Genomic DNA, 115,343 nt, shown 5'->3' on the forward strand with positions numbered 1-115,343 from the left:
TTTTAGACAATTGCCTTGAATTAAGCTCTATGGGAATTAGAGTTGATAAGGATAGATTGATTTATCAATTAGACAAAAAACAAAATAATGATAGGAAAAATTTAGAATATCATCAAATGCTGATTAATGATACACTTCCCCAATCTATAGGTGGAGGTATTGGTCAATCTAGAATTTGTATGTTCTTCTTACAAAAAGCACATATAGGAGAAGTTCAATCATCGATTTGGCCGAAAAAAATGCTTGAAGAATGTGACAAGTTGGGAATTAAATTATTATAATTTAGAGTTATAAAATTAGTTTTATAAGAGAGTTATTTATTTCAATAAATAAGTAACTCTTTTTTTGTAAAATGTTCAATATATGTTTTACTTTTAAATTCTTTTGTAGTATGATTTGTTTATGAAACATTTAAAAAAATATTTAGAAGACAATCCACCATTGGTATTGATTCTAAGTTTTCTTTTTTTGATTATAGTAGGGTCGTTATTATTGTCACTTCCTATAAGTCAAAATGCAACAAAAGTTCCATACATTGATTGTTTGTTTACAGCAACATCTGCCGTATGTGTAACAGGTCTTGTTACAGTTGCAACGTATAGTGCTTGGAGCGTTTTAGGAAAACTAATTATTATCATTTTGATCCAAATGGGTGGACTTGGTTTTATGACATTTGCAACCTTAATTGCACTTGTAATGGGAAGAAGAATTACCTTAAAAGATAGATTAATTATTAAAGAACAAACGAATAGTATTGATATGCAAGGAATGGTAAAACTAATTAGATATATACTGATATCTACTTTTTCCATTGAAACAATTGGTGCTTTTTTGTTAATGACGAAATTTATACCAATGTATGGATTTAAGGGAATATTTTATAGCTTTTTTCATTCAATTTCAGCTTTCTGTAATGCTGGATTTGATATTTTGGGGCCAAATTCATTAATTGATATTAATACTAATGTATTTGTTTTATTGATAATTGGACTTTTGATCGTGATAGGTGGTATTGGATTTAACGTAATACTTGATGTATTACATAATAACTTTAAATTTAAAAAATATTCTTTGCATTCAAAAATTGTACTTACCACAACTATTTTGATGTTATCAATTACTTCGATTTTAATTTTTGCTATGGAGTTTTCGAACCCGGGAACAATTGGAAATTTGGGATTTATCGATAAAATTTCTAATTCGATTTTCCAAGCAATTACATTGAGGACAGCAGGCTTTGCATCAATTGATCAATCAAAATTATTAGACAGCTCAAGCGTGTTATCTATTTTGAATATGTTTATTGGGGGATCTCCAGCAGGTACAGCCGGAGGTATTAAAACGACAACATTTGCGCTGTTAATTATTGTTGCATTGAGCGAAATCAAAGGTCAAGAAGATGTAGAAGTGTTCAATCGTAGAATTAGATTTTCTCAAGTTAAAAAAGCTTTAGGTATCATTACTTTATCAATGGTTTGGGTAATTTTTGTTACATTTGCAATTTTAGTTATAGATAAAGCAAAATACTTAGATGTAGTGTTCGAAGTAGTAAGTGCTTTTGGTACAGTAGGACTAACCAGAAGCTTAACTCCAGGAATCAATAGTATTTCTAAAATTTTAATAATTTCAACTATGTATATTGGAAGAGTTGGATCTTTAACAATACTTTATGCTCTATCCAATACAAAAAACAAAAAAGCTTATAAAGAAGCTCACGAAAATATTATAATAGGTTAGGTTTTAAATATGAAACAATTTGTAGTAGTTGGCTGTGGTAGATTTGGTAGAGCATGTGCTATTGAATTATCCAATACTGGCCACGAAGTATTATTAATAGATAATAATGAAGATACTGTAGATGAAATGAGTCGTATTGTAACTCACGCAGTGTATATTGAACATTTGACGGAAAATTCATTGAGTTCAGTCGGTGTTGGAAATTTCGATGTGGCGATAGTTGCTATATCTTCAAATTTTGAAGCATCAATTCTATCTACTGTAGTTTGTAAAAAATTAGGGGTAAAAAAAGTAATCACAAAAGCTAAAGATACTCTTCACGGTAATATTTTACTTAAGGTTGGAGCAGATAGAGCAATAATTCCAGAAAATGATTCAGCGGTAAGACTTGCTAAGAGTTTAATAAGTGATCAAATCTTCGACTATATTGAATTTACTGATGATTATTCAATTGCAGAGATTACTCCCAAAAAAGAATGGATAGGAAAGAACTTCATTGATATTGGTATGAGAAGTAAATACGGCATTAACGTTGTTGCTGTTAAGAATAATGGAGAAATGAATATCAATCCTTCACCAGAATATACAGTAAAGTTTGAAGATTACTTGATAGTAATTGGATCAAATAAAGATTTGGACAAAATTACTGAAACAGGTGATAAAGATGATAACCTCTACTTCAAATAAAATATACAAACACGTAAAATCACTTTATAAGAAAAAATATAGGTACAAGTATAACGAATTTGTAATAGAAGGTTATAAGCTTTATGAAGAAGCGATTAAATCAAATTTAAATATCAAACAAATAATACTAAGAGAAGGGGAAGAATTTATTGATGGCTGTGTTTGTTTTGATTCAAAAACTTTCAACAGTCTCAGCGAAATGAACAATCCTGAAGGTATAATTTGTGTAGTTGATTTTATTGAGAACAAAGATAAGGATACAGATAAAATTCTATTTCTTGAATGTATAAACGATCCAGGAAATTTGGGGACAATAATAAGAAGTGCAGAAGCTTTTGATTATAATAAAATTATTTTATCTGACAATAGTTGCGATATATATAATTTGAAAACTATTAGAAGTGCTATGGGTAGTTTATTCAGAATAAATATTTCTTATGAAAGTATAGATGTCTTAGAGAATTATAAATCAAATGGATTTAAAATTTATGAGACATCTTTAGAGAAAAATTCTAAAAGTATTCTTGAAATTAAGGACAAAGAAAAACATGTTCTAATAATTGGAAATGAAGCAAATGGAATTAGTGATGAAATAAAAAAATACGCTGATGAATTTTTGATAATTCCTATGGATAATTTAACCGAATCATTAAATGCTTCTATAGCTGCTAGTTTGAGTATGTTTTACCTATCAAAATTGACAAATTAGTAGTTATATTATAAAATAATTAAAAATGTTGAAGAAGAAAATACAAAACTAGATACAAAGAGAGATATGGGTTGGTGTGACATATTTATCGAATTTTGTTGGTTCGCTTTGAAGTTGCTAATATAGCCGTGTAGGGTGCGTTAAACTTGCGAGTGATGTTATCATAATTTGGGTGGTACCGCGGAAATACAATCTTTCGTCCCATAGGGGATGAGGGATTTTTTTATTGTTTAAGGAGAAAATAATGAAAGAAGAAATTTTGAAAATTAAAGATAAAACTGTTGGTTTAATCGATAATGCCAGTGATCTAAAATCTTTAGAAGATATTAGAGTAAAAGTTCTTGGCAAAAAAGGTGATTTGACACTTGTTCTAAGAAATATGGGTAAACTTTCTAAAGAAGAAAGACCGGTTATGGGACAATTAGCAAATGAAGTTAGATCTGAAATTGAAGAATTATTGTCCAATAAATTTGAACAATTAAAACAAGAGCAAAAAAAGATTAAATTAAAAGAAGAAGAATTAGATGTAACTGCAAATAGAGGTGTCAGAGAGATTTCTCACAGACATCCACTTAATGAAACGATAATCCAATTGGAAAATTTGTTCCAAACAATGGGATTTGATATTGTAGATGGTCCTGAAATTGATACGGTTGAAAATACATTCGATTTATTAAATTCACCAAAATATCATCCTTCAAGATCTTTATCTGATACTTTTTATTTGGATGATAAAACTGTACTTAGACCACACACATCAAGTGTACAAATTAGAACGATGAAAGCTCAAGAACCACCTATTAGAATGGTTTCTGCGGGAAGAACTTTTAGATTTGATGATGTAGATGATACACATTCACCAATGTTTCATCAAATCGAAGGATTGGTTGTGGACAAAGGCGTTACTATGGCTAACTTAATGGATACAATCAATATTTTCATCAAAAACTTATTTGGAGAAGAAATAGAAACAAGATTTAGACCACATTATTTTCCATTTACAGAACCTTCAATGGAAGTAGATGTCACTTGCTTCGATTGTAAAGGCGAAGGATGCCCAAGTTGCAACGATACAGGTTGGAGTATGGAACTTTTAGGATGTGGAATGGTTCATCCAAATGTTTTAAGAAATTGTGGAATAGATCCTGAAGTTTATACTGGATTTGCATTTGGTATGGGAGTTGACAGGATTACAATGGTAAAACACAAAATCGACAATATAAGATTGTTGTACGATAACGATAAGAGATTTTTGGAACAATTCTAGGAGGAAATATGTTATTACCTATTAATTGGCTTAAAGATTACGTCGATGTAGACGAATCGATAAAAACTATTACAGATAGACTTTCAGAAACAGGAAGTCACGTTGAATCGGTTATAGATAAAAGTAAATATTTAAACGATAAATTAATTGTCGCTCAAATAAAGAAAATTGATAAACATCCAAATGCAGATAGATTATCGATAGTTACGTTAGATACTGGTAATTCAGAAATAGAAGTAGTAACAGGTGCAAAAAACATCAAAGAAGATATGTTTGTTTGTTATGCTCAGGTAGGGGCAACTCTTCCGGGAGGTATTGTTTTAAAAGAAGCTGATCTTAAAGGAATTATGAGCCCTGGAATGTTGACAAGTTTTGAAGAAATGGGATTTGAAACTTCAGTTGTAGATAAAAACTCCAAAGATGGAATCGCTGTTTTATCTGAAAACGAAATTGGTGAAACTGTTACTGAAGCACTTGAAATTAATGAACCTATAATTGAGTTTGAAATCACACCAAACAGACCGGATTGCTTATCCGTTTTAGGAATGGCAAGAGAATATGCTGCATCTTTTGGCAAAAAAATCAAGTATCCTTCTATTGAAATCAAAAACTTTGATGAAGATATCAATGATTACGTAAATTCTGTTGATATTCAAACTAACAAGTGTACTCGTTATGTGGCTAGAGTTGTAAAAAATGTAAAAATAGGAGATAGTCCACAATGGCTAAAAAATAGACTTATTCAATCTGGAATTAGACCTATTAACAATATTGTTGATATTACAAATTTTGTAATGTTAGAAACTGGTCAACCAATTCACGCATATGATTTGGATAAAATCGCAGATAAGAAAATTATAGTAAAAGAATCTGGTTCACAAAAATTTACAACATTAGACGATGTTGAACGTGAATTATCAGATGATATAATAATTTGTGATGGTGAAAACACATTAGGTATCGCTGGAATTATGGGTGGTTTTGATTCAGAAATAACATCAGATACTACAAATGTGCTTATTGAAGCTGCAAGTTTTGATAGCGATATAATTAGACTTTCATCAAGAAGATTATCTTTAAGAACTGATGCCTCCACAAGATTTGAAAAGGGTGTAAGCCAACAATTATGTGATTTAGCATCATTGAGAGTTTGTAAATTAATTGAAGATATTACAAATGCCACTGTGATTAATAATTCTATAGATGTGATTACATGTAAAGAAAAATTAGAAGATGTAGAGCTATCTTTCAAAAAATGCAATGATTTATTAGGATCAGATATTTCAAATGAAGAAATTAAAAATATATTACAATTATTGGAATTTAAAATTGTGTCAGAAGACGACGAAAGAATCAAAGTTAAAGTTCCATTCCACAGACAAGACGTTTCAATTTATCAAGATTTAATTGAAGAAGTTGGAAGAATTTACACATTTGAGAAAATTGGCGCTAAACCTCTTATCGGAAAACTAAAGAGAGGTGTTAAGAGCGAAGAAAGAATTGCCATAGATAATACGAAAAAAGCTTTGTATTCTATGAATACTTTTGAAGTGTTGTCTTATTCATTCATCAGCCCAAAGTCTTATTCTAAAGCAATGGTTGAAATGGATGATGATAAATTGATCAAACTAATCAATCCACTAGGAGAAGATTTCTCTGTGATGAGATCCACAATTATACCAAATATTTTGGATATACTATCTAAGAATTATAAAAATAAAATCAAAGATATTTGCGTATATGAATTGGGAAATACTTTCCACTTGGTCGGAAACGAAAGAATCGAAACTAAAAAATTAGCTTTGGGAATGTATGGAGATTATGATTTCTACGATGTTAGATCCATGATTTTGGCATTATTTAACGAATTGGGAATTGATAATTATGAAATCGTAAAAAACAAAGATAATAAAACTTATCACAGCGGTAGATGTGCTGATATATTTGTAAATGGTGAATTGAGCGCAACATTTGGTGAAATAAGTTATGAAGTAAGAGACAATTATGACTTTGATAATAGGGTTTATGTTGGAGAAATTCATTTTACAGAATTAATTAAACATATGGATTTCAAAAAGCTTTACTCACCAATTAGTAAATATCCTTCAATTGAAAGAGATATAGCTCTTGTGGTGGATAGAGAATTGGAAAGTATTGAAATTGAAAAAGAAATTCTAAAGCACTCTAATGGTATCATTAAGGATGTTTACTTATTCGATGAATATAAAGGTGAACATGTTGATAATGATAAGAAGAGCTTAGCTTACAGAATTATATATCAATCAAAAGATGAAACATTAAAAGACAAAACTATTGAAAAAATACAAGAAGAAATATTAAATTCATTAGAACAAAAATTCAACGCAACATTGAGAAAGTAGGAATGTATATGAACAAATTACAAGTTGTAATTCAAGGTTCAACTTACAATATTGTTACTGAAAAATCTAAAGAAGAAACAGATAAGATAGTTGAGAAAATTAACAAGGATATTGCAGATTGTAAAAACAGAAATTCAAAATTAACGACTTTGAATGCAACTATCTTAGCTCTTATGAATTTGGCAGAAACTCACGATAATTTAACAACTGAATTAAATGAATACAAAAAAGAGAATGATCCAATTATAAAGGATTATTCTAACTTAAAATCTGATTGCGAAAAATTATATCAAAATTTGGTTATTAAAGAAACAAACTTAAAGCAAATGACTAAACAATACAATGAAATTAAAGAAAATTCTGAAAAGGAAAAAGAAGATATAAAGAAAAAAGCTGAAAAATACGCTAACGAAATCAAAGCGCAATATGAACAAAACGCATCAGATTTAAATACAAAACTCAAAAAAGAAAATAAAACTACGGAAGATTTGAAAAAGCAAATTGAATTTTACGAAACAGAAAATGATGATATATCTCAAAAATACAAAGATTTAAAAGACGAATATAATAAATTAGCTTTTGAAAAAAATAAGCTAGAAAATATTTTAATGGATTATCAAAGGGATGAAATCATTGATTAGTGAAATATTAGCTCCTTGCGGAAATTGGGAAATGGTAAAAGCAAGTGTCCGTGCGGGAACTGATGCCGTTTATCTTGGAACAAAAGATTTTTCCGCAAGGGCTTATGCTGAAAATTTTACTGTAGAAGATGTTAAGGAAGTTGTAAAATACTGCCATTTAAGAAACGTAAAAGTTTATGTAACATTAAACACTCTTATAAAACAATCAGAAATTCACAAGGCAATTGATTATGTAAATAGATTATATAACATCGATATTGATGCACTAATTGTGCAAGATATTGGTCTGGCATATCTTGTAAACAAGTTATTTCCTGATATGGATTTACATGCATCTACTCAGATGAACATTAATAATTTGAATGGGGCATTAATTGCCAAAGAACTTGGTTTCAAAAGAATTGTATTGGCTAGGGAAACTGATTTAGAAGAATTAAAAAATATTAGGAATAACTGTGACATTGAAATTGAAGTTTTCATTCATGGATCATTATGTGTGTGCCAATCAGGGCAATGCTTGATGAGTTCATTAAATGGTGATAGAAGTGCAAATAGAGGAAGATGTGCTCAACCTTGTAGGAAGGATTACAAGATTATTTTAGCCAACGAAACTATTAATTCAAAGCTGTCTTATCTCAGTCCAAAAGATTTGTGTACTATTGATAATGTTGACGAAATCGCAAAATATTGTGATAGTTTGAAAATCGAAGGAAGAATGAAATCAAAGGAATACGTGTACTCTATTGTAAAATCTTACAGAGAAAAATTAGACAATGGTAAATACGATTATTATTTAGACGAAGTTAAAAATCGTGGATTTACAAAAGGATTAATCAATAATACAAATGGATACAATTACGTTGAACTTGGTAGGAAAAATCAAGTTAAAGGCAACATAGTAGGAAAAGTATTAGGGAAAGGGAAAATAAAATTTACAAAAGATGTATTAAAGAAAGATATTCTAATACTTTCTAATGGAAAAAATACTTTTCCGTTGACATTAACTGAAAATTATACGAAAAATAGCATAGCTTCGTTTAAAAACATAGGTGATGCTCTTGAAAATTCTGATGTAAAAAGAGTTAGTCACATTAAAATAGTTGATGAATCAAATGAAGAAAAAAATTTGAAATTTGATTTACAAGTCAAGTTTATTTGTAAAAAATTTCAACCTATTCAAATATTTGTAAATGATCTAATATATAACACTAATATAATTTGCGATGACGCAAAAAATAAGCCGATAGATGACGATTTTATACGTAATCAAGTACTAAAAACAGGAAACTATCCAGTAAATATTTCTGAACTGGAAATTATACTAGATGATGGATTATTTTTATCGAAAAGTCAGATAAATCAGATAAGGAGAGATTTCATAGAATTTTATTTGGAAGAAAAAGCTGATTTTAATCATAGAAAACAAAAAAATGTTGATCTGAAAAATTTAGATAATCTAATAGAAAAAGATAGAATTAATACTTCAAGTTATAAAACAGTTTATGTAGATGAAGTGGATGGTTACAGCGATAAAATTTCATCAGAACACATCGTGAGAGTTCCAAGATTTTTGAATCAAGAAAAAACGGATAAGTTTATAAAAAGGTGCAGAGAAAATAATGTATCCAAACTTTTAATCAATAATATTGGAGATATCATTATAGCTAGGGATATTAAAGCTGATTTTGTTGTTAGTGACTATCAGATGAATGTATTTAATACTTTATCAGCAAAAGTTTTAAATGACTTGGGAGTAGATGTAATAACTTTATCAGTTGAATTAAACAAATCTGAAATTAAAGAAATTGTAAAAAATTCAAATTACAATTATGAATTTGTTGTTGAAGAAAACTTAGTTAATATGGTTACTGTTTATTGTCCTTTTTCGAGCATAATAAAATGTAATGGGAAAAATTGTGAGTTCTGTAAGTTTAATGATTGTTATATTGAAGGAGATTTTTCTAAATATAAGGTTGTAAGAATGGACGATTACTCTTTAATTTATTCTTGTGATAGAATTAAGATAGATGAGAATGATATAGATTTTAACTTATATTCAATTAGAAAGAACAAATATGCAACTGGAAAATCTAATGAATTTCATTTTAAAAAAGGAATTTTATAAATGGATAAAAAGACATTAAACACACTTGAATACAACGAAATAAAAAATAAAATTGAAAAATTTTGCAAATCTAAATTGGGGAAAAGTATAGCCAATAAATTGGAACCTATGATTGATGAGGATGAAATCAGACAAAGCTTGGATGAAACTTATGAAGCTATGAGTATGATTTACAAATTTTCTAATCCTCCTATATATGAGATTATAAATGTTAAAGCAAGTATAATGCATGTATCAAAGGGTGGATACATAGTTCCAGAAGTTTTGTTGAAAATCGGCCAAATCTTAAGTAGCGTTCACGATATAAAAAGATACGCTGGGGAATCTGACGAAAATCACGAAAATTACCCTATGATTATGGCAATGATGGATTCTTTGATGGAAGAACCTGATGTAGTTGCAACTATTAATAATGCAATAATTTCCGAAGATGAAATTAGCGATAATGCCAGTAGAAATCTGGCAAGAATTAGACAAACTAAAAGGCAAAAGACAGAAAATATTAGAGATAAAATAAATAGTATTTTATCTTCTAATGATCAAGCATTACAAGAAAACATCGTAACTATGAGAGATGATAGATATGTAATTCCTGTAAAAGTTTCACATAAATCATCTTTTAAAGGAATCGTACACGACCATTCATCTTCGGGTCAAACAGTCTACATCGAACCGATGGAGGTTGTAGAATTAAATAACGAATTGAGAATGCTTGAAGCAGAAGAAAGAGAAGAAATAATAAGAATTTTGAAAGAAATTTCTGATAGAGTTTATGATGCCAAGGATTCGATTTTTGTGGATCAGGATGTTTTATCAAGATTAGATTTCATATTCGCTAAAGCAAAATATGCTATAGAAATTGATGCGACAAATCCCAAACTAAACACTAATGGATATTTTAACTTCAAAAATGCAAGACATCCTTTATTGGACAAGAAAAAAGTTGTGCCTATAAGTATTTATCTTGGTGATGATTACAATACATTGGTTATAACTGGACCTAATACTGGTGGTAAAACTGTAACACTTAAAACAGTAGGTCTGATAACTTTAATGGCACAATCTGGAATTTTAATTCCTGTAGATGAAAATTCGGAAGTAGCAATTTTCGACAATATCTTCACAGATATTGGTGATGAACAAAGTATAGAACAATCTTTGTCTACTTTTTCAGCTCATATGAAAAATATTGTACACATTGTAAATAATATTACATTTAATTCTCTTGTGTTATTCGACGAACTTGGTGCAGGAACCGATCCAACAGAAGGAGCAGCACTAGCAATTGCAATTTTGAGAATTTTCTTAGACAAATCTATAAGAACAATTGCTACAACTCACTATTCTCAACTTAAAATATTTGCATTGACAGAAAAATACGTAAAAAATGGTTCAGTAGAATTTGATGTAAATACTTTATCACCAACTTATAAATTGAGAATTGGGATTCCTGGTAAATCAAATGCTTTTGAAATTTCTAGAAGACTTGGTCTTGATGATGATATAATTAATAATGCAAAGGAAATTTTATCTCAAGAAGACAAAGATTTTGAAGATGTTTTATCTGACATTGAATCTGAAAAGAAACAAATTGACGAAGACAAAAAAAGACAATTAGAGCTTAAAGAAGATTTATTGAAGCTTCGTGATAGATATGAAAAAGAACTTGAAAAGACAAAATTAGAAAAAGAAAGAATTATTAACGAAGCAAAAGAAAATGCAAACGAAATTTATATGCAAGCTAAGGAAGAATCACGTGAGCTTATCAATAAATTAAAATTCTTAGAGAAAGAATCTGATGCTAGAACAGTAGCTAATGATGTTGAAAGTAAATTTAACAAAAGAATTAAAAAGAGTTACAATAAGAAACTTTTGAATGAAACGTCTAAAAAACAAAATCTACAATTAGGAGATGAAGTCGAAATCTTAGGAATTGACCAACAAGGTACTATTGTTACAGAACCTGATAAAAAAGGTGATTTATTGGTTCAAGTGGGTATCTTAAAGATAAAAGCCAATGTTAAGAACTTGAAGAAAATTAAAGAACAAGAAGTGATTCAATCATCAAAGAGCATTAAAAGTATTATAAAAAATAAAGCTAATTCTGATATAAAAAGCGAAATAGATTTGCGTGGAAAGAATATTGAAGAAGCAATTTACGAACTTGACAAATACATTGATGACTGTGTAATTGTTGGTTTGAAAAAAGTGAATATAATTCACGGCAAAGGAACTGGTATGCTCAGAAAAGGTATCAGAGAATACCTAAGAAGTGATAAAAGAATCAAAAAGATTGAAGATGCAGGTTACAATGAAGGCGGTCTTGGAGCTACTTTCATTTATTTAAAATAAGGGGATTAAAATGATAAATTTTAAAGAAGAAGTAAAACAAATTATACTAGGATTTGACACTGGTCTAACTGAAGAAGAAATATCAGATTTAATCGAAATTCCACCAAACAGTGATATGGGAGATTATGCGTTTCCAGTGTTTAAATTAGCAAAAACTTTTAGAAAAGCACCTAATTTAATCGCAGAAGAATTAGCTAAAAAAGAATTCAGCAATGAAAATATCAAAAAAATTGCAAATGTAGGTCCTTACGTAAACTTTTTTGTAGATAATTCAAAATTAGTAGAAAGTGTTCTAACAGAAGCTGTTAAAGATGATTTTGGAAGTAGTCATATTGGCGTTGGGAAAAATGTTGTGTTCGACTTTTCTTCTACAAATATTGCAAAGCCATTTCATATTGGACATTTACGCTCCACTGTAATAGGAAATGCCATAAGAAACATAATGAAATATCAAGGGTTTAATACAACAGGTGTTAATTACATCGGTGATTATGGAACTCAATTTGGTATGATGATATCAGCTTATTTAAAATGGGGAGACGAAGATAAAATAAATGCTGATCCAATAAAAGAACTTTTAAATCTTTACGTAAAATACAATAAAATTGCAAAAGAAGATGAAACTTACATGGATGAGGCACGCGATTGGTTCGATAAATTAGAAAAAAAAGATCCTACAGCTGTAAAATTATGGTCATGGTTTAGAGAAATTTCTCTAAAAGAATTTCAAAGAGTTTATGATTTACTAGGAGTTGAGTTTGACAATTTTAATGGTGAATCATTCCACTCACAATTTATTGGAGATGCATTAGAAGCAATTGATAAGAAAAATTTGCTAGAAGAATCCGATGGTGCAATGATAATCAATTTGGATGATGAAAACTTGCCACCTGTTTTAATAAAAAAATCAAATGGGTCTTCAACATACTTAACAAGAGATATTGCTACTGCAATGTATCGTAAAAAAACTTACAATTTTTATAAAAATGTATACGTTGTTGCTAGTCAACAAAAACTTCATTTTGAACAATTAAGAGCCGTTTTGAAAAAAATGGGATTTGATTGGTGGAATGATTGCGAACATGTTTCTTTTGGTATGGTTAGCATGAAAGATGGATCTATGAAAACAAGAGAAGGTAAAGTTATTTTCCTAGAAGATGTTTTAAATAGAGCTATTGATAAAACAAAATCAATCATAGAAGAAAGAAATCCTAATCTTGAAAATAAAGAAGAAGTGGCAAAACAAGTTGGTGTTGGAGCTGTAATATTCCAAGATTTATTCAATAATAGAATAAAAGATTATACGTTTGATTGGGATCAAGTTTTGAATTTTGATGGAGAAACTGGACCATATACACAATATACATTTGCAAGAAGCTGTTCTATATTAGACAAGGGAGAATTTGAATTAAAAGACAATAGAAAATTTGATTTATTAGTTGACGATACAGAAATCGACATTGTAAAACACTTATCAAAATTTGAAGAAGTTTTATTAAATGCTACTGAAAAATACGAACCTTCTTTCTTAACACGTTATACAGTAGAATTAGCAAAACTATTCAATAAATTTTATGCAAATTGTCCAATCAACACTGTAGAAGATGAACTAAAATATCAAAGATTGTATTTAACTTATTCTGTTAACAAATGCTTGAAATTATCTTTGAGCTTGTTAGGCATTGAAGCACCAGTTAGAATGTAGGGAGAATAATGGACTCATTTATAGAAATAATCAAAAATTCTTTTACAAGAACCGCACATACAATTAAATATTTTCCGTTGATTTTTGCATCAATGATTGTAATGAAATTATCGTTAAATATGTCTAATAATATTTTGTTTAGATTATCTGTATCTAAAGAAATATCTAACGTTATAATAGCGGTTTTGGTTACATTTCTGTTGAGTATCCTTTTAAATATGCTTAGTATTTCGGTTCATACAAGAGATAACTATCAAATAGAACCGATTACTATTCCCAAATTAATGTTAAAGGTCGCTTTTAATGGAGGAATTTTATTATTGTTGTATTTTTTCTTAAAAAAATACGAAGGAGCAGTAATTGTTCTTTTATTAATATTTAATCCGTTAGTGGAGACACTTTACATGATTGACGAAGAATTTTATAAATCGATTTGGACATCATTAAAATTTAATTTTAAAAATTTTTTAACATGGAACATACCTAATGTTGTAATTTTTGCAATTTTATTTAATCTGATTATGAAAAATTACACATTTGAAGACTTTATAATGTCAAATGAAGTTGTGTCGATTTTGAAATTTGGATTGCTTTTGATGTTCATTTCGTTGTTCATGTTGTATAGGGCTAATTTGTACAGGATTTTAGAAACGGGGGAGAAATAAATGATTAATAAGATTGACGAATATTTCAGTAAATTTATGAATCAATTGGTTTATGTGAATTTATTAGAATCAAATGATTACATTGATAAAGATATTCCACTACCTGTTTTAGAAAAAGATTTGTTAGATGGAGTCAAGAACAATGATTTCGTCAAAAATTTTGATTTGGAATTAATAATTAAAGGCATGATTTATAACATAGCTTACGATAGATCATTCAAATACTGTGTAAACTACACAGATATTATGTACAATATTTTTCCTGATATTGAAAAATCAATAATATCTATGGGAGTTGAAAAGATTTCAAACCCAAAAGAAGCTGTTATTTATTTTAGAACAAATGATATATTAAAATCGGATATTGCAGATAATGCATATTACTACGCGTATTGTTTGAGATTAATGGCTCTTGAAGATGAATTTAATTCTAGTATTTTTATCGAAGAAGCATTCAGAGTTCTAAATGAAAATGTTGCAAATTTTCCTGATTTCTTCTTAAGTTATGTAGAACTTGCAAACTTAGAATTACTAAATCATAATTATATAAAAGCTTATGATTACTTAAAAAATACACACAAGATGGCAATTTCTCCTAATGATTACGATGAAAAAAGAGTATTAATTGTGATAAATGAAGTTGAACGTTTAATGGAGGATATAAAGCCTTTAAGAGATTTGGATTTTGCGACTACTTTAATCAATTCAAAACCACAAAAGGCACTTGAAATTTTCAGAGAACTTGAAAAAACTTCCAGAATTGTTTATCTAATGGGCAAGTGTTACTTGAATTTGAATGATTTGAATACAGCTATCGAATATTTTGAAAAAGCAGAGAATATGGGATTTGATCACGTTGATTTATATAATGATATGTCTGTGGCTTATTTCAACGATTATGATTTTGAAAAATCAATTCAGGTTTTAAATCGTGGGCTTAAAATTCATAAAGACAACGAGATTTTATTGTACAATAAAGCAGTTATTGAACTAAACTCAAATAGAGTTGCAAAAGCAAAAGACACATTGTCAACTTTGGTTTCTTATGATGATGTACACGAAGATATTTTTAATATGGCAATGCAATTATTGCAAAAAATAGAAGAAGACAATTAAATGTCTTCTTCTGTTATTTTTAGCGTATTGTCCAATCGGTCGATGATTTCCAAAGCGCTTATTATGTTTTTTCTTGCTTTGTAACAATCCAAATTAATATCTACCAATTCATTAATTTTGTTTATTCTATAAACGATTGAGTTTCTGTGAACATTCAGTCTTTGAGAGGCCTTTATTAATGAACGTTCTTCTACAAGATAAAAGTATAATGTTCTGAGAAGGTCTGTGCCATTATTTATATCGTCATATTTTAGTTTATAGATGAATTCTGGAACTAAAATTTCTATTTCAGAATCCAAGCATACCAAATCATAGATGATTTTACAGCAATTATCGTTTATGTTATCAGTTAATTCTATATTGTTTTCTAAAATTCTTCTAGATAAATCATAAGCTTTTTTCAAATTGAATAGGTTGTTTTTTAGTGATAATTTAATGCTTTTTAAGTCGTATTTTTCAGTAAAAAAGTTTAAGTTTGTCTTTACTGATGAAACATCTTTAATTTTATTATTAGTTAATAACACAAGGTATCCTTCTTGTAATACAGAATACATATACATCGGATAATCCAAAACAAACCTATTACCGTGTGAGAACATATCTTGGTATTTGAATAAACCACCTTCAATTTTTATTACATTAATATCGTAATTGTCATCTGTTTTCCAACCTATATTTGCGATATTTTCTTCGTCTTTTTCTGTAATATTTCCAGAAATCAAATTCTTAATAGTGCTGTATATGTCTTCTTTTGAATTTATCAGCCCGTTTACATTGTTATAAATATATGTTGAAATTATTTTGGAAATTTTTCTGAATTCAAATTCATATTCATCTTCAATAGTTTCAAAAGCGAGATATCCGTACAATTTGCTCAAGCTTTTCTTTTTTATTTCCAACGGATAAATCTTTTTTATAGTTGAAAAATCAAATGTATTTAGCAACAACTTTTTGTTTGAGTTCAATAGGCATACATTTACATCAAAATAATCTTTTATGATTAAAAGCAAATTATTAACGGCCTCACGGTTTGAAATTGTATTGTAAATTCTATTATAGAACTCTGCGTTTTTACGCAAAAATCCATTTATAATTTCGTAAACTTTGAAAATATCATCTTCTTTTGAATAAATAATATTTGCGTTCTCGTTTTCTATAATTTCATCTTCTGCTTTCAAAAAAAGAATATTAGAATTTTTAGGACACATAATATTTTTGCCATATTCAATTATGGATAGGGTGTTTTTCTGATCAGAAATACAATTTAACGAAATATTATCGATATCGTTTATTATTTTTATGTCTGAAGAGTTAACCAACTCATCCATTTGTTTTACCAATAACTTTATATTCATCTTATCACCTTTAATTATCGTTAGACCTGTGTTATTATCTATAGTATAAATAATATCACAACCAACAAATTTTTTAAATATAAACAGGAGATACTTATGAAAAAGACTGCAATTATACTGATGATAATTACACTACTATCAAAAGTCTTAGGATTAGTAAGAGAAACTACACTGGCATATTTTTTTCCTACAAATGGACCGGTTGCTAACGCATTTTTGGTTTCACAAATACTGCCAATAACAATAGTTAGTTTGTTTTCAGCGGGAATTTCAACATCTTTTATTCCTATATACAATAAAATAGTACATGAAAAGGGAAAGGAAGAAGGCGATATTTTTACATCAAATATCAACAATATAGTTGTTATTATAATATTAGCATTAATAGTAATACTTGAGATTTTTACACCATCTGTAATTAAAATTTTCGCTCCAGGATTTACTGGATATACAAAAGAATTAACTATAAAATTCATGCGATTGACTTTATTGTCAATGATACCGTCCATAATGTCATGTGTATTCAAGGGATATTTGAATGCGAATAATCATTTTGTAGTTCAAAATTTACAAGGTTTTATAATGAATTTTTTCATTATTCTTGCTCTTGTACTATCTAACAAATACGACAATAATATGATAGTTGGAATTGGTTTGTTATTGGGAAATGCACTTCAATATTTGCCTTACATATTTATAACGAAAAGAAAGAATTTTAAATATCATAAGATTTTAGATTTTTCAGATAAAAATGTAAAAATGATTGTATTACTATCAATTCCGATAATTTTAGGAGTATCGGTAAATCAAATTAATGTTATGGTAGATAAGTCGATAGCATCTACAGTTTCAGCTAATGGTATTCCAATTCTAAATTATGCATCAAGGCTTATTGAATTTGTAACTGGAATTGTTATAGCAAATATTTCTGTAATTGTGTATCCTGAATTGTCTAGAAATTTTATCGCAAATGATTTGAATAAAATGAAAGATAGCATAATGAAATCAATGTCTATGATTTGTATTTTAGTAATCCCAGCGACAATAGGACTTTTGGTATTATCTTATCCTATTACTAAGATGCTATTCTTTAGGGGAGCGTTCACGATGAATGATGTTGACATGACATCAGTTTGTATGTTCTTCTACGCTTTGGGAATCATAGGAACTGCTATCAGAGATATTTTATCGAAATCATTTTATGCCATGAATGATACAAAAACTCCTACGATTAATTCTGTTATTATGGTTGCTATAAATATAATAGGAAATATTATTTTATCAAGAATTTTTGGCTTAGTAGGATTAGCAGTAGCAACAAGTTTTGCAAATCTAATTGGAGCAATAATGATAATAATGAGATTACACAAAAAAATTGGGGATTTTAGCTCTACAAAATCATCATTTGTAAATATTTTTAAGATGTTGATTTCATCGTTGATAATGGGAGTTTTAGCTTATATTACATTTAAAACGACAAATATGAGATTTTCTAATACATTATCACTAATGATGTCTATAATTGTTGCAGGAATTAGTTATTTGAGTTGTATTTTAATTTTTAAGGTCGATGAACTAAACGAAATTATCGCTTTTTATAAAAACAGAAGAAAAAAATAGATGGTTTGACAATTGAAAGTTTTTTGAATATAATTTTGTTATAAAGACAAAGATAAAAAGAGCGCATTATGATTGATTTTCAGAGAGATAAGGGTTGGTGTGACTTATTATTCATAGTAATTGCAGACATTTTTGAGTCGAATTTTCCGCTTAATAGCGTTATAAATTAAAGTGAGGTTTACCTAATTAGGGTGGTACCGCGATTTAACTCGTCCCTTATCATAAGGACGGGTTTTTTTATATTTTAGGAGGTTTTTTATGAATAGTATGGGAAATCTTAGACGTACTCACATGTGTGGGGAGTTGAGATTAAGTGATGTAAATAAAGAAGTCATTCTTATGGGCTGGGTTCAAAAAGAGAGAAATTTAGGATCTCTTATCTTTATAGATTTGAGAGATAACACAGGAATAACTCAAATAGCTATAAAGGATGATAACAAAGAGATTTACGATAAAGCAAAAGATGTTAAAAGCGAATATGTTTTATGTGTAAAAGGTGATGTTAGAGAAAGAGAATCAAAAAACAATAACATTCCTACTGGAGAAATTGAAGTTATAGCTAATGAACTAATTGTTTTGGATACAGCTAATGTTCCTCCAATTTACATTAAAGATGATGATAATGCTCAAGAAGCTGTTAGGTTAAAGTACAGATATTTGGATTTAAGAAAACCTAAATTACAAAATAATTTAAAATTAAGAGCCAAAGCTAATAAATTAATTCGTGATTATTTAGATGAAAATGGATTTTATGAAATTGAAACTCCATTTTTAGGAAAGCCAACTCCAGAAGGAGCTAGAGATTATTTGGTTGCAAGTAGAGTAAATGAACACAGTTTCTACGCATTGCCACAATCACCACAGTTAATGAAGCAACTTCTTATGATTAGTGGAATGGACAGATACTACCAAATCGTTAAATGTTTCAGAGATGAAGATTTGAGGGCAAATAGACAACCGGAATTCACTCAAGTGGATATGGAAATGAGTTTTGTTGATCAAGAAGATGTAATGACATTGAATGAAGGCTTGATTAAAAAACTTTTTAAAGAAATTAGAGGAATTGATATTCCAACTCCTATTAAGAGAATGACTTACGCAGAAGCTATGGAAAGATATGGATGCGACAAGCCAGATTTGAGATTTGGATTTGAATTGAAAAATATCACTGAATTAGTAAAAGATTCAGAATTCAAAGTATTCTCAAGTTGTAATGATAAAAACAAGAGTGTTAGATGTATCAATATTGGGGATTATGAAAGTGAATACTCACGTAAAAAAATTGACAAATTAGAAAAATTTGTAAAAGAATACGGTGCTAAAGGTTTAAGTTGGATAAGAGTTCACGATGGAGAAATTCAATCTTCAATTAAAAAATTCTTATCTGATGAAGAAATGAATTCGATAATTGAATCTACAAAAGAAGACGAAAATGCTTTAATATTTATACTGGCAGACAAAAATGATGTTGTATTTAATGGATTAAGTGCATTAAGAAACAAAATTGCAAGAGATATGAATTTGGTTGACAATGATACATTCGAATTTGTTTGGATAGTTGATTTCCCATTATTTGAATTCGACGAAGAAGAAAACAGATTTGTAGCAATGCATCACCCATTTACAATGCCAAAAGAAGAAGACATTCAATATTTGTTAACTGACAAGGAAAAAGTAAGAGCTAAAGCTTACGATATTGTATGTAATGGAGATGAAATAGGTGGAGGCTCTATAAGAATTAACAATTCTGATTTACAAAAGAAAATGTTCGAAGCATTAGAATTAAATGAAGAAATGATTGAAAACAAATTTGGATTCTTCGTTGAAGCTTTCAACTATGGAACACCTCCACACGGTGGATTAGCGTATGGTATGGATAGACTTATGATGTTATTAGTTGGAACTGATAATATCAAAGATGTTATAGCATTCCCTAAAACACAATCTGCTACAGATTTATTGACAGGTGCTCCATCAAATGTTGACGAGAAACAACTTAAAGAAATTCACATCAAATTAGATTAGTATGGATAAAAGATTTGAAAGAACAAAACTTCTAATAGGTGAAAATGACCTAGAAAATATCATCAACTCCAAAGTAGCTGTTATTGGCTGCGGTGGAGTTGGAGGTTTTGTAATAGAAGCTTTGGCTAGATGTGGAGTAGGAACATTAGCAATAGTAGATTATGATACTATCGATATAACAAACATCAATCGCCAAATTATAGCTTTGGAAGATACTGTTGGAAATTATAAGGTAGATGAATTTGAAAAAAGAATTCACAGAATTAATCCGAATTGCAAAGTTATTAAATTTAGGGAAAAGTTTGATAATTCTACTGTTGATTTATTTAATCTTAAAGATTATAATTATGTTATAGACGCTATTGATTTAATATCAGCGAAGCTAGATTTGGCTGAGTATTGTTATAAAAACGATATTAAGTTGATAAGTTCTATGGGTGCGGGATCGAAACTAAATCCTTTTCTTTTTAGAATTACGGATATTAAAAAGACCCACACTTGTCCAATGGCTAAAGTAATGAGAAAAGAGCTAAAAAGAAGAAACGTTGACAAACTTACATGCATTTGGTCTGATGAACAAAGGTCAGGAGAAGTTCTATCTTCAAATGGAAGAAATGCTCCGGCAAGTATAAGCTTTGTACCTTCATGTGTCGGACTTATGATTGCATCATATGTTATTAAAGAATTGAGGTAATTTTTTTGGCAAAAGAAGGAATGGTTATAAAAACTGAATCCACAAAAGCATCTGTTCTAATAACTAGAAAAGGAGCTTGTGGTGGTGAAGGTTGCAGCAAATGTTCAGGTTGTGAACATCAAACGCAAGTTATAGAATGTGCAAACTATATAAGTGCTAAGGTAGGGGATAGAGTGCAAATTTCAGGTGATGATTCTTCAATGCTTAAATATACAGCATTGTTGTATTTAGTGCCTTTAACATTTTTCCTAATTGCTCTTATATCATCATATTCTATTTTGGAAAATAAAATAGGAAATTTTGAATTAGCATCTTTTGGTATAGGACTTGTAGGATTATTAATTGGCTATATAATTGTAAAATTTATAGATAAAAAATTTGTTGATAAGGACCTAGTTCATATCACGAAAATAATTGGAGGTTTGTATGAATAATTGTAGACAAAATTTAGAAAATTTTGACCCAGAGGTTTTTGGACATCTAAATGATGAAATCAAAAGACAAGAAGAACATATCGAGTTGATAGCTTCAGAAAACTTTGTTTCAAAAGCAGTACTTGAAACTATGGGTACTGAGTTAACTAACAAGTATGCTGAAGGATATCCTGGAAAAAGATATTACGGCGGTTGTGAACATGTTGATAAAATAGAACAATTAGCTATAGATAGATTAAAAGAATTATTTAATGCAGATCATGCTAACGTTCAACCTCACTGTGGAGCAAATGCTAATATTGCTGTATATGTTGCAGTTTTAAAACCTGGAGATACAGTATTAGGTATGAGATTAACAGAAGGTGGACACTTAACTCATGGATCACCGGTAAATATGTCAGGTAAATTCTATAATTTCGTAGATTATGGTGTAGATCCTGAAACTGAAACAATTGATTATGAAAACGTTCGTGAATTAGCTTTAAAACACAAACCTAAATTAATCGTAGCTGGTGCTTCTGCATATCCAAGAGTTATAGATTTCAAAAAATTCAGAGAAATTGCAGATGAAGTTGGCGCATATTTAATGGTAGATATGGCTCACATTGCTGGATTAGTAGCTACTGGAGATCATCCAAGTCCGGTTCCTTATGCAGATTTTGTAACTACAACAACACATAAAACATTAAGAGGACCAAGAGGTGGAGCTATCCTTTGTAAGGAAGAACACAAAAAATTAATAGACAAATCAGTATTCCCAGGATTCCAAGGTGGTCCATTAGAACACATTATTGCAGCAAAAGCAGTATGTTTCAAAGAAGACTTGCAACCAGAATTTAAAGAATACACTCATCAAATTTTGAAGAATGCAAAAGCAATGGAAAAAGTATTTTTAGATAACGATGTAAGATTAGTTTCTGGTGGTACAGATAACCACTTATTATTAATCGACTGCAGAAGCTTTGAAATGACAGGTAAAGAAGCTGAAGCATTATTGAGCGAAGTTAATATTACAACAAACAAGAACACTATTCCAAATGATCCAGAAACACCATTTGTAACTAGTGGTATAAGAATTGGTACACCAGCTATTACAACTAGAGGATTAAAAGAAGCAGAAGCTGCAAAAGTAGCAGAATTTATGTTAGACGCATTAAAGAAACGTAGACCTGCTGAAGAAATCAAAAAAGACGTTGTAGAATTGATGAAACAATTCCCAATCAATAGATAAATTTTAAGCTAATACTAGACAAAAGTTTAGTATTAGCTTTATTTTTTGATGAAATATTGTATATTTGACACATTTTATGGTATCATTTATAGAGAAATGAGGTGATAACATGGCAAAACCAGTTGTTGCTATTGTAGGAAGAGCTAATGTAGGAAAATCTACATTATTCAATAAATTAATTAAGAAAAGAATCGCCATCACTCAAGATGATCCAGGTGTTACAAGAGATAGATTGTATATGGAAGCTGAGTGGCAAAATAAATATTTTACAGTTGTAGATACAGGTGGTTTGGAACCAAAAAGTAATGAAATCATTACTAAAAATATTAAAAAACAAACAGAACTTGCTATTGAAACTGCAGATGTTATTTTGTTTATGGTTGACGGTAAACAAGGTATCACTCCAATTGATATGGAAGTTGCCGATATGCTTAGAAGAACGAAAAAAAGCGTAATTTTAGTTGTAAATAAAATTGATCACATCAAACAACAGGACAATGTATATGATTTTTATAATCTAGGATTTTATGAAATATTTCCTATAAGTGCTTCAAATTCTATGGGGCTTGGAGATTTACTAGAAGCTGTTGTTTCAAAATTTGATGATAATTCAAATACAGAATCTGATGAGGATATTACAAAAGTTTGTCTAATTGGAAAACCGAATGTTGGTAAAAGTTCTTTGATTAATAACTTATTAAACGAAGAAAGAATGATAGTTACTGATATTGCAGGAACTACAAGAGATGCCATAGATTCCAAGATTAATTACAAGGGAAATGAGTATATATTTATAGATACAGCAGGTCTAAGAAAAAGAAAAAAGATTGACACAGAAGTTGAGAGGTATTCTGTTGTTAGGACTTTATCAGCGATTGATAGGTCTGATATTTGCGTTCTAATGATAGATGCCACTGAAGGTGTTAGCGAACAAGATACTAAAATCTTGGGTTATGCTCATGATCAAGGTAAAGCTATGATTATTCTTGTGAATAAATGGGATCTTGTTGAAAAACAAACAAACACTATGAATGATTTCAAAAAAGATATCCGAACTAAATTGGGATTTGTAATGTATGTTCCTATCGTGTTCATAAGTGTAAAAGAAAACAAAAGAATAGATACTTTGTTTACTGAAATCGAAAAAGTAGATAATAATTATTCTATGAGAATTAGCACAGGTGTTTTGAATGATGTAATATCAAAAGCAGTATTATTAAATCCACCACCATCAGATAAAGGTGTTCGTTTGAAAATCTTTTATATTACTCAGATAGAAGCCAGACCACCAAAATTTTTGGTGTTCATAAATAGAAATGATTTGATGCATTTTTCATACCAAAGATATATCGAAAATCAGCTAAGGGAAAACTTTAGCTTTGAAGGTGTTCCTTTGCAATTTGAATTTAAGACAAGGGGAAAATAGTGAATTATTTATATTTAATTGTCCTTGGAATAATATGTTATTTCATAGGTAATATAAGTGGTTCTATTGTGCTTTCTAAGTTGATTTATAAACAGGATATAAGAAATTATGGAAGCAAAAATGCAGGTGCAACGAATGCTTTAAGAGTTTATGGAGTAAAGTTTGGTTTGGCAACTTTTTTGATTGATTTCTTAAAAGGATTATTGTGTGCATATTTGGGCTTTAAATTTTTCGGCAGTTTAGGTATACTAGTATGTGGGCTTTTATGTGTAATAGGACATATATTACCGGTTATTTATAATTTTAAAGGTGGTAAGGGAATTGCGACATCTTTCGGTGTTTTATTGTTTGCCCAACCTTTACAAATTTTATTTTTATTAATATTGTTTTTAATAGTTGTACTTATAACTAAATATGTTTCACTCGGAAGCATAATAGGATGTGTTACAGCTGTTATTTATGGATTAATTTACATTAGAAAAGACTTTTACATTGGTTTAATTTATATTTTGCTAGGAATAATATCATTATTCAAGCATAGATCCAATATAAATAGATTGATTCATGGAAAAGAAAGTAAATTAGGTAAAAATTAGGAGGAAAAAATGAAAGTATTAGTAATCAATTGTGGTAGTTCTTCATTAAAATATCAATTATTTGATATGACTGATGAAAGTGTATTATGTAAAGGATTAGTAGAAAGAATTGGAATTGAAGGTTCTAAATTAACTCATAAAGTTAATGGAGAAAAATTAGTAGTAGAAGAACCAATGAAAGATCATACTGAAGCTATTAACCACGTTTTCGATGCTTTATTAGACGAAAAATATGGAGTTATCAAGAGCTTAGACGAAGTATCTGCTATTGGTCACAGAGTACTACACGGTGGAGATAAATTAACAGAATCTTGCATTATTGACGAAAAAGTAAAAGATAAGATTAGAGAATTTATCAAATTTGGTCCACTTCACAACCCAGCTAACTTAATGGGAATTGAAGCATGTGAAAAATTAGCTCCAGGAAAGAAAAATATCGCTGTTTTCGACACTGCTTTCCATCAAACAATGCCAGCTAAAACATATATGTATGCTATCCCTTATGAATACTATGAAGATTACAGATTAAGAAAATTCGGCTTCCACGGAACAAGTCACAGATATATTACTTTAAGAACTCAACAATTATTAGATAAAGAAGACATCAATATTATTACAGTTCACTTAGGTAATGGTTCATCTATAGCAGCTGTTAAAGACGGAAAATGCTATGATACATCAATGGGACTTACACCATTGGAAGGACTTTTAATGGGAACTAGAAGTGGAGATTTGGATCCTACTGTAATGACATTCTTAATGAATGAAAAAGGATATTCAGCTGATGAAATGAACCAAATCTTGAATAAAAAATCTGGTGTATTAGGAGTTTCGGGAATTAGTTCAGATTTTAGAGATCTTGAAGAAGAAGCAGAAAAAGGAAATGATAGAGCTCAATTAGCATTGGATATGTTTATTGAAAGAGTTAAGAGATATATCGGTGGATATATGGCTGAATTAGGTCATGTTGATGCAATTTGCTTCGCTGGTGGTATCGGAGAAAACTCTTCATCAATGAGAAAAGATATCTTAAATACATTTGAAGAATTAGGCGTTAAATTAGACCTTGAAAAGAACAACACTCGTGAAGAAGCTTTAATCTCAGCTGATGATTCAAAAGTTAAAGTTTATGTTGTTCCAACTAATGAAGAATTAATGATTGCTAGAGACACTTTAGACTTAGCAAAATAATAATATTTTTATTGACAACTTAACATTATTATATTATAATTAACTACGTTGTTTGTATAAATTTTAAGGACTAAAGTCCTTAAGGAGGTGTAGCATGGCAGTACCAAAGAGAAAAACTTCTAAAACTAGAAGAGATAAAAGAAGAGCTTCTTCGTATAAATTACCAAGAGTTACTATAACTACATGTCCTAATTGTGGATCTCCAAAATTACCTCACAGAGTATGTAAAGAATGTGGGTATTACGATGGAAAACAAGTTGTAGATAATTCAGAACAAAATTAATGAAAAGAGAGCCGTTTAATTATTATTAAGCGGCTTTTTTATTTGTTTGATGTTATAACATACAATATTGTGATAGAATATACTAGAGGTGAAGTATGAAAATTTTATTAGATACTTTGGGCTCTGATAAAGGAGCATCAGAATTAATAGAAGGAGCTATAATGGCTCTTGAACAAAAAGATTTTAAATTGACAATAGTAGGAAACGAAGAAGAAAATAGAAATATTGTAAATAAAAGATTTGAAGACAAAATAGATTTTGTAAATGCTACAGAAACCATTGAAAACAATGAATCACCAACGAAAGCGATAAGATCAAAAAAAGATTCCAGCATGAGAAAATGTTTTGATTTATTAAACGAAGATTACGATGGGTTGTTATCGACAGGTTCTACTGGTGCTTTATTGACGGGGGCTACACTTATAACTAGAAGGCTTGATAATGTATCTAGACCTTGTTTGATGATAACAGTACCTAGCCTAAAAGGTGATGTGGTAGTGTTAGATGTTGGCGCTAATGTTGATGTCACTTCTGAGTTATTAGAACAATTTGCAAAAATGGGATATGTTTATTCCAAAAATATTTTAGGAAAAGAGGATTGCAAAGTAGGTCTATTAAATATTGGAGTCGAAGAACATAAGGGAGATTCATTAAGATTAGAAACATACAAGAATTTATCAAAATATCCTTATTTTAAAGGTAATGTTGAAGCAAGAGATGTTTTGAAAGGTGATTTTGATGTCGTGGTAACTGATGGTTTTTCAGGAAATATTCTTCTGAAAACAATAGAAGGTTCCGTTGAGTTTATTAAAACTTTAGCTAAGTCAAAATTATCTAAGCTTGATGAAAAATCTCAACAAACTATTATTCCTATGATTAAATCAATGAGTACAGGTATTGATTATAACAGTGTTGGATCTGCACCATTTCTAGGAACTAAGAAGCCGGTGTTTAAAGCTCATGGCTCATCTAACAGGGGCGCTATTATGTCTGGGATTTTAACGCTGATAAAATTCGTTGAAGAAGATGTTACTGATAAATTAAAAAAGGAGTTAGCAAATGAATAAAGAAATTTATGAAAAAGTTGTTGAAGGCTTAAAAAAGGAATTTAATAGAGACGATATAGACGAAAAAACAAGATTTGTAGAAGATCTTAAAGCGGATTCAGTACGCTTATTGGAAATCGTAATGGATGTAGAAGAAGAATTTGATATAGAACTTGATGACGAAAAGTTATCTGAGTTAAAAAATGTAGAAGATGTAGTTAATGAAATTGAAAGGGCACAAGGAAAATAGTTGTGGACAAAGCTAGAATTGAAATGCTACATGACCTAGAAGAAAAATTAGATTACAGGTTTACAGATATTAATCTGTTAAACCTGGCTTTTTTTCATAGCTCATACGGAAATGAAAACAAATCATATAAAGATATTTCAAACGAAAGATTGGAATTTTTAGGAGATGCAGTCTTGGATCTAATTGTTAGTGACTTCTTGTATAATAGTAAATCTTCGTTAAAAGAAGGTGCTATGACAAAGATTAGAAGTCAAATGGTATGTGAAAAATCTTTCTCAAATATGGCTAAGTATTTAGAATTAGGAAAATATTTAATGATGGGTCATGGTGAATTTATTTCAGGTGGCAGTGAAAAACCTAGTGTACTTGCTGACACTTTCGAAGCAGTTTTTGGTGCAATATATTTGGATTCTGGTTATGAATCGGCTTTTAAAATTGTAGAAAATAAGTTTAAAAGTCTATTCATAGCTGAAATAGAAACAAAGTCTAGTTTTATTGACTATAAGACTATGTTACAGGAAAATAATCAAAAAAATTCAAGAGATAAATTAAAGTACAAGATTGTTAAAGAAGAAGGCCCAGATCACGACAAGAAATTCTATGTTGATGTTTATGAAGGTAACTTGGTTATAGGATCTGGATTTGGATCTTCAAAAAAACATGCAGAACAAGATGCTGCAAGAAAGGCCTTGATTAAATTAAGGGTAATAAATGAGTAAGAAAAATTACATTGTATCATTGTTCATTCCTCATTTAGGATGTCCAAATGATTGCATTTTCTGTAATCAACGCAAAATTACAAATTATATCGAAGTTGTTAAAAAAGATGAAATAAGAAATGAAATAAGAAATCAACTTGCAAATTTTCCTAATAAAAGTCAAGAAGATATTCAGATAGCTTTTTATGGTGGATCTTTTACAGGAATTGAAGAAACAGCTATGATAGACTATTTAAAAATAGCAAATGAATTCATTGAAGACGGTAAAGTTCGATCGATTAGACTTTCTACAAGACCTGATTATATTGATAAACACATTTTAAATATTCTTAAGGAATTTAAAGTAGAAACTATAGAGTTAGGCGTTCAATCAATGGTAGATAGTGTATTAGATGCAAATTTAAGATGTCACGATAGTAAGTGTGTTAAAACATCTTCTGAGCTGATAAAATCTATGGGATTTAGTTTAGGGCTGCAAATGATGACAGGCTTATACAAATCAACCACAGAGATGGACTTATATACTGCAGATGAATTAATCAAGTTACAACCTGATTTTGTCAGGATATATCCAACTTTAGTTATAAAGAATACTATGCTTGAAACTTTTACCAAAATTAATAAATATAGTCCGGAAAATTTGCACGATTCGGTCGAAAATTGTACCAAAATATATTTGAAATTTATAAACGCTAACATTCCAGTTATTAGATTAGGTCTATTAAATACAGAAAATATAAAACAAGGCGAAGATGTAGTTGCAGGGGCAATTCATCCAAATTATAGACAATTGGTAGAAGATAATTTGTATAGAAAAGTGGTAGATTATGTTTTGAAAAATGATAATCTTGAAACACTAGAAATACATGCCAAACCAAATATTTTGAATAATTTTGTCGGCTATAATAGGGAAAATAAAAAATATTTTAAAGAAAAATATGGATTAAAAACAATAAAATATTCTAATTCTAATAATAACTTCTTAGTGTTAGATAATATCAACAAAATTGATATTAATTTAGAAAATATTTTTAAATATATTGAAAAAGAGGTGTAGCTGTGGGATTAAAATCAGTTGAAATACAAGGTTTTAAGTCCTTTAAAGATAAAATAAAATTGAATTTTGATAATCCCATAACAGCAATTGTTGGACCTAATGGTAGCGGAAAGTCAAATATTTCTGATGCTATTTTATGGGTTTTAGGTGAACAATCAGCAAAAAATCTCCGTGGGAATAAAATGCAAGATGTTATTTTTGCTGGAACTCAGAAGGAAAAACCTGTTAACTTTGCACAAGTTTCCATAACATTCGAAAATGACTTATGGAAAGACATTGATTATCAAGAAATTACAGTAACAAGAAGAGTTTTCCGTACTGGTGAAAGTGAGTATTACATCAATAAAAATCAAGTTCGCTTAAAAGATGTAAAGGAATTATTTTTAAATACGGGAATTGGAAAAGAAGGGTATTCTGTAATAGGTCAAGGTAAAATCGACGAAATTCTGTCATCAAAAAGTGAAGATAGAAGGGAATTATTCGAAGAAGCATCTGGAATTTCCAAACAAAAATACATTAAAGAGCAAAGTGTTAAAAAACTTGAACAAACTAATGAGAATTTACTAAGAATTGAAGATATATTGATTTCACAAGTCGATAGATTAAAATATTTAGAAAAAGAAAGTAAAAAGGCTAAACAAGGAATTGTTCTGGAAGAAAAACTAAAGGAAATGGAAATCCAAAAAGCTTTATTGGATATCGAAAAACTTTCTATTACACTAAGTGATGTCATTGAAAAAAAAGAAAATAATGATAAAAGCTTGATTGACTTAAAATCAAAACTTGTAAGATTTGAAAATAAAAGAAATGATTTATTAAAAAGCATTAATAAAATAGATATCGATACAGAATTGAAAATCTCTAATTTAGCTGATATTAAGAGTCAAAAAATAAAAAACGAATCAGATATTCAATTGAATGATGAAAGACTTAAAAATAGCAACACTGAATTAGAAAGATTAACAAAAGAAAACGAGAATTATTCATCAGAAATTAAAAATTTAACATCAAAAATTGATAATTTACAAAATACAATAAAGAACTCTGAGAAAAAGCTTGAAGAAATAAATTCAAATTTAGAAAAAATGAATATTGATGATTCTGAAGATGAACTTAACATTAAAAAAGAATTGAGCGATAAGAAATCAGAAAAATTAAATAAATTACAGTCAATTTATACACAACATATTATAGAAAAATCTTCACGTGATGCTATCGAACAAGAAAGGTTGAAAGAAATATCAGAGGTAAAAAAGCAAAAAGAAGAATCTGAATTCAAATTAAATCAATTAGTAGAAGCATTACGAAATTTAGAAGAAACGCTAAGTGATTATGACAAACATTTGGATAATTTAGATAAAGATAAAGAACGAATTTCTAGCATTATAAATGATAAAGAGAAAGCTTTAATTAATTTAAGAGACAAATTATCCAACTTAAAAGAAGAATCCATAACTAACAAAAATAAATATATGTTTTTGAAAAATACTATAGATAATCACGAAGGGTACAATTTTACAGTTCAAAACTTTTTTAAAAAGTTAAATCCTAGTTTACAAGATAAAGTAATAGGGACACTTGGGGATTTAATCAGTGTAGAAAAGCAGTATGAGAAATCTGTTGATGCAATAATGTCATCAGCGTTTCAAAATATAATTGTCAGCAATGAAAATGATGGTAAGGAATTAATTAATTTTTTAAAGTCAAATAAGATAGGAAGACTTACTTTTTTACCATTAAATAAAATAAAATCTAGAAATTATGATTATGTAAAAGATAAATTGGTACTTGGACATTTAAATGAATTTATAAAATCTGATGAAAAATTTAGGGATATTGTAGATTATTTTGCACAGAAAACACTTGTCACTCAAAATATGGAAGATGCTATTAACGTAAGTTCGAAATACAAAAACTATAGAATAGTTACATTAGATGGTGATATCATTAATAGTTGGGGTTCAATGGTAGGTGGATATAAAAAGCCTTCCAATTACTCAATACTATCAACAAAAAATAGTTTAAATTCTGTTGAAAATTTGTATAAAAACTGTGTTAATGAATACAACGATTTGAAAAAAATATACGAAGAAAATATTGATATTGTTAATCAAAACAAATCCGATTTAGAAATTATTGAAGATAAGATTGTAAAATTAAGAACTGAAAAGGATGCTTGTAATATCAACATAAAAGACAAACAGTTTGAGATTAAATATTTGAGGTCTAGTATTAGTGATTTTGATAATAAGTTAAATTCAAATACTATACAAAGTGAAGCCAATGATTTACAAGAAACTGATTTAAAAAATCAAATTGTAGAATTAGAAAATGTTTTAAAAGAATTAAGTGTTGAAATTGAGAAATTACAAGAACAATATAATTCGGAAAAAATGAATATAATTAGTTTAAAATCTGAATACTCTTCTGTACAAAGGGATTTAAATATATTTAATAATCAGTTAAATGATGCAAAAATCAGAAAAGAATATTTGGAAGATAACTTTAAAGTTAATTCAGTTAAAATTGATGAAATTCATAAAAGTATTTCTAAATACAAAAGCCATAAAAATGATATAAAATCTAAAACTGTTGATTATGATGATATTATTTCTGGGCTAAATAATGAAATTTTATATATGAAGTCCAATATGAATGAATTTAAATCAGAGTTAACAAAGATTGAGCAATCAATATATGATTCAAATGCTAGTGTTCAAAAAATAGAAATTAGCAATAACTCATTAATCGAAAAGGCTTTAAATACAACAGAGAAGTTAAATAATATTAAAATAGATATTAATGAGCTCTATGATATTAATATCGACACAATAGAATCTAATTCTGATATTAAAATTAGTCAGAAAGAAATCAATAAAATTATCAATGATTTAAGAAATATAGGTTCTTTTTCTGTAGATAGTATTCAAGAATATGAATCAGTTAAAAAAGAATTTGATTTTATGACTAAGAGTAAAAATGATTTAATTGAATCCAGGGCAGATATCATGAGCGCTATTAATAAGCTTAATAGAGAAATGAAAGAAGTATTCACCAAAAAATTTGAAGAAATAAATACAAAATTTATTGCCATTTTTAAACAACTTTTTAATGGAGGATATGCAAGTCTTAAATTGACCGAAGATGATGTTCTAAGTTCTGGAATTGAAATAACTGCTCAACCACCTGGGAAAAAACTTCAAAGTCTAAACTTGTTGTCCGGTGGAGAAAGATCGTTGACAGCGGTAGCGTTGCTTTTTGCGATTTTTGAGACAAGACCATCTTCTTTTTGTATATTAGACGAAATAGATGCTGCTTTAGATGAAATAAATATTAAGAGATACAAAGAATATTTAATTAAATTTAAAGAAAAAACTCAATTCATTATTATTACACATAGAAAGAGTACAATGGAGATAGCTAACATTTTATATGGAATAAGTATGGAAAAAGATGGAATATCTAAAATGATTAAATTAGATGTAGATAGGAGAGAGATATGCTAAATAAGTTCTTTGATAAGTTTAAGTCTAAAAAAGATGACGAAGAAACAAAAAATACAGAAGAAGATTTACAACAAGAAGAATTAGAAATTAGTCAATCCAATGAAAATATAGAAATAAGCGAAGAAGTTAATGATGCTGAAAAAGTCGTTGAAGAAAAGAATGAAAAGTCTGAAACTGATAACGAAAAATACCAAGAACAATCTGAAGAAATTATCGAAGATAAAGAAGAAAATAAGGAAGGATTTTTTGAAAAATTAAAGAATTCATTACTTAAAACTCGTGACAATATTTCTAATAAGATTGATCAAGTTTTAGCCAATTATAGAACGGTTGATGAAGAATTATTCGAAGAAATTGAAGAAACTTTGATTTCCGCTGACATTGGTGTTGAAACAACATTAAAGATTGTTGCTCAATTGAGAGATAAAGTAAAACTTAATAACATTCAAGATCCAAGTGAAATAAAAAATGTTTTGGCTGATATTTTAAAAGAAAATATAATTAATGATAAGATCGACAATAATTTAAATGTAGATGATAAAACTATTATTTTAGTAGTCGGTGTAAATGGTGTAGGAAAAACTACTACGATTGGTAAATTAGCCATGAAATTCAAAAAAGATGGGAAAAAAGTTTTGATGGTTGCTGCCGATACTTTTAGAGCAGCGGCTATAGAGCAGCTTACTGAATGGGCAAATAGAGCTAAAGTTGACATTATTAGTCACAAAGAAGGTTCTGACCCAGCTAGTGTTGTTTTTGATGGAGTTAGTGCTATGAAAAGTAGAGATGCAGATATATTAATTTGCGATACAGCTGGAAGGCTTCATAATAAGAAGAATTTAATGAATGAATTGAATAAAATAAAGAGAGTTATTGAAAAAGAATATCCGGAAGCTAAAAAAGAAATTTTATTAATTGTAGATGGCACAACTGGACAAAATGCTATTATTCAAGCAAAAGAATTTATGAATGCAACTGATTTAACAGGTGCTATAATTACAAAACTAGATGGTACAGCTAAAGGTGGAATGATATTTCCACTTGAAATGGAATTGGGAATTCCAGTAAAATTCATTGGAATTGGCGAACAGGTTAATGATTTGGTTAAGTTTGAACCAGAAAAATTTATAGAAGCAATAATAAATTAAAATTGAATTTTTTTTCATTTTTTGATAAAATTTGTGTGTGGAGGAATAACATGGATAATAAATTTAATAACGGATCTGTTAAGATCTCTAATGACATAATTTCACTTATTGCAGCAGAAGCTTGCATGGAAGTTGAAGGTGTAAAAGCTATTATGACACCACAATCAGAAAAAGTAAATATACAAAAAGGAGCTCAAAAATCAGTAATCATTGAAATTCTTGACAATGCTGTAAATGTAAGAGCCCATATTGAAGTAGATTCTGATTATAACATCAAGGATGTATGCTATAAGGTGCAAAAGAAAATAAAAGAAAATATCGGCATGATGACTGGGTTAGTTGTCATAAATGTAGATGTTGTTTGTGAGAAAATAAGTATTTAATGTAACCCTCTTATCAGAGGGTTATTTTCTTGGAGGAAATATGTCAAGAAGACAATCTAGAAAAAGCGCAATGCAATTAATCTATGAAATGAATATGAATGGAGATTACGATAAAAATAGAATTGAAGAATTTTGTAAATATCAGAATATTAATAAAAATGATATAGTATTTTTCAAAGAAATTGTATTAAATTTTATTGAACATATTGATGACATAGTAAATATTATAGAAAATAACACAAAACAATGGAACTTGGACAGAATTAACAAATTAGATTTATCGATTTTACAAGTTGGTGTTTGCGAAATTCTATACGTGGAAAGCACTCCAGATAGTGTTGCAATTAATGAAGCCGTTGAATTAGCGAAAGAATATTCTACAGAAAAATCATACAGTTTTATCAACGGCATATTAGGCTCTGTATTAAAGAGAAAAGAAAATGCAAGTTTATAGTGTTAAAGAGATCTCTGATTATATTCAAAATACTTTGAAGAAAGATCCAATTTTATCAAATGTGTGGATAGAAGGTGAGATTTCAAATTTTAATAAAAATATTTCAGGACATGTTTATTTTAGATTAAAAGATGAAAAAGCATTGATTTCTTGTATGATTTTTAAAACAATGTCTCTTGCAAAAACTATAAACTTAAAAGATGGAGACAAAGTTCAACTAAGAGGAAGTATAACAACATATCAAGGATCAAGCACTTATCAACTTCTTGTAAAAGAATGTAAGAAATCAGGCACTGGAGACCTTTTTCAAAAGTATTTAGAGTTAAAAGAAAAGCTTGAACAGGAAGGCTTTTTTTCGGAATCAACCAAAAAATGCATAACTAAATATCCTAAAGCTATTGGCGTGATTACATCTTCTACAGGAGCGGCCGTGAATGATATTTGCAGAACAATAAAGAGAAGATATCCTATTTGCGATATTTTGATATATCATTGTGTTGTTCAAGGAGAACAATCGTCAGAATCTATTATACAAGGCATTAAATATATGGATGAGCAAAATCTAGATACTCTTATAGTAGGAAGAGGCGGTGGAAGTTTTGAGGATTTAAATTCATTTAATGATGAAAATCTTTTAAAAACTATTTATAATTCAAAAACCCCTATCATAAGCGCCGTTGGTCATGAAAATGACTTTATGCTTTCTGATTTTGTAGCTGATTTAAGAGCATCTACTCCAACAGCAGCTGCTGAGCTAGCCACTGCTGATTTTGATGAATTAAAATATTTTTTACAGGAAAGTTACGCTAAAATTAATAGAATTTTGATGAGAAGATTTGAAGATGAAAATCAAGAATTAGAGTATTATGGTAAGCAGTTGGAATTTTTAGGCCCCAAAAACATTATTAAAGAACACATGGATAATCTTCAACTTTTGAAGGATAGCTTAAAAAAAGCTTATAAGAAAAATTTGGAAGATAAGTTCAATGAAGAATTAAATATTTACCACAAATTAAATCTGTTGAAACCTGATAAGCTATTATCTTTAGAAATCGAAAAACTAAATAAAATTCGAATAACAATGATTAAAAATTTGATTTCAAATATTAATTACAAAGAATTGATTTTAGACTCATATAAAAATAACTTATTGCATCTGAATCCAAGTACAATTTTAGAGAATGGATATGCAAAAGTATTAAAGAATGATAAGAGTATTTCATCTATTGATGATGTTATGGAGAACGAAAAAATTGTCTTAATTATGAAAGATGGTAAACTTGATACAACTGTTCAAAATAAGGAGAAATTCAATGAATGAATATAGAGAATACGATGAAGGATTAAAAAGACTAAGTGACATCGTTGAAAAGTTGGAAGACAGAGAGCTGAGTCTTGAAGAAAATATAAAATTATACGAAGAAGGCATGAAGCTTCACAAGAGATTAAGTTCTATTTTGAAAGAACAAGAAGGAAAAATGACTTTGATTAAAGATAACAAAGAAGAAGATTTTCAAATAAACATGCTTTTAAGTGATGATAATGAATAGTAAGGAAATTATAAATTTAATAAACACTTCATTAAAAGACTTAAAATTTTCCGATGATAAAATTGGCGAAGCTATGCAATACACCATTGTTGACGATGGTGCAAAAAGATTAAGGCCACTTTTGTTTTTGTTAACTTATCAAATGTTTAATGAATCGATAACTGAATCTGTAAATTACGCTATTGCCATAGAATTAATTCACAATTATTCATTAGTGCATGATGATTTAGAATGTATGGATAATGACGAATATAGAAGAGGAAAGTTAACAGTGCATAAAAAATACGGAGAAGATATTGCAGTTTTAGTAGGGGATGCACTTTTAAATTATTCATTTGAAGTATTATCTGAATCGATTAAGAACGAAATTGACGCAAAGTGTGCAAATTATATCGTAAAGAAATCAGGTTGTTTTGGCATGATAAAAGGTCAACTTTTGGATATTGACAGTGAGATTTCTGAAAAAAATATTATTGAAATTTACGATAAAAAAACGTGTAATTTACTTAAAGCAGCTACTGTATCTGCTGGAATTTTAAGTAAAGTTGACGATAATATATTATTAAAACTAGAAGATTATGCTTTTAATCTAGGAATGGCTTTTCAAATAATTGATGACATTATGGATTATGAAAATGATGTAAAAATTAATAAAAAAACTTATGTCACTATTTTTGGAAAAGAAAAAGGCATTGAAGATGCAAATCAGTACTCTGATAAAGCTATAGATTGTATTAAAGATATCGATAATTCTCAACCTTTAATTGAAATTACAAATAAACTGTTGGACAGGAAATATTAATATGAGAATTGATTTGTATTTGTGCGAAAAAAACTTTGCATCTTCTAGAACAAAGGCAAAATCTCTGATTGAGAATGAATTAGTTTATTATCAGGGTAATTTAGTAAAGAAACCATCACTTGAGATAAATTCTGATGAAGTTGAAGTGAAAGAACACATTGAATATGTGGGAAGAGGCGCTCTGAAGCTTTTAAAAGCTTTTGAGGTATTTAACATAGGTAAGCATGATTTATGCCTAGATATAGGCTCATCTACTGGTGGATTTACTCAGGTTTTATTAAAAAATAATGCAAAAGAAGTCTATGCTATTGATGTTGGCAATAATCAAATGGTTGACGAACTCAGACATGATAGCAGGGTTAAATTATTCGAAAATACTAATTTTCGAAATATTAATGTAGATGAGTATCCGAGATTTGATTTTATAGTATGCGATGTATCTTTTATATCATTGAAAATGATTATTCCAAATGCCGTTAAAATGCTAAAAAATAATGGCGAAATGATATTTTTGATAAAGCCGCAGTTTGAATTAAAAACAAAAAATCATATAATTAATAATAAAAAGGAACATTTATCTATAATAAATGATATTAATAATTATCTAAATGATGAAGGATTGTATATTTCTGAGATGACACATAGTCCAATAAAAGGTAAGAGTGGAAATATAGAGTATTTAATCCATATTACGACTTTAGATAATAAAAATATAAAATTCAAGGATGTTGTGGAGACAGCATTTAATAAATTGAGGTAGAAATATGAAAAAATACACAAGACAAAGATTAATTCTAGACTTAATAGAAGAAAATGAAATAAGAACTCAGGAAGAACTTTCTGACTATTTAGAAGCTCATGGAGTTAGAGCTACACAAGCTACTATTTCTAGAGATATAAAAGAATTAAGAATATCAAAAGTTCAAACTAGAGAAGGCGAATATCATTATGCAATAATTGACACTGTACACGATTCATTAAACGAAAGATTAGATAAGATTTTCAGATCTGCTGTGTTGACTATCAAGCATAATGAAGATATGGTAATTATTAAAACAATATCTCACACTGCAACAGTATGTGGTATGGCAATTACCAACGCTAAATTAGACAATATAGCAGGAATTCTAACAGGTAATGATACTATTTATATAACTGTTGAAGATAAATCTGGATTGGAAAAATTAGTTTCAGAAATCAAATCAATCATCAGGTAAAAAAATGTTAAATTCTCTTTATATAGAAAATTTTGCGATAATTGACAAAATCAATGTCGATTTTACAGATGGACTTAATATCATAACTGGGGAAACTGGTTCAGGAAAATCAATTTTGATAGAAGCTTTTGAACTTCTTCTAGGACAAAGATTTAACAAAAGTTTTATCAGAGATTCTTCAAAAAAAACTATTGTTGAAGCGACATTTACAATAGCTGATAATTCTAAAATTAAATTTTTAGAAGACATGGGATACAATGTTGAAGATGGAGTAATAATAATTTCAAGAATTGTAGATACTAATTTAAAAAGTATAAATAAATTAAACAATAGATCAATCACGCTTAACACACTAAATGAATTAATGAGTAAATTTGTTGACATTCATGGACAAAATGGAACTCAATCACTATTGAACAAGGATTTTTATCTAGATTTAATTGATTCTTTTGATAAGGAAGAAACTTTTAAAATCAAAACTGAGTTAAGGGAAATTCTCAATAATATTGCAGAATACAAAAAAGCGTACAAGAGTTTTAATATTTCAAACGAAGAAAAGGATAGACAACTCGATATAATAAATTATCAAATTGAAGAAATATCACAAATAGATCTTGAGAACTTGGATGAAGAAGAACTTGAAAATGAATATAATAAACTATCGAATGTTAATTTGATTAAAAATAATATCGGTGAAATATTAAACATGTATTCGGATGAAAACTACAATGAACAAGATATAAACACTATGTTTAATATTGTTTTAAGCAAAATGGACTCAATCTGTGAGTTTGATAATGAAGTGAATTCTTTTAAGCAAGATTTGGATAAGATTTATTATGAGATGGACGACTTGTTCTCAAGGATTAGTTCATATTCATCAAGCATTTATCAAGATGAGTTCAAACTAAATGATTTAGAAAATAAAATAGCAATAATTACAAATTTAAAGAGAAAATACGGAAAATCTATTGATGATATAATTTCATTTAGAAAAGATTTGGAACGTAGACTTAAAGAACTGAATGAAATTACAGAAAATAAAAGAAAATTCAAGAAATTAATTGATTCAGACAAGCAGAAGGGGATTGAATTATCAGATAGACTTCATAAAATTAGAAAAAAAATTGTTTCTAAATTAGAAAAATTGATTGTTCAAAATCTAAAAGATTTGAATATGAAACATGCTGATTTTCAGGTCAAATTTGAAAAGCTTTCTGATTTCAATGAAAAAGGTTATGATTCATTGGATTTTCTAATTAAAACAAATTTAGGGCAAGATTTAAAACCAATGGTATCTATTGCATCTGGTGGAGAAATTTCACGTATTATGCTTGGATTTAAGTCAGTTATATCAGATTTTGAAGATATCAATACTCTTATTTTTGACGAAATTGATACTGGAATTAGTGGTAGGACGGCATTGGTAGTAGGTGAAAAACTTATTGATTTATCAAAAGATAAGCAAGTGATTTCAATAAGTCATTTACCTCAAATAGCTTCATTGAGCGATAATCACATTTTAATTGAAAAGATTGATTGTAATAACGAAACAAAATCAATTTTAAAAGTATTAACTCCTGAAGAAAAGGTAAATGAAATTTCGAGATTGATCGGTGGAATAAACATCACAGAAACGACAATTGAACAAGCAAAATTAATGATCAATCAAGCAAATGAATTAAAAAATGATAGGAGATAATTATGGATTATGAAGAAAAAACTATAAAGAGTGAAATGATATATGAGGGAAGAATTTTAAACCTCAGATTAGATACGGTTGAACTTCCAAATAGAAAATACTCTAAAAGAGAAATTGTTGAACACGCAAATGCTGTGTGCATAATTGCGGTAAAAGATAATAAATTATTTTTTGTGAGTCAATATAGAAAAGCTATAGACCAACAATTAATGGAATTACCAGCAGGGTTAATTGAACACAATGAAACACCAAAAGACGCGGCGATAAGAGAGATGAGGGAAGAAATAGGTTATAATTGCAAGAATTTAACTTATCTGTTCGATGCTTATTCTTCTCCGGGTTTTAGTGATGAAAAAGTAAGTTTCTTTTTGGCTGAAGAATTATTCAGAGACGAACTAGAAGCAGATGATGACGAATTTTTAAATATAGAACTCATCGAACAAGAAAAATTAATGCAAATGATAGAAGATGGAGCTATTGTTGACGGGAAGACAATTATGGGAATTCTATATTTTTTAAGGAATGTGAATAAATGCTAGAAACGATAAATCATTATATTATAATTATACTTGTATTACTTCCAACTATTGTTCTCCATGAACTTGCTCATGGTTATGTTGCTTACTGGATGGGTGATAATACGGCTAAAAGCATGGGTAGATTAAGCTTCAATCCTATTGATCACATTGATCCATTAGGTGCAATTAGTTTGATTTTATTCAAGTTTGGTTGGGCAAAGCCAGTTCCAATTAACTCATACAATTTTAGGAACAGACATTTAGGGATGTTCTTGGTTTCAATTGCAGGAGTTACAGTAAATTTAATTTTAGGACTTATATTTTCGTTTTTATATGTTAAATTTTCTCATGTAAATCCTGTAGTATCAGAAATTTTGAGTTTATTTATTGTATACAATGTGTATTTTGCTGTATTTAACTTAATACCCGTTCCACCTTTAGATGGTTCTAAGGTTATAACTGCTTTTTTTCCAGGAAAATTTTTAGATTTTATGGCAAAATATGAAAAATACACTTATTTTATATTGCTTATATTAATTTTTTCAGGTGTGTTGGGTAAAGTTTTAACGCCTATAACATCATTTATAATTGATAAGTTTTTAAGGTTAGCAATTGCACTATGAGTTTAATTATTGAAACTGAAGAATTCAACGGTCCAATGGATCTTTTATTAAATTTGGTTGAAAAAGAAAAAATTGATATAGAAAATGTTGATTTAGCAAAAATTACAAATAAATTCATTGAAGAAGTTGAGAATTTGAAAAATCATTCTACTAAAGATTTGACTGATTTCATTTACTTAGCTTCTACTTTGTTATATATAAAATCAAAAAAATTATTACCCAAAAATGATTTTGATGAAGATGATCAGATAGATGAAGATTTAATTAAACAACGATTAATAGAATATAAAAAATTTAAAGAAATCTCTAAACAATTGATTGAATTAGAAAACATCTCATCGAAACATTTTAGAAAAATTCAAGAGGATTTATCGGTTTATCAATCTGAAAAAGAAAATTTGATTGTTCCTGACATTAATTTATTATCTGAAACTTTGTTAGAAATATTAAATAAGGTAGATAATAGAATTGTCATTGAAGAAACAGAAATTATAGAAGCGGAAGAATATAAGATTGAAGATTGTATTGAAGATATATTGTGGAAGGTAGAAAAAAATAACAAATATAGTTTTTCATATTTTTTATCCAAAAAGACCAATAGAAATGAAGTTATATCTGTTTTTTTAGCTTTACTAGAATTATTAAAATCCAACATACTAAAAGTTGTAAAAAATGAGGGTAATACGGAAATATTAATGAGGTAATTATGGAAGATAAAATTATTCGAAATAAAATTGAATCTTTACTTTTCTTATGGGGTGAACCATTAGATATTTCTTCAATATCTGAAGCTATAAACCTTGGCAAAAAAGAAACTAGAAATATGCTCGATGATTTAATTAAAGAATACGAATATAGAAACACTTCTCTGGAAATCAGATGCATCAACGATAGCTACCAAATTCAAACGAAAAAAGAATACTACGAATTTTTAAAAGAAATTTTTGTGAAAAATAAAAATACAAGATTAACTAATACCACCATGGAAGTTTTATCGATTATAGCTTACAAACAACCAATAACAAGAATTGAAATTGATGAAATAAGGGGAGTAAAATCTAGTTCATCAATTGACACTTTAACTAAAAAAAATCTAATAAAAGAAGTCGGAAGACTCGATAAAATCGGAAAGCCTATATTATACGGAACTACGGATGAGTTCTTGTATTATTTTAATATTAATTCTTTGGAAGATCTTCCTAAATTAAACGAAATAGAAAAACTTATTAAGGAAAAAGAAAATGAGAATAAATAAGTTAATCGCGCAAAGTGGATATTGTTCTAGAAGAAAGGCTGATGAACTAATCAAAAACTCAAAAGTTTGTGTCAACGGGACAATACTTTTAGATTTATCGTATCAAGTAAATGATGGTGACATTGTTGAAGTTGAAGGTAAGAAAATTAGAAAAAAAGAAGAAAAAGTTTATATTGCTATCAATAAACCTGTTGGATATACTTCAACAGTTAAGGATAAATTCGCTAATAAAAAAGTTGTTGATTTAATTAAATCTAATACAAGGGTTTATCCAGTTGGTCGTTTGGATAAGGATTCTCATGGATTATTAATATTAACGAATGATGGTGATTTAACTTATGAATTAACTCATCCTAAATTTGAGCATAAAAAAGTTTACGAGGTTTTAGTTAAAGGTAAACCAACCAAAAACAAAATACAAGAATTAAAAAATGGAATAATATTAGATGGTTATAAATTAAAAAAATCAAATATAGAATTTATTGCCAATGTAAAAGACAATACAAAATACATGGTAACTATTTATGAGGGTAGGAACAGACAAATTAGAAGAATGTTTGATTATATAAATCATCCGGTTTTAGATTTGAAAAGGGTTCAGATTGGTAATTACAAGATGGACGATAATTTAAAAAGCGGAGAATACGTACTGTTAAAGAGAAAAGATTTGGACTTAATAAGAGGTAAATATGATTGAAGTTAGACTTGCAAATAACAAAGACGAAGAAATTTTAAAAAATTTTAACTTAAAAATAGAAGATATTGTAGGGGATTTTTGCTTTATATATATTGACGACTTAAAACCAAAAGGGTATTCTCTGATTAGGACAGAAGATAAAAGAGCAAATATAGCAGATTTTCAATTACAAGAGGAGAATTCTAACAAGTTATTTTTTCTAAAAAGTATAGGGATGAATTTGAGAGATTTTGGTATTGAAGAGTTTTATGATAATAATGGTTTAGTAAAATCATTTTTTGAAAATCAAGGCAAAATAGACTTTAATCTACTTTTTAGGGGAAGCTGTAATGATTTATAACAATACTAAAACATTAGTTGAATCATTGATGAAAGATAAAATTCCAACTTCAAAAATTTGTTTAGATATGACATTTGGAAACGGAAACGATTCATACAAAATGTTATCCATAAACGAAACCATTGAAGTTTATGGGTTTGATATCCAAAAAGATTGTATAGATAATTCTAGAAAATTTGAGAACTTGAAAGTTATTAACGATTCTCATCTAAATTTTGACAAATATATTAATCAGAAAATTGATTTTGTGGTGTTTAATTTGGGATACCTTCCAGGTGGAGATAAAAAAATAACTACTGATTATGATACTGTAATTAAAACTTTAGATAAACTTTTGAAAGTGCTAAGCACAGAAGGTCAAGTTGTTATTACTTTCTATCCTGGGCACAAGCCAGGACTTGAAGAAAGTATAAACATAATCGCATATCTTCATAAATTAAACCAAAAAGAATTCAATGTTATTAGATACGATTTTATAAATCAAATAAACAATCCACCTTTTGTATGCTTAATTGAAAGGATTAAATAATGAATGTAGCGATAATAGGAGCAGGTGCAGCAGGATTAATGGCTGCAAGCTTCATTAAAGATGAATATGAAATTCATATTTTTGATCATAATGAAAAAATAGGTAAGAAATTGTTCATTACCGGAAAAGGAAGATGCAACATTACCAATTCATGTGATATACAAGAATTAATTGAAAATATTAATACAAACAAATATTTTTGTTACAGCCCATTTTATGACTTTACTAACGAACAAGTCATAAATTTTTTTAATTCAAATGGTCTTAGAACAAAAGTCGAACGTGGAAATAGGGTTTTTCCACAGAGTGATAAATCATCAGATGTGATTAAAGTATTTGAAAAAATATTGAAGGATAAAAATGTACATTTGCACTTAAATGAGCAGGTAAACAAAATTTACAAATCTAATAAATTTTATCTGACTACAAACCGTGATGAATATGGATTTGATAAAGTTATCATAGCCTGTGGAGGTAAATCATATCCAAATACCGGCTCAGATGGATCTCTTTACAGTCAAATAACCAAGCTAGGTCATACTATCCACGAAATGAAGCCTGGTTTGAGTGCAATTATTTTAAAAGAAAATGTGGAAGAATTAGAGGGAGTTAGTCTTAAAAACGTCGGACTAAAATGTTATTTGAATAAGAAATTGATATACGATGATATAGGTGAAATGATTTTTACAAGAAAAGGAATTTCAGGTCCCTTAGTACTTACTTTATCAAGTATATTGTGCAATAAAAATGGTGACATTAAAATATCGATAGATTTGAAACCAGGATTGACAGATCAAAAACTTGATGATAGGATTTTAAGAGATTTCAGCGAAAATCAAAACAAAACAATTGAAAATGCTATAAGTAAAATAACAATCAAAAAATTAATACTGCCAATTTTAAAATCTGCAAGTATAAATCCAAATAAAAAAGTAAATGAAATAACAAAATATGAACGTGATAATTTAAGAAGAATTTTAAAAAGTTTTGATTTTACTTATGTATCAAATGAAAAGCTTGATTACGCAATAATTAGTGTGGGAGGAGTCGATGTTAATGAGATTGATCCAAGCACAATGGAATCTAAAATTGTAAAAGACCTATATTTTTGTGGAGAAGTAATTGATGTTGATGGTTTTACAGGAGGATTTAACTTACAATTTGCTTTTTCAACGGGTTATTTAGCGGGGATAAATATATGAAAAAAATCAAATACGAAAATGAATCAAAACTTTATGATGATATTAATGAATATATCAAAGACAAAAATTTTGACATATTATTGATATCGACGCCTAGAGTTATGAAAGAAATTTTCGACGATAGATTAATTAAAACAAATAAAAATATTTTGATCTCATCAAGAATGCTCAGAAAAAATGACGATGATAATGTTTATATTGAATTGATTAATAATGACGTATATTCTGTTACTGTTGATGGACCAAGTGGATCTGGTAAATCAACAGTTTGTAAATTAATCTCAAATATATTAAACATTGAATATTTGGATACGGGATCAATGTATCGTTCTCTTGCTTATTTTTGTTTGAAGAAAAATATAAATTTGGAAGACGAAGAAGAGGTCATGCATGTATTGAACAATTTGGACATAACATTTGAATCATCTAAGATTAAAGTTAATGGTGAATTCTTGAGAGATAAAATAAGAACTAATGATGTATCTATGGCAGCATCAAAAGTTTCAACATATTATTCTGTAAGGGAAAAATTAGTTGAAATTCAAAGACAGATTGCGAGCAACAAAGCGATTATTATTGATGGAAGAGATGCTGGTACTAACATACTAAAGAACGCTGATTACAAGTTTTATTTGGATGCATCACCCGAAGTTAGAGCCAAAAGAAGATTTAACGAACAAAAAGACGATTCATCTTATGAAACGATTCTAAAAGACATAAAATTAAGAGATGAACAGGATAAAAATAGAAAATATGCTCCTTTGAAACGAGCCGAAGATGCTGTTTATATAAATTCTGATGATATGAATATTGATGAAGTTGTTGAAAAAATAATAGAGATAATTAGAGGTAGAAATGTTTTATAGATTTGCAAGATTTTTATTGAAAATAGTATTTAAAATAAGATACAAATTAGTTGTTCATGGAAATACGAAACTTCCTGAAACTCCTTTAATTATTTGTGCAAATCACATAAATTTATGGGATCCAATTTTATTAGCGATAATTTTTGAGAGACCCATACGATTTATGGCAAAAAAAGAATTATTTGATAATAAATTTCTAGGTTTTTTACTAAACAAGTTTGGAGCTTTTCCGGTTGATAGAGATAATGTAAATATTAAAACGATAAAAGACGCTATCAAGCTTGTAAAAAACAATGAAGTTTTGGGAATATTTCCAGAAGGAACAAGAGTAAAAACAGTTAGTGAAGAAAATATGAAAACAGGAGTTGCTATGATTGCGTCAAGAGCAGGAGCAGATGTTATCCCAGTATTCATAAATTCTAATTATAAGTTCAGATCAAAAGTAGAAGTGTTTGTAAGAGATAAAATAGCTATATCAAGTTTTGATGATGTTTCAAAAGATATAAGAAATAAAGCAATAACTAGAGCTATATACGAAAATATTTACAAGGTGAATTGATGAATATAATAGTACAACAAAATGCGGGATTTTGTTATGGAGTTAAAAGAGCAATAGAGATAATTGAAAATGACCCATCAAAATTAAAGTATACTTTGGGTAAGCTTATCCATAACGAACAAGAATGTAAAAGATTAGAAGCTTTGGGTATAAAACAGATAGACGATTATACTCAAGCTGAGAAAGGCTCTACGATTTTTATTAGATCTCACGGTGCAACATTAAAATTAAAAGAAGAAATAAAAAATAATGGATACAAATTAGTAGATTTAACTTGCCCATCACTATTAAAAATTTATGAAAAAATAAATAAAAAACACGAAGAAGGTTACAAAATTATTATTATTGGAGATCCAAATCATCCGGAAATTATAGCGATGAAAGGACAAGTCGAAAATAATGTTGAAGTTGTTAACTCAATTGATGAGGCAAAAAAAATAAAAGGTGAAAAATTATATGTAATTTCACAAACTACTAATTTAAAGAGGAAATTTTTGGAAATTTCTGATATAATAGTAAGAGGTAATACTAACGTTGTGATAGATAATACTATTTGTGGGGCTACAAAAAGCCGACAAATGGCTTGTTTAGAGCTTTCTAAGAATGTCGATTGTATGATTGTGATTGGTGGCTTGAATAGTTCTAACACAAATAAATTGTATGATATTGCAAAACAAAATTGCAAAAAAGTTTTAAGAATTGAAACATACAAGGATATTTGTATCGATGATAGTATTATTGAATCTAAATTATTAGGTATTACAGCTGGTGCGTCCACACCGGCTTGGATTATTGAGGAGGTTGTAAATTTAATGGATAATTACAGCAAGGATTTTATGGAACAAGTAGAAGAAAGCATGAATAAGATTTACCCAAAAGAAATCGTAAAGGGTGAAGTTATTTATGTAACAGATGATGAAGTCATGGTTAATATTGGCTATAAGGCTGATGGTATTATTAAATTAGACGAATTATCAACAGAAGAAGGTAAATTACCTAAGGATTTGTACAAACAAGGCGACGAAATCGAAGTTTACGTTATTAAGCTAGATGACGGAGAAGGAAATGTTGTACTTTCTACAAAAAGAGTTGAAGGAATTAAAAACTGGAAGAATTTAGTTTCTAGTTTTGATAATGATTCAACTGTAGAAGCAAAAGTAACACAAGTAGTAAAAGGCGGCTTAATAGCTACAATTGATAATGTAAGAGCTTTTATACCAGGTTCTCAAGTAACTACTCACTTTGTAAAAGATTTATCTAAATATGTAGGAGAAACTTTGGTATGTAAAGTTTTGAATATAGATGAAAAGAAGAGACGTTTAGTTTTATCTCACAGAGCTGTTGTAGAAGCAGAACAAAAAGAAATTGAAGATAAGGCTTGGGAAAACATAACTGTTGGTGAAACAATAACTGGTAAGGTACAAAGATTAACAGACTTTGGTGCATTTATCGATTTAGGTGGAGTAGATGGTTTACTTCATATTTCAGATATTTCTTGGAATAGAATTGAATCCCCAGAAGATGTTTTAAAAGTTGGAGATGAAATCGAAACTTTAGTTCTTAAAGCTAACAGAGAAAAGAATAGAATCTCACTTGGCTTGAAACAATTACAACAAAAACCATTTGACGCTTTCGTTGAAAACAATCACGAAGGGGATGTTATTGAAGGAGAAGTTGTAAACTTAGTTGACTTTGGTGCTTTTATTAAATTAGCTGAAGGAATTGAAGGCTTAGTTCACGTTTCTGAAATTTCAAATGAACACGTTGATAAACCATCAGATGAATTAAATATTGGTGATACAGTTAAAGTTAAAATCTTAGAAATCAATCCTGAAAAGAAAAGAATAGCTTTAAGTATGAAAGCTTTATTACCAAAACCTGAAAAACCAGAAAGAAAGCCAAGACCTAAAAAAGTTAAACCTAAAAAAGTAGAAACTAAACCAGAATCAAGTGAAGAAACTTTGATTAACAGTGATTTAGGTGCATTATTAGATTTAAAATTAAAAGAAATCGAAGAAGATAACTAAAATCTACTTTATATCCAAAAGCCAAACAGGTGTTTGGCTTTTTTTAATGTATTTATGAATTATACACCGTGTTTTGGGGTATATAAAAAATATAGATTAGGGTGTGATTTAATATGAATGTAGATTTTAAATTATATGAAAATTATTATAGTGAATTTGCTACAAAATCAAATGAAGCTGCGAGAATTCAATCCGAACCAAATGATAATTTAAGAAATCCGTTTCAAATTGACAGAGATAGAATTATTCACTCAAAATCTTTTAGAAGACTTAAACATAAAACACAAGTGTACTTAAATCCTGAAAAAGACCATTACAGAACAAGGTTAACGCACACATTAGAGGTTACCCAAATAGCTAGAACTATTGCAAGGTGTTTACGTTTAAACGAAGATTTAGTAGAAGCAATAGGCTTGGGACATGATTTGGGACATACACCTTTTGGGCATGTAGGTGAAAAGATATTAGATAAACTCAATCCAAAAGGATTCAAACATTATAAACAATCCATTAATGTTGTCCAATATCTAGAACATTCAAGTTCTAGAATAGGTCTTAATCTAACGAAACAAACATTAGATGGAATAGTGAATCATTCAGGTAGCAACAAGGCAAATACCTTAGAAGGGCAAATTATTAAATATTCAGATAGAATTGCCTACATTAATCACGATATTGATGATTCTATTAGATCAAATATTATAAAACATAGTGATTTACCTATAGAAATTACAGAAGAACTAGGAGATAGAGGTTCAAAAAGAATTAATTTCTTAGTAAATGATTTAGTTGAAAATAGTTTCGATAAAAATCACATTGAAATGTCTGATAAAACTTATAGACTAATGGAAGATTTGCGATCATTTATGTTTAAGAACGTATATTTTAACGACATAGTAAGAAAAGATGATAAAAAAGTAGAATATGTACTAACTAATCTATATAGTTACTATTTAGAAGATATTAGTAGATTACCAAAATCACACACAGATATTTACAATAATATTGAGTTACAAAATAAAACCAAAGATGATATAGTTACAGATTATATCGCTGGTATGACTGATTCATTTGCAAAAAGAACTTTTAAAGAAATTTTCATACCAGATTCTTGGAGCATATAAAGATAGGATGATAAGATGGGATTTATACCACAAGATAAAATAGATGAGATAAAAAGTGTTGCAGACATAGTTTCTGTAATTGGAGATTATGTTGAATTGAAAAGGGCTGGTTCAAATTATGTTGGACTATGTCCATTTCACAATGAGAAGACGCCGTCTTTTAGTGTATCGCCATCAAAAGGCATTTTTCATTGTTTTGGTTGTGGTGTTGGTGGCGATGTTATATCCTTTATAATGCAAAAAGAGGGCATGTCATATCCTGAAGCTATTAAATTTTTGGCAGATAAGTTAGGTATTTTAGTCGAAACAAATGAAGTAAATAAAGAAAAATACGAACATCGCAAAAAATTATTTGAAATTAATAATGAAGCCAAATTATTTTATTACAAAAATCTATTGATAAATGACATACCGAAGGATTATATAAAAAAAAGAAATCTTAATAATAATTTGATTAATAAGTTTATAATAGGTTACGCTGATGGGAAAAACAGTCTTTATCGTCATTTACTACAAAAAGGGTATCAAAAAGATGATATAATAGAAGTCGGCCTCATAAATCAGGACGAAAAAGGGAATGTTTATGATAAATTTCGAAATAGGTTGATGTTTCCTATTATAGATATAAGAGGCAATGTTATTGGTTTTGGTGGTAGAGCTCTTGCGGATTCAAGGGCAAAATATATGAATTCTCCTCAGAGCCTAGCTTACGATAAAAGCAAGAATGTTTATGGAGTTTCTAATTTAAAAAATTCTACTAAAGTTGGGAAAATCATATTGGTAGAAGGATATATGGATGTTATCTCATTGACAAATTATGGATTTGACTATGCTATTGCTTCATTAGGTACTTCTCTAACACATGATCAAGCAAAATTAATCAAAAGATATTGTAAGAATATTTATATATGTTATGATGGTGACTCAGCAGGTCAAAACGCAACATCTCGTGCTATAGAAATATTTAAAGAGCAGGATATTAGTCCTAACATTATTGTCATACCTGATAATATGGATCCTGATGATTATATTAAACAATACGGAAATGAAAGTTTCGATAGGTTAATAGATAACGCAATGGATAGTGTTATTTATGAATACAAGAAAATACTTCAAAAATACGATATTAATGATGTAAAAGAAAAAATACAACTTATAGATGATTTGACAACTTTATTATCAAAATTAGATAGAGAAGTCATTAGGGATGAATATATTAAGAGATTTTCTGATGATTTAAACATAGAATATGTGAGTTTGAAAAAAGATGTCTATAATAAGCTGAAAGAAACTAAGCCTAACGTGAATTTTCATTATGAGAGAACTGAAGATAATCAAAATACAGAAAAAGATAGTATTAATAATCAGGAAAAAATAACTGCAATTGATATAATGACAATTGCTTGTTTTCATAAAGATATATACTATGATTTAAAAGAAGAATTCTCAAAATTCAAAACTAAAATCAGTTCTTATAATAACTTTATGGAGTTTGTGGATTTTTATTATTCTAAAAATAATGAAAATGAAATTGATGAAAAAGCGGCTAGAGATTATTTCAAAAATGATATTCAAATGGATCGAACTATCGATTATTTATATCAGAAATCTAGATATTCAATTAGTATTAATAATATTGGTAGAGTCGTATTGGAGATTAAAAAATACCTAATGACTCAAGAAAAAGATAATATTAAATCTCAGCTAGATCTAATGCAATCAGTAGAATTTAATGAAAAGATTAATAAAGAATACAATGAAATTTTGAATAAAATCTTAGAAATTAATAGACAAATTAAAGAGTACAAATAGTCAGAAAGGAGTTTTTTTATGTCAGAAGAAAACTTGGATGTTGAACAAATAAAAAAAGATGCATTAAACCAATTAATAGAGATAGGTAATGAGAATGATGGCATAGTTACTATCAAAGACTTCAAAAATATTGATGATATTTCTTGCCTTGATGAAGATGATATAGAAGATATAAGAAATTTGTTAATTGAAAATAATATTGAGATTTTTGAAAGTAATGATGAAATAGAGAAGAAATCATCTTCAAAGGATGATGACAAAGACGATATCGAAGATGATGAATCTATTGATGATGAAGACGATGACGATATTAAAGATGACAAAAAGATCATCGAAGATGTTTCTGATATTAAAGGAATTAATGTAGACGACCCAGTAAAAATGTATTTAAAAGAAATTGGAAAAATTCCTTTGTTATCAGCTGAAGAAGAAGTTCAATTAGCACAAGAAATGGAAAATGGCTCTAAGAGAGCTAAGAAAAAGTTAGCAGAAGCAAACTTACGTTTGGTTGTAAGTATTGCTAAAAGATACGTTGGACGTGGAATGAGCTTTTTGGATTTGATTCAAGAAGGTAATCTTGGTCTTATGAAAGCAGTTGATAAATTTGACTATACAAGAGGATTCAAATTCTCAACATATGCTACTTGGTGGATCAGACAAGCTATTACAAGAGCAATTGCTGACCAAGCTAGAACAATAAGAATTCCTGTACACATGGTGGAAACTATTAATAGACTTGTTAGAATTGAAAGACAATTATTACAAGATTTGGGAAGAGACCCTACAAATGAAGAAATAGCTAAAGAAATGGGAATTGAAGTAGAAAAGGTTAGAGAAGTCAGAAAAATTGCTCAAGAACCTGTAAGTTTGGAAACACCTATTGGTGAAGAAGAAGACAGTCATTTAGGAGATTTTATTGAAGATGATACTGCTATCGCTCCAGATGAAGCAGCAAATTTTACTATGCTTAGAGAAGAATTAGAAGGCATTTTAAACACTTTAAATGAAAGAGAAAGAAAAGTATTAGCATTAAGATTTGGACTTGTTGATGGTACTCCTAGAACACTTGAAGAGGTTGGCAAAGACTTTGATGTCACAAGAGAAAGAATAAGACAAATAGAAGCAAAAGCTTTGAGAAAATTAAAACATCCATCTAGAAGTCAAAAATTAAAGGATTTTTTGGAATAAAATGAAAAAACTTAGGCTTGAAGAAATAATTAACTTAGTAGATGATAATTCAATAGTTGCTGACATAGGAACAGATCATGGAATTGTTCCATTCGAATTAATAAAGTCAAATAAAGCAAAGAAAGTCATCGCATCGGATATTAGTGAAAAATCATTAGATAAATTAAGAGAAAAATTAGATTATCTTGATAAACCGGAAAAAATAATACTAAATGTATCTGATGGCTTGGATAATTTAAACGAATATCAAGTTGACACGATAATAATTTCAGGAATGGGAGGAAATTTAATCGCTGATATTCTGGGAAAAAATATCGATGTAGCTAAAAGTGCAAATTGCTTAATCTTAGGAGCAAATAATTCACTTTCCGTACTAAGAAAATTTTTACATGACAATTCTTTTGAAATTATAGAAGAAGTTGATTTGTTTGAAAATGACAAATATTATCAAATAATTAAAATTAAAGTCGGTAAGCAATTATTTTCGAATGATTATGAGTATGAATTTGGAAAATTTTTAATCGATAATAAATCTGAAAATTTGAAGCAATATATAAAACAACAGATAGAAAATAAGAAAACAATATTGTCGAATATATCAGAAAAAGACTCTGATAATGTAAAAAATGCTATTGATAATATTAATGTCGAAATAAAAGAACTTGAGAAAGTGTTGAATAAAATTGAAGCTTAAAGATTTTATAAGTTGGTATGAAAAATTAGTTCCTTTAGAAATTCAGGAAGACTTTGACAATAGTGGTATTCAATTTGGTAATTTAAATAGAGAAATAAATAAGATTTTGATTTCCTTAGATTTAGATGATAATTGCCTGAATAGAGCTATTAGAGAAAAATATGATTTGATATTTACACATCATCCAGTTATTTTTCATCCATTAAAAAATATTATAGAACAAGATAATAGTGTAAATACACGATTAATTAGTGCGATAAAAAATGAAATTTGTATTTATTCTTCGCATACCAACTTAGATAGTGTCGAATTTGGAGTAAGTGATGCGCTAGCTAAACAATTAGGCTTGACTAATACTAAAATTTTAGATTCTCATAAAAATAATATAGGATATGGGAAATATGCTGATATTGAAGAGGATTTTGCAGAGAATTTTATTTGTGATTTGAAAAATAAATTAAATCTTGAAAGTGTAATTGTATACGGTAATACAAATCGAAAGATTAAAAGAATAGCGGTGCTAGGCGGAAGTGGTGGTCACTTCATTGAAAATTGTATTGATACTAATTGTGATGTATTTGTATCTTCTGAATTTAAACACGATGAACAGATAGATGCACAAGATAACAATCTTATACTAATAGATATTGGCCACTATGAATCAGAAAAATTTATTCTTGAACCGTTAAGACAAACTATTCAAAAATCTTTTCCAGATATCAAAATAGATGTTAATTATTTAAAAAAACCAACTAGAAAAATTTTCTAATTATGTTATAATGTTATGGTGACTAAATCAGATAATCGCATGAATTCATGAGGAAAGTCCGTGCACTATAGAGCGAGGATGCTGGATAACGTCCAGTGGGGGCGACCCTAAGGCTAGTGCAACAGAGATATACCGCCATTTATTGGTAAGGGTGGAAAGGTAGGGTAAGAGCCTACCAGCATAAAGGTGACTTTATGGCTATGTAAACCCCATTCAGTGCAAAATCAAATAGGATTAAAGACGGCTGCTCGTCGTCTCCGGTAGGTAGATTGCTTGAACTAATTGGTAACAATTAGTCTAGATAGATGATTATCAAATACAGAACACGGCTTATAGATTTGGTCATAAAAAAAAGATTGGTAGCAATACTGTTACCAATCTTTTTTTATTTTACAATTATATCGTCATTAAAAGAAATCATCATTACTGTACCTAAGTTTAGTTTTGAATTAACTGATATATCAGCACCGATAATATCAGCGTAGTTTTTAACAATTGACAGACCCAGTCCGTAACCATTTTCTTTTGTGTTTCTGCAATCATCAACTCTGTAAAATCTTTCGAAAATTTTCGGCTTATTTTCTTCACTAATACCTATTCCAGTATCTTTTACGGAGATAACAATTTTTCTGTTGATATGTCTAGCTCTTAATAATACTGAATCTTTTGTTTGACAAGCTTTAAGTGCATTAGATAATAAGTTGATAATTATATTAGCTAACTTTTCTTTGTCAGTATGGATATCCAAATCCTCTGATATTTCCATATCAAATAAAACTCCTGCTTTATCATATTGTGTTTTCATAGATTTAAATATTTCATGTAAAAATTCAGTTAGTTTAAAATCTGTAGGATTATATATAGTTTCTGGAGTTGATTTTTTAAATGTATTATTTAGCTGATTAATTAAGCTAGTCAATCTATCAATTTCTATAAGAAGAGTACTTACATTTTGTTCATTAGGTTCCATAATGCCGTCTTGAATCAATTCTAAATTTAACCTTAAATTAGTTAAAGGGGTTCTCAATTCATGACTAATATTTTGTGCATATTGTTTTCGATTAAATTCTTGAGATTTTAATGAATTTGCCATGTAATTGATATTTTGGGATAATTGATTTACTTCAACTATATTACTTTTTATAATTGGTAGAATGTAGTTTTGTTTTCTTATATTGACTGTAGCTTGAGTTAATTCTTCAATAGGATTAGTCACCTTTCTTGAAAGGAAAATTGATATTATCAAACTTGTAAAGTATGATAAAAATGTGGATAAAATTATTAATCTTAATAAGTTTGTTATGAATACTTCTCCTCTTTGTTTGAAATTATTATTAATCCTATAAATATATTTGATATGACCTATTTTTTTGTTGTTTTCATCGTATACATCTTTTACTATAGTGTTATAAAGTGGAGTTTTCTTAGCTAATTCGAATCCTTCTTTAAAAGAATATAATTCCTTATCGTTATTGTCATAAAAAATAACATCAAGATCTAACTCGCTCAAATACCACATGTACTTATCAATACTTTTTATGCTTAGTCCTTGTTGTTGATCTAAAAATAAGTTTTTAGTTAGCTGTTCAATTTTGTTTTGTCTGTTTAGTTCTTCATTGTTAACAAAATTTCTGAATGATAATTGAAAAATGAATACCGCAATAAATGACAATAACATGATAGGAAATATAATAGCTCTTAAAAACTCATATAATATTTCCGACTTAAGCTTCATCGTATACACCTAACTTATAGCCAACGCCATAAATTGTTTTAATATAACGAGGTTTTTTTGGATTATCTTCAATTTTATGTCTAATATTTTTAATGTGAGTATCTATAGCTCTGTCAAAAGCCTCATAATCATAACCAAAAGATAATTCTATTATTTCATCTCTAGTAAATATTTTATTGGGATTAGAGAATAAAGTTTTGATTATTTGAAATTCATTGCTAGTAAGATTTATGCTTTCTCCGTCTTTAATAAACGTGTTATCTTCAAAAGAAATACTTACACGTCCATTATCAAAATAAATTTTTTCGGATTTTGGGAGGCCAAGCTTTTCAACTCTTCTGAGAATTGTTTTTACTTTTTGAACTAATATTTTTAAACTGAAAGGTTTAGTAATATAATCGTCAGCTCCAAGTTTTAAACCCTCTAATATTTCAGATTCATCTACTTTAGCTGTAACCATGATTACTGGTGTTTCAGTTCTAGATCTAATTACTTCCATAACTTTTTCACCGCTAACTTTTGGCAACATTAAGTCTAAAATAATTAATGAATAATCTGTTGTATTAATCATAGTAATAGCTTCTTGTCCGTCAAATGCTTGATCAACTTCAAATCCTTCAACTTCTAAGTATTTTCTTTCTGCATTTGATATGTTTTTCTCATCTTCAACTATTAAAATTTTTATATCGGTTAAATTTTCTTTAAACAATTACAAAACCTCCATTTGGACTTAATATTTGTCCAGTCATAAATGAATTTTTATCTGATATTAAAAATTCTACAAGATTTGCAATATCTTCAGGTGTTCCAAGTCTTCCCATAGGGGTGTCTTCTATAACATAATCTAAATCATCTTTTGAGATATTATCTAACATAGGTGTATCTATAGCTCCAGGGGCAATAGCATTTATTTTAATGTTACTATATCCAAATTCTTTAGCTAAGGATTTTGTAAGCCCTATTATCGCAGCTTTTGTTGCTGAGTAACAAGATTCCATTGATCCGCCAATCATTCCCCAAATTGAAGTAATATTAATAATATTTCCTTCCTTTTTATCTAACATATCTTCCAATGCTAATTTGCACATATGATAGGTTCCATGCACATTAACATCAAACATATTATACCAATCATTAACTTTAATATCTTGAAATTGATCTACAATAGATATTCCTGCGTTGTTAATCAATATATCAACACATCTAAATTTATTTCTAATTGATTCGAACATTTTTTTGCATTCATCAAAATTTCTTAAATCACACTTATATGATATTGCATCTATGCCTTTATTTCTAATATTTTCAACGATTTCTTTAGCTTTATCTTCATTATTAAAATAGTGCACAACGATTCTATATTCTGGATGATTTTCTAACATTTTGCAAATTCCTTCTCCAATACCTCCGCTGGCGCCAGTTATTAAAATTGTCTTCATTTTTTCTCCTTTTAACTGATTATATTATAACATATAGGCAAATTAACAAGTCAAAATGTTTATGATATAATATTAAAACATGTTAAAATATATTAGAGTATAGGATTTGATAATAAGTGAGAGTTTTAGGAATTGATCCTGGTATAGCAATCGTTGGATATTCTATATTGGATTATGATAATAACAAAATAAAATGTCTTGAATATGGTTGCATAACAACAAGTTCAAAATCAACATTACCTGACAGATTATCATTTATTTACAACGAGATGAACAAAATTATCGATGAATTTCAACCTGAAGATTGCGCATTTGAAGAATTGTTTTTCAATAAAAATGTAAAGACAGCAATAACTGTATCTCAAGCAAGAGGAGTAGAAATTCTAAGCTGTATCAATAAGAATTTATGTCTTTATGAATATACGCCTCTTCAAATTAAACAAGCAGTTGTAGGATATGGAAGAGCTGATAAAAGACAAGTACAAGAAACTGTTAAAACAATTCTAAAATTTAACGATATACCTAAACCTGATGATGCTGCAGATGCTGTAGCTGTGGCTTTGTGTCACATTTTTGGAAGTAAATTTAAATATCTAAATGAAATGAAATAGGAGATAGTATGTATTCGTATATTATTGGAGTTATTACTGAAGTTCATGAAAATTACATAGTATTGGAAAACAACAAAATTGGTTATAAAATATTCATAACTGATTTTTTTAGGGATAATGTCAGTGCATTTGATGAATATAAAGTATATACTGAATTTGTCGAAAGAGAAGATGCAAGTATTTTGTACGGATTTTCATCTCAAAAAGAAAGAGACTTATTTAATTTGTTAACAGATGTAACATCTATTGGCCCAAAATATGCAATGAATATACTATCAACTATGACAGTTGATGAATGTAAAACCGCTATTATTACTGATGATATTAAACTTCTAACACAAGCACCTGGCGTTGGCAAAAAAACAGCATCGAGGATTATTTTAGAGCTAAAAGAAAAAATCGAAAAAGATTTTGCTCCATCAGAAAAATCTGTTAACAAAGAAGTGAAAAAATCAAGTGATTCAGAATTTGCAAGAGAAGCATTATTACAACTTGGTTATTTTAAAAATGATGTGGATGCATTTATCGAAAACACTGATATTTCTGGATTATCAATTGAAGATATAATGAAAAAAGCAATGAAAAGCTTGGACAGTAGTAGGTAGGTGAGAAAATGGAAGATAAAAACGATAGAATTGTTGGAGCATCTTTTACGAAAAGCGACGAAGATATTGATTTTAATTTAAGACCAAAATGGATGAGCGATTATATTGGTCAAGATAAAGTCAAGAAGAAATTGTCAATTTTTATTGAAGCTGCAAAGAATAGAAATGAACCATTGGATCACGCTCTATTATATGGACCACCTGGATTAGGTAAAACTACTTTAGCACACATTATAGCTAATGAAATGGGAGTTAACCTAAGGGTTACTAGTGGACCTGCAATCGAAAAGCCTTCTGATTTAGCAAGTATTCTTACAAATTTACAAAAAGATGATGTCTTGTTTATAGATGAAATACACAGAATTAATCGTTCTGTTGAAGAAATTTTGTATCCTGCAATGGAAGATTATGCTTTGGATATTATAGTGGGAAAAGGACCTTCTGCAAGAAGCTTACGAATAGATTTGGAGAAATTTACACTTATTGGTGCTACTACAAGATCAGGTCAATTGACAGGACCACTTCGTGATAGATTTGGTGTTCTATTAAACTTAGAGTTATATGATATAGAAAGTTTGAAGAAAATAGTTACTAGATCTGCGGGTGTTTTGGGAATAGGCATTGATGAAGAAGGTGCTATGGAAATAGCAAGGCGAAGTAGAGGCACTCCAAGAATCGCTAACAGGCTATTAAAAAGAGTTAGGGATTATGCAGAAGTAAGAGCAGACGGAACCATTACAAAGGAAATAAGTAATCGTGGTTTAAATTTGTTAGAAGTAGACAAATGTGGACTAGATTATGTTGATAGAAAAATAATAATGACAATGATTAATAATTTTGATGGTGGACCTGTTGGTGTTGATACAATTGCAGCGGCAACTGGTGAAGAAAGAATTACTATTGAAGATGTTTATGAACCTTATTTGTTGCAAATAGGATTCATCAATAGAACTTCAAGAGGAAGAATTGTCACAGATAAAGCGTACAAACATTTTAATATAGTTAGAAAGAGGTGATTTTATAAGATGAATACAGATGATTTTGATTACGAGTTAGATGAAAAATTTATCGCACAAACTCCATTAGATAAAAGAGATGAATCTAAGCTAATGGTTATGGATAGATTTAACGGAAATACAGAAATAAAAAAGTTTTATAATATTATAGATTATTTAAACCATGGTGATGTTTTAGTATGTAATAACACACGAGTTATTCCTGCTAGACTTTTTGGACACAGACCAGGAAAAGAAGAAAAAATTGAGGTTTTACTTCTACAACAAACAGAAGATAAGTGGGAATGTTTGGTAAAGCCTGGAAAGAAAATGAAATTAAGTCAAGTAATAGAATTTTCTGATAAAGTAAGCGCAAAAGTCGTAGACATTACAGAAGATGGATCTAGAATTTTAAAATTCGATTATGAAGGAATTTTTGAAGAACGATTAGATGAACTTGGAAATATGCCACTTCCTCCATATATTAAAGAAAAATTGGATGATAAAGAAAGGTATCAAACTGTTTATTCAAAACACAAAGGAAGTGCAGCAGCACCTACGGCAGGTCTTCATTTTACAAATGAACTTTTAGAAAAAATCAAAGAAAAAGGAATTTATGTAGTATTCTTAACATTACATGTAGGATTAGGAACATTCAGACCAGTTAAAGTAGATGATGTTAAAGATCATCATATGCATTCTGAATATTATACTATAAGTCAAGAAACCGTTGATATTATTAATCGACAAAAAAGTAAAGGACATAACATTATAGCAGTAGGAACTACAAGCGTAAGAACTTTAGAAACAGTTACACACAATAATAATTCAAAATTAGTAGCTGAAAGTGGCTGGACAGATATTTTTATCTATCCAGGCTTTGAATTTAATATCGTGGACAGCTTAATCACTAACTTCCATTTACCTAAGTCTACTTTAATGATGTTGGTTAGTGCTTTTTCAAAGAAAGAATACATTTTTGATGCTTATGAAAAAGCAAAGCAAAATGATTTTAGATTTTTTAGCTTTGGGGATGCTATGTTCATAAATGGAGGCAAGAATGTTTAAATTTACACTAGAGAAAAAATCGTCTCAATGCAAAGCTAGAACAGGCACTATAGAAACGAATCATGGTGTTATAAAAACACCTGTGTTTATGCCTGTAGGCACAAGAGCAACAGTTAAAGCAATGAACAATGATGAATTGAAATCTATTGGTTCTCAAATAATTCTATCTAACACATATCATTTATACTTAAAACCGGGTCAAGAAATTATCAGAAAAGCAGATGGCCTTCATAGATTCATGAATTGGGATAGACCAATTCTAACAGATAGTGGTGGATTTCAAGTTTTTAGTTTGAATAAGACAAGAAAAATTACTGAGGAAGGAGTTCAGTTTAGAAGCCATATTGATGGATCAAAACATTTTATTTCTCCCGAAAAGTCAATGGAAATTCAAAATGATTTGGGATCCGATATAATGATGGCTTTTGATGAATGTGTTCCTTATCCAGCAAGTTATGAATACACAGAAGACTCAATGAAAAGAACACTAAGATGGCTTAAAAGATGTAAAGATTATCATAAAAACACTGATAAGCAAAATCTTTTTGGGATTATTCAAGGTGGTATGTACAAAGATTTAAGAGAATATTCTGCTAAAAATACAATTGATTTTGATTTGCCAGGCTATGCTATAGGTGGATTATCCGTAGGCGAACCTAGAGATTTGATGATTGATTTATTAGATTTTACAACTGATTTTATGCCAGAAAATAAACCGAGATATTTAATGGGTGTTGGTACACCGGATTACTTATTCGAAGCAGTTGAACATGGTGTTGATATGTGTGATTGTGTTCTTCCTACTAGAATTGCTCGTAATGGTACAGCCTTAACTTCTAAAGGTAAATTAGTTGTAAAAAACGCAATATACAAAGATGATTTTTCTGCACTTGACGATAATTGCGATTGTTATGCTTGCAAAAACCATACTAGAGCATATATCAGACATTTACTAAATGTAGATGAAATCTTAGGCGCAAGATTATTGTCTATTCATAATTTGAGATTTTTAATCAAATTGATGGAAAATATTAGAAAATCTATAGAAGAAGATAGATACTTAGAATTCAAAGATGAATTCTATAGAAATTATGGTTATGATTATCACCAAAAATGTGATAATATTAAATAAGTAAATATTTAAGGAGGATTTTTATGCCAAAAATGTTAGCATCATTATTGCCTTTGATTGCACTTTTTGCTGTAATGTATTTTTTAATGATTCGTCCACAACAAAAACAACAAAAACAATTAATGGATATGAGAAACGCTATAAAAGTTGGAGACGAAGTAATTACAATTGGTGGAGTTAAGGGAACAATAGTTTCTGTAACTGATGATAGTGTCATCTTGGAAACTGCATCACAAAAAACAAGACTTGAATTTGTTAAAAATGCTATTGCATCAAATGTAAAAGCAGCAAAAGTAACAGAAAACAAAAAAGAAGATAATGAAGAAAAATAGAAATTGATTTATAGCTCAAACTTAAAATTTGAGCTATAAATCCATTTTTTTATTTGGAGAGAATGAATGAATAAATGGTTAATAAATAATAGAGGCAATAATTTTAGTGAGGTATCACAACGATATAATATTCATCCATTAATAGCAAAGATTTTATTAAATAGAAACATAACAGATTTCCAAACTTTTTTAAATCCTGATGCCGAAAATTCATATCATGATCCTTTTTTAATGAAAGATATGGATAAAGCGGTAGATATAATTATCAATGCTATTGAAAATGATCAAAACATAAGAATAGTTGGAGATTATGATCAAGATGGAAATTCGTCGACTATGACTTTATTAGATGGCCTTGGATATTTTACAGATAAACTTTCTTATGATATTCCTAATAGAATGATTGATGGATATGGGATTTCTTTTAGCATAATAGACAAATGTATTGAAGATAATATTGATTTAATAATAACATGTGATAATGGTATAAGTGCTATAGAACAATGTGATTATGCCAAACAAAATGGCTTAAAAATAATTGTAACTGATCATCACCAAACAATAAAACTTGATGGAAAAGAAATCATTCCAAATGCTGATGCAGTTATTAATCCCCAACAACAATCTTGTAATTATCCATTTAAAAGTTTATGTGGCGCAGGAGTTGCTTATAAATTAATTCAGGCTATAAATATCAAAAAAGGATACGGTATGTTAGAATGTGAAAATTTGCTCCAATATGTAGCAATGGGAACTGTGTGTGATATCGTAGATTTAAAGGACGAAAATAGATATTTTGTGACTAAAGGATTAGAAGAAATCAATAATACAGAGAATTACGGATTAAAATGCTTAATTGATATGACTGGAATTAAAAATGGAGTAAATGTTTACAGTTTAGGATTTATAATTGGTCCATGTATCAATGCTGCTGGAAGATTAGATACTGCAAAATTAGGCGTTGAACTATTTCGCGATGAAAATATGGATAATGTTGAGGCTTACGCTAAAATTTTAGTTGATCTCAATGAAAAAAGAAAAAAGTTAACAGAAGATGGATTTAATAAAGCTATTGAAATAATTGAAAACACAGGACTGATAAATGATGATATATTGATTTGTAATGTTGAAGGAATTCATGAAAGTGTTTGTGGAATCATAGCTGGAAGAATTAAAGAAAAATATAATAAACCAACGTTAATACTAACACAATCAGAAAATCAAGATGTTCTTAAAGGATCAGGAAGAAGTATTTCAGAGTATGATATATTCAAAGAATTTGATGAGTTTAGAGAATTGTTTGTATCATTTGGTGGTCATCCTATGGCGTGTGGATTATCAATTGAAGTAGATAAATTAGATGAGTTTAGAACTAAAGTTAATCAAAGAAGCAGACTTACCAAAGAGGACTTTGTAAAAAAAATCCTTATTGATTCAAGCTTTTATGTAGACAAGATAGATTTTGATTTGATAGAAGAAATCGATCGTCTTCGTCCTTTTGGCAAGGATAATCCTAGACCGATTTTGGGAGATAAAAATCTGGAAATAATCTTTGCTAGGATGATTGGAAAAAATAAGAATGTTTTGAAGTTGAAATTACTCAAAAATAATAAAACAATTGATTCAATTATGTTTTCAGAAGCTATAGAAAAATATAATTATTTATTAGAAAAATTCGGTGAAAATGTAATGATTCAACTTGAAAATAGTATTGCTTGTAATGCAAAAATAGATATTATATACTATCCTGAAATAAATGATTTTAATAATGTTAAGAATATTCAATTAAATTTAATCGATTTAAGATAAATGTTAACAATAATGCTCATGTTATGGTATAATTATAACAAAATAATTATTAGGAGGTAGCTTTATGCATTATGAACAATCGGATTTACAAAGTTTGATAAAATCTATAAAATCATATAATCCAAATACTGATGTAGATGAGATAACTAGAGCATATGGCTACATGGTTAGAGCTCATGAGGGACAATTTAGAAATTCTGGTGAGCCTTATGCAATTCATCCGATGGCTGTAGCTAAAATTTTGGCTTCTTTGAACATGGATGATGCAACTATTATAGCCGGGCTATTTCACGATGTCGTAGAGGATACAGAAATAACATACGAAGATTTAGAGTATTTATTTAGCAAAGAAATAGCTGACCTGGTCGATGGTGTTACAAAATTAAAACAAATTAAATTTAAAACTAAAAAAGATAATCAAGCAGAAAATTTAAAGAAAATGATCTTGGCAATGGCCAAAGACATCAGAGTTATAATAATTAAGTTGTCTGACAGGCTTCACAATATGAGAACTTTGGAATACATGACTCGCGAAAAGCAGATTGAAAAAGCCAATGAAGTTTTAGAAATTTATGCACCACTTGCTCACAGACTTGGTATGTCTACTATAAAATGGGAATTAGAAGATTTAAGCTTAAAGTATTTGGAACCAAATATTTATCAAGATATTGTAAATAAAATAAACGAAACTAGACAACAAAGAGAATCCCAAATACAAAATATTATAAGACAATTTCAAGATGAACTTGAAAAATATAATATAAAAGCGGAGATTTTTGGAAGGCCAAAAAGTGTTTTTTCAATATATAAAAAAATGTACAAAAAACATTTGGCTTTTGAAGAAATCAAAGACTTATCAGCCATCAGAGTTATAGTAAATAAAGAAAGTGAATGCTATGATGTTTTAGGAATTGCTCATAGATTTTTCAGGCCAATCCCTGATACTTTTAAAGATTATATTGCAACTCCAAAACCTAATATGTATCAATCTTTACACACTACAATATTGGCTCATGACGGAAGAACTTATGAGATACAAATTAGAACTTGGGAAATGCATAAAACTTCTGAATATGGTATTGCTGCTCATTGGAAGTACAAAGAAGGTACTTCTAATAAAAAATCTAAATATGATAGCAAATTAGCTTGGCTTAGAGAAATAATGGATTGGCAAAAAGATTATACCGATTCAAAAGAATTCATGGATTTATTCAAAGAAGAATTCGCTAATGACGAAGTTTTTGTTTATTCACCAAAAGGTGATGTAATGGATTTGCCATCTGGCTCAACACCGATCGATTTTGCTTACAAAGTTCATTCTGCAGTTGGAAACAAATGTGTTGGTGCAAAGGTGGACGGTAAAATTGTACCTTTAACATACAAATTAAAAACAGGAAATGTTGTTGAAATTCTTACAAATCCAAATTCAGGACCTTCAAGAGACTGGCTTAAAATTGTAAAATCTTCACAAGCTAAAACAAAAATTAAACAATGGTTTAAAAAGGAACAAAGAACCGAAAATATCGTTTCTGGAAGAGATATGCTTGAAAAAGAAGTCGCAAAAATGGGATATAGTTTCAATGAGTTACTGAAAAGAGAATGGCTTGAAGAAATTGCAAGTAAATTAAGTTTTTCATCTATTGATGATTTGTACGCAGCTATTGGTTACGGATCCACAAGGGTTACACAAGTTATTCCTAAACTTAAGGAATACCACAAAGACTATTATGAAACAGACCAAGTTGTCAATAAACCAAACCATGTCGATTTTGTTAATGAAGAGCCAAAAGAAAGTGGAGTTGTAATTGATGGAATTGATAATGTAGATATAAAGCTGGCTAAATGTTGCAATCCTATTCCAGGTGACGAAATAGTCGGCTACATTACTAGAGGTAGAGGAATTAGCGTTCATAGAAGAGATTGTTCTAATGTAAAATCAGTAAATGAGAAAGATAGATTAATCACTGTTAGATGGGGCAATAATTTAAAAAATCATAATTATCAAGTTGAACTTCAAATAATATCTTTTAGTAATGTCGGTTATTTGGCTGATTTAACTAAAGTTATTAGTGAATGTAAACTAAACATTAAAACATTTAACACAAGAATAAATAAAGACAAAACAGTAACGATTAATATAATATTAGAAATTAGTTCTAGTTCTCAAATAGATACAGTAATTGCAAGAATTAAAAACATAAAAGGAACGATAGACGTTTTTAGGGTGAATTCATAATGAAATTATTAGTTCAAAGAGTTAATAAAGCAAAAGTTGAAATAGATGGTTCAACAAAAAGTGAAATTAAAGATGGTTTTTTAATACTACTAGGAATTCATAGTGAAGATAATGAAGCAGATATTGATTATTGCATCAGAAAACTTGTTAATTTAAGAATATTTTCTGATGAAGAAGATAAGCTTAATCTTTCAATTAAAGATTTAAATTATGAAATTTTACTTGTCTCTCAGTTTACATTGTATGCAAGTATTAGAAAAGGGAATAGACCATCATTTGATAAATGTGCCAAAGGAGAACTCGCCAGAGATCTATACCAAAAGTTTATTGAAAAGTTAAATAAAGAAAACGTACCTTTTCAAACTGGGGAATTTGGCGCTGATATGAAGGTATCACTTACAAATGATGGACCAGTTACGATAATTATAGATAGTAGGAGTGAATGATGACATTAGACAAAATAGTTACTACAAAATATGGAGAAAACATGTACATTTTATCAGAAAATAATAAATGTTTTGTTGTTGATCCAGGTGCACAAGCTGATGATATTTGTGAATATATTAAAAATCGTAATTTAGAAATACAATTTATATTGATTACACATGGACATTTTGATCATATATTTGCAGCTGAAGAATTAAAAAATAAGCTAAATACAGTTATTTACGCTCCAGAAAAAGAAAAAGATTTACTTGAAGATCCTGAAAAAAATTATACAAGAAAAGTTGGAAATCCAATTACTTTAAAAGCAGATTATTATGTAAAAGAAGGAGACACGATTGAGTTTAATGACTCTAAAATATCAGTTTTAGAAACTCCAGGTCATACTTATGGCTCTAGCTGCTATATTTACAAGGATGTAATGTTTTCAGGAGATATGTTGTTCAAGAATTCAATAGGTAGATATGATTTGCCAACTGCAAGTTTTGAAGACATTCAAAATAGTGTAGAAAAGTTAAAACTTTTAAATAATGATATAAAAGTTTATCCTGGACACGGACCAGAAACTAATATTGGTGACGAAAAGAAATACAATCCATATTTTAGATAAAATTTAGGAGAATTATGAAGAATTTAGAAAAAAATTACAATCCAAAAGATTTTGAAGATAAAATATATAAAATTTGGGAAAATGAAGGTTACTTCAAAGGCGTTATTGATAATGATAAAAAACCATTTACAATTGTAATGCCACCACCAAATGTAACAGGTAATTTACACCTAGGTCATGCGTTAAATAACACTATACAAGATATTTTGATTAGAAAAAATAGAATGGATGGATATAGTGCTCTTTGGGTTCCAGGAACAGACCATGCTAGTATTGCAACTGAAGCAAAAGTTGTAAGTAAATTAAAAGAAGAAGGAAAATCCAAAGAATCTTTAGGCAGAGATGGATTTTTGGAAGCATCTTGGGACTGGACACGTGAATACGGTGGAAATATCAAAAATCAATTAAAAAAATTAGGTGTATCTTGTGATTGGAGTAGAGAAGCTTTTACTCTTGATGACAATTTAACAGAAGCAGTAGAAGAAGTATTTATAAAAATGTACAATGATGATTTGATTTATCAAGGTGACAGAATTGTAAATTGGTGTCCAAATTGTCATACTGCAATAAGCGACATAGAAGTTGTCCACGAAGATGAATCGGGACATTTTTGGAATATTAGATATAAATTCAAGGATTCTGATGATTATATTGTAATAGCTACTACTAGACCAGAAACATTATTGGGTGATTTGGCAGTCGCTGTAAATCCAGATGATGAAAGATATACTGACATTGTTGGAAAAACTTTGATATTACCATTAGTTAATAGAGAAATTAAAGTTATTGCTGATAGCTATGTGGATATGGAATTTGGAACTGGAATTGTTAAGATTACTCCTTCACATGATCCTAATGACTTTGAAGTAGGTGCAAGACATGAGCTAGGTCAATGTGTTGTAATTGATGAGGATGCAAAGATTGTTGAAGGATATGGTAAATATTCTAGATTAGATAGATATGAAGCAAGAAAATTAATTATCGAAGATTTGGAAAAAATCGGACAACTAGATTCAGTAAAAGAACATGAACATGCTGTAGGTCATTGTGAAAGATGCCATACTACTGTTGAGCCATTAATCAGTAAACAATGGTTTGTTAAGATGGATAAGTTAGCAAAATTAGCTTTAGACGCTTATAAAAATGAAGAAATTAGATTTATTCCAAAAAGATTCGAAAAAGTTTATGTAAATTGGTTAGAAAACATTAGAGATTGGTGTATTTCTCGCCAATTATGGTGGGGACATAGACTTCCGGTTTATTACCATAATGAAACAGGTGAAGTTGTAGTTGCAAGAAAAAATCCAGACCCTGAAAAATATACTCAAGATCCAGACACTTTGGATACATGGTTTTCATCTGCGTTATGGCCATTTTCAACATTAGGTTGGCCAAACGAAACAGAAGATTTGAAATATTTCTTCCCTACAAATGTGTTAGTTACTGGATACGATATTATTTTCTTCTGGGTAATTAGAATGGTATTCTCTTCACTTTATAATTTGGGGGAAGTTCCTTTCAAAGATGTTTACTTGACAGGATTAGTTAAAGACTCTCAAGGAAGAAAAATGTCAAAATCTTTGGGAAATGGTATTGATCCGATAGAAGTTATAGATCAATATGGAGCTGATGCTTTAAGATTTGCATTAATTACTGGTAATACTCCAGGAAATGATTCAAGATTCTACATGGAAAAAGTTGAAGCTAATAGAAATTTCTGTAATAAATTATGGAACGCATCTCGATTTGTTTTCATGAATGTAGAAGATGATGTAAAAAATATAGATGATGTTGAATTACAAATTGAAGATAAGTGGATTATATCTAGTTTAAATGATGTAATTGATGAAGTATCTACTAATTTAAATAAATACGAAATTGGTATAGCAGCTGAAAAAATATATGATTTTACTTGGAATGTATTCTGCGATTGGTACATTGAACTAGTTAAACCAAGACTTTATGGGGACGATTCTATTTTAAAAGAATCTGCAATCTCAGTTTTGATTTATACATTGACTAATGTAATAAAATTATTACATCCATTTATGCCATATATCACAGAAGAAATTTATAGCTATCTTCCAAATAAAAATGATATGTTAATTAATGAAACATGGCCAAAATATTCTGAAACAAAATCATATAAAAACGAAGAACAAATTATTGACAAGTTAGTTGAATCTGTAATTAGTATTAGAAATTCTAGACAAGAAATGAATATTGCACCTAAAAAACAATCTGATATATATATATTGACATCTGATAAGAGTTTGGAAGACGATTTTAAACAACTAGAGTCACTATTTAGATCAAGTGTTTCTATTAACGAATATAAGGTTAACGAAGATATATCAGAAGATAATAATATAGTAATTGTTAAAGATTCCTATAAGATTATCATTCCTTTGAATGATTTAATCGATTATTCTAAAGAATTAGAAAGACTAGAAAAAGAATTAAATACTGCTAAATCGGAATTAAAGAGAGCAGAATCAAAACTAAAAAATGAAGGATTCTTAAAAGGTGCTCCTGAAGCCCTTGTAGAAAAAGAAAAAGAAAAAGTCGAAAAATATTCACATTTAATCGACGATATTAATAATTCTATTAGTTCTATTAAGGAAAATATGTAATGAAATTCGAAATCATATTTGATTTTGTTTTGATTATGGTGTTGGTCAGCGTACAATATACTTTAAATAAAATTTTATTATCATTAAAGAAGATTGAAAAAAAGATAGATGAGAATATAATTAATACAAATACAGGGGTGAATAATGAAAGAAGAAATATTATTAAGTGAACAACAAATTAAAGAAAAAGTTAAAGAATTAGGTGCTCAAATTACCAAAGATTACAAAGATAAAAATTTATGTGTAGTATCTCTTCTTAGAGGAAGTTTTATGTTCATGTCTGATTTGGTTAGACAGATAGATATGCCAATTTGTATTGATTTTATGACTACATCTTCTTATGAAGACGCTGAAAAATCAACAGGTAAAGTAAAAATTCTTACTGATGTAAGAGAAAATTTAGAAAACTATGATGTGTTAATAGTTGATGACATTATTGATTCTGGAAATACAATCGTAAATACTTTGGAATATATTAAACAAAAAAATCCAAAAAGTGTTAAAACATGTGTATTGCTCGATAAACCAAGCAGAAGACAAGTTGAGTATAACGCTGATTACGTTGGTTTTGAAATTGATGATGTTTTTATAGTTGGTTATGGTTTGAACTATAAATCATCATATCGAAATATACCTTACATTTTCATTTGGAATCAAGATGTATAAAGAATTTGCGTATATTTATGATAAATTAACTTTTGATATTGATTATGAAGAGTATTCTGAAGTTATCAAAAAAGAATTAAAAAAATTAGACATAAAACCAAAATCTATTCTTGAGTTAGGAATCGGTAGTGGAAATATGACAAAATACTTCTATAACGCCTCAATTAATTATACTGGAGTGGATCTTAGTAAAGAAATGTTGAAAATTTGTGCAGATAAATTTCCTAATATCAGTATTATTAATGAGGATTTATGTCAATTAGAATTAACAAAAAATTATGATTTTATTTTTTCTACTTTAGATACAATAAACTATATACTAGACTCAGAAAAACTACAGAATTTGTTCTCAAATATTAATGTAAATTGTACAGGAGTGTTTATGTTTGATGTAAACACTCCTTATAAGCTAATAGAAGTAATGGGTAACAATCACTTTGTGTATGAATATGATGATATTTTTTATACTTGGGTTAATCAATATTATGAAGAAGATAATTTGATAGATTTTTATATTGACTTTTTTTTGAAAAATCAGGATAATTCTTATCAAAGGATTAGAGAAACTCAAACAGAAAAAGTTTATAGTTTGGATGCACTAAGATTTATGTTGTACAATAGTGGATTTAATACTGTTAAAATAATAGATTTTGATACAGGTAAAACTCTTAATAATTGTACCCAACGTGCATTATTTATATGTTATTAAGTAACGATAATTATTTCGTTGTATATTTTTATTGTGTATGTTATATTAGTATAGTAAATGAAAACTACGTTAAATATTGGAGGAAATATGACAAAAGGAACTGTAAAATGGTTTAATGCTACAAAAGGATTCGGATTTATCTCAACAGAAGATCATGGAGATATATTTGTGCATTATACTGCATTGGAAGATAACGGAGAATATAGAAAACTAGAAGAAAATCAAGAAGTTGAATTCGATATCGCCGATGGACCTAGAGGTCTTCAAGCTTGTAATGTAAAAAAATTATAATAAAATATTATTAATATGCCCCTTTTTAGGGGGTTTTTTATTTGGAGGTTATATGATAAATAAATTATATATTGCTACCGATTCTACAGAATCATTTAGATTTATAATTGTAGATTCTACGGAGTTAGTACAATCAGTAAAAAATATTCATAATACATCAGCAACAGCATCCGCTGCGTTGGGAAGATTAAGTACAATGGCTTCAATTATGAGTCACGAATTAAAAAATGACAAACACAATATTACATTAAATTTACAAGGAAACGGACCAGGTGGAATGTTAATTTCTACAGTTAACGGTAGAGGAGAGGTAAAGAGTTATGTAAGTCATCCAGAAGTTGATTTGACATCAAAATCTAATAAAAAATTGGATGTTGGTAATTTTGTAGGAAATGATGGTCTACTTACTGTTATAAAAGATTTTAAATTAAAGGAACCTTATATAGGTCAAACTAGTTTAGTTAGTGGTGAAATAGCTGAAGATTTAAGTAATTACTTCTATCAATCTGATCAAAGACCAACAGTTGTGGCTTTAGGTGTCTTGGTAGATACTGATTTATCGATAAAAAGCGCTGGAGGATTATTTATTCAAGCATTGCCAGGATATGATGAATCATTAATTGATAAATTGGAAAAAGATATTAATAATTTCCCACCAATTTCTTCTCTATTTGTAAATCATGAAAATCCTTTTGACGTTTTAAATCAATTTTTTGCAGACTTTGATTTAAAATTATTGGGTGAAAAAGAAGTAAAATATTTATGTGATTGCAATAGAGATAGAGTTGAAAAATCTTTGATTTCATTGGGAAAGGAAACGTTAAATGAATTGATTGAAGAGGATGGAAAGGCTGAATTAGTATGTGATTTTTGCCATGAAAAATACAATTTTACTAAAGAAGACTTGATAAAATTAAGGGATAATATATAAAGGATGGTGTTAATTGAAAACTAGAAATCTTACTGAAGGTAATATTTATAAGGAATTAATAAGCTTATCATTACCGATTATGGCAACATCTTTTATACAGATGAGTTATAATCTGATGGACTTATTTTGGTTGGGAAGATTGTCTATAGAAGCAGTAGCTGCGGCTGGAACTGTAGGGTTTTTTGGATGGTTGAGTTATGCGATATGTATGATGCTAAGCGTAGGTGTACAAATATCTGTAGCAGATTGCATTGGTAAAAAGGATATGGATTCTGTACAAAAATACATATCTAATGCGATAAAATTTGCCTTAATAGTTGGATTTGTATTTATTTTATTAATGGTTTTATTTAAAGTACAAATAATACATTTCTTTAATCTGGATGAATCGGTCACAAAACTAGCTTTTGAATATTACGGATTCTTTGTAGCTTCAATATTTTTCAACTTTATAAATCCAGTTCTAACTGGAATTTTAAATGGACAAGGTGAAAGTAAAATTCCTTTTATAATAAACACAATTGCTTTGGGAATTAATATAGTGTTAGACCCTGTTTTGATATTTGGATTTGGATTTATAAAACCAATGGGAATAAAAGGGGCTGCTCTTGCAACTTTCATAGCTCAAATGTCCGCATGTATCATGTTTATGATAGTTAGATTTGAATATTTTAAATATTTGAAGGAAAAAATGCATTTAATTTATGCAAAGAGACTTTTTGATTTAGGATTTCCTATAGCCCTCCAAGAATGCCTTTTTGCGACGTTTTCTATAATAATGGCTGCTATTATAGCTCATTGGGGAAAAGAAGCTATAGCTGCACAAAAAATAGGCAATCAAATAGAATCTATTACATGGTTAACTGTAGGTGGATTCAGTGTTGCATTATCTACCTTTATTGCTCAAAATAATGGAGCGAAAAACTATTCCAGAGTAATGGAAGGTTATAAAAAAGGAATGAAAATATGTGTAGGTATAGGAATATTCACAACTATATTCTTATTCACTTTTGCTCCTCAATTATTTAAGCTATTTATTCCAGATGATCCTGATACTTTAAATATAGGGGTAGTGTATTTAAGAATATTATCAATTTCTGAAATATTTATGTGTGTAGAAATAGCTACTACTGGATTTTTGAATGGAATTTCATTAACTAAGTATCCTTCTATAAACGGAATTATATTTAATTTCATCAGAATTCCATTGTCCCTTTTGGTTATGTATAATAACTTGAGAATTGAATGGATATGGGTAATTATATCTTCACTTGTTATATGTAAGGGAATTAGCTTGTTTATTGTATTTTACAGAAAAGTGTACAAAAATAAATTAAAATATCTATTGGATTAAAAAAACTAGGATTGATTATTATATCAATCCTAGTTTTATATTATCTGTGATTTAAAGCGAACTCAAATAATTTATTGATAAATTTATTAAATACTATGTCAAACTCTCCAATTGTAGCTAGCATTTCGGTGCCAAATCTTTTCTTAAATTCATATAGTCCGGCTTCATGGTCTACTACATTATCTTCTGGAGTATAACCTGATACTCCTCCGAAATCATACGATGTGCATCCTTTTTCTATAGCTCTTTTCATCATAGTCCATTGCATTAAATAATTTGGACTTAAATCTCTAAAATCATTTGAAGATGCTCCGTAAAGATAGTATGATTTTTTGCCACAAAAAGTTAGTAATGCTCCTGATAATACAATTTCATCAACACCATTTTCGATGTATCCATTCATTTGCTCGATTAAATCTTTACATCTTTTTCTTCTATTATCTAATACATCTAGTTCCTTTAAAAAATTATTCTTTTTCTCTTCTGTTATATCCTTTTCTAATTTATTTTTAGTTTTGAGTTCTTGTTTATCTATTTGATCCAATTCATCTTCATTGGATTTCTTTACACTTGAAGGTATAAGTTTAGTTAGATACAGTTCACAATCATTATCTGGAGCTAAAACATCATATAAATTCTCGAAATATTCATGACTTCTGTGATTGAATTCATCTCTTTTAGCTGTAATTTCCATTAATTTTGAAAACTTAAATAATTCATTCTTGTCGCATCTTTTACATACAAGTCCATTTTTTAAAGATTTTTTTACAACACTTTTAGTTCTAGATTGAAAAGAATTCATAACTTCTTTTTCAGATTTATCTATATCAGTTATCATATAATATCTAGGTTGATTATATTCTAACCCTTTTTTTAAACCATGATGATAACATCCAAGTTCTTTTAAGTAGTCAATTAATCCATCAATTTCCACAGAAACTTGAGGGTCAAATTTCAAAGAAAAAACATTGTTTTGTTTGCAAAAATCCTTTAAAATTTGGATTGTTGATTTTAAATCATCTTTATTTTCATAGTCAATCACAGGTCCTTTTGGAGCATAAGCAAAATAATAGGGAAGAACCGGGAGTTTTCTCAATAAAATTAAACAGGCACCAACAAGTTTGCCATCTTTTTTTATTCCAATATTTTTTCCAATCCATCCTTTTTTTACAAATTGCCATTTATATATTTGATTTAATTCTCCATATTTATGGTTTTTAACAAAATTATCATGTTCTTCACTACTAAGTGTAATCATTTCGTAAGCCATTTTATCACTTCCTTAACTTCATACATTATACCATAAATTGTTCCCATAATAAGTTATTAGAAATCAAAAAAAGATAGAGTAAACATAGTTACTCTATCTAATAAAACTAATTATTTTAATTTTTCTCTTGCTGCTGCTTGAGCTGCTGCTAATCTTGCGATTGGAACTCTGTATGGGGAACAAGATACATAATCTAATCCAATTCTGTGACAGAATTCAACACTTTCAGGATCTCCACCATGTTCACCGCAAATACCTACGTGTAAATCAGGATTTGAAGATTTACCTCTTTCAATAGCAATTTTGATTAGCTGACCAACACCTTCTTGGTCTAATCTTTCAAATGGACTTCTTGAATAGATTTTCTTTTCTTTATATTCTGATAAGAACTTACCAGCATCATCTCTTGAGAAACCGAATGACATTTGAGTTAAGTCATTTGTACCAAAACTGAAGAAGTCAGCTTCTTCGGCAATTTCATCAGCCATTAAACAAGCTCTTGGTATTTCAATCATAGTACCAATTTCATAATCTAATTTTTGATTTGTTTCTTCAAATACTTGATTGATTTCTTCAATTATTTGATCCTTAACGTATTTTAATTCTCTCTTTTCTCCAACAAGCGGAATCATAATTTGAGGAACTATTTCATGTGAAGTTTCTTCTTTAACTTTTAGAGCAGCGCTAATAATTGCTCTTGCTTGCATTCTATAAATTTCTGGATAAGTTACAGCTAGTCTACAACCTCTGTGTCCAAGCATTGGGTTTACTTCGTGAAGTTCTAAAATAATATCATTTACTTCATCATAAGTTAAATCCATTTCTTTCGCTAATTCTTCAATATCATGTTTTTCTTTTGGTAAGAATTCATGAAGTGGTGGATCTAAAAGTCTAATAGTAACTGATAAATCTCCCATTTCTTTGTAAATGTTGTAAAAGTCTTCTTCTTGGAAAGGTCTTAATTTATCAAGAGCTTTTTGTCTTCTTTCGGTAGTGTTTGAGAGAATCATTTGTCTAACGATTGGAATTCTTTCTTCGTTGAAGAACATGTGCTCAGTTCTTGTTAATCCAATTCCTTCAGCACCAAATTCTTTTGCTTGATGTGCATCTTTTGGAGTATCTGCATTAGTTTTTACACCTAATCTTTTAATTTCATCAACCCATTGCATAAATTGGGCAAAGTTACCAGTAAGTTCTGGACTTACCTTAGAAATTTCTCCTTTATAAACATATCCAGTGCTACCATCTAATGAAATCAAATCTCCTTCTTTGATTTCGATGTTTTTACCTCTGATTACTTTGTTTTCTTCGTCTACTCTTATTTCACTAGCACCTGCTACACAACATGCACCCATTCCACGTGCAACTACTGCAGCGTGAGATGTCATACCTCCTCTGGCAGTTAATATACCTTCAGCTTTAATCATACCTTCAATATCTTCAGGAGATGTTTCTTGACGAACTAATATTGATTTAATGCCTTTAGATGCAGCTGTTTTACAATCTTCAGCACTAAAATAAACGTGACCACTAGCAGCTCCAGGTGAAGCAGCTAAACCTTTTGTAATAACTTCAGCATTTTCTAATTCTTTTTGATCAAAAGTAGGGTGTAGGAGTTGATTTAAACTATTTGGTTCGATTCTTAAAATAGCTTCTTCTTTTGAAATTAAACCTTCATTTACTTGATCTACTGCGACATTTAGTGCGCTGATAGCCGTTCTTTTTCCGTTTCTAGTTTGAAGTAAATATAATTTAGAATTTTCAATTGTGAATTCCAAATCTTGCATATCTCTGTAGTGTTCTTCTAATCTTTTAGTTATAGAATGGAATTGTTCATACACTTCAGGCATAACGTCTTGTAATTGACTGATTGGTTGAGGAGTTCTTATACCAGCAACAACATCTTCACCTTGTGCATTCATTAAGAATTCACCAAATAATTTGTTTTCACCTGTTGCAGGGTTTCTTGAGAATGCAACACCTGTTCCAGATGTATTTCCCATGTTACCGAATACCATTGATTGAATGTTTACTGCAGTACCTAATTTATCATCGATGCCGTTTAATTGTCTATAAATTTTGGCTCTAGGATTATTCCAAGATCTAAAAACTGCTTCTATTGCATATCTCAATTGATCGATAGGGTCTTGTGGAAAATCTTCGCCCATTTCTTCTTTGTAGATTTGTTTGAATTTTTCAACAATTTTCTTTAAATCTTCGCTATCAAGATCTGTATCATCTGTAACGTTTTTTTCTTCTTTCACTTTATCTAATTCGTTTTCAAATAATACTTTAGGAATTTCTCTTGCAACATCTGAAAACATTTGAATAAATCTTCTATAAGAATCATAAGCAAATCTTTCGTTATTAGTTGATTTGGCTAAACCGATAACAGATTTATCATTTAAACCTAGGTTTAAGATTGTGTCCATCATACCTGGCATAGATATTACAGCGCCAGAACGAACAGAAAATAGTAGAGGATTTTCTTCATCGGAAAATTTCTTGTTTAATTCTTTTTCTGTTTCTTCAATATGAGATTTGATTTCTTCAAATAATCCATCCCATAATTTTTCATCTTCTTGATAAAATTTGTTACAAGCTTCAGTAGTAATAGTAAATCCTGTTGGAACAGGTATATCCATATTAGTCATTTCGGCTAAGTTGGCACCTTTTCCACCAAGAAGGCTTCGCATGTCTTTATTACCTTCTTTAAAACTGTAAACATATTTTTCTGTCATTTAAAAAACTCCTTTTTAATCATTCATTTTTTTTAGATGTCTGATAATAACTTCTGCCGTTTCTTCAATTGCTCTGTCAGAAACGTTTATAATAGGACATCCGATTTTCTTCATTACCTTCTCAGCATAATCTAATTCGTCAAGTATTCTACCCAAATCAGAGTATGTACTTTCAGTTGGCAATCCCATAGATTTTAGTCTTTCTTTTCTGATTTTGTTTAGCTTATCAGGAGAGTTAGTAAGACCGATGACTCTTTTTGGTTCGATTTCAAAAAGTTCCTTTGGGACTGGTGACTCTGGTACAAGTGGAATGTTGCAAACTTTGTAATGCTTATTTGCAAGATACATAGATAATGGTGTTTTCGAAGTTCTAGAAACACCAATAATTGTTATATCAGCTCTAGCGACTCCTCTTGGATCTTTTCCATCATCATATCTTACAGCAAATTCAATTGCATCAATTCTTCTAAAATAATGTTCGTCAAGTTTACGTAATGCACCTGGATTTGTTGCCGGAGATCGTTTGGTTAGCCTTTGGATGGCTACAATTGATGGAGTTAAAATATCTACCGATATGAGATTATTCATATCACAAAATTTCTTTAAACTATCAATTAAACTTTCTTCAACTAAACTATAATATATGATAATATTATCCATTTCTAAGCATTTTTGTAATGTAGAATTAAGATGCTCGATAGATCGGATATGTCCAAATAAGTGAAATTTAGCATTTTCACAAGTAATATCAAATTGAGCTAAAGCGGCTCTTGCTATTTGATCACCTGTGTCCCCGGTAGAATCGGATAAAACTACCAGATTAATATTTTCCATAATTCACCCCTTTATTTGTATCATCAATTTAATTATACATCATTTTTTACAATTTTAAAGCAAATCTTTGTTATTTTATTTAAAATTATCACAAATTTAATTAAGTATAGATTATAGAAAAAGTATAATTTAATATAAATGTTTACTAGTGTTGTGTATTTATGATATCATTCTAGGTACAGAAATAATTAATAGAAGGTGATAAATTGAAAGATGATTTACAAAAAGATGAAGACAATAAAACTAGTCAAGTAAATAATGAGTCTTCAAAAAATAATAGTATTTATAAACTGAAAGAATCACAAAAATCACACTCATGGATTTGGGTTGTATCAATTCTTTTAGGTATTTATATATTGGTTTCAATATTTTTTAGCTTCATGACTTATCCTAACGCGAAAATTAATGGTGAAAATTTAGGTGTAAGAAAAATTTCTGATGTTAAAAATATTTTTGATGAACAAACCACATCAATTATCGGAAGAGATAATAAAACTGTTGAATTGAATAATTCACAAGCTGGTTTAAAACAAGTTGCTTTGGAAAATCAAACCTATGTGCAACATGGTTTTTTGTGGCCAGTAGAACTTATAAAAGGAATAGAAACAGATGTAAAAGTTAAGAAAAGTGTAGATTCTGATAAATTAAAAGAAACCTTAAAAAATAGTGAGTTATTTAAAAATATCAAAGAACCTAAAAACGCCCAATTGATTTTTGAAAACAAAAAAGCAATAATCAAACCTGAAGAATTAGGTAATAAGCTTGATTTGGATAAAGTTTGTGAATCCGTAATAAAAGGATTTAATGAACACAAGGATGAAATCAAATTATCTTCAGAATATATTAATCCTCAAGTTACAAAAAAATCATTGGAGCCAAACAAAAAAGAACTTGAAAATATTGCAAAAGCTTCTATTACCTTAAAATTGCCAAACGGAGAATCACAAAAAATAGAAGATAATTCTATATTTTTAGATGAGAATTATAAGTTTGAAGATAAAAAGGTTAGAATTTTTGTAGATGATTTAAAAGAAAAATTTGAAGTTGTTGGAAAAGATTTTGATTTTACAACTCATAATGGTAAATCTATTAAAGTTAAAGCAAAAGTTTTTGGAAATGAAATTAACAAAAAACAAACTGTAGCTTTAATTACTGATGCTTTGAAAAATGGGAAAACTATAGATAGTGATTTAGTTTATAGTAGAAGAAGTCGTAATAATGGAGTTTTAGGAAAGAGTTATATTGAAATAAGCTTGGGATCACAACATCTGTGGTATTTTAAAGATGGTAAACTAGTATTAGACACACCTGTTGTTACAGGAGATCCATCAATTGACCACGAAACACCAACAGGATTATTTGAAATTTGGTCAAAAGAAACTGATAGATTTTTAAGAGGATTTAATCCAGACGGATCAAAATATAAAGTTCATGTAGATTATTGGATGCAAATTGACTATACTGGTGTAGGAATTCACGATACAAAGGGAAGGGCCGCCTACGGTGGACAAATCTTTAATGGTGCTGGAAGTCATGGTTGTATAAATACTCCTATAAATCATGTTCGTACAATTTTCAATTCGGCTGAAAATGGAATGCCAGTTGTAATCTATTAAAAATTAGTCGATTATTTTATAATAGTCGACTTTTTTTATTGTAAAAAAATAAATATTAATGGTATTCTATATGTAAAGAAAAGGGGTAAATTATGGATTCAGATTTATTATTATTTTTGAGTAGTTTAAACACGAATTATAATTGGATAGGTCCAATTATTGAAAACTATAATACACTAGATGATATTATCTACGATAATGCAAAAAAACTTTTAGAAGTAGATCCTAAAATTTACGAATTTATTCTAAAAAATATGAAAAATTTCGATATAAATTTGTACAAAGAAAAATTATGGAAAAATAGTATAAAATTTACTACATATGGTGATTCAAAATATCCGAAAAAATTACTTGAAATAGATGATGCACCATATACTTTGTACTATAAAGGTGATTTGACTGGAGATTTCGATAATTGTGTTTCATTTGTAGGAGCTAGAAAATGTAGTCAATATGGATCTTATGCATGTAAAAAATTTGTATCTGAAATATCACAATATAAAATACCAGTTGTTAGTGGATTGGCTCTTGGTATAGACAAAATTTCTCATCAAACTTCTCTTGAAAATAATAATAAAACAATTGGAGTTTTAGGGTGTGGAATAGATCAAGTTTATCCAAGGAGTAATTATAGAGTGTTTCAAGATATGATTTCTTCACATAACGGAGTAATTATGAGTGAATATCCTTTTGGAATAGCACCATTGCCATATAATTTTCCATTTAGAAATAGAATTATTTCTGGTTTATCACTTGCCACTGTCGTTATTGAAGCAAAAGAGAAGAGCGGTACATTAATTACATCATCTTATGCCTTGTCTCAAGGTAGAGATATATTTGCAGTTCCCGGAAATATTAATTCAGTATATTCAACTGGAACTAATCAATTAATAAAAGATGGAGCTTACATATTAACCGACGTTTTGGATATTATAACTCAAATCCCTGAATTTCAAAATAAATATATAGAAAAGCCACAATTAAGTTTTGATTTGAATGATTTAGAACGTAAAATATATAATTTATTGAAAATTGACGCCAATTCACCAGATGAAATTTCTATAAAATTAAATGAAGATATATCTGATGTATTGATGAGTTTAACAAAAATGGAATTGTTGGGAATTGTTGTGGATATTGGAAGCAAATACTCATTAAAGTAGATTAAATAATGTGATATAATAACATTGGAATTTTATAGAGGAGAATGATATGGACAAAAAACAATTAGCTATTAATACTATTAGATTATTATCTGTAGAAATGATTCAAAAAGCGAATTCAGGCCACCCTGGACTTCCTTTAGGTGCAAGCCCTATGACATTTACATTATTTAATGACATAATGCATTTTTCACCGAAACACAGCGATTGGATAAATAGGGACAGATTTATTTTATCAGCTGGACATGGGTCTGCAATGTTATATTCGCTTTTACATTTATTTGGATTTGGAATAACCGTTGATGATTTAAAAGAATTTAGACAATACAACAGCTTAACACCAGGACATCCAGAATATTTGCATACAAAAGGAATTGATGCTACGACTGGTCCTTTAGGACAAGGATTGAGCATGGCTGTTGGTATGGCAATTGCTCAAGAATATATGGCTAGCCAATTTAATACTGAAAACCACAAAATTTTTGACAACTATACTTACACAATTGTTGGTGACGGTTGTCTTCAAGAAGGAATTACTAATGAAGCTAGTTCAATAGCTGGATCATTAAAACTTTCAAAATTGATTTGTTTATATGATTCTAACAATATAACAATTGAAGGCGATACAAAAAATATTTTCTCGGAAAATGTCAGAGCTAGATATGAAGCGTTAGGCTGGGATACTTATTTTGTAGAAGATGGAAATGATATAGAAAAAATAAGAGAAACTATAGAACTTGCGAAAACAACAGATAAACCATCATTTATTGAAATAAAAACAAAAATAGGTTATGGAAGTGTTGTTGAAGGAACTGCAAAAGCGCATGGAGCTCCAATTGGTGCAGAAAACATTCCAAGTTTAAAAGAAAAATTAGGATTGGACTTTACAGAAGAATTCTATATTCCTCAAGAAGTTAAGGAACTTTTTGCGCAATCAACTTCAGAAAAGGAAAAATATTATTCTGAATGGGAAAGTATGTTTGAAGACTACAAACACACTCACAAAGACCTTTATGATAAATTAATGAAATTCTTATCTAAAGAAATTGATGAAGAATATTTAACATCTAAAGAGTTTACTAGCTTCGAAAAAGATGATGCTACAAGATCATACTCACATGTTTTATTAAATAGATTAAAAGATAAACAATTAAATATTGTTGGAGGATCTGCGGATTTAGCTCCATCTAATAAAACATTTATGGATGGTTTAGATGTATTTACGCAAACAAATAGATCCGGAAGGAACATACAATTCGGTGTTAGAGAACACGCAATGGCTGCTATCACGAATGGTATAAGTTTATATGGTGGATTAATTCCTTATTGCGCTACATTTATGATTTTTTCAGATTATTTAAAACCAGCGATGAGATTGTCATCTTTAATGAAGAGACAAGTTCTATATATATTGACTCATGATTCAATTGGTGTTGGAGAAGACGGACCTACTCATGAACCAATAGAACAATTAGCAATGCTTAGAACTATTCCAAATCTTAATACTATTAGACCTGCTGATGGATTTGAAACATCAATGGCATACAAGATAGCATTAGAAAATAAAGAAACACCAACAGCTTTAGTATTATCTAGACAAAAATTAGTAAATTTAAAAGAAACTAACGAAGAAGCTCTAAAGGGTGGATATATTCTTAAAAAACAAAATTCTCCTGATTTAGTTATAATAGCAACAGGTTCTGAAGTTAAGCTTGCATTAGATGCAAGTGAAGCTCTTGAAAAAGAAGGAGTTAAAGCTCAAGTTGTATCAATGATGTGTCAAGAAATTTTCGACAAACAAGATCAAGAATACAAAAATTCTGTTATTCCAAAAAATGTTGAAAAAAGAGTTAGCATTGAATGTTTGTCAACTTATGGATGGCAAAAATATACTGGACTTAATGGATTAAATATAGGAATAGATGAGTTCGGAATGAGCGCTCCAGGTAGTAAAATAATGGATCACTTTGGATTTACAACAGAAAAAATAGTTGAAAAAATAAAACAATATTTATAATCGACAGACCGTCAACAATTTTGTGTTGATGGTCTTTTTGTTTTAAAATTTTAATCGTTTTTAAAATTGAAATACTATTTCTTTTATGGTATATTTTTTATGGGAATATTAAAATATAGTTAAAGAATCGTAAAGAGGTGGATATGATAAATATTGTTCTTTTAGAACCTGAGAAACCTTCTAATACAGGAAATATAGGAAGAACTTGTGTTCTAACTAATTCTAGATTACATTTAGTTAGGCCATTTAGCTTTAGACTAGATGACAAATTATTAAAGAGGTCCGGCATGGATTATTGGGATAAAGTTGATTTAGTTATTCATGATGATATGAATGAATTTTTAGAATATATTAAAGGAAATGATAGAGTTTTTTATGTTGAAACTTTTGCAACAAAATATTATCATGAGCTTGAATATCAAGATGGTGATTTTTTCGTGTTCGGAAAGGAATCTTCAGGTATAGATAAAGATTTGGTAGCTAAGCACAATGATCATTCTATAAAGATTCCAATGAATATGGAAATTGATAGATCATTAAATTTAGCAAATTCGTGCAATATAGTTTTATTTGAAGCATTGAGACAGATAGATTTTCCAGGATTAAAGTAGGAGGTATTATGGATATTATAACTCCGGTTTTAGGTGGGTTGGCACTTTTCTTGTTCGGAATGACAATAATGGGTGAAGGTCTCCAAAAATCGTCAGGTAATAAATTAAAAAAGATAGTAGGTTCTTTAACTAGGAATAAATACATAGGTGTGTTACTAGGTATAGTAGTAACGATGGTAATACAATCATCATCTGCAGCAACAGTAATGGTTGTGGGCTTTGTAAATGCAGGTTTAATGCCTTTGAATCAAGCTGTTGGAGTAATTATAGGAGCAAATGTCGGAACTACAATTACTGCGCAAATAATCGCTTTTGATATTGCAAAATATGCACCATTAATTGTAGCTTTTGGTGTACTTTTATATATGAGTGCAAAAGATGATAGGAAAAAAAATCTAGGCGAAGTTTTTGTTGGTCTAGGTTTAATTTTCATAGGAATGAATACCATGGGAGATGGATTGAATCCACTATCAAAAGAATTGTGGTTTAAAAATGCTTTATTAAAATTAAACTCACCGGTAATTGGAGTTTTTGTAGGATTTTTCTTAACTACTGCAGTACAATCATCTTCAGCCTCAATCGGTTTGATACAAGCTCTAGGGAAACAAGGATTATTGACAATCAATCAAGCAGCTCCTCTTTTATTAGGGGGAAATATTGGTACTACAACTACTGCATTACTTTCATCTGTAGGAGCGGGGAAAAATGCCAAAAGAGCAGCCATAATACATTTGTTATTTAACGCAATTGGTACAATAATTGTCCTACTATTTTTAAATAAATTGATGCAAAACATAGTATCTATGTTAACTCCATTAAATGTTTCAAGACAAATAGCAAATTATCATACTTTATTCAATATAATAAACGTTGCAATTCAACTTCCAGTTTCAAACTTTTTAGTTAAAGCTGCTATGAAAATTGTTCCAGGTGAAGAACACGCAAAAGACTTACAATATTTAGATGACAGAATTTTAGAGACTCCTTCTATTGCGGTTGAACAAGCTAGACTTGAAGTTATTAGAATGAGTGACATTGTATATCAAAATTTTAAAAATGTTGATGAATACTTTATGACAGGTAACAAAAAACTAAGATCAAAAATATTAGCAGAAGAAAAAAGAATTAATAATTTGGAAAAACATATCGTTGAGTATCTTGTAAAATTATCTAATAAATCTATTTCAGATGAAGAACATACACAAATTTTTATTATGCAAGATATGCTTAATGATCTCGAGAGAATAGGAGATCATGTTGAAAATATATGTGGAATTGTAACTCTTGTTTATGACGAAGAAAAAGAATTTAGCAAAGTAGCTATCGATGAATATAAAGATTTATATTCAAATGTAGAAAATGCAATTATAGATTCAACTATGGCATTTAAAAATAATGATCAATCATTGGCTTCTAAAGTCGCAAATATTGAAAATAATGTAGACTTTTTAGAAAAAAAATATAGACATAATCATATCAAACGAATTAACAACAATGAATGTGATTCTACAGTTGGAGTTAATTTCTTAGATATTCTATCGAATTTGGAAAGAATATCTGACCATTGCACAAATATATCCAATTATACTCTTCATATTGAGGTTTAAAATTTGATTAATAAGATTATATATCGGGTATATAATAAAAGTATGTATTATGAAATATTTCAAGGAGGATTAAATGAAAGTAGCAATTAGTGGATTTGGAAGAATAGGTAGAGATGTAACAAGAATTTTAATTCAAAAAAATGACCCTGATCTTGAATTAGTGGCATTGAATATTACAAGTGACCTTAAAACAAATGCACATCTTTTAAAGTATGACTCAATTTATCGTACTTTTGAAAAAGACGTTGAAGTATTAGCGGATGACAAGATTAAAATTGGTGATAGGGAAATAACTGTTGTAAATAACAGAAATCCAGAAGAATTACCTTGGAAAGAATTAGGTGTTGATCTAGTTATCGATTCAACGGGTGCTTTTAAAGACAAAGAAGGTTTATCAAAACATATTAAAGCTGGTGCAAAGAAAGTATTATTAACTGCTCCAGGTAAATCAGATGTTAAAATGATCGTAGTTGGAGTAAATGACAAAGAATATGACCCAGAAAATGATGAGATTATTTCCAATGCATCATGTACAACTAACTGTTTAGCTCCAGTAGCTAAAGTTTTAGATGATGAATTTGGAATTGAAAAAGGGTTAATGACAACAATTCACGCTTATACTAATGATCAAAACATTCAAGACGCTCACCACAAGGATTTAAGACGTGCAAGAGCAGCTGCTTTAAGTATGATTCCTACAACTACAGGTGCTGCTAAAGCTGTTGGTAAAGTTCTACCACAATTAGAAGGTAAAATGACAGGACTTGCAGTTCGTGTACCAACACCTACTGGATCTATTACTGATTTAACAGTTCTTTTAGGTAAGGAAGTTACAAAAGAAGATATCAATAATGCTATGAAAAAAGCTAGTGAAGGCGAATTAAAAGGAATCTTAGGATATTCTGAAGATCAATTAGTATCTTCAGACATCATTGGAGATGAAAGAAGTTCAATATTTGATGCTGATATGACTTATGCTTTAGGAAATATGGTAAAAATTGCTTCTTGGTATGATAACGAATGGGGTTATAGTTCAAGAGTATTTGATTTAGCAAAGATTATAGCTACAAGATAATAAAACTATTTAGAGTCGATGGTAAAATATTTTTGCAATCGACTCTTTTCAAAGAAAGGTTAATCTATGAATAAAAAAACACTAAAAGATTTAAATGTTGAAAATAAAAGAGTATTAGTTAGAGTAGACTTTAATGTTCCAATTAAAGATGGTATTATTACTGATACGAATAGAATAGAAGCATCTATCGCAACAATAAAGTATTTAATAGATAATAATGCTAAAGTTATTTTAATGAGTCACCTAGGTAGACCAAAAGGTGAACCAAAACCTGAATTCACATTAAAGCCGGTTGCAGAAAAGCTTTCTGAAATTATTGGTCAAGAAGTAAACTTTGTTGATAATGATAAAGTTGTGGATAATTCTGTTATTGAGCAAAGTAAACAATTACAACCCAAAGAAATTATGTTAATTCAAAACACAAGATATAGAAAAGAAGAAGAAAAAAATGATGAAGAATTTTCTAAAGAATTATCACAATTAGCTGATTTATATGTAAACGATGCTTTTGGAACCAGTCATAGAGCTCACGCATCAAACGTTGGAGTGTCTAAGTTTTTACCGAGTGCTGTAGGATTTTTAGTCCAAAAAGAAATAGAAATCATGGGAAAAGCTCTTGATGATCCGCAAAGACCTTTTACAGCAATATTAGGTGGTGCAAAAGTTTCTGATAAAATTGGAGTTATAGAAAACTTATTGGATAAAGTTGATACTATACTAATAGGTGGGGCTATGGCATTTACATTCATTAAGTCACAAGGAAAAAATGTCGGTAAATCCTTAATTGAAGAAGATAAATTAGATTTAGCAAAATCATTATTAGAAAAAGCTCAAGAAAAAGGAGTTAAAATATTCTTGCCAGTTGATTTTATCGCAGCTAAAGAAATGACAGAAGAATCTGATTCAAAAGTAATTGGTATAGATGAGTTTACAGACGATATTGCAGGATTTGATATTGGAACTAAAACAATAAAGATTTTTGACGAAGAAATACAAAAATCCAAGACTATTGTATGGAATGGGCCAATGGGTGTATTTGAAATTAAACAATTTAGTAAAGGTACTTTTGAAGTTGCAAATTCTTTAGTAAAATCTGATGCTACAACTATTGTTGGTGGCGGAGATAGTGCTTCAGCAATTGCAAAATCTGGAAATAAAGACAAAGTAACACATGTTTCAACAGGCGGCGGAGCTTCTTTGGAATTTTTAGAAGGCAAAGTCTTACCTGGTATTGATTGTATTGATGAGAGATAATAATATGAGAAAACCATTAATTGCAGGAAACTGGAAAATGAATATGACAGATGGAGAGACTAAGCATTTCTTAAATGATTTAAAGAATCTGAGAGTTGCTGATAATGTCGAAGCTTGCATTATATCTCCATTCACATCACTAAAAACTCTTACAGAAGCCTTAAAACATACAAATATTTCTACTGGAGCACAAAATATGTATTTCGAAGATAGCGGTGCTTTTACAGGAGAAATTTCTCCAAATATGCTTAAAGATTTGGGAGTGGAATATGTTATAATTGGTCATTCTGAAAGAAGAACTATATTTAAAGAAGATGATGAACTATTAAATAAGAAAATAATATCAGCTTTAACTCATAAACTTAAACCAATACTTTGCTGCGGAGAAAACTTAGAACAAAGAGAATCTAACAATCATGAAAAAATTGTGGAATCACAAATAAAATCAGACTTAAAAGGAATAAGTGAAGAAGAATTAAGATCTAAACTAGTAATCGCTTACGAGCCAATATGGGCTATTGGAACCGGTAAAACAGCTTCAAGTGACGATGCACAATCAATGTGTAAATTTATAAGAAATTTATTGGAAGAAATGTATAGCAAAGATCTGGCTGATTCAATTAGAATACAATATGGCGGAAGTGTAAAACCTGAAAATGTAACTGATATTATGTCAAAAGAAGACATTGATGGAGCTTTAGTAGGGGGTGCAAGTTTAGAAGCAGAAAGTTTTTCTAAACTAATTAATTATGGGAAATAAGAAAGACAAATTAATTCTTGTAATCTTAGATGGTTGGGGATTAGGCAAAGACTATCCAGGAAATGTTATTAAATTAGCTGATACTCCAACTTTTGATAGACTAATAAGTGAATATCCAAATTCACAATTGATTGCTTCAGGAAATGAAGTAGGTCTTCCAGCAGGCCAAATGGGAAATTCCGAAGTAGGACATATGAATATTGGTTCTGGTAGAATAATTTATCAAGATTTAAGTAAAATTACTAATGACATAGAATCTGGAAAATTTTATGAAAATAAAGTTTTAAAAAATATTATCTTAAAAACTAAAGAAAAAAATAAAAAACTTCATCTACTAGGATTAGTTTCTTTTGGTGGAGTTCATTCTCATTATGACCACCTTGTAGCAATTCTTAAAATGTGCAAAAAATTAGATTTTCATGATGTAGTAATACATTGTTTTACAGATGGTAGAGATGTGTCACCAACATCTGCAATAACAGACTTAAAACAATTACAAGACGATATAAAAGAAATTGGTGTAGGTAAAATTGCATCTGTTAGTGGTCGCTATTATGCAATGGATAGAGACAAGAGATGGGACAGAGTAGAAAAAGCATATAATTGCATAACTAATGGTGAAGGAAATAAAAGTAACGATCCAATAAAATATTTACAAGATAGTTATGATAAAAATATCACTGATGAATTTATTGAACCTTGTTCAATAGTCGATGAAAATAATAACGCAATAAAAGTTGAAAATGAAGATTCTTTTGTATTCTTTAATTTCAGACCAGATAGAGCAAGACAACTTACAAGAGCTTTTGTAGACGATGATTTTGATGGTTTTGAAAGAACAAAATACAAAGGTATTTCATTTGTAACAATGACAGAATACGATAAAACTATCAAAAATGTACAAATAGCTTATCCAAAACAAGGGTATAATAATGTATTAGGACAAATTATTTCTGAATACGGATTAAAGCAATTAAGAATTGCAGAAACTGAAAAATATGCACATGTAACATTTTTCTTTAATGGAGGTATCGAAAAAGAATTCAAAAATGAAGATAGGATACTAGTTCCATCTCCAAAAGTATCAACTTACGATCTTAAGCCAGAGATGAGTGCTGTAGAAGTTAAAAATCATGTTGTTGATGTTATAAATAAAGATATATACGACTTGATAATATTAAACTTTGCGAATTCAGATATGGTTGGTCATACTGGTGTAATTTCTGCTGATAAGATAGCCGTTGAAACCGTTGATAAATGTTTAGAGGAAATATTACAAGCTATAGATAAAAACGGAAATTACCATGCTTTGATAACTGCTGATCATGGGAATAGTGAATATTTGATTGATGAAATGACAGGTGGCCCATTCACGGCACATACAACTAATCCTGTGCCTTTCATAGAATATCCTGACAAGGATATCGAGTTGAATAATGGTATTTTAGCTGATATAGCACCAACAATTTTAGAATTGATGAAAATAGATAAGCCTTCAGAAATGACAGGTAAATCTTTAATTAAAAAAGGAGAATAAATAATGAGCTCAATAATTGACATTTATGCAAGAGAAGTTTTAGATTCTAGGGGAAATCCTACAGTTGAAGTTGAAGTTTATACTGAAGCAGGAGCAATGGGATCAGCGATAGTTCCTTCAGGTGCTTCTACTGGAGTACACGAAGCAGTAGAATTAAGAGACAATGATGAAAAAAGATTTTTAGGAAAAGGTGTTGAAACTGCTGTTGATAATGTAAACTTAGAAATAGCAGATGAATTAGTAGGTTGGGATGTATTTGACCAAGTTGGAATAGATAATTATCTAATAGAATTAGATGGCACTGAAAATAAATCTAGACTTGGTGCAAATGCTATTTTAGGTGTTTCTTTAGCTGTTGCAAAAGCTGCTGCAGATGAAAATGGACAAAGATTATTTGAATATATTGGAGGCGTAAACGGTAAGACTTTACCTGTACCAATGATGAACATTCTAAATGGTGGACAACACGCTGATAATAATGTAGACATTCAAGAATTTATGATTATGCCTGTAGGTGGAGAAAACTTCAAAGAATCTTTAAGAATCGGTACTGAGGTATTTCATAATTTAAAGAATGTATTAAAGTCTAGAAAATTAAATACTGCTGTAGGAGATGAAGGTGGTTTTGCACCAAATCTCGAATCTAATGAGGAAGCATTACAAACTATAGTTGAGGCTATTAAAAAAGCTGGCTATGAACCAGGAAAAGATGTAATGATTGCTATAGATGCTGCAGCTAGTGAATTCTATGAAGATGGTAAGTACAATATGGCTGGAGACAATGCAGTTAGATCAAGTGATGAAATGATTGAGTATTATAAAAACTTAGTTGAAAAATATCCTATTATTTCTATTGAAGACGGATTAGCTGAAGATGATTGGGATGGTTGGAAAAAACTAACTAAAGAATTAGGTTCAAAAATTCAATTAGTTGGCGATGATTTATTTGTAACAAATGTTAAGAGATTACAAAAAGGTATAGAAATGGGTGTATGTAACTCCATTCTAATTAAATTAAATCAAATAGGAACTTTAACTGAAACTCTTGATGCCATAGAACTAGCTAAAAGACATGGATACACTGCCGTAATATCTCATAGATCGGGAGAAACAGAAGATACTACTATAGCCGATGTTGCCGTTGCAACTAATGCTGGACAAATTAAAACTGGCTCAACATCAAGAACTGATAGAATCTGTAAATATAATCAATTATTAAGAATTGAAGATATGCTAGAATCCACTGCAGTATACGATGGAATAAAGACTTTTTATAATTTAAGCAAATAATTAAAAATACAAGGAATCACAGCGATTATTAGCTGTGATTCCTATTAATTAGGTGAAAAATGTTAATCACTACGGTAATTTTAATACAGATAATTTTAACAACAATTTTATACATATATTTCAATCCAATATTTCTAGCAGTTGATGTAGTGATTACAGGAATATTTCTGTTTAAAGATAAAAATAAACTTATTGTATCACTGTTGGTATTATTTCTGACTATTTTTCATTTAAACCTTATTAATGATAATTACAACAATATCAAGGATAATGAATTTGTAGATATTAACGCTGTAGTAATAAATAAAAACAGATCAAATAAAAAGTATATTGTAAAGGTAACTAATCAATATAATATAAAATTTTTATTAACAACAAAAAAAGATTTAAATATTGGTGATATTGTCAATATTAGATCAAAAGTTAATAAAGCATATACAAATGGTAATCCATATATGTTCAACTATAAATTTTATTTACTAAAGAGCAATATATATGGAGATATATACTGTAGGACTGATCCTGATATAATAGGAAAGTCTAATTCACTTTTTTTAAGTATTAGAAGCAAAATTTTAAACCACATAGTTTTTAAATTAGATTCAAATTTTAATGATATTGAATCATCTGTTTTAAAGTCAGTATTTACAGGGTTTAATTTTTTGAGTGAAGATTACACTAATAATGTTAAGACATTAGGAATAAGTCATATATTTGCAATAAGTGGGCTACATATTATTATTCTATACACGATTTTTAATAAATTATTTGGTATTTTTAAGATTAACAGAAAAATTATTTCTTGGTTATCTTTGTTTTTAATTGCAATATATGGATATGCAGTAGGACTACCTTCATCAATATTAAGAGCGTTCATTATGTTAGTTATAGTGGAATTATCTAATCAAATGCAGATAGACTGGTATAATTTAAATAATTTAATTATTGCAGCTATCTTAATTTTGCTTATGAATCCATATAATCTATTTGATGTCGGATTTATTTTTTCATTTTTAGCAACATTTACTATTTTATATTTGTATCCAAAATTCAAAAAACAAAATAGCAAACTACGTAATTATTTAATGCTTTCTACTTTAGTTTATATAATATTATTACCAATACAACTGAAGTTTTTTAATGAATTTACATTTGGTTTTATCATTGGAAATACCATTATTTTACCTATTTTTACACTTATCATACAATTGTCGGCTGTTGTACTTTTGATACCTAATAGCTTTAATTATGTATTTGTTCAAATTATAAAATTTTGTTTAAAGATTATAAATTATATCTTCATTACAATTAATTCATTTAATATACAAATTCATAGTTTTATGAGCTTTTCTATATTGATGATTTTTGTTTATTATATAATAATATTTGCGATTTATAACAGACACTACATTAAAACTTTAAACGATTTTAATAAACAAACTTTAAAAAATATGTTTTTTATAAGCGTAATTATGCCGATAATTTTAAATATTTTTAATCCTATTACGCATATAAACTTTGTGGATATTGGTCAAGGTGATTGCTTACTTGTAAGACAATATTTTAAAAGTTTTATGATAGATACAGGAGGTTCATACAAATCAGAAGATAAATCTGGAACTTACCTTGTAGAATATCTACACAAAATAGGTTTAAATAATCTTGATTATGTATTCTTGACTCATTTTGATGAAGATCATAGTAAAAATTTAATTAATATTAACAAATCTTATAATCCAATAGTTTTATCTAGAACTAATGGAGAAAAAATATTAAAAAGCAAGTATAATCAAAATAACCATTACGTAAATCTACAAAATAATCAATTACTAAAAATTGGAAATGTTTATATCAAAGTCATTGATAAATCCATAAGTGATGAAGAAAACGATAAATCTATAGTTTATAAAGTATATGTTAATGATATTTCATTACTAATCACAGGAGACATTTCTGGAGAATATGAAAGAAATATTTTAAATGAAGATATAACATCTGATGTGTTGAAAATTTCCCATCACGGAAGTAAAAACAGTTCAGATTTAAATTTCTTAAAAAAGGTTAATCCCAAATTATCTATTATTTCTGTAGGTCTAAGAAATGATTATGGACACCCACATCATCAAACGCTAGATAATTTAAATAAACTAAATATTCCAATAAAAAGAACTGATAAAGATGGAAACATTGAGATTGTATCAAGCAAGATATTTAATACTATAAGATCTAATAGAGATAAATATTCGATTTTTAATTTTTTAGTGAAAGAACAAAATTCAATTATTACAACAATTTTCGTATTATATTACTTTAAGAATAGAGGAGCAAAAGATGGATTTTTCATTGGCGAAACAAAAATTAGATAATAATTTGTTGTCTAATCTAATTTTAATACACGGAGAAGAAAAATTTTATATAGAAAAATATCTGTCATTAATAAAAGAGCACTACAAGGCTCAAAGTTTTGATGAGTACGAAATATCAGATTTCGAAAAAATATATAGTTCTTCTGAAACTATTCCTATGTTTAGTGATAAAAGACTCATTTTAATCGATGATGTAGATTTAACTAAAACAGGAATTTCAAAAAACAAGGAAAGTATTGATAATTTATTACCTTATATTAGAGAGATTCCAGAGTATACTTTGATTATAATGACATCATACGGAAATGTATTTAAGTCTAAATTTTTAAAAGAAATAATAAACTATGGATCAGATATTGAATTCAATAAGTTAAACAGAAATCAATTAAAAGCTTATATAATAAATTACCTAAAAGGGAAGAAGATTAATAATAATATCGTTAACATTTTTATTGAATATTCTCTTTATCTTATAAAAAATTCTGAAAAGACTTTAATTGATGTTAATAATGAATTAGATAAGTTTATAAATTTAGAGAAAGATGAAATAACAGAACATGATTTGAATTCTCTAATAAATCAATATGATAAAAATATTTTCGATTTAACAGATTCAATAGCATCAAAAGATTTATCTAAGACGATATATTACTTAAATTTACTTATAAATGACACATCAGACACTTTTAAAGCACTTCATATGGTTATTAGATTATTTAGAAATTTATTATATATAAAAGAACTTCTACGTTTGAAAGTTTCGCAAACTGAAATCACAAAGAGAGTAAAAATATCATCATACGAATTAAATAAAGTTCAAAGTTTTGTGAAAAATTGGAGATATGACCAGTTAAGATTTGCGATTCATAAAATGTATGAAATAGAAACTACATTAAAAACAAATACGTTAAATTCTAAGTACTATATAGAAAATAGTATTTGCGAAATTTTAGCAAAAAAATAAAGGTTGAATTTACTTCAACCTTTAAATAATGTAATGGATCCTTTACATTATTTCTATGCTAATTTGTTTAATTCTTTAGCCATTCTGCTAATTTTTTTAGCTGCACTGTTTTTAGAAATTGTGTTCTTACTTGCAGCTTGGTCAATCTTTTTAGTTGCTAAATTAAATAATTTAGTAGCGTCTTCTTTATCGTTTTTTTCAACAGCTGCTTCAAATTTCTTAATGAAAGTTTTGATAGCTGATTTTTTAGATTTATTTCTAGCTGTTTCAAGTTTAGTTACATCAATTCTTTTAATTGCTGATTTAATATTTGCCATAATATCCCTCCTTTATTTTTGAACAGTGTTATTATTATACACTATAGAATTAATTATTTCAAGTAATCTAGAACATTAATTGTAAATTATGTTATAATAGGTTGGTAAAGAATGGTGATAGTATGAAGAAATTTTTAGATAGTAAGTTTTCAAATTTGCTATTTGCAATATTTATAGCTTTAGTAGTATGTTTCGTAATAAAAACTTTTATTTTAGAAACACAAATAGTAAAATCATCAAATATGAGTCCCACTTTAACTTCTGGAGATTTTGTTCTTATTAATAAATTAAATAAAATAACAGGATACATTAAAAAAACTGATATAGTTAAGTATTATGATGAGAAAAATTCAGAATCTAATATTGCAAGAGTTATTGCAATGCCTAAAGATTCAGTGGAAATTATAAATGATGATATTTTTGTTAACGGAAAAAGAATATATGAACCCTATATTTTATTGCAACAGTCAAAAAAATTAAACAATAATAAATGGGTATTAAGTAAAGATGAATATTTTGTTATAAATGATGATAGAGAACTAGATAATTATAATGACAGCAGGTACATCGGACCTATTAATAAAGATTCGATAATCGGTGTCGTTTTCTTTAGGTTATATCCTGTTGATAAGATTGGTTCGATTTAGGAGATTTAAATGAAACACGATAAAAAATACATAAGAAATTTTTCAATAATTGCGCATATAGATCATGGTAAGTCAACATTAGCTGATAGATTGATTGAAGAGACTGGTATGCTTACTCATAGGGAAATGAGTGAACAGGTTTTGGATTCTATGGATTTGGAACGCGAAAGAGGAATAACAATCAAATTAAAAGCCATTAAATTATCTTATAAGGCTAAAGATGGCAATGTATACAATCTTAATTTAATAGATACACCAGGTCATGTTGACTTTACTTATGAAGTAAGTAGGTCATTAAAAGCGTGTGAAGGTGCAGTATTAATTGTCGATGCAACGCAAGGTGTTGAGGCTCAAACATTAGGAAATGTATACTTGGCTATCGACCAAAATTTAGAAATTTTGCCTGTAATAAATAAGATAGATTTGCCAAGTGCCGACATTGATTTTGCAAAAAAGGAAATAGAAGATATTATTGGATTAGATGCTGAAAATGTTCCAGCAGTATCAGCAAAAGAAGGAATAAATATAGTAGATGTATTAGAAGACATAGTAAACAATGTTCCTGCTCCAGTTGGGGACGAAAATAAACCTTTAAAGGCATTGATATTTGATTCATATTACGATTTTTACAAAGGTGTTGTTGTTTATGTCAGAGTTTTTGATGGTTGTATAAAGCCGGGATCAGAAATTTTAATGATGTCTACTAACAAATCATTTGAAGTTACTGAATGCGGTTACACATCTTCTGGTATGGTTAGCACAGATGAAATTAGCGCTGGAGATGTAGGATATGTTGTTTGCAGTATCAAAAATGTAAAAGATGCTAGAGTAGGTGACACTATAACAGATAAACATAATCCTGTGGATAAACCTCTCGAGGGATATAAGCAAGTTACACCAATGGTTTATTGTGGTATTTATCCTGCTGAAGGTGAAGATTTCAATTCTGTAAGGGATGCACTAGAAAAACTTCAAGTTAATGATGCAGCTTTGACATTTGAAAATGAAACATCAATCGCACTAGGTTTTGGATTGAGATGTGGATTTTTAGGGTTGTTACACATGGAAATTATTCAAGAAAGATTAGATAGAGAATTTGACTTAGATATCATTGCTACTGCACCAAGTGTAATATATAAAGTTCATAAAAAAGATGGAACTGAAGTAGAAATACAAAATCCTACAAATTTCCCTAAGGAAACTGAAATTGACTATGTTGAAGAACCAGTTGTCCATGCAGAAATCATGACTCCTACAGATTATGTAGGAGTAATTATGGAACTTTGTCAGGGAAAAAGAGGAACCTTCATAGACATGACTTACCTTGACGAAAAAAGGGTAACAATAAAATACAAATTACCATTAAATGAAGTAATTTACGATTTCTATGACGCCTTAAAATCAAAAACAAGAGGATACGCATCTTTGGATTATGAACTAATTGGTTATGAAAAATCTGATTTAATTAAACTTGAAATAATGATTAATTCAGAAAAAGTTGACGCATTAACATTAATTGTTCACGAAGATTTAGCTTATGAAAGAGCAAGAAAAATTGTAACAAAACTTAAAGATGAAATACCAAGACATCAATTTGTAATTCCTGTGCAAGCTGCAATAGGAAATAAAATAATCGCAAGAGAAACTATAAAAGCATACAGAAAAGATGTACTTGCTAAATGTTATGGCGGAGATATAACTAGAAAGCGTAAACTATTAGAAAAACAAAAAGAAGGTAAAAAGCGAATGAGATCTGTCGGTAGTGTAGACGTTCCTCAAGAAGCTTTCTTATCCGTATTAAAATACGATGAAGGAAATTAAATTTGTTAAGCCAAGCGAAAGTTTGGCTTATTTTTATAGGAGGAGTTATGAAAGGAATCTATGTTCACATACCTTTTTGTGATTATAAGTGTAACTATTGTGATTTTTCAACAATGACGAAACAATATCAAAGAATTGATGAATACTTTGATTTATTACAAAAAGAAATAAATATGTACAAAAATCCTAATGACATAATAGATACAATTTATATAGGAGGAGGAACACCAAATCTTGTCGATTCTAAATATATTGAAAAAATCTACAACTTAATAGATAGGTGTTTTAATTTACAATTTAAGGAATTTACTATTGAATGCAATCCAGAGTTCGTCACAAAAGAAAAAATAGAAAACTATAAAAAAATTGGTATAGATAGAATATCATTGGGAGTTCAATCATTTAATGATCAGTACAACAAATTTTTAGGAAGAGGGCACAAAGTATCAGATGTTTTAAAGTCATTTGAAATTATTAGAAATTACATTGATAATATTTCAATTGATTTAATATTTGGATTTCCAAATCAAACTTTGGAATCTTTAGACAACGATCTTAATTATATAAGAAAACTCAACCCAAATCATGTGTCGTGGTATAACATGATTTTAGAACCGGGAACAAAATTTTACAAAGAATATGATGACATAAATCGAAATGATGATAAAGAATACGAAATGTATTTAAAGATTTGTAATGGTTTAGAAAAATACAAACATTACGAAATTTCTAATTTTGCAAAAGATAAATTTGAATCAATTCACAACAAGATTTACTGGAAAGACGAAAATTATTATGGATTTGGTTTATCTTCCTCCGGTTATTTAAATCAACACAGATACACTAATGAGTTTTTCTATCCAGATTATAAGAAAAAAATCTTGAAAAATGAAAAGCCTATTAGTTTTTCTGAGAAAATTGATTTAGAAAAAAAAGAATTTGAATTCATAATAACCAATATGAGATTAAAAGAAGGATTAGATTTAAAAGTATACCAAGATAAATTTGGAATAAATTTATCTGCTAAGAACAAAAAATTAATTGATAACTGGATTAATAGAGGATTATTAACTTTAGATAATAACCATTTATGCTTTACAAATCAAGGTTTTTTCGTGTCAAATAGTTTTTTCGTAGATATTTTAGTATAACACTTGACACAGTAGAAAACGTAGTGTATAATTTTATTATCACTCAAGGTAATAGGTTGCTAACAAAAAAGAGGTGAGGTCTTGAATGAAAATTTAACACAAAGAAAATTTAATATCTTACTCGCGACTATAGACAATTATATAAAGACTGCTCAGCCAATTGGATCTCGAGTTTTATCAAAGAATTATAATATAGGTTTCAGTCCAGCTACTATCAGAAATGAGATGAGCGATTTAGGAGATTTGGGATATTTAGTACAATCTCATATTTCATCTGGAAGAATTCCATCCCAAAAAGCTTTCAGATTGTATGTGGATTATATCCTAGACAAACTCTATAAAACTGACGATTCTAGTTCTTCATTAATGTCTATAAGAAAACCCTATGAAAGAATTGTTGAACCAGAGAAATTAATTAAATCTTCTTCTCAATTCATTTCTGAGATAACTCAGTATCCAGTTATTTCTATGTTAAAAAAATCAGATAGGATGCATTTATCTCACATAGAGTTACTTCCAATTAGCGAATATAATTATGTCTTATTAACGTTATATGATTCTGGTGATTTAAATCATACTGTGATTTCATCAGAACAAGTCATAGAACAAAATGAATTAATTAAGATTAATTTTCTATTGAAGAAACTTTTTTTAGGGAAAAATCTAAATGAAGTTTATGATAATTTAGACGAATTTTCTTCAAAATATAAATATAATGATCTTTTTAAAGGTGCAATTACCGATATTATTGAAAATGAAAAAGATAAGTTATCTTCAATGTATGTATCTGTTGAAGGTTTATCAAATATTTTCAAATATAGTGAATACAGCGACTTAGACAAAGTCAAAAGCATAATAGAATACCTTGAAAACAAAGACAAAATAGTGAATATTTTGAATTCTTCAGATAATTTCTTGGACATTAAAGTAGGAAATGAAAATAATGAACAATCACTTGTTGAAAACACAATCATTAAGAGTTCTTATTTCTTCAATAAAAATAACATAGGTGTTATAGCTATTGTTGCTCCTATGAGAATGAATTATGAGCTTTCGATAGAAGCTATGTTTAAATTATCTAGAAGAATTAATGGATTAATTATTAGGGGGGATTATTATGAAAGATAATGAAGAAAATTTAAAACAAAGTCAATCTTCTGAAGAGTTAAAAAACGAAGGTCAAAACTTGGAAAAAGAAGATTTAAATAAAAACGAAAATGAGTCAATAAAAGAAGAGGTTGATAATGATAAAGATGAAGTTGTAAATACTGAAATAGAGGATTTAAAAGATTCTTTAAAAAGATTACAAGCGGATTTTATCAATTATAAGAATAGAACAAATAGAGAAAGACAACAGTCTATTGAATTAGCCAATGAGTCTTTGATTTTGAAAATTCTACCTATAATAGATGATTTAGACAGAGCTATCGATAGTAAAGAAGAAAAAGATGAGTTCTCTAATGGTGTTGAATTAATTAGAGATAACCTACTATTATTACTAAAAGATTTTGGGTTGGAAGAAGTAGATTGTTCAGATAAATTTGATCCAAATTACCATCATGCGGTTATTACTGAAGATAGTGATAAAGGTTCAGATATGATATTAGAAGTATTACAAAAAGGATATATTTTGAATAACAAATGTATCAGACCTGCAATGGTCAAAGTTAGTAAATAAGAATTTTAAATATAGAAAAAATCTAAAAGGAGGATTTTATAATGAGTAAAGTAATAGGTATTGATTTAGGTACAACAAATTCAGCAGTAGCAGTTATGGAAGGTGGAGAATCAGTTATAGTTCCTAACTCAGAAGGTAATAGAACTACTCCATCAATCGTAGCGTTCACTAAAGATGGTGAAAGATTAGTTGGTGAAACAGCAAAAAGACAAGCAATCACAAACCCAGACAGAACAATCACATCAATTAAAAGAGAAATGGGTACTGAATACAAAGTAAACATTGATGGTAAAGATTATTCTCCAGAAGAAATTTCAGCAATGATTTTGCAAAAATTAAAAGCTGACACTGAGAGTTATTTAGGAGAAGAAGTTACAGAAGCAGTAATTACTGTCCCAGCTTACTTTACAGACTCTCAAAGACAAGCAACAAAAAACGCTGGTAAGATTGCTGGTTTAAACGTAAAAAGAATTATCAACGAACCAACAGCAGCTGCATTGGCTTATGGTATTGATAAAGAAACTGATCAACACAAAGTTATGGTTTATGACTTAGGTGGTGGAACATTTGACGTTTCAATCCTTGAAGTTGGAGACGGCGTATTCGAAGTATTGGCTACACGTGGTAACAACAGACTAGGTGGAGATGATTTTGACGAAAAATTATTAAACTATCTTGCAGATGAATTCATGAAACAAAATGGTGTAGATTTAAGAAAAGATGCTACTTCTAAACAAAGACTTAAAGATGCAGCAGAAAACGCTAAGAAAGAATTATCTACAAGAGTTTCTACTAATGTTAACTTACCATTTATTTCTGCAGTAAATGGAACTCCAGTTCACCTAAATATGGATATTACAAGATCCAAATTCGATGAATTAACATCTGACTTGGTTGAAGAATCTTTAAAACCAGTAAGACAAGCACTAGAAGATGCTGGATTAAGTCACAATGATATAGAAAAAGTATTATTAGTTGGTGGTTCTACAAGAATTCCAGCTGTTCAAGAAGCTGTTAAAAAATTAATAGGTAAAAATCCACAAAAAGATATTAACCCAGATGAATGTGTTGCTATAGGTGCAGCATTACAAGGTGGTGTATTAACTGGTGAAGTAAAAGACTTATTGTTACTTGATGTTACACCTCTATCATTAGGTATTGAAACTTTAGGTGGAGTATGTACAAAATTAATCGAAAGAAATACTACAATCCCAACTAAAAAATCTCAAGTATTTACTACAGCAGCCGACGGTCAAACTTCCGTAGAAATCAAAGTTCTTCAAGGTGAAAGAGAAATGGCAGCTGACAATACTTTGTTAGGACAATTCAACTTAACTGAAATTCCAGCAGCACCAAGAGGAGTACCTCAAATTGAAGTAACATTTGATATTGATGCGAATGGTATCGTAAACGTAAGCGCTAAAGATTTAGGATCTGGAAAACAACAAGCTATGACAATTACTTCTTCAACTAAAATGAGCGATGAAGAAATCAAGAGGAAAGTTGACGAAGCAAGTAAGTATGCTGAAGAAGATAAAAACAAAAAAGAAACTATTGAAACTAAGAATAACGCTGAATCTGTAATTTACCAAGTTGAAAAGACAATCAAAGACTTAGGCGACAAAGTTTCAGAATCCGAAAAATCTGATATCAATTCAAAAGTAGAAGCTTTAAAATCAATCCTAGACTCAGGAGATAACAACGATATTAAAGCTAAAACAGATGAATTAACTCAAGAAATGTACAAATTAAGTTCTAAACTATATGAAAACACAGCTCAACAACCAGGAGCTTCACAAGAATCTAAAAAAGATGATGATGTTGTAGATGCTGATTATGAAGTTGTAGATGATGACGAAAATAAATAATAACTAAAAAATCTTAAAAAGGGGTAAAATTCTTACCCCTTGATTTTTTTGTATCTTTTAGTAAAATAGAAAAGTTAGTAGATTAGGATGGTGAATAATGAAAAATTTGTACGAAATACTTGAGGTTAATGAAAACGCAACTCAAGAAGAAATAAAAAAATCATATAGAAAATTAGCGAAAAAATATCATCCAGATATAAACAGTGGTGATCCTGAAGCTGAAAATAAATTTAAAGAAATTAACGGAGCATATGAGGTTTTAGGTGATAAAGAAAAAAGAAAAAAATACGATATGTACGGAGATAGAATATTTGATCAAGGATCAGGTGGAGGATTCTCAGATATCGGTGATATATTTGGTGATTTTTTCGGTGATATATTTGGTGGTTTTAGTTCTAGATCATATTCTAGAAATCCAAATGCCCCTAGAAAGGGATCTAATATTCAAGTTGAACTAGAAATAGATTTTGAAGATTCAATTAACGGTACCAAGAAAGAAATTTCTTATAAGAAAAAAGTAAAATGTCATGTTTGTAATGGCGATGGAGCAAAGCCAGGAACAGAAAAGAGAAAATGCGACAAATGTAATGGTACTGGGATCATAAACGATACTAAAAGAACACCTTTTGGAATTTTTACACAACAATCTGAATGTGATAAATGTCATGGAGAAGGCTATGTAATCGATGAAAAATGTGAAAATTGTAAAGGTAAAGGATACGAAGTTCAAAGAAAAACAATAAGCATTACTATACCTAAAGGAATAAACAATGGAGCTATCATGAGTGTAAAGGGCGAAGGTAATGATGGCGAAAATAATGGTAGTCCAGGCGATTTATATGTTATCATAAAGATTAGAGAACATGAATTTTTCAGAAGAATTAATAATGATATTGTCTTTGATATGCCTATCACATATGCTCAGGCTGTGCTTGGTTCTAAAATTGAAGTTCCAACTTTAGATGGCGTAGAAGAATTTGAACTTCCCGAAGGAACTCAACCAAATACAACATTTAAGCTTAAATCAAAAGGAGTTCCATATTTAAATTCCAACACTAGAGGAGACATATTATTTACTGTTAAGATCATTGTTCCTAAAAAAATCAATAAAGATCAAAAAGAAAAATTGATTGAATTTTCAGAAAGTATGAATCAAGAATTAAATGTAAATGAAAAGAAATCAATATTTGATAAAATAAAGGATATGTTTGAATAATGGAAAAATGGCTAAGCTTTGATATTAAATGTCCAAAAGGATATGACGAAATCATAAGTTCTATACTATACGATTTAGGAATCGAAAATTTACAAATAGATGATTATCAAGATGTTTTAGATTTTAAAAAAGATCAACCTTACTGGGTGGTAATAGACGACGAAGATTTTACACCACATGATAATGTCATCATTAAAGCTTTTTACGAAGATGATAAAGTAAGTTACGAAGAAATTGAAGCAAAAATTAATGAATTCTCTATCAATAACAAAATAGATGTTCAAATTAGTAAAAACAAAGAAATTGAAGATATGGACTGGGCTAATGAATGGAAAAAGTATTACGAACCATTTTATATTGGCAATATTCTTATAAAACCTAGCTGGATTGAAATAGATGAAACTGATCACACCGTGTTAGAAATTAATCCAGGAATGGCATTTGGTACAGGACTCCACGAAACAACAAGCTTATGTATTGAACAACTTCAACAGCTGCAACTAGATAATAAGAGTGTTTTAGACATTGGTTGTGGATCAGGAATACTTTCTGTAGCTTCTTCAAAATTAGGTGCTAAAGAAGTTTTTGCTACAGATATTGACCCATTAGCTATCGAAGCAACATTAGATAATGCACAGCTGAATAAAATATCTAATATCAAAGCTGTAGAAGGCTCTCTACTAGATAAAGTTGATAAAAAATACGATGTAGTAATAGCCAATATTTTATTAAACGTGTTAGACATTTTAATTCCAGATTTATCAAAAGCATTAGAAAAAGATGGAGTTTTTATTTGCTCAGGATTAATCAATTCACAAAGAGATAACATTGTAAATATTTTAGAAAAAAATAACCTTGAAATTGTAGAAATATCTGAAAAAGGTGAATGGATTAGCGTAATAAGTAGGTTCAAAAATGTATAGGACTTTTCGTAATCCCGAAGATAAGATAGATGATAAAATTATTATAAAAGGCGAAGATTATAATCATATCAAAAATTCTTTAAGACTTACAAAAGGTGATTTGATTCATCAAGTAATTGGAGATACAACTTTTGTAACTGAGATTGAAGATATTACTCCCGATGAAATAATTTGTAAAATAATAGATGAAGATAACATTCAATATGAATCTCCTTTGAACATTACTTTGTATCAATGTATCCTTAAATCAGATAAAAATGAGTATATCATTCAAAAAGCCACTGAATTGGGAGTAAACAGAATCGTATTTGTAGAAACAGAACGAACTGTTGTCAAATTAGACGAAAAAAAGTGGATTAAGAAAAAGAATAGATTTGAAAAAATAGCACTAGAATCTTCGAAACAGTCAAAGAGAACATTTATCCCTGAAATTGAAGGACTAATTAATATCAATAAAATTTCAACTCAAAATAATGGTTTAAATTTAGTATTCTATGAAAATGAAACTGAAAGTTTCCAATCTTTGTTAACTAATTCAAATAACAAAGATATTAATATTTTCATTGGCCCAGAAGGCGGATTATCTGAAGAAAATTTACAAGTTTTAAAGTCAAAAGGATTTAAATCAGTTTCATTGGGAAACAGAATTTTACGCGCAGATACAGCTCCAATTTGTGCTTTGAGTATTATTCAATATGAATTAGGAGATATAAAATAATGAAAAAAGTAAAATTTTCAACATTAGGTTGTAAAGTTAATCAATACGAAACAGAGGCTATGGCTGAATTATTTGTAAAAAATGGTTATGAAATTACTGAAGACTATAATTGCGATGTTTTTGTGCTTAATACATGTACCGTTACAAATTTGTCCGATAGAAAAAGTCGACAACAAATATCTAAGATTAGATCTGAAAACAGTGATGCAATAATTGCTGTAGTAGGTTGTTACTCTCAAGTTAGTCCTGATGAAATAGAAAATATTGAAGGTGTAAATGTAATACTCGGAACAAAATACCGAAAAGAAATCGTAGAATTATGTGAACTAGCACAATCATCTAATAAAATTATAAACAAGGTAGAAAGTATAGGTAAAAATAGAGAATTTGAAGAATTAACTATAAATACAGAACATTCTATGACAAGAGCTTATATTAAAATTCAAGAAGGTTGTAGTCAATTTTGTTCGTACTGTATAATTCCTTACGCGAGAGGACCCATACGTTCTAGAAATATTAGAGATATTGTTTTAGAAGCAAAAAGATTAGCAGATAATGGTTTCAAAGAAATAGTACTGACAGGTATCCATGTAGCATCATACGGAAAAGACTTAGATAATAATGATATTGGTTTGATTGATGTAATAGAAGATATCGGACAAATTGATAAAATAAAGAGAATAAGATTGAGCTCATTAGAGCCAAGAATTGTAGACAAGCAATTTTTAGATAGATTAAGTAAAGTAGAACAATTTTGTGATCATTTCCATCTATCGTTGCAAAGCGGTTCTGATTCAATACTTGAATCTATGAATAGAAAATATGATACAGATTTGTATGAGAAAACTATCAATTTAATAAGAGAATATTATCCAAATGCTGCTATTACTACAGATATAATAGTTGGTTTTCCTGGAGAAACTGATGAAGACTTCGAACAAACATTGAGTTTCGTTGATAAGATTCAATTTTCAAAAATACATGTGTTTAAATATTCTAACAGAAAAGGCACTGTAGCAAGTAAAATGAAAAATCAAGTATCCGGAGTTGTAAAAAAAGAGAGAAGTAAACTACTAATAGAAAAATCAAAATATTATACAGACAAATTTTTAGATAATATGTTAAATGAGCCAATAAAAGTATTGTTTGAATCAAAAAATGATGATGGATATATTAAAGGATATACAACAAATTATATAAGAGTAAAAAGAGAATATAATCCAAATCTTTCTAATAAAATAATAGACGTCGTATGCAATAGAAGAGAAAATGAAGAACTTGTGTGTGAATAATTGAAAAGTTAAATATTTTTTGGTATAATAACACCGGAGGCGAGTCATGGACTGTGTATTTTGTAAAATAGTTAATGGAGAAATACCTTCTAAAAAAATATATGAAGATGATTTGGTATACGCTTTTCACGACATCAATCCTGTTACTCCAGTACATTTTTTAGTTATACCTAAAGAACACATTTCTGGTGCTAATGATATTGATGAATCAAATTCACAAATTGTTGCTCATATATTTGAAGTAATTGCAAAACTAGCAAAAGAGTTCGATATTGATAAGTCTGGCTATAGAATAGTAAATAACTGTGGAGAAGATGGTGGACAAACAGTACATCACATGCATTTTCACGTGTTAGGTAAGAAAAAACTTAGCTGGCCATAAAAATATTGTTATTTTATTAGAATTGTGTTATACTATTTTGGTATAAATTCTGCTCTTTTGTGAGCATTCTTGCAATAAAGAGGGGAGGGAAACCATGTCAGAAATTAAAGTAGGAGAAAACGAATCATTAGATAATGCTATAAAAAGATTTAAAAGACAATGTGCTAGATCTGGAGTTTTATCTGAATATAGAAAAAGAGAACATTATGAAAAGCCTAGCGTAAAGAAAAAGAAAAAATCTGAAGCAGCTAAAAGAAAAAAAAGAAATTTCTAATGAAATTGATATTTAATGAAAGATTCCTTATAGGAATCTTTTTTTATTGCTTTATTTAGTGTATAATTGTGTTATAAAGATTATTTAGGAGGTGTTATCGTTTTCTATGGATATATTTTCTAATCATATTTTAAGTATGATTTTTTTAGCAGTAACATTTATTTGTATCACACTGCTTATGTTATCAAATAAGAAGATTAAATACGGTGTTCTAACTGCTGTTTTTTCTGTTCTATTTATTTTGTCTTATTATAATCACGGTGATATCAACATAGTGGGTATATTAGTATTTTTAATAGGGCTCTTATTCGTAGGATTAGAACTAATAGTTCCAGGTGGTTTTATTGCTGGAATTGTGGGTGTCTTATCAATAATTGTAGGAATAAGCATGATTATTAATAATCTGTACCTAGCATTTTTGACAGTAGTTATTGCCATAACAATTGATGTTTTGTTTATATTAGTATTTTTAAGTAAAGATTTTGACTCAAGTAAATTCAATAAATTTGTTTTAAATGAAACTAATTCAAAATCATTTACTCAGTCATCAAAAAAATACTTGAACAAAAAAGGAATTACTATAACACCTTTGAGGCCGAGCGGCAAAATCGAAATAGATGGCGATTATATTGACGCTATTACTAGGGGAGATTTTATTCCGAAAGGGTGCGAAGTTGTTGTTAGTGAAATAAAAGATTTTAAAATTATAGTAAGGAGAGTGTAAAATGCCATTTGAAATTCCATTTTTATTACCTATATTAATAGTTATATTGCTATTAGTATTCTTTTCGTTAGTTCCTGTAGGTTTATGGGTTACTGCTCAGTTTTCAGGAGTCCACGTTAAAATCTCACAATTAATTGGTATGAGATTACGTAGAGTTATTCCTAAAAACATTATAAATCCACTTATAAAAGCAACAAAAGCAGGATTAAATCTAACTACTAATCAACTTGAAGCGCATTATCTAGCAGGTGGTAATGTAAATACTTTAGTAAATGCATTAATCGCTGCACAAAGAGCAGATATTGAGTTAGAATTTGAAAGAGCAGCAGCTATTGATTTAGCTGGTAGAAATGTATTAGAAGCAGTACAAGTTTCTGTTAACCCAAAAGTAATTGAAACTCCAAACATTGCAGCAGTTGCAATGAACGGTATTGAAGTTATTGTTAAGGCCAAAGTTACTGTTAGAGCAAACATTGAAAGATTAATTGGTGGTGCAGGAGAAGAAACTATAATAGCTAGAGTTGGTGAAGGTATTGTAACTACTGTAGGTTCATCAGAATCTCATACATCTGTTCTTGAAAATCCAGATTCAATCTCAAAAACTGTATTGAACAAAGGATTGGATTCAGGAACTGCATTTGAAATACTTTCTATTGATATAGCAGATGTCGATGTAGGAAGAAATATTGGAGCGAAACTACAAACAGATCAAGCAGAGGCGGACAAACGAATTGCTCAAGCAAAAGCAGAAGAAAGAAGAGCTATGGCTGTTGCAAAAGAACAAGAAATGATAGCAGAAGTTCGTTCAATGAGAGCAAAAGTAGTTGAAAGTGAATCAAAGGTTCCACTAGCTATAGCTAAAGCTTTAGAATCTGGTAATTTGGGAGTCTTGGATTATTATAATATGAAAAATATTATAAGTGATACTGAGATGAGACAGGCTATTTCTGGAAATAGCGAAAAAATTAAAGAGGATGATAAGTAATGTTTTCTTTTCTATCTCTTGTAATTACGATAATAGTTGTAAAGTTTTTCGCTAATTATTTTATTCACATGAGTAGTTCTAGACGTTACCAAAAAAACTTTAACCGTAAGGATTATCGCAAGAAAAAGACATTAGAAGATTTAAGAAAAGATAAATCAAATACCAAATTATCTTATAATAAATCAAACAATTCTCAATACAATCAAAATAATATCAATAATTTTGAGCAAACAAATAATAGAAAAGAAAATCAAAAATTAATTGATAAAGATTTTTTCGAAGAAAAAAACGACGAATTAGAATTGATTAGAGTTGAGATTAATGATGAATTTAAACATAAAGATGAATTAAAAAAAGCTATCATTATGAAAGAAATAATTGATAAGCCTTTGTCTTTAAGAAATAGAAGATAGTTTGATTATTATGATTAATTATGATACAATTAGTTTAGAATAAATTGTGGCTAAGAGTGGGGAATCCCACTCTTATTTATTTAAATAATTTACGAAAAGGAGATATATGAATAAGAAATATCTTAGGGAACTTATGAATAATGATCTCAGCCCTTTAATTGAAGATACTGGAATCGACTTTTATGATGTAGAATATTCAAATCAAAATGGAAAAAATATTTTGACTTTTTACATTGAAAAGGATGAAGGTCTAATATCAATTGATGATTGTGAGTTAATAAATAATAGAATAACTGACAAATTAGACGAAATAGATCCTATTTCAGATCCCTATTATTTAGAAATTGCATCAGTAGATATAACTACACCATTTACTAGAGATAAAGATTTCAAAAAAAATTTAGGGAATGTTGTAATAGTAAATTTATATCAAAAATTAGATAGTAAGAAAGAGTTCAAAGGTATTTTAAAAGATTTCAATGATCAAGAAATATCTTTGGAATTAGAAAAAAATCAAATTAAAATTGAAAGGAGTAATATATCATCGATTAAGCTTTCGTTATTCGATTGATAGTAATATATGAACAATGATTTTATAAAAGCTCTTGATGAATTAGAAAAATCAAAAAAAATACCAAGAGAAGTTGTTTTCGATGCTTTAGAAAAAGCATTGATTAAAAGCTATGAGAAAAATTTTGATTATCAAGACCATGAAAACGAAGAAAGTTCTGTAGAAGTTAACATAAATAGAGACAACGGTAAGGTGAATTTATATGCAATCAAAACTGTTGTTGAAAATGTTGAAGACAAAAATACTGAAATAAGTTTAGAAGAAGCTAAGACTATTAAACGTAAATACGATTTAGGTGATAAAGTGAAAATTGAAATAACACCTAAAAACTTCGGAAGAATAGCTGCTCAAACTGCTAGAAATATTGTTATTCAAAAACTAAAAGATGCAGAACGTGATAATATTTATAACGAATTTATTGACAGAGAAAAAGAAATAATCACTGGAACAGTTCAACGTGTTGAACGTGGAATTGTCTATATAGATTTGGGTAGAGTAGAAGGTATAATACCAGTTTCAGAACAAATAAAATCTGAAGAATATACTCCTAACAAAAGATTAAAACTTTTTATTAAAGAGGTCAAGAACACTACAAAAGGAGCTCAAATAATATTATCAAGGACAGATAATTCTCTAATAAAAAGATTATTTGAATTAGAAGTTCCGGAAATAAATGATGGAACTGTTGAGATTTTTAGCGTTGCAAGGGAACCTGGCTCAAGAACTAAGATCGCGGTATTCAGTAATGATGAAAATGTTGATCCAGTTGGCTCATGTGTAGGTTTCAGTGGAACCAGAGTTAAGTCTATTGTGGATGAGTTGAATGGCGAAAAACTTGATATTGTTATTTGGTCAAAAGATATTAATACTTTCATATCTAATAGTTTAAGTCCATCTGAAGTTATAGCTACATTCATTGACGAAGCTCAAAAAATATGCCGTGTAATTGTTTCAGAAGATCAATTATCTTTAGCTATAGGAAAAGAAGGACAAAACGCTAGACTTGCAGCTAAGTTAACGAACTGGAAAATAGACATCAAAGGACTCAACCAATACTTAGAATCTTATGGTGATGGTAGCTTGTCTGTTGAATTCGATGGAGAAGTAGATTTTCTAGAATCTAATGGTATTGAAGTTAGAGATGAAGATAAAGAAAAAGTTTTTGATAAAATTAAATATCATGAATCAGATGATATAGAAGAAATTGAAGAAATTGAAGATATTGAGGATACTGAAGAAGATAATTCTTTAGAATCCGAAAACACTGAAATTGCAGAAGATTCTGAAAATTAAATGTATTTAAGTTTTGGAGTATTAAATGAAAACTAAAAAAATTCCTTTAAGAAAATGTGTTGTTTGTGGTGAAAATAAACCAAAGCAAGAACTAATGAGAGTTGTTTTTAATAAAGAAGACGGAGTTTCTGTAGATTTGACAAATAAGAAAAATGGCAGAGGGGCTTATTTATGCAAGGATTTAAAATGTATAAACAAGGCAAAGAAAAACAGAAGACTAAATCAGGTTTTAAAAACAGATGTAGACGCACTTATATATGAGGAGTTAATTAACCATGTAGAAGATTAATCAAAAGGAGGTCTTTGTATGGAAAAGATAAGAGTATATGAATTGGCAAAACAATTGAATGTTTCAACAAAAGACTTAATGAACAAATTAAAAGAAAACAAAATAGAAGTTAAAAGTCACATGTCAACATTAGATAAAGACCAAATATCAAAAGTTAAATCTTTTTATGAAAAACCAAAAAAAGTTCAAAATAATCAAAAGAACAGTAATTCAAAAAAAGAAAATAGACAAGATGTAAATAAAATTTCAAAAGAAAACGTGGAAAGTAAATCGCATACTGAAGCTAATAAACAAGATGATAATTCTAAAAAAAGATTTAAACCAAAACATCCAAGAAATAATGATGATGAATCTGTATCTCATTTCGATAAGATAAAACATAAAAACAAATCTGAAATGAATGAAAAGCATGATTCTAAAGATAAGAAAAAGAATAAGAATTTTAAAAATAACAAAAATAAAAATTCTAACAATAATAAAAATAATACAAATAACAAGAACAATAGAAATAATAAAAATTATAATAAAAATAAAAAAGAAGAGGTCATCAAGAATGAGCCAAAAGAACCTAAGAAATTTATTATTCAACCTACAATTACAGTAAAAGATTTATCTGAAAAAATAAGTGTATCTATTAGTGAATTAATAATGAAACTAATGGAATTAGGTATAATGGCAAATCAAAACCAAGAAATTGATTTTGATACTGCTAGTTTAGTAGCTGGTGAATTCAATGTTATCGTTGAACAAGATGAAGTCGAAGATTTTGATGACGATGACGTGTTTAACCTAGATTTTGAAGATAAGGATGAGGATTTAAAAGAAAGACCACCTGTCATCACTGTAATGGGACACGTTGACCATGGTAAAACATCTATACTTGACAGAATTAGAAATTCTAGAGTAGCTGGTAGAGAAGCCGGAGGAATTACACAACATATAGGTGCGTATACTATTAGAGTTAACGACAAAAAAATAGTATTTTTAGATACACCAGGTCACGAAGCTTTTACAGCAATGAGAAGTAGAGGGGCACAAGTAACAGATGTTTCAATATTGGTAGTTGCTGCAGATGATGGTGTAATGCCTCAAACTGTGGAAGCTATAAATCACTCAAAAGCTGCAGGCGTTCCAATAATTGTCGCTGTTAATAAAATAGATAAAGAAAATGCTAATATCGAAAGAGTAAAAACTGAATTAGCTGAAAATGGATTGGTACCTGAAGACTGGGGTGGAGATACAGTTTTAGTTCCAGTTTCTGCTAGAACAGGTGAAGGTATTGATGAATTACTTGAAATGATTTTAATGGTCGCAGAAATGGAAGAACTAAAAGCTAATCCAAATAGACTTGCTGTAGGTACTGTAATTGAAGCTCAGTTAGACAAGGGAAGAGGTCCAACTGCTACAATTTTGGTGCAAAAAGGTACTCTAAAACATTCAGATATGGTATTTAGTGGACAAGCAAGTGGTCGTATCAGAGCTATGTTTAATGATCAAGGAAAGCAAGTTAAAAAAGCAGGTCCTTCAACACCAGTATTGATTTTAGGTTTAAACGAAGTACCTGAAGCTGGCGATATGATATACGCTGTCAAAGATGAAAAAGAAGCTAGAAATTATGCTCAAAAAATAAAAGACCATAACCGTGAAGAACAAATCAAGTCTTCTTCAAACGTGAACTTAGACGAGTTATTTGGAAAAATTTCAGACGGAGAAACTAAAGATCTTAATATTATAATAAAAACTGATGTTAAAGGTACAATTGACGCTATTAAACAATCATTAATAAAATTAAGCAATGATGAAGTAAAAGTTAATATAATTCACGGTGCTGTCGGTGGTATTACTGAATCTGATGTTAACTTAGCATCTGCATCAAGTGCTATAATAATCGGATTTAATGTAAGACCAACTCAAGTGGCTTTGGATATGGCAAAAAATGAATCTATAGAAATCAGAACATATAGAGTTATATATGATGCCATAGAAGATGTAAAAAATGCAATCACTGGTATGTTAAAACCTCAATATCAAGAAGAAGTTTTAGGTAGAGCTACAGTTAGAGATACGTTCAAAGTACCGGGAGTGGGTACTGTTGCCGGTGTGTATGTTAATACAGGAAAAGTAACAAGAAATGCTGTCGTTCGTTTGTTGAGAGATGAAATATTAATTTTCGAAGGTCCTATTTCTTCTTTGAAGAGATATAAAGACGATGTTAAAGAATTAACTCAAGGCTACGAAGGCGGAATGGGTTTAGAAAATTATAATGACATTAAACCAGGAGATGTACTGGAAGCATATGTACTAAACGAAGTACAAAGATAGGAGAATTATGAATATTAAAAGAGTAAGAAGAATTTCATCAGAAATCAAAAAAGTTATTTCAAGTTCTATAATTAATTCACTAAAAGATCCTAGGATTGACAAACTAAATGTTTCTGTTACAGACGTAAAAGTAACAAATGATTTGAGTTTTGCTACAGTATATATAGCGGTAATAGGCGATGATGAAAAGAAAAAACAAACTCTTGAAGGATTGAATAAAGCAAAAGGATTCTTAAAAAAACAAATTGGTGAAAGTGTAGATTTAAGACATGTGCCACAACTGATTTTCAAAATTGATGAAACTAGTGAGCAAAGTATGCATATTGAAAATCTAATAAAATCAATTCACGAGGAAAATTATAATGAAGATTAATGATGAAATCTTGAAATTTAAAGAGCAATTGAAGGATGCAAATTCAATTGCTCTAATTTCTCACTTAGACCCAGATGGTGATAACTTAGGCTCACTAACTGCTTTATCAAAAAGTTTACTAAATTTAGGGAAAAAGGTATATCCTATTGAGTTTGACAAAATTCCTGAAAATTTAAAATTTCTTCCTAATTTGGATTTGCTATCAGATAATACAGATATTAATATTAATATGATAATTTGTCTAGATTGTGCTAATTATGAGAGATTAGGTAAGATTGATGAGTTATTTAACAAAGCAAAATACAGAATAAATATTGACCATCATCAAAGTAATGAGTTTTACGGTGACGTTAACATAGTAAAAAAAGGATATAGCTCAACTTGCGAATTAGTATTTGATGTAATAAACGAAGTAAATCTACCAATTGATGAAGAAATTTCGATGTCACTTTTAACAGGAATTTCAACTGATACTGGAAGATTTTTATATTCTGCTACAACTGCAGATACATTAGCTAAAGCTTCTAAATTAGTTGAAAATGGTGCTGACATGATGAAAATCAATGAATTAATTTATCAATCAAAAAAATTTGAAGCACAACTTTTAGAAAATGAAATCTTATCCAAGACTGAAATTTATAATGATTATGTTGCAATTGGTTTTGTAATGATAGATCAATTAAATAAGTACAATGTTGAAATTTCAGATATTGATAGTGTAATTAATACTTTCAGAGATACTGACAAAATCAAAATATCAGTATTAATTAAACAACAAACTGAAAATGAGTACAAGGTAAGTTTCAGAAGCAAGGGAAATATTGATGTAGGATTAATTGCCAAAAATCTTGGTGGAGGTGGTCATAAGAATGCTGCTGCTACAAGAATTACAGGGGATTTTGAGACAGTTTCAAATAAAATAAAAGAAGAAATTGATAGATATGGATTGTGTAATTAATGTTTTTAAGGAAAAGGGATATACATCTCAAGATGTTGTTTCTATATGTAAAGGAATTTTAAAAACTAAGAAGATCGGACACGCTGGTACTCTAGATCCTGACGCTACCGGAGTTTTGTTATTAGGCGTTGGAAAAGGAACTAAAA

The 115,343-nt window shown here is 28.9% G+C and carries 109 protein-coding genes, 1 other RNA gene and 2 other annotated features (2 of these 112 cut by a window edge); of the genes, 102 read left to right on the forward strand and 8 right to left on the reverse strand.

Annotation, left to right across the window (positions count from 1 at the left end; genetic code table 11):
• The 12 genes from asnA to GKF99_RS02370 all read left to right on the forward strand — a co-directional run.
• On the forward strand, positions 1-281 hold the 3' end of the coding sequence (gene asnA, locus GKF99_RS02315) for an aspartate--ammonia ligase (RefSeq protein WP_094205772.1). Its footprint begins 730 nt before the window's first position; the window shows 281 of its 1,011 coding nt (coding positions 731-1,011); its start codon lies beyond the left edge, outside the window; it ends in the stop codon at positions 279-281.
• A gap of 121 nt (positions 282-402) precedes the next feature.
• Positions 403-1,737 (forward strand): TrkH family potassium uptake protein, encoded by a 1,335-nt coding sequence (locus tag GKF99_RS02320; protein WP_154272591.1) that lies wholly within the window; start codon positions 403-405, stop codon positions 1,735-1,737.
• A gap of 9 nt (positions 1,738-1,746) precedes the next feature.
• Positions 1,747-2,424 carry a TrkA family potassium uptake protein gene (locus GKF99_RS02325; protein ID WP_094207221.1) on the forward strand — a complete coding sequence of 226 codons (678 nt, stop codon included), beginning with the start codon at positions 1,747-1,749 and terminating at the stop codon, positions 2,422-2,424.
• Complete coding sequence (locus tag GKF99_RS02330; RefSeq protein ID WP_154272592.1) at positions 2,402-3,133, forward strand: RNA methyltransferase; 732 nt, start codon at positions 2,402-2,404, stop codon at positions 3,131-3,133. Before GKF99_RS02325 ends, GKF99_RS02330 begins: the two co-directional genes overlap by 23 nt.
• A gap of 19 nt (positions 3,134-3,152) precedes the next feature.
• Positions 3,153-3,340: a binding site (T-box leader), on the forward strand.
• A 37-nt stretch (positions 3,341-3,377) separates the two neighbouring features.
• Positions 3,378-4,400, forward strand: coding sequence for a phenylalanine--tRNA ligase subunit alpha (gene pheS, locus GKF99_RS02335; protein WP_154272593.1), 1,023 nt, complete (start codon positions 3,378-3,380; stop codon positions 4,398-4,400).
• An 8-nt stretch (positions 4,401-4,408) separates the two neighbouring features.
• Positions 4,409-6,781, forward strand: coding sequence for a phenylalanine--tRNA ligase subunit beta (gene pheT / locus GKF99_RS02340; RefSeq protein ID WP_154272594.1), 2,373 nt, complete (start codon positions 4,409-4,411; stop codon positions 6,779-6,781).
• 8 nt (positions 6,782-6,789) lie between these two features.
• Positions 6,790-7,422, forward strand: a complete 633-nt coding sequence (gene zapA / locus GKF99_RS02345; protein WP_094203736.1) for a cell division protein ZapA — start codon at positions 6,790-6,792, stop codon at positions 7,420-7,422.
• The gene (locus GKF99_RS02350; RefSeq protein WP_241673560.1) at positions 7,406-9,547 is read left to right on the forward strand and encodes a U32 family peptidase; all 2,142 of its coding nucleotides are present in this window, start codon (positions 7,406-7,408) and stop codon (positions 9,545-9,547) included. Before zapA ends, GKF99_RS02350 begins: the two co-directional genes overlap by 17 nt.
• Complete coding sequence (locus GKF99_RS02355) at positions 9,548-11,899, forward strand: endonuclease MutS2 (RefSeq protein ID WP_154272596.1); 2,352 nt, start codon at positions 9,548-9,550, stop codon at positions 11,897-11,899.
• A gap of 10 nt (positions 11,900-11,909) precedes the next feature.
• On the forward strand, positions 11,910-13,604 hold the full coding sequence (gene argS, locus GKF99_RS02360; RefSeq protein WP_154272597.1) for an arginine--tRNA ligase: 1,695 nt from the start codon (positions 11,910-11,912) through the stop codon (positions 13,602-13,604).
• Between the two features lie 8 nt (positions 13,605-13,612).
• Positions 13,613-14,269: a hypothetical protein gene (locus tag GKF99_RS02365; protein ID WP_154254304.1), complete on the forward strand. Its 657-nt coding sequence runs from the start codon at positions 13,613-13,615 to the stop codon at positions 14,267-14,269.
• Positions 14,270-15,385, forward strand: coding sequence for a hypothetical protein (locus GKF99_RS02370; RefSeq protein ID WP_094207213.1), 1,116 nt, complete (start codon positions 14,270-14,272; stop codon positions 15,383-15,385).
• Here the strand turns inward: GKF99_RS02370 and GKF99_RS02375 are convergent.
• The gene (locus tag GKF99_RS02375) at positions 15,382-16,740 is read right to left on the reverse strand and encodes a helix-turn-helix domain-containing protein (RefSeq protein WP_094207212.1); all 1,359 of its coding nucleotides are present in this window, start codon (positions 16,738-16,740) and stop codon (positions 15,382-15,384) included. The two genes, GKF99_RS02370 and GKF99_RS02375, sit on opposite strands and share 4 nt — an antisense overlap.
• A 96-nt stretch (positions 16,741-16,836) precedes the next feature.
• On the opposite strand from GKF99_RS02375, the gene murJ reads away from it, so the two are divergent.
• The 40 genes from murJ (at position 16,837) to rnpB (ending at position 54,626) form a co-directional block, all read left to right on the forward strand.
• On the forward strand, positions 16,837-18,360 hold the full coding sequence (gene murJ, locus GKF99_RS02380) for a murein biosynthesis integral membrane protein MurJ (protein WP_154271088.1): 1,524 nt from the start codon (positions 16,837-16,839) through the stop codon (positions 18,358-18,360).
• 40 nt (positions 18,361-18,400) lie between these two features.
• Positions 18,401-18,580 (forward strand) — a binding site (T-box leader).
• Between the two features lie 38 nt (positions 18,581-18,618).
• The gene (gene aspS / locus GKF99_RS02385; protein ID WP_154271089.1) at positions 18,619-20,385 is read left to right on the forward strand and encodes an aspartate--tRNA ligase; all 1,767 of its coding nucleotides are present in this window, start codon (positions 18,619-18,621) and stop codon (positions 20,383-20,385) included.
• Between the two features lies 1 nt (position 20,386).
• Positions 20,387-21,079, forward strand: a complete 693-nt coding sequence (locus tag GKF99_RS02390) for a tRNA threonylcarbamoyladenosine dehydratase (protein ID WP_002836544.1) — start codon at positions 20,387-20,389, stop codon at positions 21,077-21,079.
• Positions 21,080-21,084: 5 nt separating this feature from the next.
• Entirely contained in the window at positions 21,085-21,513 is a 429-nt protein-coding gene (locus GKF99_RS02395) for a SoxR reducing system RseC family protein (protein WP_002837908.1), read from the forward strand.
• Positions 21,506-22,744 carry a serine hydroxymethyltransferase gene (glyA, locus tag GKF99_RS02400; protein WP_094207209.1) on the forward strand — a complete coding sequence of 413 codons (1,239 nt, stop codon included), beginning with the start codon at positions 21,506-21,508 and terminating at the stop codon, positions 22,742-22,744. Before GKF99_RS02395 ends, glyA begins: the two co-directional genes overlap by 8 nt.
• Positions 22,745-22,853: 109 nt before the next feature.
• Complete coding sequence (gene der / locus GKF99_RS02405) at positions 22,854-24,170, forward strand: ribosome biogenesis GTPase Der (protein ID WP_094205757.1); 1,317 nt, start codon at positions 22,854-22,856, stop codon at positions 24,168-24,170.
• Positions 24,170-24,766 (forward strand): glycerol-3-phosphate 1-O-acyltransferase PlsY, encoded by a 597-nt coding sequence (gene plsY / locus GKF99_RS02410; RefSeq protein WP_156849978.1) that lies wholly within the window; start codon positions 24,170-24,172, stop codon positions 24,764-24,766. The genes der and plsY overlap by 1 nt, the downstream gene beginning before the upstream one ends.
• Positions 24,767-24,775: 9 nt before the next feature.
• Complete coding sequence (locus tag GKF99_RS02415) at positions 24,776-25,957, forward strand: acetate kinase (protein WP_154272598.1); 1,182 nt, start codon at positions 24,776-24,778, stop codon at positions 25,955-25,957.
• Positions 25,958-26,051: 94 nt separating this feature from the next.
• Positions 26,052-26,240: a 50S ribosomal protein L32 gene (rpmF, locus tag GKF99_RS02420; protein ID WP_002836538.1), complete on the forward strand. Its 189-nt coding sequence runs from the start codon at positions 26,052-26,054 to the stop codon at positions 26,238-26,240.
• A gap of 95 nt (positions 26,241-26,335) precedes the next feature.
• Entirely contained in the window at positions 26,336-27,307 is a 972-nt protein-coding gene (plsX, locus tag GKF99_RS02425) for a phosphate acyltransferase PlsX (RefSeq protein WP_154272599.1), read from the forward strand.
• Positions 27,300-27,536: a phosphopantetheine-binding protein gene (locus GKF99_RS02430; protein ID WP_094207205.1), complete on the forward strand. Its 237-nt coding sequence runs from the start codon at positions 27,300-27,302 to the stop codon at positions 27,534-27,536. Before plsX ends, GKF99_RS02430 begins: the two co-directional genes overlap by 8 nt.
• Before the next feature lie 2 nt (positions 27,537-27,538).
• Complete coding sequence (rnc, locus tag GKF99_RS02435; protein ID WP_347233078.1) at positions 27,539-28,255, forward strand: ribonuclease III; 717 nt, start codon at positions 27,539-27,541, stop codon at positions 28,253-28,255.
• Positions 28,248-29,312 (forward strand): radical SAM protein, encoded by a 1,065-nt coding sequence (locus tag GKF99_RS02440; RefSeq protein ID WP_154272600.1) that lies wholly within the window; start codon positions 28,248-28,250, stop codon positions 29,310-29,312. Before rnc ends, GKF99_RS02440 begins: the two co-directional genes overlap by 8 nt.
• Before the next feature lie 2 nt (positions 29,313-29,314).
• The gene (gene smc / locus GKF99_RS02445; RefSeq protein ID WP_172976418.1) at positions 29,315-32,818 is read left to right on the forward strand and encodes a chromosome segregation protein SMC; all 3,504 of its coding nucleotides are present in this window, start codon (positions 29,315-29,317) and stop codon (positions 32,816-32,818) included.
• The gene (gene ftsY, locus GKF99_RS02450; RefSeq protein WP_154271092.1) at positions 32,812-33,966 is read left to right on the forward strand and encodes a signal recognition particle-docking protein FtsY; all 1,155 of its coding nucleotides are present in this window, start codon (positions 32,812-32,814) and stop codon (positions 33,964-33,966) included. Before smc ends, ftsY begins: the two co-directional genes overlap by 7 nt.
• Positions 33,967-34,016: 50 nt before the next feature.
• On the forward strand, positions 34,017-34,349 hold the full coding sequence (locus GKF99_RS02455) for an Asp23/Gls24 family envelope stress response protein (protein WP_002836527.1): 333 nt from the start codon (positions 34,017-34,019) through the stop codon (positions 34,347-34,349).
• Positions 34,350-34,389: 40 nt separating this feature from the next.
• A complete protein-coding gene (gene nusB / locus GKF99_RS02460; protein WP_094205749.1) occupies positions 34,390-34,803 on the forward strand; it encodes a transcription antitermination factor NusB in 414 nt (137 codons plus the stop codon).
• Positions 34,790-36,124 (forward strand): exodeoxyribonuclease VII large subunit, encoded by a 1,335-nt coding sequence (gene xseA, locus GKF99_RS02465; RefSeq protein ID WP_094207199.1) that lies wholly within the window; start codon positions 34,790-34,792, stop codon positions 36,122-36,124. The genes nusB and xseA overlap by 14 nt, the downstream gene beginning before the upstream one ends.
• Positions 36,117-36,353, forward strand: coding sequence for an exodeoxyribonuclease VII small subunit (gene xseB / locus GKF99_RS02470; RefSeq protein WP_002836523.1), 237 nt, complete (start codon positions 36,117-36,119; stop codon positions 36,351-36,353). The genes xseA and xseB overlap by 8 nt, the downstream gene beginning before the upstream one ends.
• The gene (locus GKF99_RS02475) at positions 36,346-37,155 is read left to right on the forward strand and encodes a polyprenyl synthetase family protein (RefSeq protein WP_094207198.1); all 810 of its coding nucleotides are present in this window, start codon (positions 36,346-36,348) and stop codon (positions 37,153-37,155) included. The genes xseB and GKF99_RS02475 overlap by 8 nt, the downstream gene beginning before the upstream one ends.
• Position 37,156: 1 nt before the next feature.
• The gene (locus GKF99_RS02480; RefSeq protein ID WP_094207197.1) at positions 37,157-37,915 is read left to right on the forward strand and encodes a TlyA family RNA methyltransferase; all 759 of its coding nucleotides are present in this window, start codon (positions 37,157-37,159) and stop codon (positions 37,913-37,915) included.
• Between the two features lie 4 nt (positions 37,916-37,919).
• Positions 37,920-38,372, forward strand: coding sequence for an arginine repressor (gene argR / locus GKF99_RS02485; protein ID WP_002836519.1), 453 nt, complete (start codon positions 37,920-37,922; stop codon positions 38,370-38,372).
• A 4-nt stretch (positions 38,373-38,376) separates the two neighbouring features.
• A complete protein-coding gene (recN, locus tag GKF99_RS02490) occupies positions 38,377-40,074 on the forward strand; it encodes a DNA repair protein RecN (protein ID WP_094207196.1) in 1,698 nt (565 codons plus the stop codon).
• Positions 40,075-40,076: 2 nt separating this feature from the next.
• Positions 40,077-40,613: an NUDIX hydrolase gene (locus GKF99_RS02495; RefSeq protein WP_094207195.1), complete on the forward strand. Its 537-nt coding sequence runs from the start codon at positions 40,077-40,079 to the stop codon at positions 40,611-40,613.
• Positions 40,607-41,215, forward strand: coding sequence for a site-2 protease family protein (locus tag GKF99_RS02500; protein WP_094207194.1), 609 nt, complete (start codon positions 40,607-40,609; stop codon positions 41,213-41,215). The genes GKF99_RS02495 and GKF99_RS02500 overlap by 7 nt, the downstream gene beginning before the upstream one ends.
• On the forward strand, positions 41,212-41,919 hold the full coding sequence (locus GKF99_RS02505; protein WP_094207193.1) for a segregation/condensation protein A: 708 nt from the start codon (positions 41,212-41,214) through the stop codon (positions 41,917-41,919). The genes GKF99_RS02500 and GKF99_RS02505 overlap by 4 nt, the downstream gene beginning before the upstream one ends.
• Positions 41,920-41,921: 2 nt before the next feature.
• On the forward strand, positions 41,922-42,470 hold the full coding sequence (gene scpB / locus GKF99_RS02510) for an SMC-Scp complex subunit ScpB (RefSeq protein ID WP_002836510.1): 549 nt from the start codon (positions 41,922-41,924) through the stop codon (positions 42,468-42,470).
• Positions 42,457-43,167, forward strand: a complete 711-nt coding sequence (locus tag GKF99_RS02515) for a pseudouridine synthase (RefSeq protein ID WP_094207192.1) — start codon at positions 42,457-42,459, stop codon at positions 43,165-43,167. The genes scpB and GKF99_RS02515 overlap by 14 nt, the downstream gene beginning before the upstream one ends.
• The gene (locus tag GKF99_RS02520) at positions 43,160-43,507 is read left to right on the forward strand and encodes a hypothetical protein (RefSeq protein WP_094207191.1); all 348 of its coding nucleotides are present in this window, start codon (positions 43,160-43,162) and stop codon (positions 43,505-43,507) included. The genes GKF99_RS02515 and GKF99_RS02520 overlap by 8 nt, the downstream gene beginning before the upstream one ends.
• A complete protein-coding gene (locus tag GKF99_RS02525) occupies positions 43,497-44,036 on the forward strand; it encodes a class I SAM-dependent methyltransferase (RefSeq protein ID WP_094207190.1) in 540 nt (179 codons plus the stop codon). The genes GKF99_RS02520 and GKF99_RS02525 overlap by 11 nt, the downstream gene beginning before the upstream one ends.
• Complete coding sequence (locus GKF99_RS02530; protein WP_154272601.1) at positions 44,036-45,238, forward strand: NAD(P)/FAD-dependent oxidoreductase; 1,203 nt, start codon at positions 44,036-44,038, stop codon at positions 45,236-45,238. The genes GKF99_RS02525 and GKF99_RS02530 overlap by 1 nt, the downstream gene beginning before the upstream one ends.
• Positions 45,235-46,104, forward strand: coding sequence for a (d)CMP kinase (gene cmk / locus GKF99_RS02535; protein WP_154271094.1), 870 nt, complete (start codon positions 45,235-45,237; stop codon positions 46,102-46,104). Before GKF99_RS02530 ends, cmk begins: the two co-directional genes overlap by 4 nt.
• Positions 46,094-46,663 (forward strand): lysophospholipid acyltransferase family protein, encoded by a 570-nt coding sequence (locus GKF99_RS02540; protein ID WP_094207187.1) that lies wholly within the window; start codon positions 46,094-46,096, stop codon positions 46,661-46,663. The genes cmk and GKF99_RS02540 overlap by 11 nt, the downstream gene beginning before the upstream one ends.
• Positions 46,663-48,690: a bifunctional 4-hydroxy-3-methylbut-2-enyl diphosphate reductase/30S ribosomal protein S1 gene (locus tag GKF99_RS02545; RefSeq protein WP_154272602.1), complete on the forward strand. Its 2,028-nt coding sequence runs from the start codon at positions 46,663-46,665 to the stop codon at positions 48,688-48,690. The genes GKF99_RS02540 and GKF99_RS02545 overlap by 1 nt, the downstream gene beginning before the upstream one ends.
• A 113-nt stretch (positions 48,691-48,803) precedes the next feature.
• Positions 48,804-49,814, forward strand: a complete 1,011-nt coding sequence (locus tag GKF99_RS02550) for a deoxyguanosinetriphosphate triphosphohydrolase (RefSeq protein WP_154271095.1) — start codon at positions 48,804-48,806, stop codon at positions 49,812-49,814.
• A 15-nt stretch (positions 49,815-49,829) separates the two neighbouring features.
• On the forward strand, positions 49,830-51,626 hold the full coding sequence (dnaG, locus tag GKF99_RS02555) for a DNA primase (RefSeq protein WP_154271096.1): 1,797 nt from the start codon (positions 49,830-49,832) through the stop codon (positions 51,624-51,626).
• Positions 51,627-51,644: 18 nt separating this feature from the next.
• Positions 51,645-52,814: an RNA polymerase sigma factor RpoD gene (rpoD, locus tag GKF99_RS02560; protein WP_094207179.1), complete on the forward strand. Its 1,170-nt coding sequence runs from the start codon at positions 51,645-51,647 to the stop codon at positions 52,812-52,814.
• 1 nt (position 52,815) lies between these two features.
• A complete protein-coding gene (locus tag GKF99_RS02565) occupies positions 52,816-53,508 on the forward strand; it encodes a class I SAM-dependent methyltransferase (protein WP_094207178.1) in 693 nt (230 codons plus the stop codon).
• Complete coding sequence (locus GKF99_RS02570; protein ID WP_094207177.1) at positions 53,498-54,277, forward strand: Nif3-like dinuclear metal center hexameric protein; 780 nt, start codon at positions 53,498-53,500, stop codon at positions 54,275-54,277. Before GKF99_RS02565 ends, GKF99_RS02570 begins: the two co-directional genes overlap by 11 nt.
• A 19-nt stretch (positions 54,278-54,296) precedes the next feature.
• An RNA gene (gene rnpB, locus GKF99_RS02575) (RNase P RNA component class A) lies at positions 54,297-54,626 on the forward strand.
• Between the two features lie 36 nt (positions 54,627-54,662).
• Here rnpB and GKF99_RS02580 read toward each other — a convergent pair.
• From GKF99_RS02580 to fabG, 3 genes are read right to left on the reverse strand one after another with little or no spacing between them, the layout of a single operon-like run.
• Entirely contained in the window at positions 54,663-56,012 is a 1,350-nt protein-coding gene (locus tag GKF99_RS02580; RefSeq protein ID WP_154272603.1) for a HAMP domain-containing sensor histidine kinase, read from the reverse strand.
• Entirely contained in the window at positions 56,002-56,721 is a 720-nt protein-coding gene (locus GKF99_RS02585; RefSeq protein ID WP_094207175.1) for a response regulator transcription factor, read from the reverse strand. The genes GKF99_RS02580 and GKF99_RS02585 overlap by 11 nt, the downstream gene beginning before the upstream one ends.
• Entirely contained in the window at positions 56,714-57,451 is a 738-nt protein-coding gene (gene fabG, locus GKF99_RS02590) for a 3-oxoacyl-ACP reductase FabG (protein ID WP_094207174.1), read from the reverse strand. Before fabG ends, GKF99_RS02585 begins: the two co-directional genes overlap by 8 nt.
• Positions 57,452-57,567: 116 nt before the next feature.
• Between fabG and ruvC the strand changes: the two genes are divergently transcribed.
• From ruvC to GKF99_RS02675, 16 genes are all read left to right on the forward strand, one after another.
• Positions 57,568-58,062 (forward strand): crossover junction endodeoxyribonuclease RuvC, encoded by a 495-nt coding sequence (gene ruvC / locus GKF99_RS02595; protein WP_094207173.1) that lies wholly within the window; start codon positions 57,568-57,570, stop codon positions 58,060-58,062.
• 8 nt (positions 58,063-58,070) lie between these two features.
• The gene (gene ruvA / locus GKF99_RS02600) at positions 58,071-58,667 is read left to right on the forward strand and encodes a Holliday junction branch migration protein RuvA (RefSeq protein ID WP_094207172.1); all 597 of its coding nucleotides are present in this window, start codon (positions 58,071-58,073) and stop codon (positions 58,665-58,667) included.
• Positions 58,668-58,675: 8 nt separating this feature from the next.
• Positions 58,676-59,683, forward strand: a complete 1,008-nt coding sequence (gene ruvB, locus GKF99_RS02605) for a Holliday junction branch migration DNA helicase RuvB (RefSeq protein WP_094205723.1) — start codon at positions 58,676-58,678, stop codon at positions 59,681-59,683.
• Positions 59,684-59,692: 9 nt separating this feature from the next.
• Positions 59,693-60,730, forward strand: coding sequence for a tRNA preQ1(34) S-adenosylmethionine ribosyltransferase-isomerase QueA (queA, locus tag GKF99_RS02610; protein ID WP_154272604.1), 1,038 nt, complete (start codon positions 59,693-59,695; stop codon positions 60,728-60,730).
• Positions 60,723-61,862, forward strand: a complete 1,140-nt coding sequence (tgt, locus tag GKF99_RS02615) for a tRNA guanosine(34) transglycosylase Tgt (RefSeq protein ID WP_154272605.1) — start codon at positions 60,723-60,725, stop codon at positions 61,860-61,862. Before queA ends, tgt begins: the two co-directional genes overlap by 8 nt.
• A gap of 23 nt (positions 61,863-61,885) precedes the next feature.
• A complete protein-coding gene (gene yajC, locus GKF99_RS02620; RefSeq protein WP_094205720.1) occupies positions 61,886-62,194 on the forward strand; it encodes a preprotein translocase subunit YajC in 309 nt (102 codons plus the stop codon).
• A 66-nt stretch (positions 62,195-62,260) separates the two neighbouring features.
• The gene (recJ, locus tag GKF99_RS02625; protein ID WP_094207168.1) at positions 62,261-64,003 is read left to right on the forward strand and encodes a single-stranded-DNA-specific exonuclease RecJ; all 1,743 of its coding nucleotides are present in this window, start codon (positions 62,261-62,263) and stop codon (positions 64,001-64,003) included.
• 64 nt (positions 64,004-64,067) lie between these two features.
• Complete coding sequence (locus GKF99_RS02630; RefSeq protein ID WP_154272606.1) at positions 64,068-66,239, forward strand: bifunctional (p)ppGpp synthetase/guanosine-3',5'-bis(diphosphate) 3'-pyrophosphohydrolase; 2,172 nt, start codon at positions 64,068-64,070, stop codon at positions 66,237-66,239.
• Entirely contained in the window at positions 66,239-66,685 is a 447-nt protein-coding gene (gene dtd / locus GKF99_RS02635) for a D-aminoacyl-tRNA deacylase (protein ID WP_154272607.1), read from the forward strand. The genes GKF99_RS02630 and dtd overlap by 1 nt, the downstream gene beginning before the upstream one ends.
• Positions 66,682-67,293, forward strand: coding sequence for an MBL fold metallo-hydrolase (locus GKF99_RS02640; RefSeq protein ID WP_241673561.1), 612 nt, complete (start codon positions 66,682-66,684; stop codon positions 67,291-67,293). Before dtd ends, GKF99_RS02640 begins: the two co-directional genes overlap by 4 nt.
• Positions 67,294-67,307: 14 nt before the next feature.
• The gene (locus GKF99_RS02645; protein WP_154272609.1) at positions 67,308-69,926 is read left to right on the forward strand and encodes a valine--tRNA ligase; all 2,619 of its coding nucleotides are present in this window, start codon (positions 67,308-67,310) and stop codon (positions 69,924-69,926) included.
• 144 nt (positions 69,927-70,070) lie between these two features.
• Positions 70,071-70,592, forward strand: coding sequence for a hypoxanthine phosphoribosyltransferase (hpt, locus tag GKF99_RS02655; protein ID WP_002836478.1), 522 nt, complete (start codon positions 70,071-70,073; stop codon positions 70,590-70,592).
• On the forward strand, positions 70,585-71,301 hold the full coding sequence (locus GKF99_RS02660) for a class I SAM-dependent methyltransferase (protein WP_094207163.1): 717 nt from the start codon (positions 70,585-70,587) through the stop codon (positions 71,299-71,301). The genes hpt and GKF99_RS02660 overlap by 8 nt, the downstream gene beginning before the upstream one ends.
• A gap of 87 nt (positions 71,302-71,388) precedes the next feature.
• Positions 71,389-71,592 carry a cold-shock protein gene (locus GKF99_RS02665; RefSeq protein WP_094207162.1) on the forward strand — a complete coding sequence of 68 codons (204 nt, stop codon included), beginning with the start codon at positions 71,389-71,391 and terminating at the stop codon, positions 71,590-71,592.
• A 52-nt stretch (positions 71,593-71,644) separates the two neighbouring features.
• The gene (hslO, locus tag GKF99_RS02670; protein WP_154272610.1) at positions 71,645-72,523 is read left to right on the forward strand and encodes an Hsp33 family molecular chaperone HslO; all 879 of its coding nucleotides are present in this window, start codon (positions 71,645-71,647) and stop codon (positions 72,521-72,523) included.
• A gap of 13 nt (positions 72,524-72,536) precedes the next feature.
• Positions 72,537-73,877, forward strand: coding sequence for an MATE family efflux transporter (locus GKF99_RS02675; RefSeq protein ID WP_154271100.1), 1,341 nt, complete (start codon positions 72,537-72,539; stop codon positions 73,875-73,877).
• 40 nt (positions 73,878-73,917) lie between these two features.
• Here GKF99_RS02675 and GKF99_RS02680 read toward each other — a convergent pair whose 3' ends face one another.
• From GKF99_RS02680 to GKF99_RS02690, 3 genes are all read right to left on the reverse strand, one after another.
• The gene (locus GKF99_RS02680) at positions 73,918-75,147 is read right to left on the reverse strand and encodes a peptidoglycan bridge formation glycyltransferase FemA/FemB family protein (protein WP_094207159.1); all 1,230 of its coding nucleotides are present in this window, start codon (positions 75,145-75,147) and stop codon (positions 73,918-73,920) included.
• 110 nt (positions 75,148-75,257) lie between these two features.
• On the reverse strand, positions 75,258-77,888 hold the full coding sequence (ppdK, locus tag GKF99_RS02685; RefSeq protein WP_094207158.1) for a pyruvate, phosphate dikinase: 2,631 nt from the start codon (positions 77,886-77,888) through the stop codon (positions 75,258-75,260).
• A 15-nt stretch (positions 77,889-77,903) separates the two neighbouring features.
• Complete coding sequence (locus tag GKF99_RS02690) at positions 77,904-78,722, reverse strand: pyruvate, water dikinase regulatory protein (RefSeq protein ID WP_094205708.1); 819 nt, start codon at positions 78,720-78,722, stop codon at positions 77,904-77,906.
• Between the two features lie 206 nt (positions 78,723-78,928).
• Between GKF99_RS02690 and GKF99_RS02695 the strand changes: the two genes are divergently transcribed.
• The 12 genes from GKF99_RS02695 to holA all read left to right on the forward strand — a co-directional run bounded on the left by GKF99_RS02695 (position 78,929) and on the right by holA (position 94,982).
• Entirely contained in the window at positions 78,929-80,338 is a 1,410-nt protein-coding gene (locus GKF99_RS02695) for a L,D-transpeptidase family protein (RefSeq protein ID WP_094207156.1), read from the forward strand.
• Positions 80,339-80,430: 92 nt separating this feature from the next.
• Complete coding sequence (dprA, locus tag GKF99_RS02700; RefSeq protein ID WP_094207155.1) at positions 80,431-81,501, forward strand: DNA-processing protein DprA; 1,071 nt, start codon at positions 80,431-80,433, stop codon at positions 81,499-81,501.
• 49 nt (positions 81,502-81,550) lie between these two features.
• On the forward strand, positions 81,551-83,518 hold the full coding sequence (gene tkt / locus GKF99_RS02705; RefSeq protein ID WP_094207154.1) for a transketolase: 1,968 nt from the start codon (positions 81,551-81,553) through the stop codon (positions 83,516-83,518).
• Between the two features lie 143 nt (positions 83,519-83,661).
• Entirely contained in the window at positions 83,662-84,129 is a 468-nt protein-coding gene (locus GKF99_RS02710; protein WP_094207153.1) for a tRNA (cytidine(34)-2'-O)-methyltransferase, read from the forward strand.
• Positions 84,130-84,137: 8 nt separating this feature from the next.
• Positions 84,138-85,736: a Na/Pi cotransporter family protein gene (locus tag GKF99_RS02715; RefSeq protein WP_154254239.1), complete on the forward strand. Its 1,599-nt coding sequence runs from the start codon at positions 84,138-84,140 to the stop codon at positions 85,734-85,736.
• A gap of 73 nt (positions 85,737-85,809) precedes the next feature.
• On the forward strand, positions 85,810-86,811 hold the full coding sequence (gene gap / locus GKF99_RS02720) for a type I glyceraldehyde-3-phosphate dehydrogenase (RefSeq protein WP_094207151.1): 1,002 nt from the start codon (positions 85,810-85,812) through the stop codon (positions 86,809-86,811).
• A gap of 66 nt (positions 86,812-86,877) precedes the next feature.
• The gene (locus GKF99_RS02725) at positions 86,878-88,065 is read left to right on the forward strand and encodes a phosphoglycerate kinase (RefSeq protein ID WP_154272611.1); all 1,188 of its coding nucleotides are present in this window, start codon (positions 86,878-86,880) and stop codon (positions 88,063-88,065) included.
• 4 nt (positions 88,066-88,069) lie between these two features.
• Positions 88,070-88,825: a triose-phosphate isomerase gene (gene tpiA, locus GKF99_RS02730; RefSeq protein ID WP_154272612.1), complete on the forward strand. Its 756-nt coding sequence runs from the start codon at positions 88,070-88,072 to the stop codon at positions 88,823-88,825.
• On the forward strand, positions 88,815-90,362 hold the full coding sequence (gene gpmI / locus GKF99_RS02735; RefSeq protein WP_154272613.1) for a 2,3-bisphosphoglycerate-independent phosphoglycerate mutase: 1,548 nt from the start codon (positions 88,815-88,817) through the stop codon (positions 90,360-90,362). The genes tpiA and gpmI overlap by 11 nt, the downstream gene beginning before the upstream one ends.
• Before the next feature lie 3 nt (positions 90,363-90,365).
• Positions 90,366-91,652, forward strand: a complete 1,287-nt coding sequence (gene eno, locus GKF99_RS02740; RefSeq protein WP_094205699.1) for a phosphopyruvate hydratase — start codon at positions 90,366-90,368, stop codon at positions 91,650-91,652.
• 59 nt (positions 91,653-91,711) lie between these two features.
• Positions 91,712-94,018, forward strand: coding sequence for a DNA internalization-related competence protein ComEC/Rec2 (locus tag GKF99_RS02745; protein WP_094207149.1), 2,307 nt, complete (start codon positions 91,712-91,714; stop codon positions 94,016-94,018).
• A complete protein-coding gene (gene holA / locus GKF99_RS02750; protein ID WP_154272614.1) occupies positions 93,984-94,982 on the forward strand; it encodes a DNA polymerase III subunit delta in 999 nt (332 codons plus the stop codon). Before GKF99_RS02745 ends, holA begins: the two co-directional genes overlap by 35 nt.
• Before the next feature lie 53 nt (positions 94,983-95,035).
• Here holA and rpsT read toward each other — a convergent pair whose 3' ends face one another.
• On the reverse strand, positions 95,036-95,299 hold the full coding sequence (gene rpsT / locus GKF99_RS02755) for a 30S ribosomal protein S20 (protein ID WP_002836452.1): 264 nt from the start codon (positions 95,297-95,299) through the stop codon (positions 95,036-95,038).
• A 122-nt stretch (positions 95,300-95,421) separates the two neighbouring features.
• On the opposite strand from rpsT, the gene lepB reads away from it, so the two are divergent.
• The 22 genes from lepB to truB form a co-directional block, all read left to right on the forward strand.
• Positions 95,422-95,946, forward strand: a complete 525-nt coding sequence (gene lepB, locus GKF99_RS02760) for a signal peptidase I (protein ID WP_002836451.1) — start codon at positions 95,422-95,424, stop codon at positions 95,944-95,946.
• Between the two features lie 9 nt (positions 95,947-95,955).
• Positions 95,956-97,767, forward strand: coding sequence for a translation elongation factor 4 (gene lepA / locus GKF99_RS02765; RefSeq protein WP_154272615.1), 1,812 nt, complete (start codon positions 95,956-95,958; stop codon positions 97,765-97,767).
• Positions 97,768-97,814: 47 nt separating this feature from the next.
• Complete coding sequence (gene hemW / locus GKF99_RS02770) at positions 97,815-98,918, forward strand: radical SAM family heme chaperone HemW (protein WP_154272616.1); 1,104 nt, start codon at positions 97,815-97,817, stop codon at positions 98,916-98,918.
• Between the two features lie 81 nt (positions 98,919-98,999).
• Positions 99,000-100,046 carry a heat-inducible transcriptional repressor HrcA gene (gene hrcA / locus GKF99_RS02775; protein ID WP_154272617.1) on the forward strand — a complete coding sequence of 349 codons (1,047 nt, stop codon included), beginning with the start codon at positions 99,000-99,002 and terminating at the stop codon, positions 100,044-100,046.
• On the forward strand, positions 100,036-100,596 hold the full coding sequence (locus GKF99_RS02780; protein WP_154272618.1) for a nucleotide exchange factor GrpE: 561 nt from the start codon (positions 100,036-100,038) through the stop codon (positions 100,594-100,596). Before hrcA ends, GKF99_RS02780 begins: the two co-directional genes overlap by 11 nt.
• A gap of 41 nt (positions 100,597-100,637) precedes the next feature.
• Positions 100,638-102,464, forward strand: coding sequence for a molecular chaperone DnaK (gene dnaK, locus GKF99_RS02785; RefSeq protein ID WP_154272619.1), 1,827 nt, complete (start codon positions 100,638-100,640; stop codon positions 102,462-102,464).
• A 97-nt stretch (positions 102,465-102,561) separates the two neighbouring features.
• On the forward strand, positions 102,562-103,680 hold the full coding sequence (gene dnaJ / locus GKF99_RS02790) for a molecular chaperone DnaJ (protein WP_154272620.1): 1,119 nt from the start codon (positions 102,562-102,564) through the stop codon (positions 103,678-103,680).
• Positions 103,680-104,603 (forward strand): 50S ribosomal protein L11 methyltransferase, encoded by a 924-nt coding sequence (gene prmA, locus GKF99_RS02795; RefSeq protein WP_154272621.1) that lies wholly within the window; start codon positions 103,680-103,682, stop codon positions 104,601-104,603. The genes dnaJ and prmA overlap by 1 nt, the downstream gene beginning before the upstream one ends.
• On the forward strand, positions 104,596-105,321 hold the full coding sequence (locus GKF99_RS02800) for an RsmE family RNA methyltransferase (RefSeq protein ID WP_154272622.1): 726 nt from the start codon (positions 104,596-104,598) through the stop codon (positions 105,319-105,321). The genes prmA and GKF99_RS02800 overlap by 8 nt, the downstream gene beginning before the upstream one ends.
• Positions 105,321-106,613 (forward strand): tRNA (N(6)-L-threonylcarbamoyladenosine(37)-C(2))-methylthiotransferase MtaB, encoded by a 1,293-nt coding sequence (gene mtaB, locus GKF99_RS02805; protein WP_154272623.1) that lies wholly within the window; start codon positions 105,321-105,323, stop codon positions 106,611-106,613. Before GKF99_RS02800 ends, mtaB begins: the two co-directional genes overlap by 1 nt.
• A 46-nt stretch (positions 106,614-106,659) precedes the next feature.
• Positions 106,660-106,995, forward strand: coding sequence for a histidine triad nucleotide-binding protein (locus GKF99_RS02810; RefSeq protein ID WP_094203655.1), 336 nt, complete (start codon positions 106,660-106,662; stop codon positions 106,993-106,995).
• A 94-nt stretch (positions 106,996-107,089) separates the two neighbouring features.
• Entirely contained in the window at positions 107,090-107,269 is a 180-nt protein-coding gene (rpsU, locus tag GKF99_RS02815; protein ID WP_002836438.1) for a 30S ribosomal protein S21, read from the forward strand.
• 106 nt (positions 107,270-107,375) lie between these two features.
• Complete coding sequence (locus GKF99_RS02820; protein WP_094207137.1) at positions 107,376-107,993, forward strand: NfeD family protein; 618 nt, start codon at positions 107,376-107,378, stop codon at positions 107,991-107,993.
• Between the two features lies 1 nt (position 107,994).
• Positions 107,995-108,978 carry a flotillin-like protein FloA gene (gene floA, locus GKF99_RS02825; protein ID WP_094207136.1) on the forward strand — a complete coding sequence of 328 codons (984 nt, stop codon included), beginning with the start codon at positions 107,995-107,997 and terminating at the stop codon, positions 108,976-108,978.
• Positions 108,978-109,391 (forward strand): hypothetical protein, encoded by a 414-nt coding sequence (locus tag GKF99_RS02830; RefSeq protein WP_094205684.1) that lies wholly within the window; start codon positions 108,978-108,980, stop codon positions 109,389-109,391. Before floA ends, GKF99_RS02830 begins: the two co-directional genes overlap by 1 nt.
• Before the next feature lie 106 nt (positions 109,392-109,497).
• Positions 109,498-109,962, forward strand: coding sequence for a ribosome maturation factor RimP (gene rimP, locus GKF99_RS02835; RefSeq protein WP_002836434.1), 465 nt, complete (start codon positions 109,498-109,500; stop codon positions 109,960-109,962).
• Between the two features lie 9 nt (positions 109,963-109,971).
• Positions 109,972-111,255, forward strand: coding sequence for a transcription termination factor NusA (nusA, locus tag GKF99_RS02840; RefSeq protein WP_094205683.1), 1,284 nt, complete (start codon positions 109,972-109,974; stop codon positions 111,253-111,255).
• A gap of 25 nt (positions 111,256-111,280) precedes the next feature.
• Positions 111,281-111,544 carry a YlxR family protein gene (locus tag GKF99_RS02845; protein WP_094205682.1) on the forward strand — a complete coding sequence of 88 codons (264 nt, stop codon included), beginning with the start codon at positions 111,281-111,283 and terminating at the stop codon, positions 111,542-111,544.
• A gap of 18 nt (positions 111,545-111,562) precedes the next feature.
• Positions 111,563-113,866, forward strand: a complete 2,304-nt coding sequence (gene infB / locus GKF99_RS02850) for a translation initiation factor IF-2 (protein WP_094205681.1) — start codon at positions 111,563-111,565, stop codon at positions 113,864-113,866.
• A gap of 7 nt (positions 113,867-113,873) precedes the next feature.
• Positions 113,874-114,239, forward strand: coding sequence for a 30S ribosome-binding factor RbfA (gene rbfA / locus GKF99_RS02855; RefSeq protein ID WP_002836426.1), 366 nt, complete (start codon positions 113,874-113,876; stop codon positions 114,237-114,239).
• Positions 114,229-115,197 carry a bifunctional oligoribonuclease/PAP phosphatase NrnA gene (locus GKF99_RS02860; protein WP_154272624.1) on the forward strand — a complete coding sequence of 323 codons (969 nt, stop codon included), beginning with the start codon at positions 114,229-114,231 and terminating at the stop codon, positions 115,195-115,197. The genes rbfA and GKF99_RS02860 overlap by 11 nt, the downstream gene beginning before the upstream one ends.
• A protein-coding gene (gene truB / locus GKF99_RS02865; RefSeq protein ID WP_154272625.1) for a tRNA pseudouridine(55) synthase TruB crosses the window boundary here: on the forward strand, positions 115,181-115,343 show its 5' end (the start). It continues 701 nt past the right edge of the window; the window shows 163 of its 864 coding nt (coding positions 1-163); it begins with the start codon at positions 115,181-115,183; its stop codon lies beyond the right edge, outside the window. Before GKF99_RS02860 ends, truB begins: the two co-directional genes overlap by 17 nt.

It is taken from the genome of Finegoldia sp. BIOML-A2 (assembly GCF_009678315.1).
GTDB classification, from domain to species: Bacteria; Bacillota; Clostridia; order Tissierellales; family Peptoniphilaceae; genus Finegoldia; species Finegoldia magna.

Bases quoted from the DNA above. Each gene is read 5' to 3' on its own strand.
- GKF99_RS02455 (WP_002836527.1), top strand. From the start codon at position 34,017: ATGGATAATAAATTTAATAACGGATCTGTTAAGATCTCTAATGACATA.
- GKF99_RS02780 (WP_154272618.1), top strand. From the start codon at position 100,036: ATGAAAGATAATGAAGAAAATTTAAAACAAAGTCAATCTTCTGAAGAG.
- GKF99_RS02630 (WP_154272606.1), top strand. From the start codon at position 64,068: ATGCATTATGAACAATCGGATTTACAAAGTTTGATAAAATCTATAAAA.
- GKF99_RS02440 (WP_154272600.1), top strand. From the start codon at position 28,248: ATGAGTAAGAAAAATTACATTGTATCATTGTTCATTCCTCATTTAGGA.
- recN (WP_094207196.1), top strand. From the start codon at position 38,377: ATGTTAAATTCTCTTTATATAGAAAATTTTGCGATAATTGACAAAATC.
- GKF99_RS02665 (WP_094207162.1), top strand. From the start codon at position 71,389: ATGACAAAAGGAACTGTAAAATGGTTTAATGCTACAAAAGGATTCGGA.
- murJ (WP_154271088.1), top strand. From the start codon at position 16,837: ATGAAAAAGACTGCAATTATACTGATGATAATTACACTACTATCAAAA.
- rpoD (WP_094207179.1), top strand. From the start codon at position 51,645: ATGTCAGAAGAAAACTTGGATGTTGAACAAATAAAAAAAGATGCATTA.
- dnaK (WP_154272619.1), top strand. From the start codon at position 100,638: ATGAGTAAAGTAATAGGTATTGATTTAGGTACAACAAATTCAGCAGTA.
- nusB (WP_094205749.1), top strand. From the start codon at position 34,390: ATGTCAAGAAGACAATCTAGAAAAAGCGCAATGCAATTAATCTATGAA.
- GKF99_RS02495 (WP_094207195.1), top strand. From the start codon at position 40,077: ATGGATTATGAAGAAAAAACTATAAAGAGTGAAATGATATATGAGGGA.
- tpiA (WP_154272612.1), top strand. From the start codon at position 88,070: ATGAGAAAACCATTAATTGCAGGAAACTGGAAAATGAATATGACAGAT.
- GKF99_RS02540 (WP_094207187.1), top strand. From the start codon at position 46,094: ATGTTTTATAGATTTGCAAGATTTTTATTGAAAATAGTATTTAAAATA.
- dnaG (WP_154271096.1), top strand. From the start codon at position 49,830: ATGGGATTTATACCACAAGATAAAATAGATGAGATAAAAAGTGTTGCA.
- GKF99_RS02830 (WP_094205684.1), top strand. From the start codon at position 108,978: ATGTTTTCTTTTCTATCTCTTGTAATTACGATAATAGTTGTAAAGTTT.
- argR (WP_002836519.1), top strand. From the start codon at position 37,920: ATGAAAAAATACACAAGACAAAGATTAATTCTAGACTTAATAGAAGAA.
- plsX (WP_154272599.1), top strand. From the start codon at position 26,336: ATGAAAATTTTATTAGATACTTTGGGCTCTGATAAAGGAGCATCAGAA.
- GKF99_RS02640 (WP_241673561.1), top strand. From the start codon at position 66,682: ATGATGACATTAGACAAAATAGTTACTACAAAATATGGAGAAAACATG.
- pheT (WP_154272594.1), top strand. From the start codon at position 4,409: ATGTTATTACCTATTAATTGGCTTAAAGATTACGTCGATGTAGACGAA.
- GKF99_RS02320 (WP_154272591.1), top strand. From the start codon at position 403: ATGAAACATTTAAAAAAATATTTAGAAGACAATCCACCATTGGTATTG.
- GKF99_RS02505 (WP_094207193.1), top strand. From the start codon at position 41,212: ATGAGTTTAATTATTGAAACTGAAGAATTCAACGGTCCAATGGATCTT.
- mtaB (WP_154272623.1), top strand. From the start codon at position 105,321: ATGAAAAAAGTAAAATTTTCAACATTAGGTTGTAAAGTTAATCAATAC.
- GKF99_RS02525 (WP_094207190.1), top strand. From the start codon at position 43,497: ATGATTTATAACAATACTAAAACATTAGTTGAATCATTGATGAAAGAT.
- ruvA (WP_094207172.1), top strand. From the start codon at position 58,071: ATGTATTCGTATATTATTGGAGTTATTACTGAAGTTCATGAAAATTAC.
- hslO (WP_154272610.1), top strand. From the start codon at position 71,645: ATGATAAATAAATTATATATTGCTACCGATTCTACAGAATCATTTAGA.
- infB (WP_094205681.1), top strand. From the start codon at position 111,563: ATGGAAAAGATAAGAGTATATGAATTGGCAAAACAATTGAATGTTTCA.
- GKF99_RS02520 (WP_094207191.1), top strand. From the start codon at position 43,160: ATGATTGAAGTTAGACTTGCAAATAACAAAGACGAAGAAATTTTAAAA.
- GKF99_RS02530 (WP_154272601.1), top strand. From the start codon at position 44,036: ATGAATGTAGCGATAATAGGAGCAGGTGCAGCAGGATTAATGGCTGCA.
- GKF99_RS02645 (WP_154272609.1), top strand. From the start codon at position 67,308: ATGAAGAATTTAGAAAAAAATTACAATCCAAAAGATTTTGAAGATAAA.
- der (WP_094205757.1), top strand. From the start codon at position 22,854: ATGGCAAAACCAGTTGTTGCTATTGTAGGAAGAGCTAATGTAGGAAAA.
- hemW (WP_154272616.1), top strand. From the start codon at position 97,815: ATGAAAGGAATCTATGTTCACATACCTTTTTGTGATTATAAGTGTAAC.
- argS (WP_154272597.1), top strand. From the start codon at position 11,910: ATGATAAATTTTAAAGAAGAAGTAAAACAAATTATACTAGGATTTGAC.
- tgt (WP_154272605.1), top strand. From the start codon at position 60,723: ATGTTTAAATTTACACTAGAGAAAAAATCGTCTCAATGCAAAGCTAGA.
- nusA (WP_094205683.1), top strand. From the start codon at position 109,972: ATGAACAATGATTTTATAAAAGCTCTTGATGAATTAGAAAAATCAAAA.
- GKF99_RS02660 (WP_094207163.1), top strand. From the start codon at position 70,585: ATGTATAAAGAATTTGCGTATATTTATGATAAATTAACTTTTGATATT.
- fabG (WP_094207174.1), bottom strand. From the start codon at position 57,451: ATGAAGACAATTTTAATAACTGGCGCCAGCGGAGGTATTGGAGAAGGA.
- GKF99_RS02350 (WP_241673560.1), top strand. From the start codon at position 7,406: ATGAAATCATTGATTAGTGAAATATTAGCTCCTTGCGGAAATTGGGAA.
- ftsY (WP_154271092.1), top strand. From the start codon at position 32,812: ATGCTAAATAAGTTCTTTGATAAGTTTAAGTCTAAAAAAGATGACGAA.
- dtd (WP_154272607.1), top strand. From the start codon at position 66,239: ATGAAATTATTAGTTCAAAGAGTTAATAAAGCAAAAGTTGAAATAGAT.
- GKF99_RS02355 (WP_154272596.1), top strand. From the start codon at position 9,548: ATGGATAAAAAGACATTAAACACACTTGAATACAACGAAATAAAAAAT.
- GKF99_RS02690 (WP_094205708.1), bottom strand. From the start codon at position 78,722: ATGGAAAATATTAATCTGGTAGTTTTATCCGATTCTACCGGGGACACA.
- eno (WP_094205699.1), top strand. From the start codon at position 90,366: ATGAGCTCAATAATTGACATTTATGCAAGAGAAGTTTTAGATTCTAGG.
- GKF99_RS02860 (WP_154272624.1), top strand. From the start codon at position 114,229: ATGAAGATTAATGATGAAATCTTGAAATTTAAAGAGCAATTGAAGGAT.
- GKF99_RS02680 (WP_094207159.1), bottom strand. From the start codon at position 75,147: ATGGCTTACGAAATGATTACACTTAGTAGTGAAGAACATGATAATTTT.
- GKF99_RS02330 (WP_154272592.1), top strand. From the start codon at position 2,402: ATGATAACCTCTACTTCAAATAAAATATACAAACACGTAAAATCACTT.
- dprA (WP_094207155.1), top strand. From the start codon at position 80,431: ATGGATTCAGATTTATTATTATTTTTGAGTAGTTTAAACACGAATTAT.
- recJ (WP_094207168.1), top strand. From the start codon at position 62,261: ATGAATAAATGGTTAATAAATAATAGAGGCAATAATTTTAGTGAGGTA.
- tkt (WP_094207154.1), top strand. From the start codon at position 81,551: ATGGACAAAAAACAATTAGCTATTAATACTATTAGATTATTATCTGTA.
- GKF99_RS02565 (WP_094207178.1), top strand. From the start codon at position 52,816: ATGAAAAAACTTAGGCTTGAAGAAATAATTAACTTAGTAGATGATAAT.
- gpmI (WP_154272613.1), top strand. From the start codon at position 88,815: ATGGGAAATAAGAAAGACAAATTAATTCTTGTAATCTTAGATGGTTGG.
- zapA (WP_094203736.1), top strand. From the start codon at position 6,790: ATGAACAAATTACAAGTTGTAATTCAAGGTTCAACTTACAATATTGTT.
- GKF99_RS02390 (WP_002836544.1), top strand. From the start codon at position 20,387: ATGGATAAAAGATTTGAAAGAACAAAACTTCTAATAGGTGAAAATGAC.
- lepA (WP_154272615.1), top strand. From the start codon at position 95,956: ATGAAACACGATAAAAAATACATAAGAAATTTTTCAATAATTGCGCAT.
- GKF99_RS02550 (WP_154271095.1), top strand. From the start codon at position 48,804: ATGAATGTAGATTTTAAATTATATGAAAATTATTATAGTGAATTTGCT.
- GKF99_RS02515 (WP_094207192.1), top strand. From the start codon at position 42,457: ATGAGAATAAATAAGTTAATCGCGCAAAGTGGATATTGTTCTAGAAGA.
- GKF99_RS02800 (WP_154272622.1), top strand. From the start codon at position 104,596: ATGTATAGGACTTTTCGTAATCCCGAAGATAAGATAGATGATAAAATT.
- GKF99_RS02325 (WP_094207221.1), top strand. From the start codon at position 1,747: ATGAAACAATTTGTAGTAGTTGGCTGTGGTAGATTTGGTAGAGCATGT.
- GKF99_RS02710 (WP_094207153.1), top strand. From the start codon at position 83,662: ATGATAAATATTGTTCTTTTAGAACCTGAGAAACCTTCTAATACAGGA.
- GKF99_RS02545 (WP_154272602.1), top strand. From the start codon at position 46,663: ATGAATATAATAGTACAACAAAATGCGGGATTTTGTTATGGAGTTAAA.
- glyA (WP_094207209.1), top strand. From the start codon at position 21,506: ATGAATAATTGTAGACAAAATTTAGAAAATTTTGACCCAGAGGTTTTT.
- GKF99_RS02845 (WP_094205682.1), top strand. From the start codon at position 111,281: ATGAAAACTAAAAAAATTCCTTTAAGAAAATGTGTTGTTTGTGGTGAA.
- cmk (WP_154271094.1), top strand. From the start codon at position 45,235: ATGAAAAAAATCAAATACGAAAATGAATCAAAACTTTATGATGATATT.
- GKF99_RS02810 (WP_094203655.1), top strand. From the start codon at position 106,660: ATGGACTGTGTATTTTGTAAAATAGTTAATGGAGAAATACCTTCTAAA.
- lepB (WP_002836451.1), top strand. From the start codon at position 95,422: ATGAAGAAATTTTTAGATAGTAAGTTTTCAAATTTGCTATTTGCAATA.
- GKF99_RS02745 (WP_094207149.1), top strand. From the start codon at position 91,712: ATGTTAATCACTACGGTAATTTTAATACAGATAATTTTAACAACAATT.
- GKF99_RS02715 (WP_154254239.1), top strand. From the start codon at position 84,138: ATGGATATTATAACTCCGGTTTTAGGTGGGTTGGCACTTTTCTTGTTC.
- GKF99_RS02370 (WP_094207213.1), top strand. From the start codon at position 14,270: ATGATTAATAAGATTGACGAATATTTCAGTAAATTTATGAATCAATTG.
- rpsU (WP_002836438.1), top strand. From the start codon at position 107,090: ATGTCAGAAATTAAAGTAGGAGAAAACGAATCATTAGATAATGCTATA.
- rbfA (WP_002836426.1), top strand. From the start codon at position 113,874: ATGAATATTAAAAGAGTAAGAAGAATTTCATCAGAAATCAAAAAAGTT.
- hpt (WP_002836478.1), top strand. From the start codon at position 70,071: ATGAAAGAAGAAATATTATTAAGTGAACAACAAATTAAAGAAAAAGTT.
- prmA (WP_154272621.1), top strand. From the start codon at position 103,680: ATGGAAAAATGGCTAAGCTTTGATATTAAATGTCCAAAAGGATATGAC.
- rimP (WP_002836434.1), top strand. From the start codon at position 109,498: ATGAATAAGAAATATCTTAGGGAACTTATGAATAATGATCTCAGCCCT.
- yajC (WP_094205720.1), top strand. From the start codon at position 61,886: ATGCCAAAAATGTTAGCATCATTATTGCCTTTGATTGCACTTTTTGCT.
- GKF99_RS02365 (WP_154254304.1), top strand. From the start codon at position 13,613: ATGGACTCATTTATAGAAATAATCAAAAATTCTTTTACAAGAACCGCA.
- GKF99_RS02725 (WP_154272611.1), top strand. From the start codon at position 86,878: ATGAATAAAAAAACACTAAAAGATTTAAATGTTGAAAATAAAAGAGTA.
- scpB (WP_002836510.1), top strand. From the start codon at position 41,922: ATGGAAGATAAAATTATTCGAAATAAAATTGAATCTTTACTTTTCTTA.
- rpmF (WP_002836538.1), top strand. From the start codon at position 26,052: ATGGCAGTACCAAAGAGAAAAACTTCTAAAACTAGAAGAGATAAAAGA.
- rpsT (WP_002836452.1), bottom strand. From the start codon at position 95,299: ATGGCAAATATTAAATCAGCAATTAAAAGAATTGATGTAACTAAACTT.
- gap (WP_094207151.1), top strand. From the start codon at position 85,810: ATGAAAGTAGCAATTAGTGGATTTGGAAGAATAGGTAGAGATGTAACA.
- GKF99_RS02430 (WP_094207205.1), top strand. From the start codon at position 27,300: ATGAATAAAGAAATTTATGAAAAAGTTGTTGAAGGCTTAAAAAAGGAA.
- xseB (WP_002836523.1), top strand. From the start codon at position 36,117: ATGAATGAATATAGAGAATACGATGAAGGATTAAAAAGACTAAGTGAC.
- GKF99_RS02500 (WP_094207194.1), top strand. From the start codon at position 40,607: ATGCTAGAAACGATAAATCATTATATTATAATTATACTTGTATTACTT.
- queA (WP_154272604.1), top strand. From the start codon at position 59,693: ATGAATACAGATGATTTTGATTACGAGTTAGATGAAAAATTTATCGCA.
- aspS (WP_154271089.1), top strand. From the start codon at position 18,619: ATGAATAGTATGGGAAATCTTAGACGTACTCACATGTGTGGGGAGTTG.
- GKF99_RS02480 (WP_094207197.1), top strand. From the start codon at position 37,157: ATGAGAATTGATTTGTATTTGTGCGAAAAAAACTTTGCATCTTCTAGA.
- GKF99_RS02475 (WP_094207198.1), top strand. From the start codon at position 36,346: ATGAATAGTAAGGAAATTATAAATTTAATAAACACTTCATTAAAAGAC.
- ppdK (WP_094207158.1), bottom strand. From the start codon at position 77,888: ATGACAGAAAAATATGTTTACAGTTTTAAAGAAGGTAATAAAGACATG.
- ruvB (WP_094205723.1), top strand. From the start codon at position 58,676: ATGGAAGATAAAAACGATAGAATTGTTGGAGCATCTTTTACGAAAAGC.
- GKF99_RS02375 (WP_094207212.1), bottom strand. From the start codon at position 16,740: ATGAATATAAAGTTATTGGTAAAACAAATGGATGAGTTGGTTAACTCT.
- GKF99_RS02415 (WP_154272598.1), top strand. From the start codon at position 24,776: ATGAAAGTATTAGTAATCAATTGTGGTAGTTCTTCATTAAAATATCAA.
- pheS (WP_154272593.1), top strand. From the start codon at position 3,378: ATGAAAGAAGAAATTTTGAAAATTAAAGATAAAACTGTTGGTTTAATC.
- dnaJ (WP_154272620.1), top strand. From the start codon at position 102,562: ATGAAAAATTTGTACGAAATACTTGAGGTTAATGAAAACGCAACTCAA.
- floA (WP_094207136.1), top strand. From the start codon at position 107,995: ATGCCATTTGAAATTCCATTTTTATTACCTATATTAATAGTTATATTG.
- holA (WP_154272614.1), top strand. From the start codon at position 93,984: ATGGATTTTTCATTGGCGAAACAAAAATTAGATAATAATTTGTTGTCT.
- GKF99_RS02580 (WP_154272603.1), bottom strand. From the start codon at position 56,012: ATGAAGCTTAAGTCGGAAATATTATATGAGTTTTTAAGAGCTATTATA.
- GKF99_RS02820 (WP_094207137.1), top strand. From the start codon at position 107,376: ATGGATATATTTTCTAATCATATTTTAAGTATGATTTTTTTAGCAGTA.
- xseA (WP_094207199.1), top strand. From the start codon at position 34,790: ATGCAAGTTTATAGTGTTAAAGAGATCTCTGATTATATTCAAAATACT.